General features: G+C 35.9%; 86 protein-coding genes and 1 pseudogene (1 of these 87 running past the window's edge). 43 read left to right on the plus strand and 44 right to left on the minus strand.

What is annotated here, in order from left to right:
- Positions 1-8,904 (minus strand): annotated as a pseudogene (locus ACTB0X_RS06230) (hypothetical protein); the annotation flags it as partial.
- Between the two features lie 528 nt (positions 8,905-9,432).
- On the opposite strand from ACTB0X_RS06230, the gene ACTB0X_RS06235 reads away from it, so the two are divergent.
- The 18 genes from ACTB0X_RS06235 to mce all read left to right on the plus strand — a co-directional run bounded on the left by ACTB0X_RS06235 (position 9,433) and on the right by mce (position 46,432).
- Positions 9,433-13,023 carry a sensor histidine kinase gene (locus ACTB0X_RS06235; protein ID WP_463024132.1) on the plus strand — a complete coding sequence of 1,197 codons (3,591 nt, stop codon included), beginning with the start codon at positions 9,433-9,435 and terminating at the stop codon, positions 13,021-13,023.
- 30 nt (positions 13,024-13,053) lie between these two features.
- Complete coding sequence (locus tag ACTB0X_RS06240) at positions 13,054-13,833, plus strand: enoyl-CoA hydratase/isomerase family protein (protein WP_463024133.1); 780 nt, start codon at positions 13,054-13,056, stop codon at positions 13,831-13,833.
- A gap of 35 nt (positions 13,834-13,868) precedes the next feature.
- Positions 13,869-15,353 carry a lipopolysaccharide biosynthesis protein gene (locus ACTB0X_RS06245; protein ID WP_463024134.1) on the plus strand — a complete coding sequence of 495 codons (1,485 nt, stop codon included), beginning with the start codon at positions 13,869-13,871 and terminating at the stop codon, positions 15,351-15,353.
- 54 nt (positions 15,354-15,407) lie between these two features.
- Positions 15,408-15,842, plus strand: coding sequence for a dUTP diphosphatase (gene dut, locus ACTB0X_RS06250; RefSeq protein WP_463024135.1), 435 nt, complete (start codon positions 15,408-15,410; stop codon positions 15,840-15,842).
- Positions 15,843-15,871: 29 nt separating this feature from the next.
- The gene (locus tag ACTB0X_RS06255) at positions 15,872-16,870 is read left to right on the plus strand and encodes a sugar nucleotidyltransferase (protein ID WP_463024136.1); all 999 of its coding nucleotides are present in this window, start codon (positions 15,872-15,874) and stop codon (positions 16,868-16,870) included.
- Positions 16,860-18,608, plus strand: coding sequence for a tetratricopeptide repeat protein (locus ACTB0X_RS06260; protein WP_463024137.1), 1,749 nt, complete (start codon positions 16,860-16,862; stop codon positions 18,606-18,608). The genes ACTB0X_RS06255 and ACTB0X_RS06260 overlap by 11 nt, the downstream gene beginning before the upstream one ends.
- Positions 18,601-19,410, plus strand: a complete 810-nt coding sequence (gene lolB1, locus ACTB0X_RS06265; protein WP_463024138.1) for a lipoprotein insertase outer membrane protein LolB1 — start codon at positions 18,601-18,603, stop codon at positions 19,408-19,410. The genes ACTB0X_RS06260 and lolB1 overlap by 8 nt, the downstream gene beginning before the upstream one ends.
- The gene (locus tag ACTB0X_RS06270; protein ID WP_463024139.1) at positions 19,391-20,608 is read left to right on the plus strand and encodes a murein hydrolase activator EnvC family protein; all 1,218 of its coding nucleotides are present in this window, start codon (positions 19,391-19,393) and stop codon (positions 20,606-20,608) included. The genes lolB1 and ACTB0X_RS06270 overlap by 20 nt, the downstream gene beginning before the upstream one ends.
- Before the next feature lie 135 nt (positions 20,609-20,743).
- Complete coding sequence (locus tag ACTB0X_RS06275) at positions 20,744-29,164, plus strand: hypothetical protein (protein ID WP_463024140.1); 8,421 nt, start codon at positions 20,744-20,746, stop codon at positions 29,162-29,164.
- Between the two features lie 60 nt (positions 29,165-29,224).
- Positions 29,225-31,306 (plus strand): tail fiber domain-containing protein, encoded by a 2,082-nt coding sequence (locus ACTB0X_RS06280; RefSeq protein WP_463024141.1) that lies wholly within the window; start codon positions 29,225-29,227, stop codon positions 31,304-31,306.
- Positions 31,303-35,682, plus strand: coding sequence for a beta strand repeat-containing protein (locus tag ACTB0X_RS06285; protein ID WP_463024142.1), 4,380 nt, complete (start codon positions 31,303-31,305; stop codon positions 35,680-35,682). Before ACTB0X_RS06280 ends, ACTB0X_RS06285 begins: the two co-directional genes overlap by 4 nt.
- 2 nt (positions 35,683-35,684) lie before the next feature.
- On the plus strand, positions 35,685-36,095 hold the full coding sequence (locus tag ACTB0X_RS06290) for a hypothetical protein (protein ID WP_463024143.1): 411 nt from the start codon (positions 35,685-35,687) through the stop codon (positions 36,093-36,095).
- 66 nt (positions 36,096-36,161) lie between these two features.
- Positions 36,162-36,860, plus strand: a complete 699-nt coding sequence (locus ACTB0X_RS06295; protein WP_463024144.1) for a gliding motility-associated C-terminal domain-containing protein — start codon at positions 36,162-36,164, stop codon at positions 36,858-36,860.
- Between the two features lie 2 nt (positions 36,861-36,862).
- Complete coding sequence (locus tag ACTB0X_RS06300; protein WP_463024145.1) at positions 36,863-37,795, plus strand: PorP/SprF family type IX secretion system membrane protein; 933 nt, start codon at positions 36,863-36,865, stop codon at positions 37,793-37,795.
- Between the two features lie 19 nt (positions 37,796-37,814).
- On the plus strand, positions 37,815-41,216 hold the full coding sequence (locus ACTB0X_RS06305) for an OmpA family protein (protein WP_463024146.1): 3,402 nt from the start codon (positions 37,815-37,817) through the stop codon (positions 41,214-41,216).
- A 53-nt stretch (positions 41,217-41,269) separates the two neighbouring features.
- On the plus strand, positions 41,270-45,022 hold the full coding sequence (locus ACTB0X_RS06310; protein WP_463024147.1) for an adenylate/guanylate cyclase domain-containing protein: 3,753 nt from the start codon (positions 41,270-41,272) through the stop codon (positions 45,020-45,022).
- Between the two features lie 147 nt (positions 45,023-45,169).
- Positions 45,170-45,964, plus strand: a complete 795-nt coding sequence (locus ACTB0X_RS06315; RefSeq protein ID WP_463024148.1) for a hypothetical protein — start codon at positions 45,170-45,172, stop codon at positions 45,962-45,964.
- Between the two features lie 66 nt (positions 45,965-46,030).
- Positions 46,031-46,432: a methylmalonyl-CoA epimerase gene (mce, locus tag ACTB0X_RS06320; RefSeq protein ID WP_463024149.1), complete on the plus strand. Its 402-nt coding sequence runs from the start codon at positions 46,031-46,033 to the stop codon at positions 46,430-46,432.
- Here mce and ACTB0X_RS06325 read toward each other — a convergent pair.
- The 3 genes from ACTB0X_RS06325 to ACTB0X_RS06335 are packed head-to-tail and all read right to left on the minus strand — an operon-like array spanning position 46,429 to position 48,773.
- On the minus strand, positions 46,429-47,037 hold the full coding sequence (locus tag ACTB0X_RS06325) for a class II aldolase/adducin family protein (protein WP_463024150.1): 609 nt from the start codon (positions 47,035-47,037) through the stop codon (positions 46,429-46,431). The two genes, mce and ACTB0X_RS06325, sit on opposite strands and share 4 nt — an antisense overlap.
- A gap of 3 nt (positions 47,038-47,040) precedes the next feature.
- Positions 47,041-48,147, minus strand: coding sequence for an S-methyl-5-thioribose-1-phosphate isomerase (gene mtnA, locus ACTB0X_RS06330; RefSeq protein ID WP_463024151.1), 1,107 nt, complete (start codon positions 48,145-48,147; stop codon positions 47,041-47,043).
- Positions 48,144-48,773, minus strand: a complete 630-nt coding sequence (locus ACTB0X_RS06335) for an HAD family hydrolase (protein WP_463024152.1) — start codon at positions 48,771-48,773, stop codon at positions 48,144-48,146. The genes mtnA and ACTB0X_RS06335 overlap by 4 nt, the downstream gene beginning before the upstream one ends.
- 415 nt (positions 48,774-49,188) lie before the next feature.
- Between ACTB0X_RS06335 and ACTB0X_RS06340 the strand changes: the two genes are divergently transcribed.
- The 3 genes from ACTB0X_RS06340 to ACTB0X_RS06350 are packed head-to-tail and all read left to right on the plus strand — an operon-like array spanning position 49,189 to position 50,998.
- Positions 49,189-50,379, plus strand: coding sequence for an ATP-binding protein (locus ACTB0X_RS06340; RefSeq protein WP_463024153.1), 1,191 nt, complete (start codon positions 49,189-49,191; stop codon positions 50,377-50,379).
- Between the two features lie 17 nt (positions 50,380-50,396).
- Entirely contained in the window at positions 50,397-50,624 is a 228-nt protein-coding gene (locus ACTB0X_RS06345) for a hypothetical protein (protein ID WP_463024154.1), read from the plus strand.
- Positions 50,621-50,998, plus strand: coding sequence for a hypothetical protein (locus ACTB0X_RS06350; protein ID WP_463024155.1), 378 nt, complete (start codon positions 50,621-50,623; stop codon positions 50,996-50,998). The genes ACTB0X_RS06345 and ACTB0X_RS06350 overlap by 4 nt, the downstream gene beginning before the upstream one ends.
- Positions 50,999-51,694: 696 nt before the next feature.
- Here ACTB0X_RS06350 and ACTB0X_RS06355 read toward each other — a convergent pair.
- The 9 genes from ACTB0X_RS06355 to ACTB0X_RS06395 all read right to left on the minus strand — a co-directional run bounded on the left by ACTB0X_RS06355 (position 51,695) and on the right by ACTB0X_RS06395 (position 60,584).
- Positions 51,695-52,195 carry a hypothetical protein gene (locus ACTB0X_RS06355; RefSeq protein ID WP_463024156.1) on the minus strand — a complete coding sequence of 167 codons (501 nt, stop codon included), beginning with the start codon at positions 52,193-52,195 and terminating at the stop codon, positions 51,695-51,697.
- A gap of 345 nt (positions 52,196-52,540) precedes the next feature.
- Complete coding sequence (locus tag ACTB0X_RS06360; protein ID WP_463024157.1) at positions 52,541-52,855, minus strand: type II toxin-antitoxin system RelE/ParE family toxin; 315 nt, start codon at positions 52,853-52,855, stop codon at positions 52,541-52,543.
- Complete coding sequence (locus ACTB0X_RS06365) at positions 52,837-53,076, minus strand: hypothetical protein (protein WP_463024158.1); 240 nt, start codon at positions 53,074-53,076, stop codon at positions 52,837-52,839. Before ACTB0X_RS06365 ends, ACTB0X_RS06360 begins: the two co-directional genes overlap by 19 nt.
- A gap of 886 nt (positions 53,077-53,962) precedes the next feature.
- On the minus strand, positions 53,963-54,520 hold the full coding sequence (locus ACTB0X_RS06370; protein WP_463024159.1) for a DUF2971 domain-containing protein: 558 nt from the start codon (positions 54,518-54,520) through the stop codon (positions 53,963-53,965).
- Positions 54,521-54,731: 211 nt separating this feature from the next.
- A complete protein-coding gene (locus ACTB0X_RS06375) occupies positions 54,732-56,555 on the minus strand; it encodes a M2 family metallopeptidase (protein WP_463024160.1) in 1,824 nt (607 codons plus the stop codon).
- 64 nt (positions 56,556-56,619) lie between these two features.
- Positions 56,620-58,227, minus strand: coding sequence for an Ig-like domain-containing protein (locus ACTB0X_RS06380; protein ID WP_463024161.1), 1,608 nt, complete (start codon positions 58,225-58,227; stop codon positions 56,620-56,622).
- Positions 58,228-58,710 carry a GAF domain-containing protein gene (locus ACTB0X_RS06385; protein ID WP_463024162.1) on the minus strand — a complete coding sequence of 161 codons (483 nt, stop codon included), beginning with the start codon at positions 58,708-58,710 and terminating at the stop codon, positions 58,228-58,230.
- 87 nt (positions 58,711-58,797) lie between these two features.
- Positions 58,798-59,862: an endonuclease/exonuclease/phosphatase family protein gene (locus ACTB0X_RS06390; RefSeq protein ID WP_463024163.1), complete on the minus strand. Its 1,065-nt coding sequence runs from the start codon at positions 59,860-59,862 to the stop codon at positions 58,798-58,800.
- Between the two features lie 32 nt (positions 59,863-59,894).
- Positions 59,895-60,584 carry a ComF family protein gene (locus ACTB0X_RS06395; RefSeq protein WP_463024164.1) on the minus strand — a complete coding sequence of 230 codons (690 nt, stop codon included), beginning with the start codon at positions 60,582-60,584 and terminating at the stop codon, positions 59,895-59,897.
- A gap of 68 nt (positions 60,585-60,652) precedes the next feature.
- Between ACTB0X_RS06395 and ACTB0X_RS06400 the strand changes: the two genes are divergently transcribed.
- Positions 60,653-61,579 carry a hypothetical protein gene (locus ACTB0X_RS06400; protein ID WP_463024165.1) on the plus strand — a complete coding sequence of 309 codons (927 nt, stop codon included), beginning with the start codon at positions 60,653-60,655 and terminating at the stop codon, positions 61,577-61,579.
- A gap of 1 nt (position 61,580) precedes the next feature.
- Here the strand turns inward: ACTB0X_RS06400 and ACTB0X_RS06405 are convergent, their stop codons facing one another.
- Complete coding sequence (locus tag ACTB0X_RS06405; protein WP_463024166.1) at positions 61,581-65,084, minus strand: hypothetical protein; 3,504 nt, start codon at positions 65,082-65,084, stop codon at positions 61,581-61,583.
- 132 nt (positions 65,085-65,216) lie between these two features.
- Between ACTB0X_RS06405 and ACTB0X_RS06410 the strand changes: the two genes are divergently transcribed.
- The 9 genes from ACTB0X_RS06410 to ACTB0X_RS06450 all read left to right on the plus strand — a co-directional run bounded on the left by ACTB0X_RS06410 (position 65,217) and on the right by ACTB0X_RS06450 (position 73,194).
- On the plus strand, positions 65,217-65,984 hold the full coding sequence (locus tag ACTB0X_RS06410) for an exodeoxyribonuclease III (RefSeq protein ID WP_463024167.1): 768 nt from the start codon (positions 65,217-65,219) through the stop codon (positions 65,982-65,984).
- Between the two features lie 97 nt (positions 65,985-66,081).
- A complete protein-coding gene (locus tag ACTB0X_RS06415) occupies positions 66,082-67,083 on the plus strand; it encodes an OmpA family protein (RefSeq protein WP_463024168.1) in 1,002 nt (333 codons plus the stop codon).
- Between the two features lie 117 nt (positions 67,084-67,200).
- The gene (locus ACTB0X_RS06420) at positions 67,201-67,938 is read left to right on the plus strand and encodes a hypothetical protein (protein ID WP_463024169.1); all 738 of its coding nucleotides are present in this window, start codon (positions 67,201-67,203) and stop codon (positions 67,936-67,938) included.
- A gap of 4 nt (positions 67,939-67,942) precedes the next feature.
- Positions 67,943-68,335: a hypothetical protein gene (locus ACTB0X_RS06425; RefSeq protein WP_463024170.1), complete on the plus strand. Its 393-nt coding sequence runs from the start codon at positions 67,943-67,945 to the stop codon at positions 68,333-68,335.
- Positions 68,336-68,375: 40 nt separating this feature from the next.
- On the plus strand, positions 68,376-68,780 hold the full coding sequence (locus tag ACTB0X_RS06430) for a hypothetical protein (protein WP_463024171.1): 405 nt from the start codon (positions 68,376-68,378) through the stop codon (positions 68,778-68,780).
- Between the two features lie 25 nt (positions 68,781-68,805).
- Positions 68,806-69,231, plus strand: a complete 426-nt coding sequence (locus ACTB0X_RS06435; protein ID WP_463024172.1) for a hypothetical protein — start codon at positions 68,806-68,808, stop codon at positions 69,229-69,231.
- A 113-nt stretch (positions 69,232-69,344) separates the two neighbouring features.
- Positions 69,345-70,067, plus strand: a complete 723-nt coding sequence (locus ACTB0X_RS06440; RefSeq protein ID WP_463024173.1) for a transthyretin-like family protein — start codon at positions 69,345-69,347, stop codon at positions 70,065-70,067.
- On the plus strand, positions 70,067-70,822 hold the full coding sequence (locus ACTB0X_RS06445; RefSeq protein ID WP_463024174.1) for a hypothetical protein: 756 nt from the start codon (positions 70,067-70,069) through the stop codon (positions 70,820-70,822). The genes ACTB0X_RS06440 and ACTB0X_RS06445 overlap by 1 nt, the downstream gene beginning before the upstream one ends.
- Positions 70,823-70,902: 80 nt before the next feature.
- Positions 70,903-73,194: a hypothetical protein gene (locus tag ACTB0X_RS06450; protein ID WP_463024175.1), complete on the plus strand. Its 2,292-nt coding sequence runs from the start codon at positions 70,903-70,905 to the stop codon at positions 73,192-73,194.
- Here the strand turns inward: ACTB0X_RS06450 and ACTB0X_RS06455 are convergent.
- A complete protein-coding gene (locus tag ACTB0X_RS06455; protein WP_463024176.1) occupies positions 73,191-73,805 on the minus strand; it encodes a sulfotransferase family 2 domain-containing protein in 615 nt (204 codons plus the stop codon). The two genes, ACTB0X_RS06450 and ACTB0X_RS06455, sit on opposite strands and share 4 nt — an antisense overlap.
- A gap of 180 nt (positions 73,806-73,985) precedes the next feature.
- Between ACTB0X_RS06455 and ACTB0X_RS06460 the strand changes: the two genes are divergently transcribed.
- From ACTB0X_RS06460 to ACTB0X_RS06475, 4 genes are read left to right on the plus strand one after another with little or no spacing between them, the layout of a single operon-like run.
- The gene (locus ACTB0X_RS06460) at positions 73,986-75,470 is read left to right on the plus strand and encodes an MBOAT family O-acyltransferase (RefSeq protein WP_463024177.1); all 1,485 of its coding nucleotides are present in this window, start codon (positions 73,986-73,988) and stop codon (positions 75,468-75,470) included.
- Complete coding sequence (locus ACTB0X_RS06465) at positions 75,470-76,387, plus strand: hypothetical protein (protein ID WP_463024178.1); 918 nt, start codon at positions 75,470-75,472, stop codon at positions 76,385-76,387. The genes ACTB0X_RS06460 and ACTB0X_RS06465 overlap by 1 nt, the downstream gene beginning before the upstream one ends.
- Positions 76,384-77,793, plus strand: a complete 1,410-nt coding sequence (locus ACTB0X_RS06470) for an MBOAT family O-acyltransferase (RefSeq protein ID WP_463024179.1) — start codon at positions 76,384-76,386, stop codon at positions 77,791-77,793. The genes ACTB0X_RS06465 and ACTB0X_RS06470 overlap by 4 nt, the downstream gene beginning before the upstream one ends.
- Positions 77,794-77,795: 2 nt before the next feature.
- Positions 77,796-79,469, plus strand: a complete 1,674-nt coding sequence (locus ACTB0X_RS06475; protein ID WP_463024180.1) for an alginate O-acetyltransferase AlgX-related protein — start codon at positions 77,796-77,798, stop codon at positions 79,467-79,469.
- A gap of 5 nt (positions 79,470-79,474) precedes the next feature.
- Here the strand turns inward: ACTB0X_RS06475 and ACTB0X_RS06480 are convergent, their stop codons facing one another.
- The 7 genes from ACTB0X_RS06480 to ACTB0X_RS06510 form a co-directional block, all read right to left on the minus strand.
- On the minus strand, positions 79,475-81,361 hold the full coding sequence (locus ACTB0X_RS06480; protein WP_463024181.1) for a glycosyltransferase family 2 protein: 1,887 nt from the start codon (positions 81,359-81,361) through the stop codon (positions 79,475-79,477).
- A gap of 21 nt (positions 81,362-81,382) precedes the next feature.
- Positions 81,383-82,150 (minus strand): ABC transporter ATP-binding protein, encoded by a 768-nt coding sequence (locus ACTB0X_RS06485; RefSeq protein WP_463024182.1) that lies wholly within the window; start codon positions 82,148-82,150, stop codon positions 81,383-81,385.
- A gap of 3 nt (positions 82,151-82,153) precedes the next feature.
- The gene (locus ACTB0X_RS06490; protein ID WP_463024183.1) at positions 82,154-82,939 is read right to left on the minus strand and encodes an ABC transporter permease; all 786 of its coding nucleotides are present in this window, start codon (positions 82,937-82,939) and stop codon (positions 82,154-82,156) included.
- A gap of 83 nt (positions 82,940-83,022) precedes the next feature.
- A complete protein-coding gene (locus ACTB0X_RS06495; protein ID WP_463024184.1) occupies positions 83,023-84,219 on the minus strand; it encodes an O-antigen ligase family protein in 1,197 nt (398 codons plus the stop codon).
- 35 nt (positions 84,220-84,254) lie between these two features.
- The gene (locus ACTB0X_RS06500) at positions 84,255-85,382 is read right to left on the minus strand and encodes a glycosyltransferase (protein ID WP_463024185.1); all 1,128 of its coding nucleotides are present in this window, start codon (positions 85,380-85,382) and stop codon (positions 84,255-84,257) included.
- Between the two features lie 103 nt (positions 85,383-85,485).
- Positions 85,486-86,553: a glycosyltransferase family 4 protein gene (locus ACTB0X_RS06505; RefSeq protein WP_463024186.1), complete on the minus strand. Its 1,068-nt coding sequence runs from the start codon at positions 86,551-86,553 to the stop codon at positions 85,486-85,488.
- Positions 86,554-86,677: 124 nt separating this feature from the next.
- Entirely contained in the window at positions 86,678-87,466 is a 789-nt protein-coding gene (locus ACTB0X_RS06510) for an SDR family oxidoreductase (RefSeq protein ID WP_463024187.1), read from the minus strand.
- A 121-nt stretch (positions 87,467-87,587) separates the two neighbouring features.
- Between ACTB0X_RS06510 and ACTB0X_RS06515 the strand changes: the two genes are divergently transcribed.
- From ACTB0X_RS06515 to ACTB0X_RS06525, 3 genes are all read left to right on the plus strand, one after another.
- A complete protein-coding gene (locus tag ACTB0X_RS06515) occupies positions 87,588-88,112 on the plus strand; it encodes a 3-hydroxyanthranilate 3,4-dioxygenase (protein WP_463024188.1) in 525 nt (174 codons plus the stop codon).
- Positions 88,113-88,115: 3 nt separating this feature from the next.
- The gene (locus tag ACTB0X_RS06520; protein ID WP_463024189.1) at positions 88,116-89,132 is read left to right on the plus strand and encodes an amidohydrolase family protein; all 1,017 of its coding nucleotides are present in this window, start codon (positions 88,116-88,118) and stop codon (positions 89,130-89,132) included.
- Between the two features lie 121 nt (positions 89,133-89,253).
- Positions 89,254-91,158 (plus strand): amidophosphoribosyltransferase, encoded by a 1,905-nt coding sequence (locus ACTB0X_RS06525; protein WP_463024190.1) that lies wholly within the window; start codon positions 89,254-89,256, stop codon positions 91,156-91,158.
- Positions 91,159-91,321: 163 nt separating this feature from the next.
- Here ACTB0X_RS06525 and ACTB0X_RS06530 read toward each other — a convergent pair whose 3' ends face one another.
- The 3 genes from ACTB0X_RS06530 to ctlX form a co-directional block, all read right to left on the minus strand.
- Positions 91,322-92,845, minus strand: a complete 1,524-nt coding sequence (locus ACTB0X_RS06530) for a T9SS type A sorting domain-containing protein (RefSeq protein WP_463024191.1) — start codon at positions 92,843-92,845, stop codon at positions 91,322-91,324.
- On the minus strand, positions 92,845-93,018 hold the full coding sequence (locus ACTB0X_RS06535) for a T9SS type A sorting domain-containing protein (RefSeq protein WP_463024192.1): 174 nt from the start codon (positions 93,016-93,018) through the stop codon (positions 92,845-92,847). The genes ACTB0X_RS06530 and ACTB0X_RS06535 overlap by 1 nt, the downstream gene beginning before the upstream one ends.
- A gap of 132 nt (positions 93,019-93,150) precedes the next feature.
- Complete coding sequence (gene ctlX, locus ACTB0X_RS06540; protein WP_463024193.1) at positions 93,151-94,065, minus strand: citrulline utilization hydrolase CtlX; 915 nt, start codon at positions 94,063-94,065, stop codon at positions 93,151-93,153.
- A 132-nt stretch (positions 94,066-94,197) separates the two neighbouring features.
- Between ctlX and ACTB0X_RS06545 the strand changes: the two genes are divergently transcribed.
- From ACTB0X_RS06545 to ACTB0X_RS06560, 4 genes are all read left to right on the plus strand, one after another.
- Complete coding sequence (locus ACTB0X_RS06545) at positions 94,198-94,620, plus strand: DUF7793 family protein (protein ID WP_463024194.1); 423 nt, start codon at positions 94,198-94,200, stop codon at positions 94,618-94,620.
- A 100-nt stretch (positions 94,621-94,720) separates the two neighbouring features.
- Positions 94,721-95,122 (plus strand): DUF7793 family protein, encoded by a 402-nt coding sequence (locus ACTB0X_RS06550; RefSeq protein WP_463024195.1) that lies wholly within the window; start codon positions 94,721-94,723, stop codon positions 95,120-95,122.
- A 72-nt stretch (positions 95,123-95,194) separates the two neighbouring features.
- Positions 95,195-95,626 carry a DUF7793 family protein gene (locus tag ACTB0X_RS06555; protein WP_463024196.1) on the plus strand — a complete coding sequence of 144 codons (432 nt, stop codon included), beginning with the start codon at positions 95,195-95,197 and terminating at the stop codon, positions 95,624-95,626.
- Between the two features lie 67 nt (positions 95,627-95,693).
- The gene (locus tag ACTB0X_RS06560) at positions 95,694-96,119 is read left to right on the plus strand and encodes a DUF7793 family protein (protein ID WP_463024197.1); all 426 of its coding nucleotides are present in this window, start codon (positions 95,694-95,696) and stop codon (positions 96,117-96,119) included.
- Here ACTB0X_RS06560 and ACTB0X_RS06565 read toward each other — a convergent pair.
- The 9 genes from ACTB0X_RS06565 to ACTB0X_RS06605 form a co-directional block, all read right to left on the minus strand.
- Complete coding sequence (locus ACTB0X_RS06565) at positions 96,116-97,459, minus strand: PrsW family intramembrane metalloprotease (protein WP_463024198.1); 1,344 nt, start codon at positions 97,457-97,459, stop codon at positions 96,116-96,118. The two genes, ACTB0X_RS06560 and ACTB0X_RS06565, sit on opposite strands and share 4 nt — an antisense overlap.
- Positions 97,460-97,916: 457 nt before the next feature.
- On the minus strand, positions 97,917-98,429 hold the full coding sequence (locus ACTB0X_RS06570; RefSeq protein WP_463024199.1) for a DUF2480 family protein: 513 nt from the start codon (positions 98,427-98,429) through the stop codon (positions 97,917-97,919).
- A gap of 4 nt (positions 98,430-98,433) precedes the next feature.
- The gene (locus tag ACTB0X_RS06575; RefSeq protein WP_463024200.1) at positions 98,434-98,766 is read right to left on the minus strand and encodes an iron-sulfur cluster assembly protein; all 333 of its coding nucleotides are present in this window, start codon (positions 98,764-98,766) and stop codon (positions 98,434-98,436) included.
- Between the two features lies 1 nt (position 98,767).
- The gene (locus ACTB0X_RS06580) at positions 98,768-99,193 is read right to left on the minus strand and encodes a SufE family protein (RefSeq protein WP_463024201.1); all 426 of its coding nucleotides are present in this window, start codon (positions 99,191-99,193) and stop codon (positions 98,768-98,770) included.
- Entirely contained in the window at positions 99,193-100,413 is a 1,221-nt protein-coding gene (locus tag ACTB0X_RS06585; protein WP_463024202.1) for an aminotransferase class V-fold PLP-dependent enzyme, read from the minus strand. Before ACTB0X_RS06585 ends, ACTB0X_RS06580 begins: the two co-directional genes overlap by 1 nt.
- 2 nt (positions 100,414-100,415) lie before the next feature.
- On the minus strand, positions 100,416-101,708 hold the full coding sequence (gene sufD / locus ACTB0X_RS06590) for a Fe-S cluster assembly protein SufD (RefSeq protein WP_463024203.1): 1,293 nt from the start codon (positions 101,706-101,708) through the stop codon (positions 100,416-100,418).
- A 24-nt stretch (positions 101,709-101,732) separates the two neighbouring features.
- A complete protein-coding gene (gene sufC / locus ACTB0X_RS06595; protein WP_463024204.1) occupies positions 101,733-102,491 on the minus strand; it encodes a Fe-S cluster assembly ATPase SufC in 759 nt (252 codons plus the stop codon).
- Between the two features lie 58 nt (positions 102,492-102,549).
- Positions 102,550-103,992, minus strand: coding sequence for a Fe-S cluster assembly protein SufB (gene sufB, locus ACTB0X_RS06600; protein WP_463024205.1), 1,443 nt, complete (start codon positions 103,990-103,992; stop codon positions 102,550-102,552).
- Positions 103,993-104,013: 21 nt separating this feature from the next.
- Positions 104,014-104,340, minus strand: a complete 327-nt coding sequence (locus ACTB0X_RS06605; RefSeq protein ID WP_463024206.1) for a HesB/IscA family protein — start codon at positions 104,338-104,340, stop codon at positions 104,014-104,016.
- A 745-nt stretch (positions 104,341-105,085) separates the two neighbouring features.
- On the opposite strand from ACTB0X_RS06605, the gene thiL reads away from it, so the two are divergent.
- Positions 105,086-106,153, plus strand: coding sequence for a thiamine-phosphate kinase (gene thiL / locus ACTB0X_RS06610; protein ID WP_463024207.1), 1,068 nt, complete (start codon positions 105,086-105,088; stop codon positions 106,151-106,153).
- A 124-nt stretch (positions 106,154-106,277) separates the two neighbouring features.
- On the opposite strand, the gene ACTB0X_RS06615 is transcribed toward thiL, so the two are convergent.
- From ACTB0X_RS06615 to ACTB0X_RS06660, 10 genes are all read right to left on the minus strand, one after another.
- Positions 106,278-106,784, minus strand: coding sequence for a hypothetical protein (locus ACTB0X_RS06615; RefSeq protein WP_463024208.1), 507 nt, complete (start codon positions 106,782-106,784; stop codon positions 106,278-106,280).
- Positions 106,785-106,830: 46 nt separating this feature from the next.
- The gene (locus ACTB0X_RS06620; RefSeq protein ID WP_463024209.1) at positions 106,831-107,334 is read right to left on the minus strand and encodes a hypothetical protein; all 504 of its coding nucleotides are present in this window, start codon (positions 107,332-107,334) and stop codon (positions 106,831-106,833) included.
- A 135-nt stretch (positions 107,335-107,469) separates the two neighbouring features.
- Complete coding sequence (locus ACTB0X_RS06625) at positions 107,470-108,414, minus strand: DUF4476 domain-containing protein (protein ID WP_463024210.1); 945 nt, start codon at positions 108,412-108,414, stop codon at positions 107,470-107,472.
- Between the two features lie 92 nt (positions 108,415-108,506).
- Positions 108,507-109,424 carry a DMT family transporter gene (locus ACTB0X_RS06630; RefSeq protein ID WP_463024211.1) on the minus strand — a complete coding sequence of 306 codons (918 nt, stop codon included), beginning with the start codon at positions 109,422-109,424 and terminating at the stop codon, positions 108,507-108,509.
- 351 nt (positions 109,425-109,775) lie between these two features.
- On the minus strand, positions 109,776-110,825 hold the full coding sequence (locus ACTB0X_RS06635) for an agmatinase family protein (protein WP_463024212.1): 1,050 nt from the start codon (positions 110,823-110,825) through the stop codon (positions 109,776-109,778).
- 4 nt (positions 110,826-110,829) lie between these two features.
- Complete coding sequence (speE, locus tag ACTB0X_RS06640; RefSeq protein WP_463024213.1) at positions 110,830-112,113, minus strand: polyamine aminopropyltransferase; 1,284 nt, start codon at positions 112,111-112,113, stop codon at positions 110,830-110,832.
- Between the two features lie 74 nt (positions 112,114-112,187).
- Entirely contained in the window at positions 112,188-112,937 is a 750-nt protein-coding gene (locus ACTB0X_RS06645) for a cyclase family protein (protein ID WP_463024214.1), read from the minus strand.
- Positions 112,938-113,112: 175 nt separating this feature from the next.
- Complete coding sequence (locus tag ACTB0X_RS06650; RefSeq protein WP_463024215.1) at positions 113,113-113,949, minus strand: leucine-rich repeat domain-containing protein; 837 nt, start codon at positions 113,947-113,949, stop codon at positions 113,113-113,115.
- A 147-nt stretch (positions 113,950-114,096) separates the two neighbouring features.
- On the minus strand, positions 114,097-115,227 hold the full coding sequence (gene hemW, locus ACTB0X_RS06655; RefSeq protein ID WP_463024216.1) for a radical SAM family heme chaperone HemW: 1,131 nt from the start codon (positions 115,225-115,227) through the stop codon (positions 114,097-114,099).
- On the minus strand, positions 115,193-115,343 hold the final stretch of the coding sequence (locus tag ACTB0X_RS06660; RefSeq protein WP_463024217.1) for a sensor histidine kinase. Its footprint extends 1,403 nt past the window's final position; the window shows 151 of its 1,554 coding nt (coding positions 1,404-1,554); the start codon falls outside the window, past its right edge — the gene reads right to left on this strand; it ends in the stop codon at positions 115,193-115,195. Before ACTB0X_RS06660 ends, hemW begins: the two co-directional genes overlap by 35 nt.

A 115,343-nucleotide genomic window follows, 5' to 3' on the forward strand; every position in this document is an offset into this window, starting at 1 on the left:
TTGAGCAACAACAGCAGGGTTGACGGTATCTAATACTGTTACAATAGCAGTTGCAGAATCAATATTAGAGTTAGCATCAATTGCGTATAGTTTCACAGTATTCGCACCCACTTCTGAGCAATCGAAACTAGTAGAGTCTAATGACAGTGTTATTGCAGAGCAGTTGTCTGCACTTCCGTTGTCAATATCAGCAGTAGTAATGGAAGCAGATCCTGTAGCATCCAAGTAAACTGTAATGTTTTGAGCGATTACTGTTGGATTCAAAGTATCTAGAACAGTAACTGTTGCACTAGTAAAAGATGAATTAGTGCTTACATCTATAACTGTTAACTTCACTGCATTTGGTCCAACATCAGTACAATCGAAGCTCGAAGAGTCGATGGCTAACGTAAATCCTGAGCAATTGTCATTACTACCATTATCAATATCAGCAGCAGTAATGGTTGCATTACCAGTTGCATCTAAATACACTGTCAAGTTTTGAGCAACCACAGTCGGAGTGATGGTATCAAGAACCGTTACCACCACAGAAGCAGAATCAATGTTAGTATTTGCATCCGTTACATAAAGCTTCACTGGATTAGCACCAACTTCAGCACAATCGAAGTTAGCCGAATCAATCGCCAAGGTAATCGAAGAACAGTTATCAGCACTTCCATTGTCGATGTCCGCCGCAGTGATGATTGCATTACCAGAAGCATCTAAATACACTGTCAAGTTTTGAGCAATCACAGTAGGGTTGGTGGTATCTAACACTGTCACTATTGCAGCAGCAGAATCAATATTAGCGTTCGCATCAATTGCATAAAGTTTCACAGTATTCGCACCCACTTCGGAGCAATCAAAATTAGTAGAATCCAATGACAGTGTGATTGCAGAGCAGTTGTCAGCACTTCCGTTGTCAATATCAATAGTAGCAATAGTTGCATTACCAGTTGCATCCAAGTAAACTGTAATGTTTTGAGCGATTACTGTTGGATTCAAAGTATCTAAAACAGTAACTACAACCGAAGCCGAATCAATGTTTGAATTGGCATCTGTCACCGTTAACTTCACTGTATTTGGTCCAATATCAGAACAATCGAAGTTAGAAGAATCGATGGCTAACGTAAATCCTGAGCAATTGTCATTACTTCCATTATCAATATCAGCAGCAGTAATAGTAGCATTACCAGTTGCATCTAAATACACTGTCAGGTTTTGAGCACTAGCCACAGGGCTTATTGTATCGAGCACAGTTACTATTGCGTATGCAGAGTCCATATTGGAACTGGCATCGGTTGCATACAATTTTACAGTATTTGATCCAGTTTTAGAACAATCGAAGTTAGCAGAATCGATGGCCAATGAAATAGCAGAACAGTTATCAGCACTTCCGCCATCAATGTCAGCGGCAGTAATGGTTGCATTGCCAGTTGCATCCAAATAAACGGTGATATTTTGCGCAACCACCACAGGTTTTGTAGTGTCTAATACTGTTACAATTGCAGTAGCAGAATCCACAATTGAATTGAGGTTTGATGCGTATAATTTAACTGTATTCGCACCCACTTCCGAGCAATCAAAACTAGTAGAATCTAAAGACAATGTGATTGCAGAACAATTGCTTGTACTTCCATTGTCGATATCAGCAGCAGTAATAGTAGCATTGCCAGTTGCATCTAAGTACACAGTTATGTTTTGAGCAATTATCACTGGTTTTATTGTGTCTAACACTGTTACGGTTGCCGATGCAGAAGAAACATTCGAGCTAGCATCTGTCAACGTTAACTTCACTGTATTTGGTCCAACCTCAGAACAATCGAAGTTAGTAGAGTCGATGGCCAACGTAAATCCTGAGCAATTGTCATTACTTCCATTATCAATATCGGCAGCAGTAATTGTGGCGCTACCAGTTGCATCTAAATACACTGTCAGGTTTTGAGCACTAGCCACAGGGCTTATTGTATCGAGCACAGTTACTATTGCGTATGCAGAGTCCACATTGGAGCTGGCATCGGTTGCATACAATTTTACAGTATTTGGTCCGGTTCTAGAACAATCGAAGTTAGCAGAATCAATGGCTAAATTGATTGAGGAACAGTTATCAGCACTTCCGCCATCAATGTCAGCGGCAGTAATGGTTGCATTACCTGTTGCATCCAAATAAATTGCAATGTTTTGAGCGATTACTGTTGGTTTCAAAGTATCCAAAACAGTAACTAATGCCGAAGCCGAATCAATGTTTGAATTGGCATCAGTCACAGTTAACTTCACAGTATTTATGCCCACATCAGAACAATCAAAGTTAGAAGAGTCGATGGCTAAGGTTAACCCTGAGCAATTGTCATTACTTCCATTGTCAATATCAGCAGCAGTAATAGTAGCATTACCAGTTGCATCTAAGTATACAGTTATGTTTTGAGCGATTACTGTTGGTTTTAAAGTATCTAACACTGTTACTATTGCTGTAGTAGAATCTACGTTTGCATTCCCATCTGTTACATACAACTTCACAGTATTTGCACCTACTTCAGAACAATCGAAGTTAGCAGAGTCGATGGCTAAAGTAATCGAAGAGCAATTATCAGTACTTCCATTGTCTATGTCAGCAGCAGTGATGCTAGCCATACCAGAGGCCCCTAAGTATAGAGAAATATTTTGACTAACCACATTAGGTTTAATAGAATCTAATGTCGTTATCGTTGCATTAGAGCTTAATGAACATCCGTTGTTATCAGTTATCGTAATGGTATATGTGCCAGCCATAACTCCTGATATAGATACTGTTATAGCAGCATTGCTCCATAAATAAGTATACGGAGAAGTTCCTCCTGATGGAGATGCTGTAGCTGCTCCATCAGTGTATCCGTTGCAGGAAACACCTGCGTCGATTGTGATGCTAGCAGATAATGCTGTAGGTTCTTGAATGGTAATAGAACTGGTATCCGAACAGCCGTTTGTATCTGTGACGGTTACAATGTAGTTTCCTGCTATAATCCCTGTAATAGTTGCAGTGGTGGCAATGGTCGTTGAGTCTGTTGAAGTCGACCACGCATAATTGTAAGGAGAAGCTCCTCCTGTTGCAGATACAGTAGCTCCTCCATTGGAGAAACCATTGCAAGTTACATTTGAGTCAATAACAATTGAAGAGATTAACTGAGTTGGTTGACTAATAGTGGATGTTGATGTTGCAGAACAGCCATTAATATCAGTCACAGTAACTGTATAAGTTCCAGAAGCTAGTCCTGAAATAGAATCTGTTGTCTCCCCATTTGACCACGCTAAATCATATGAGCCTGATGGGCAAAATGCGATAAAGTCGTTTGTTGCTGTCCAAGCAGACGCATTTCTTCCTGGGTAAGTATAAGCAATGGTGCCATCTTGATTTTCTATTCCAAGTGTTGCATCTGTCAATCCGTTGGAGCTGGTAGAATGTACTTCAATGCAATTTGTACCTTCATAAAGAATAACTTGGGCAGTTATTCGAGGAGAAGTCGAGCCGCAACATAACGGCACAGTATCAAAAGACATGATCCATTTTCTAGATGGGGCAGTCCCCACCATTTGATATTCTATCTTACCACCTGATGATGGATCCAAATCTTCCCACGCAAAGGCAATTAAATTATTGACTTCATCAACATCAGGTAACGATTGACCTTGACAACACCCATCATTTGGGGCGAAAAGTGGTAAATCGAATTCAGGTAAAGGACCTTGACCTCCGCCTTCACCACCTTGACCTGATTCAAAACTTTGTTCAAAGGTGATAAACCCATTTGAACTAATGTAAGCTTCTGTATAGGTTATTCCAAAATAGTCAAAATCGAAGCCTAAGGGAATGGCGCTTGATAGTTCATCATCTTCTAAGTTAATAGAAGTTCCTGAGATAGAAACCGGATTATAATTTGAAGCAGAGGCATCTATAGAGTATGTATACCCAGCTGTTCCACCACTGATATCCAACGAGATTGATCCAGTAGAATCATTAAAACAACTCACATCCTTTTGGGAGACACTGATTATTAAAGAGTCAGGTTGAGAAATAGTTACACTATCAGTATACGCACAACCATTGGCGTCTATAATAATGATTTGATGTTTTCTTGCGGATAAAGTTGAATCAATCTTGGCGATGCTTCCTGTACTCCAAAAGTAAGTAAATGGTTCTGCTCCAAAGGCATTTACAGTTGCTCTTCCATCAGTTTCATTGTAGCAGCTAACATTATTTACTACTGTAGTTGATATAGAGGCACTTTCATTTTCAGTAACTGTTACCGTATCATAAGCGATGCAACCACCGGATTCAGTAGATTTTAGAATATAAGTATCACTAAAAGATACAAAGATGGAAGGTCCTGAGCCAATAATTTCAGTCTCCGCTTCAAAACGCATAACAGAAGCCTTGGAAGAACTAGTAAAGTCCTTAAACGCTATGTAAGGAACCTCATTTACTATTGCCATTGAGGGAAATGTAGCTGCTCCTGGTGTCAATCCTTCTGCTCCAATAATATTCCAGTCTGATCCATCATACTTTGTTACTACAGCTTTTTGATTTAATGAAAAGTCAGTGAAACTGGCATAAGGTGTTCCATCTTTAACTTCAAAATCCAATGAGCTGCCATTGGGTGCTGGTATATCCGATAATCCACTAGACCAATATAAACCGTTGAACTCATTAATAAAAAACCGATTGCTGCCTCCATTGTAACATACAATTGGGTTGCCATTGTAGAAATCAATATATATTTGATAGACTTGATTAGATGTAAACCCTTCATTTCCGATTGTATTCCAACTCGAACCATTCAGCATCTTTACAACCCCTTTTGATGAATAGGCGTTGTCAGCATAGGCTAAATACAAATTATTTCCATCATATCCGAAATCAAAACTATTCGCAGTTTGATCCGATATACCCGCACCACCGGCATAAACCCATGAAGTCCCACTGTATTTTTTAACAGAAACTCGACCACCGAGTGATGACGCATAGTCTTGATAGGCAACATAGGCGGTATCATCAATTAAAATGAATTCAGTTCTTGAACCGGAGAAGCCTGAACCACCTATAAATTGCCAATTGGTGCCGTCAAATTTCATGACAGTACTATTAGGACCATCTTGAAAACCTACATATGGATTTTGATTGCTGTCAAATTGTAATTTAATATAGATAGCAGAATTGTTCGAGAATCCTGGAGGACCTAAATATTCCCAAGAAACGCCATTGTATCTCATTACTGACAATTTATTGCCATTTGCTAAATCTCTAAAGGCCATATAAAGCACACCATTGTTTTCTTCCAGGACAATTTCTTCAGCAGTGCCTGATGTAAAGCCATAAGAACCAACAGGAAGCCAAGCTCCTGTATCTTTTTTCAATTGCCATTCATATGTTGTGCCTGTAACTGCAGTGGTGGTCAATTCAACCGAGTCATTTAGGCAATAGCCAGCATTGGATCCTTGATTAATGGAAACCGAAGCAGAGTTGATATTTGTGATGGTATTACTTGAGGTTACTGAGCAACCTGAATTGTCAGAAATGGTTACTTCATAGGTTCCGGATGGTAAACCAGTAATAGAAGCTGTTGTTGCTGAGTTCGACCAATTATAGGTATATGGAGTTACACCACCAATAGCTGAAGCGATAATTGATCCATCAGCAACTCCTTCGCAAGATGCATTTAAGTAGATTGTTGTGGTGGGAATTATTGGAGAAGGAGAAGTGATTGAACTGCTGTTAGTAGTTGAACAGCCATTAAGGTCGTTAACCGTAACAGAATAATTTCCTGCAGCAACTCCTGTGATAGAGGCTGTTGTTGATCCATTTGACCATACATAGCTGTATGGATTTGTGCCGCCAGATGGTGTCACAGTTAAACCTCCATTTGAAGCTGAACCACAAGTGACGTTAGAGTCAACAACTATTGATGAAATGAATGCGCTTGGTTGGGTGATCGTTGTTGTGGCAATAGCTGTACAATTTTTAAAGTCTGTAATTGTTGTTGTATAAGCTCCGACACCAAGCCCACTTATTGAAGCAGTAGTTGATCCATTAGACCATAGATAGATATAAGGTGAAGTTCCTCCAGTGGCAGATGCTGTAACAGCACCATCAGAATTTCCATTACAAGAAACATTAGTTTTTGAAGCGATACTAGCAGTTAAAGCTGTTGGTTGTGTGATTGTCGCTGTTGTTGTAGTGGCACAGTTGTTATTATCTGTTACCGTTACTGTTAGATTTCCTGCAGCAACTCCTGTTACAGCAGCAGTAGTTGTGCCATTGGACCAAATGTAAGAATAAGGCGAAGTTCCACCTGAAGCAGCAACTGTAGCCGAACCATCATTATTTCCATTACAAGAAACATTGGTTTGCGACGCTATACTTGCATTGACTGCAGAAGGTTGAGTAATATTGGCAGAAGTAGTATCAGAGCAGCTATTATTGTCTGATATAGTTACTGTTAAATTTCCTGCAGTAACTCCTGTTACAGCAGCAGTAGTTGTCCCATTGGACCATATGTATGTGTAAGGAGAGGTTCCACCAGAAGCAGTAACAGTAGCTGATCCATCATTATTTCCATTACAAGAAACATTGGTTTGAGAGGCGATACTAGCATTAACGGCTGTTGGTTGAGTAATGGTTGTAGCTTGAATATCTATACATCCATTGATATCAGTTATTGTGGTAAAGTAAGTTCCTGCAGCAACTCCTGTTACAGCAGCAGAAGTAGTTCCATTTGACCATATGTAAGTGTAAGGTGAGGTTCCACCAGTTGGAGCAGCAGTTGCTGAGCCGTCTGAACCTCCATTACAAGAAACGTTAGTTTGAGAAATGGATCCATTAATCGCTGCTGGTTCTGTAATCGTAGTAGTTGTGGTAGCCATACAACTATTATTGTCCGTTATGGTTACTGTTAAATTTCCTGCAGCAACCCCTGTCACAGCAGCAGTAGTTGTGCCATTGGACCAAATGTATGTGTAAGGAGAGGTTCCACCAGAAGCAGTAACTGTAGCTGAACCATCATTATTTCCGTTACAAGTAGAACTAGTTTGAGAGGCGATACTGGCATTTAATATAGGGGGCTGAGTAATATTAGCAGAAGAACTATCAGAACACCCATTGTTGTCAGTAACTGTTACCATTAAATTACCTGCTGCAACCCCTGTCACAAAAGAAGTAGTTGTGCCATTGGACCATATGTAAGTGTAAGGAGAGGTTCCACCAGAAGCAGCAACAGTAGCTGACCCATCATTATTTCCGTTACAAGAAACATTGGTTTGAGAAGAAATACTTGCGTCTACAGCTGGCAGTTGAGTGATAGTTGCAGAGGCAACAGACGTAGAAGAGTTTCCATCAGTTAATGTAACCGTATATGTTCCCGCTGCTAAACCGGAAACTGTGTTTGAAGTTGATGAAGTATTGTTTGTAGAAGAGCCATTAGACCAAACAAAGCTATAATTAGCTGTTCCATTAGATGCAGATACAGTTAGACTTCCTGTAGAGCTACCATTGCAAAGGATATTCGTCTGAGCAGTTATTGTGGCTAACACATTTACTGGGCAATAATTTACATTAAATGTATCAATTGCAAAAGGTGTTGTAGCAAAAGGTAAAAAATCAAAATCATTACCAGATTTGGTGGCGTCTTTTTGAAGTGCTTCACCAGAACCACCTGGGTTTGTAGAGTAGGTAGGCCCAGATGTGGCTCCCCAATAGTTATTCTCTATATCATACTTCAATAGATCGTCAGCTGTGCTGCAGCAAGTATTAGCCCATCTTGTATGATGGATTGCAAATCCACCTGATAACGAACAAAAGTTATTATAGTTAATATAGGTAGTATCAGGAGAGTCTTGCCAACCGGCGATGTCTATCGCGATTCCATTGTGTGAAGATGTTATGTGATTGCTATCAATGATGACTCCTCTAACATTACTGTGTAAAATAGTAACAGCACCAACGGTAGTATCAGCACTTGTATTCGCATTCTCAATTTTATTCTTTTTAATTATCGCATTGTAAGGGTAGTAAAAGTTAGCGGAAGATATTCCAACTTGTATGCCTGAGTTCACTGTTGTATTTATTTGATTCTCCCGAATGATAACACTACCATTTGTTGATCCAAAACCACCGTAACCATCACAAAGGATTCCTGCCCACTTTGTGTTTTTTATGACATTTCCTTTTATAGTAAAATATTGACCTGCCTCTGCTAACCATATTGCCGAAACACCTGCAGGGGTTAAGCAGTTACCATTTCCATTGTAGAAACCTATATTCTCAAAGTAATTTCCTTCAATCACCCAAGTGCCTCTATTAACTGTTGTTGATCCATCAGAGTCGGTTTTGATACCATGGCCTCTTGTATTGGTAACCTTATTGTTTTTTATTGTAGAATTGGTTGCAGGTCCATATCCATAGCCACTTGCAGCCCAAAATGCATTCACACGAATACTATCCATATGAAGACCTTGAATATTTAATTTGTTGTTATTTCTAGAACTAAATCCATATCCGACTAATCGGGCAGAAGATGTTCTATAATCTCCAGTTTCAGAAATGATGAGTAAGTTGGATTTGAAAACTTCAAGATACAAAAGAGAGTCCTGAGAAGTACCAAATAAACTGCATGCAGTTGAGATCGATTCTCTGGGATTTCTGTAGGTCCCATCTGTGATGAGAATGATGTCCCCTGAGTTCGAACCATTTATTGCAACTTGAATGTCGGTATAAGTGGTTGCTGCAGTAGAATAGGAATTGCCTTGTACTGTTACTGTAGCTGGTCTTGACTCTCCTTGATTATTAACCCACCTAACCGTTTGTGCGTTAAGACTTGTTTGTGATGAGTAAAATGTAAGAAGCAGTACAAATAACAAATTATATTGTACAAATTTCTGTGGTACAGAATTTTTCATGTGGCTTAAAATTATAGTAGAGAGTAATCTCCTATAGTGGTAGAAATTTGTGGTAAAGAAATTTGGAAAATGAAGTAAAGAAAGTAGAATAATTCGTCTCATAATTTTTGTTGTCTTTGTATAATTACTCACTTTAAATTCCAATCAATCAGATGTTAAAACAAGTGTTTGTCTTTTTTTTGAAATTTTTATTTTTTTGTAGGACTCCTAAGATTCAAATTAACTATTATTAACAATCCGCAAATCTATAACATTTTCTGATAAATAGCACTAAATCTACTGTGAAGAGTCTTATTTAGTAGACGAATTGTAGGCATATTTTTAGTTTGGCAAGGCTTAATTAATAGAATTTCTTTTTACTAAATTATATATCCAAAGTAAAAACTAGAGGTAGTGCATCCCAAAAAGGATTATAGTATTTTTAGTTGGGAGAAGGGATACGAGTAAAATGACTCGTCTTTAAATATTAAAACAAGACACTTATTAAGTAAATTAACTTTACTCCCATAAAATCATAAATTTGAGGCGATGAGAAATAAATTTATTTTTTTGAGATGGGCCATTTTATTAGAATTTATTCTAGTTATTTCGCTTTTTATTCCTTCCGATTGGCTCAATGATCAATATGCCACTTATCAAATCGAAAAAGCACAAGATAGATTCCTTGATTTAGAACAAGAAGCCAACTTAGGGTTAAATAAAGTCATACATGGAGAGTCAACCGAGAGTAATACGGAATGCATCAGTTACTATTTATTAGAGCACGATTCCCTTATCTTTTGGTCGGACAACAACGCGAATATTGGCGTTTATGTCAATAAATCGTCAACCTCTCAAAGGGTTTTATTATTAGGCGAAGGGTATTATTACCTCAAAGAATTGCAAAATGAAAATAGACGTGCAATCGCTGCTATTTTGGTTCAGCAGAAATATTATCACACCAATTCTTATCTTCAGAATAGCTTTGTTTTAAATAAAAAACTAACAACAACTTACTATTTCAAAGCGGATGAATCTGGTGATGTTGGATTTAAAAATTCAGAAGGCAATGTGGTGTTTTCAATTACCCCAGCATCCAATAATTTCATCTTTGAATCCATCTTAATTGTAAAAACCACCGCTTTTTTTATTGCTATTCTTTTACTGTTATCAATAGTAATTCAATGGACAAACCAAGGCCGATTTAGCGCAGCATTGCTAGTTAGTGTTGTTTTATTCTCACTTCGCTGGGTTTGTTATTACTTTCACTTTCCTGATTTTTTATACCAAACCGAACTATTCAACCCCAAAATATTTGCATTGAATGAATGGTTGCCCAATTTGGGCGATACCATACTGCACCTCCTTTTTGTTTTTACAATACTTTGGATTCTTGTTTCTAACCAATTAAAAAAGCAGTTGACCTCATTCCGATTGGTCTTGTTTATTGGAGCAACCTATTTATTGGGCTATTGCATTACGCATGTTTTTAGAGGATTGGTGATAAGCTCTACCATAAGTTTTGACTTGAGTAATCTGTTTTCTCTTAATTTTTATAGCTACCTAGGTTTAATCATCATGTGCTTTATGCTTTGTGCTTTATTCCTTTTAGTGTCCAATTCTATCCGTCAAAATTCAGTGGAGTATTCTCGAACGGTATTGTTTATCTTCCTTCTGGGGATTGCCAATTATTTGGCTCAATATTTTTTCGGCGAACGAAACATTGCCTTTATCAATTGGCCGATGGTCATATTGTTTTTCTCTGCCACTGTTCACCGTTATTATTCTGGAAAATATAATCTTACCCGATCTCTTTTCTTGATTCTATTGCTGAGTTTAATTTCATCTTACATAATACTCCACCAAACGGCATTAAAAGAGCGGAGGAACATGAGTGTGATGGCTCAAAAATTATCAGAAGAAAAGGATCCTATTGCAGAATACTTATTTGCAAAGAGTGTAGAAAAAATGCAGAATGATTCTGCTCTATTGCATTTAATTCAAGATTATTGGAGCTATCCCGATTCTGTAAATTCATACATTACTCAAACTTATTTCAAAGGCTTTTGGCAAGGTTATCAGTTGCAATTTACTTTCTGTTCACCTGCAGATCGCTTGCTTGTTCAACCTGATAATTTGGAAGTGAATTGCCAGCAATTCTTCAACGATCGAATTGAAAAAGAAGGAACTCCAACAGGCAGTTATCCGCTTTTTTTGATGCAGTCAGAAACTGGTCGAATCTCTTATTTAAGTCGAGTTGAATTCGAAATTGATTCTATCGATATTATATTATTTGCAGAATTCAATAATAAAAGACTGAATGAAAATGAAGGATATCCTGAACTGCTGTTGGATCAAAAAGAAATTAGCAGATCCATCAGTTTGGGTGCTTTATCCTTTGCCAAATATGAGAATAATGAATTAACTGCCAGTGTTGGCGATTATTCGTTTTCGGCTTTTTTAGATTCAATTCACATAAAAGCTGGCAGTATCTTAAAGGTGGAAGATGGATTGCACAATCATTTATATTATCAGTTAAACGCCTCTACTTTAATAGAATTAGTGGGTCAGCGAAACGATTGGCTGAATGCATTTACCACGTTTTCTTATGTCTTCACAATGTTGGCGTTGTTGATTGTGTTGATTGCACTAGTACTTCCAGAATTCCCAATTCAAGTAGAATGGAGAATCAGAGATTTTACAACTAAAATACAAGTCTTCATAATTGGAATCTTGCTGCTTTCTATTGGGATGTTTAGTATCGCATCTACCTATTATATCAAAAAACAATACCGGGTTAAAAACGATAAAAATATCTCAGAAAAGTTGCGTTCTGTATTGATTGAAATTGATCAAAAATTGGGCGATGAAGATGAGTTGAATCAATCGATGAACGAATACATGACTGCAGCATTGATTAAATTTTCGAATGTGTTTTACACAGACATTAATTTATTTGGAGCAGATGGTGCACTGATTGCCACATCTCGCCCCGAAATTTTTGACATAGGATTAAAAGCGCAGTTAATGGATGCTGAGGCTTATCAAGTAATGGCAAAAGAGAAGAAGCGTATTTTTATAAATAGTGAGAACATTGGTGCACTAAATTACCTTTCAGCTTATGTGCCATTTTTTAATTCTGATGGACAATTTTTGGCCTATTTAAATTTACCGTATTTCGCGAAGCAAGACGAATTGGAAGAAGAGATTTCAAGCTTCTTGGTGAGTAGCATCAATATATATGTCGTTATATTTTGCTTTTCCATCATCCTTTCAGTGATTTTCGCCAATTACATTTCCAAACCATTACAGTTGTTACGAGAGAATATTTCTAAAGTAAACATTGGGTCTTCGAATGAAATAATAGAATGGGAAGGAAGTGATGAAATTAGCAGCTTAGTAAAGGAATACAACCGAATGGTGGTGAAATTGGCCGACAGTGCCGATTTATTAGCACGGACAGAACGAGCAGGAGCTTGGAAAGAAATGGCGAAACAGGTGGCTCATGAAATTAAGAATCCATTAACCCCAATGAAGTTAAGCATTCAGCACTTAAAGCGAGCGGCTGATGATCAGGCTGATGATTTGGAACAAAGAATCGACCGAACTGCTCAAGTTTTGATTCAACAAATTGATGCTTTGGCACAAATAGCTGATGAGTTTTCCAATTTTGCAAAAATGCCTGACCCGCAAAAAGTGGTGATGGATTTTATTCCAGTGCTAAAGAATGCAGTGAACTTATTTGACGAAAGTGAGAAGGGCAATATCAAGTTGCGACTTAATTGCGATGTGGCAAACGTAAAAGCAGACAAAGATCAACTGATTAGAGTGTTTAATAACATCATTAAAAATGCATTACAATCGATTCCAGATGGTAAAGAAGCGGAGATTAAAATTGATGTTAGTCAAAATGAATCAGATTATGTTATATCCTTTGAAGACAATGGGACTGGGATAGCGAAAGAAGATTACGAGCGAATTTTTGTACCCAATTTCACCAGTAAATCAAGTGGAATGGGATTGGGATTGGCCATTGTAAAAAACAGCATTGAAAACTCTGGAGGAACCGTTCATTTTGAAAGTGTCATTCATCAGGGAACTACTTTTATCCTTACGTTGCCCCGAATAGGTCAAGAATAAATAATACTTTTGAAGTAAAATTGAATGTCTATGCCTGAAAATATTTTGATAGAAAAAGATGGTACCGTTGAGATCATTACCATCAATCGACCAGATAAATTAAATGCCTTAAACAAACAAACCATCCAAGAAATTGGAGATGCTATACGTGAAGCAGATGCGAGCCAAGAAGTAACTGCTATTATTATCACAGGGTCTGGTTCGAAGGCATTTGTAGCTGGAGCAGATATTTCAGAGTTTGCCAATTTTAATAGTAAAGAAGCACACGCTTTAAGTCAACAAGGTCAATCTTCTATGTTTGATGTCATTGAAAACTCTAGCAAACCAGTGATTGCAGCAGTAAACGGATTTGCTTTAGGTGGCGGATTAGAGTTGGCGATGAGTTGCCATATTCGTATAGCATCAGACAATGCAAAGATGGGATTGCCTGAAGTAACGTTAGGAGTAATTCCTGGTTATGGAGGAACACAACGTTTGGCGCAATTGGCAGGCAAAGGGAAAGCCATGGAGCTAATCACCACTGCCGAAATGATTGACGCCCATGAAGCGCATCGGATCGGTTTGGTAAATCAAGTAACCACTCAAGAAGAATTGATGGATAGAGCGAAGAAAATGGCTCATAAAATTTCTAGAAATTCAACTGTTGCAATTGGCAAAGCAATAAAAGCAATCAATGATGGTTTTAAGGATGGAGTGAATGGGTTTGAAACTGAAATGACACAGTTTGGTGCTTGTTTTGAAACAGCAGATTTTAAAGAAGGAACCACGGCATTTTTAGAAAAAAGAAAACCAAATTTTCCTGGTAAATAATTGAGAATACTAAACTTTCCTAGTGCTGTTTTAGAATGAATCCGTTAAAAAAATTAGTCGGTCAAACAGCCATTTATGGACTTCCGAGCATCGTAGGACGATTGCTCAATTACCTTCTTGTGCCTATACATACTGCGATTTTCCTACCAGAGCAATTTGGGGTGATTACAGAAATGTATGCTTACGTATCTTTTTTAGTGGTTTTATTGACTTACGGAATGGAAACTGCATTTTTTAGGTTCAATTCCAAAGAAGAAAATAACAAAGATGAAGTGTTCAGCACTACCATCATATCCCTGTTAGCAACTACTTCTATTTTTATTTTGTTGGCATCGGTTTTTGCTCAACCCATTGCGAATTTTATTAGCTATCCAGACAACCAAGAATATGTGGTTTGGTTCGCCTTTATTGTAGGATTAGATGCCATTTCATCCATCCCATTAGCCAAGCTAAGAGTCGAGAATAAAGCCAAAACGTTTGCAGCAGTCAATTTGGGATCTATTCTTATCAATATAGGACTCAACTTATTTTGGATTGGATACTGTATACCAGCTTATCAAGAAGGAGTTTCTAATATTTTCACTGAATATTTATTTACACCTACCATCGGTGTAGGGTATGTGTTTATCGCCAATTTATTCGCTACCGCATTTAAATTCGTGCTATTATCCCCCTACTTATATAAAATCAAATACTCGATAAGTCTTCCAATGCTCAAAAAAATGTTGAGCTATGGTTGGCCTTTATTGGTGGCTAGCTTGGCCATTATAGTCAATGAGAATGCAGATAAAATCATGCTAAAGTGGATGCTTAAAGATTCCTTGGGGGTGGATGGCGCTACTAGTGTGGTTGGTATTTATGGTGCCTGTTATAAAATCTCTATCATCATAAGTATATTCATTCAAGCATTTCGATATGCTGCTGAACCCTTCTTTTTTAATCAAGCAAAAGAACAAGATGCGACCAAAACTTATGCAGTGGTAATGAAGTATTTTGTGATTGTTTGTTCTTTTATTTTCTTGGGAGTGCTGCTTTACATGGACATCATCAAGTATTTTGTAAGAAAGGAAGAATATTGGGTTGGGTTAAATGTGGTTCCTTATTTATTATTGGCCAATATATTTTTAGGCATATTTTATAACCTGTCTATATGGTATAAACTGAGTGGAAAAACGCGATATGGAGCGGCCATTGCAATTGTGGGAGCAGTTATCACAATCGTTATGAACTATATTTTAATTCCATATATGGGATATTTAGGTTCAGCCATTACCACTTTAGTTTGCTATTTTTCTATGGTGCTGATATCTTATTGGTTGGGGCAGAAATATTTTCCAGTAGATTATCCGCTGAAGCGAATTTTCTCGTATCTGGTTTTAGCCATTGGACTTTATGGAATTACAACGGTATTAAATTTAGAAACATCTGTTTTAAAATATGCAATACATTCACTTTTAATGGTGGCATATTTGGTGACGGTGTTCATTTTAGAAAAACCTAAAAAAGTTCTAATTTCGTAGACAAATCTTTCGATTTGAATTCGAATAAATCAATCATTTAATTCCCCCTAGTGGATGAAGATAAAAATTGTAAATCAGTCCAAACACCCACTTCCTGAATATGGGACTGCTGCTGCAGCAGGAGTAGACTTAAGAGCAAACATAGATTCCCCAATTACATTAAATCCTTTGGAGAGAACATTGGTTCCTACCGGATTATTTATGGAAATTCCTGTTGGTTTTGAAGCACAAGTTCGCCCAAGAAGCGGATTGGCATTGAAAAAAGGAATTACTGTATTGAACTCTCCAGGCACAATTGATGCCGATTACAGAGGTCAGTTGCAAGTAATCTTAATCAATTTGTCCAATGAAGCTTTTGTAATTGAAGACGGAGAGCGAATCGCGCAAATGGTAATCGCTGCGCATGAACAAGCAGAATGGATTGAAGTAGAATCGTTGGAAGAAACTGCAAGAGGAACCGGAGGGTTTGGAAGCACCGGAGTAAAATAGACAACAAGAAATTAAAAATATAGATTGATATGAAGATTATAGTTCCTATGGCGGGCATTGGAAAAAGAATGCGTCCGCACACACTAACCATTCCTAAACCATTATTGCCAATTGCTGGAAAACCTATTGTACAGCGATTAGTAGAAGACATTGCAAAAGTTTGTGCTGAGCCAATTGACGAAATTGGATTCATCATTGGTGATTTTGGGTCAGCTGTAGAGAAGCACTTGATCAGTGTAGCTGAGAGTTTAGGAGCAAAAGGTCGAATTTTTCATCAAGAAGAAGCATTGGGTACTGCGCATGCTATTCTTTGTGCACAAGATTTATTGGAAGGTAAAGTAGTTGTTGCATTTGCTGATACATTATTTAGAGCAGATTTTACATTAGACGATTCCAAAGACGGCATCATTTGGGTTCAAAGTGTAGAGGATCCAAAAGCTTTTGGAGTGATTAAAGTGGATCAAAATAATGTGATTACTGATTTCGTTGAGAAACCACAAGAGTTTGTATCTGATATGGCCATTATTGGAATTTACTATTTTAAAGATGGTGGCAATTTGAAGAATGAATTGCAATACCTTATTGATAATAATATCAAGGATAAAGGCGAATATCAATTGACGAATGCGTTGGAGAATATGAAGCAAAAAGGCGTCAAATTTTCTCCTGGGAAAGTAGACGAATGGTTGGATTGTGGGAATAAAAATGCAACTGTTTATACCAACCAGAGAGTTTTAGAGTTCTTAAAAGGACAAAAAATTGTTGCTGACTCAGCTAAACTGACCAACTCAATAATTATTGAGCCATGTTACATTGGTGAGAATGTGATCATAAACAATTCAGTTGTTGGGCCACACGTTTCCATCGGAGACAATACAAGTGTTGAGAATTCAATACTTAAGAACACGATTATTCAAACCAATACCAAATTGAAAGGTGTCAGTTATACCAATTCAATGATTGGGAATCACGTTTCGATTTCAAAAGAATTAACCGATTGTAGCATAGGTGACTATAATGAATTATAAAACCAGAATTCCTTCCATTTTTTTAGCTCTTTTATTGAGTATATTCTTATTTGGTTGTAAAGCCAGTCAAGATACTGTTGGCAAACCATCAAAGGGAAGCAAAACTCTTTCTGAGAAAGAGCGAATCCAATTTGAGCAGACTTTTGTAGATGCCAATAAAGAGAAGATTATTGGAAACTTCAGTTTGGCGTTAGAATTATTTGAAAAAACCATTGTGATGGATCCTTCGCAACCGGCACCTTATTTTGAGAAGGCTCAAATCTTAGTGGAAGCGGGGCAAAACCAAAAAGCGTATGATGCCGTTAGTAAAGCTGTAGAGTTAGACAAGGACAATTACTGGTATTCTTTTTTGAAAGCCAAGATTGCCATTGAATTGCAAGAGATTGAAACGGCTCAAAAAATATATCAACGATTGGCGAAGCAAAAACCGAATGATGTAGAGTTGAGGTATGAATTGGCGGGTTTGTATTTGTTCAATGGAAAGTTGAAGGAAGGAATAGCTGAACTGAACAGTATAGAAGAAGAGATGGGAATTACAGAAGAAATCTCTTTGCAAAAGCAACGTGCTTATCTAAAAATGGGCGATGTTACCAAGGCTGCCGAAGAGATTCGAAAGCTAATTAAAGAGAACCCAGGAAACATGTCATATTACAGTACTTTGGCTGACACTTATATGGTGAATGGGATGGAAAAAGAAGCCATGGAAGTTTACCAAGAAATGGAAGTTTTGAATCCAGATGATCCAAAGTTGAGTTTCGCTATGGCCAATTTTTACCGTCAAAAAGGAGAAGAGGATAAAGCGAAAGTATACATTACTAAGGCTTTTGAAAGTGATAAAATGGATATCGATAGCAAAGTAAAAGTGTTGTTGGATTATTTTGTCGCAGCTGAAACGAATAAAAAAACCAAAGAAGAAGGGTTAGAGTTGTGTCAGATTTTGGTCAGAGTTCATCCGAATGAAGCCAAAGCTCATGCCATGTACGCTGATTATTTATACCGAGATAAGCAATTAGATGCAGCCTCTGAACAATATAAAAGAACGTTGGAATTAGACAGTAGTCGTTACGCCATTTGGAATCAATTGATTATCGTAGAATCAGAAAGAGGGGACAATAATTCGTTGCAAAATGTGAGCGAACGTGCATTAAATCTTTTTCCAAATCAGGCAGTAGCCTACTTTTTTGCTGGCATATCATCTTCGCAACTGAAAGAGTATGACAAGGCCATTAATTACTTATCCACAGGTAAAGATTACGCTGTAGATAACAAAGCATTGAAAGCACAGATATACGCAAGCCTAGGCGATGTTTACTTTGAGAATAAAGATAAAACAAAGGCTTACGAAAGTTACGATAAGTCTTTAAAGATTGAACCCTCTAATGTTTATGTTTTAAATAACTACAGCTATTACTTGTCTTTGGACAAAAAGCAATTGGAAAAGGCTGCTGAAATGGCTTCACTAGCAAATAAAATTTCACCGAATCAATCTTCATTTGAAGATACATATGGATGGGTGTTGTTTCAGCAAGGAAAATATGAAGAGGCCAAAATTTGGATTGAAAAGGCGCATTCAAATGGTGGAGCCTCAAGTGGAGTAATTGTTGAGCATTTAGGTGATGTAGCAGCCAAATTAGGAAACAAGGCACAAGCTATAGATTATTGGAAAAAGGCGAAAGAGTTGGGTGATACTTCCGATCAGTTAGATCGTAAAATTAAGGAAGGGGATTATTATGAGTAAAAGATTAGGGTTTTTATTGTTCTCACTTGTTATTTTGATGGCTGCATGTAAAACCGAAAAAGTTTCACGCAAACCATTGGAAGGGAAGAATAAGGACTTTCTATTGGAGAAATTGGAGGCGAATGAAGTGGATTTTATGACTTTTTCAGCCAAATCTTCGATTTCAGTTCAGAATGATGGCGGTACTAATTCGTTTAAAAGTACCATTCGTATTCAGAAAGACAGTGCAATTTGGGTTTCAGTAACTCCATTATTTGGGATTGAGTTAGCTCGAATCTTGTTGACTAAAGATTCACTGAAAGTGATCAATCGAATCAATGCAGAGTATTTTATCGGCGACTATGAGTATTTCTATAAAAAATATGACATTGCTTTAGAATTTGAAACCATTCAAGCTCTCTTAATAGGCAACAAAGTGGATTTTGAGCGTGATGAAAAATTGAAATTCAGTATAGACAAAGAGAAGTATTATTTAGGAAACATTAAAAGAAGAAAAGTAGAGCGAGTAGAGAAAAAGCCAAAAAAAATTGACAATAATGAGTTGGTTAGTTTATGGTTAAATCCTACTTCATTTAAAATTGAGGAGATGTTGATCAGTGATTTAACAGCTTCCCGTTTTGTGCGTGCATTGTTTTCTCAACATCAAGAAATAGAAGGGAAGTTATTTCCAACTCAGTTGACTTATTATCTAAATGAATCTGAAAATGATAAGGTGGATATTGAGTACACAAAAATTACATTAGACCAACCAATTTCTTTTTCATTTAATATCCCATCGAAGTATGAACAGGTTTTTTATTAATACTTGTTTTTTTATTTGTGTTTTGATTCTGCCGGCTAATCTGCTGGCACAGGGGAAATCTGAGCTACAGAAAAAGAAAAAGGAACTTCAAAAAGAAATAATTTATACCAATAAATTACTGGATGAGACTGCGGAAAATAAAAAGGCTTCAATAAGTCAATTGTTGCAATTAAGCAAAAAGATTAGTGTGAGAGAGGAGTTGATTCAAACAATGAATCAAGAGATTGTGCTCATTGATAAAACAATCGATAGCAATCAAGTTGTTCTAGATTCATTAACGAATACCATGAAATTGCTGAAGGATGAATATGCTAAAATTCTTCAAAGTGCTTATAAGAACAGGAGTGCATACGATCAATTAATGTTTGTTTTTTCCTCTGAAGATTTTAATCAAGCATTTAAGCGATTAAAATATCTACAGCAGTTCACCAGATATCGAAAAAATCAGGTTCTTAAAATTGAATTTACTCAAGGAGAAATCAATACCAAGATTACTCAACTAGAAGCAATAAGATTAAGTAAGAAGAACTTATTGAATTCGATACAGAATGAATACCAGAAGTTGGGGAGTGAGAAAAACCAGAAACAGGATGTAGTGAATCAGCTTCAAGGGAAAGAAAAAGAATTGAAGAATCAGTTGTCTGAAAAGAAGAAGGCAAGTCAAAAATTAGATAAGGCGATTGAACGAATCATAGAGGAAGAGATTCGAAAGGCAAAAGAAGCAGCCAAAAAAGCTGGAAAAGATTCAAAAGGTTATCCACTAACGCCCGAGGCAAAGGAGTTATCTAATTCATTTACAGCAAATCAAGGCAAGCTTCCATGGCCAGTATTGGAAGGATTAATCACAGAGAAATTCGGTGAGCATCCACATCCTGCATTGCCTGGGGTAAAGGTTCAAAACAATGGAATTGATATTTCAACCACAAAAGGGTCTGTTATTCGAAGTATATTTGAAGGAGAAGTAACAGCTGTAATTATCATTCCTGGAGGTGGTAAGGGGCTAATGATTCGTCATGGAGAGTATTTATCAGTCTACACATATTTTCAAGAATTATATGTCAAGAAAGGGGATAAAGTGAGCACAAAACAAGACCTTGGAATTGTCGTAACAGACGATGATAATAAGACCAATCTTCACCTTGAAATCTGGAAAAACACCACAAAATTGAATCCTGAATTGTGGATTTTTAGGAAGTAAAATCTTCTTTAAACCTTTATTTTTTATCGACGTAGAAGACTTTAGTTTCTATTAATGTTAATATTTACTAAATTCGTTAAATTATTCTAACGTAGTATAAAGGTTTACTCCAAAACACTAATCAAATATAATCCCATGATATTTGCAAAAAGAATCACTTTCTGCTATGCACTTTTTGTGTGCATACTTTTCGCTTTCTTACCTTCAAGCTTGAAGGCTCAATCACCAGAAAATATAAATTATCAAGCAGTTGCAAGAGATGCAACCGGTCAATTAATCGCAAATCAAACGGTAGATATCCGTGTTGGTTTACTCTCTTCAAGCGCTTCTGGTGTAGTTCAATACGAAGAAGAATTTAGTGTTTTGACTACACCTTTTGGTGGGTTTAATATTCAAATTGGTAGCGGAGCACAGACAGGAAATGGAGCATTAATTTCTTTTTCAGATATAAAATGGGGTGAAAGTGCTTATTTTCTCAAAATTGAGTTGAGGTCTTCAGGTGGAATATATGAAGACATGGGAACCACTCAAATGTTGTCTGTTCCTTATGCGTTGTATGCGAAATCTTCTGGGAGTGGAGATTTGGATAGTTTAAATGAGCGTATTACTTCAACCGGGATTGTTGGAGATAGCATCATTATCGTTGAAAGAGATTCAACCTTTTACATTGACTTGTCGGCATATAAAAGTAATGCTAGCTTAGACAATGATTCTACCAATGAATTAGTGGATAGTTTGACATTAGTGAATGGAATTTTGTCTGTATATCAACAAGGAGCTGTTCGTGCAAATATTGGTTTGGATACGTTGGGCGATTACAAGCGAAGTTTGTTGCAGGATCAGATTTCATTAAATACTGACTCGATAAATATATTGCAAGATTCTTTGGTAAGTTTTAATACACGGATTAGACTCAATGAAACTTCAATAGGAAATGAGTCTACTTTACGACAAACTTCAGATGCTAATTTATCAACTAGGATAGTCGCTGATTCTGCAAGATTGCAGAATCATTTATTAGCCGACTTAGATACAGATACGTTAAATGAGCGAATTACATCTGCTAAATTAATTGGAGACAGTATTATAATTGTAGAAAATGATTCTACTTTTTATATTGATTTGACTAGATACAGTGGTTTAATCGACAACGACAACGACTCTACCAATGAATTGGTAGACAGCTTAAGGCTGACCAATGGCGTGTTGGAGTTGTATCAACAAGGCCTAATAGCAAGTTCAATTTCATTAGATACGTTGGGGGATTATAAACGTTCTATTTTACAATCTCAGATTACAACCAACACGAATTTAAGTGCTCAAAACCGAGATAGTCTAAGGATTGCATTAGATAGTATCGGTGGTCATTATTTGTCTGATCTAGATTTAGATTCATTGAATGAGCGAATTACATCTGCTAAATTAGTTGGAGACAGTATTATTATTGTAGAAAACGACTCTACTTTTTATATTGACTTGACTAGATATAGCGGTTTAATCAACAACGACAACGACTCTACTAATGAATTGGTTGATAGTTTAAAGCTGACCAATGGCGTATTGGAATTGTACCAACAAGGACTAATTACCGGTTCGATCGCACTAGATACATTAGGTGATTACAACCGTTTTATCTTACAGAATCAGATTTCATTAAACACAGACTCAATCGATATTTTGCAAGATTCGGTGATCAATTACAACACACGAATCGGCATTAATCAAACAGCTATTACAAATCATCTTGCAGCCGACTTCGATACAGACACACTGAACGAACGCATCACAAGTGCGCGACTAATTGGCGATAGTATCGTGATCATTGAAAATGATTCAACCTTCTATGTCGACTTAAGTAGGTACCAAGTTTTGATCAACAACGACAACGACTCTACTAATGAATTGGTTGATAGTTTAAAGTTGACCAACGGCGTATTGGAATTGTACCAACAAGGACTAATGGCCGGTTCAATCTCATTAGATACATTAGGTGATTACCAAAGAAGTTTATTGCAGAATTATATTGCATTGAACAACGACACGATCAATTTGGTGCAAGATTCACTAGACAGAACCAACGTTCGACTACTAGCAAGAATCAATGCCGACAGTTTATTGCGTTATGTAAACGACACCACCATTGACGGACATTTAAGAGACACCAGTGCAGTACTTCGTGCCTTGATATCAACTTCCGGCAGCGATGATCAAGTATTGAGTTTTAATGCTGCCCAAGACAGTATTTTATTAGAGAATGGTTCAGGAATTAGCATCAAAGACATCCGTGACACCATCACCAACTTTGAAGGAAGAATAGTAGGTAACACCACCAACATTGGTAATTTATCAACACGCATATCTAACGATTCGACTAGTTTAAGGATACACATTACCAATGATGACGATTTGAATTCAACGAACGAGCTTCAGAACCTAAGCATTAATGGAGCAAATGACTCCTTGCTTTTAAGCGATGGGAATGGAGTTCGATTAAGTGATATAACATCAGGAATATTGGATAATCAACAACTAAAAATAAGTGCTGATGGAGATACATTATACCTTGATAACAGTACCGCTGTATATATACCGGATTCCTCAAATACGAATGAGCTTCAAACATTAAGTTTAATGAGCGGAAATGTTGAGTTAATTAACGCTGATGGAACTGTTGCTAGTTCTGTTTCTTTGAATGACAATGATGCTGACCCGGGAAATGAACTCCAGACGATTTCCAAGTCTGGTTCAATAGTTACTTTATCTAATTTCGGAGGAAGCTTTACTGACTCTGCCTTGACCGAAACACAAGTAGATGCATATGTAGCAAACAATGGATATTTAACAAGTGCGGACTCGTTAGTATTAGTGAATAAGATGAAAGCTGATTCATTGGTACAAGCAGGTCGAATTAACACCAACATAACAGACATTAGTAATAACTTGGATTCAATAACAGCAGTGCATGGAAACATAGCGGATACCGCTGCCGTATTGAGAGGATTAATTCCTGCATCGAGCACAGATGATCAAACATTGAGTATCTCATCTGGTAAAGGAAAAATCACCTTAGAAGATGGTGGAACAATCGTCTTGAATGATTCAAGTGCTACTAACGAATTACAAACCATTAGCAAATCATTAGGAACAGTAACATTAAGTAACGGTGGCGGAACATTTATCGACTCTGCCTTGACCGAAACACAAGTAGATGTATATGTAGCAAACAATGGATACTTAACAGGAGCGGATTCGTTAGTATTAGTGAATAAGATGAAAGCTGATTCCTTGGTACAAGCAGGTCGAATCAATACTAATGTAACAGACATTAGTAATAATTTAGATTCAATAACAGCCGTGCATGGAAACATAGCTGATACTGCTGCTGTATTGAGAGGATTAATTCCAGCGTCTAGTACAGATGATCAAACATTGAGTATCTCAGCTGGCAAAGGAAAAATTACTTTGGAAGATGGTGGTATAATTGTCTTGAATGACTCAAGTGCGACTAACGAATTACAAACAATTAGTAAATCATTAGGAACAGTAAAATTAAGTAACGGTGGCGGAACATTCGTCGACTCTGCCTTGACCGAAACGCAAGTAGATGCTTATGTAGCAAACAATGGATATTTAACAGGGGCGGACTCATTAGTAATAGTGAATAAGATGAAAGCTGATTCCTTGGTACAAGCAGGTCGAATCAATACCAACATAACAGACATTAGTAATAATTTAGATTCAATCACAGCAGTGCAAGGAAACATAGCTGATACTTCAGCTGTATTGAGAGGTTTGATTGGTTCAGCAGGTGATAACTTAGGAAATCATACTGCAACGCAAAATATCAATTTAGGGACAAATAAATTAGTTGGTAATGGGGGTTCCCAAGGAGTAGAAATTAATAATACAGGTAATGTAGGAATAGGTGTATCGCCAAATTCTAATGCAACACTATATGTAGAGTCAACAGAGGATAAAGCCGCCTATTTTGAACAAAACGGAACAGACCCAGTTAAAGTGGCGGTTTTCGGAGAGGTTTCAGGACCGGGAACTTCTGCTTTTGCCTTAGAAGGTGATGCAAATTCAACAGCTACTTCTAACTATGGTTTGCATGCAATATCAAGAGGTGCTGGATCTGGAACTAATTATGGAGTATATGGTAAAGCAATAGGAGGAAGTATTAATTGGGCAGGTTACTTTGATGAAGGTAACGTATACATTAAGAATAAAGTTGGTATAGGAACATTTACTTTAGATTCTACTTTGACAGTTAATGGTGGAATTATGGCCAACTCTATTCGTTTAAGTAATGGTGCTGGAAACAATAAGGTATTGACTTCAGACATGAATGGAAATGCACGTTGGGAAAATATTACAAGTTTAATTACGGATTCTGATAATCAAACTTTAAGTATTTTAGGTTCAGGAGGAACAATCTCAATTTTAGGTGGAAATTCTATAACCTTGAATGATTCAAGTGCTACTAACGAATTACAAACCATCAGCAAATCATTAGGAACGGTAACATTAAGCAACGGTGGTGGAACATTTGTCGATTCTGCATTGACCGAAACGCAAGTAGATGCATTTGTAGCAAACAATGGATATTTAACAGGCTCGGACTCGTTAGTATTAGCGAACAAGATGAAAGCTGATTCCTTGGTACAAGCAGGTCGAATCAACATTAATGTAACAGACATTAACAATAACTTGGATTCAATAACAGCAGTTCAAGGAAACCTATCCGATACAGCTGCGGTATTGAGAGGATTGATTCCTGCATCGAGCACAGATGATCAAGCATTGAGTATTTCAACTGGCAAAGGAAAAATTACTTTAGAAGATGGTGGGTCAATCGTCTTGAATGATTCAAGTGCGACTAACGAATTACAAACCATCAGCAAATCATTAGGCACAGTAACATTAAGCAACGGTGGCGGAACATTTGTCGATTCTGCTTTGACAAACACACAAGTTTTAGGATTTGTTGCAGCGGATGGATACTTGAAAACAGAAGTAGATGGAAGCGTAACGAACGAGCTTCAAAACTTAAGCATCAATGGAGCAAACGACTCCTTATTGTTAAGTAATGGAAATGGAGTTCGATTGAGTGATATCCAATCTGGAGATAGTTTATGGAATCACAGAGCCACTGAAAATATTAAACTCTTTGGAAACTATCTATCAAACGATGGGGATAACGAAGGAATTCTTATCAATAATACAGGTCAAGTTGGTATTGGAACAAACGCAAACTCTTCCTATGCATTAAATGTAGAAGGTGAAACTAGATTTCATTTACCAGGTGATGGAGATAGAATATTAATTGATGCAATTGACAATGGTGGGATTACCATTAAAAAAGGAGCTCAAAATTGGTCTGCAGAATTATTTTTATTGGGAGCCTCTTATCAATCAGCACTTGAATTAAAGACAGTAGGTGGAGAATTAAAATTTTATAGCCCAGGTTTAACTGGACCTGACACATCGTTTATCCAAACATCTGGGGCTTTATTATTTAAAAATAATGGAATTCAATCATTAATAGCTACTAAAGACGGTAAAATAGGAATTGGAAATAGCCTAACTCCTGACTCTTTACTAACCGTTGATGGTGGAATTATGGCCAATTCTATACGATTAACGGAAGGTGCAGGAACTAATAAAGTGTTAACTTCTATTGATGCAACAGGTGCAGCTAAGTGGGAAGATATAAGTAATCTCTTTACTTCTGATACTTCAAACATTATTTCTGATAACGATGGTGATACCAAAATAATGGTTGAAGCGACTACAGATGATGATGTAATACGCTTTTACCAAGAAGGAACAGAGTTTATTAGAATGGATAGTGGTAGAATCGAACTATTAAACAGAAATAACCTAGTTGCCATAGGAGAAAATGCTGGTAAAAATTATACTGGTTCAGGTGATGGAAGTACGTTTATTGGAGCATTCTCAGGTGAATCTAATATTAATGGGGAATCCAATACTGGTGTAGGAGCCAATACCTTAAAATTGACAACTTCTAGTTACAATACAGCAGTAGGGTTTAATGTATTATCCAGAAATACAACAGGGGTAGACAATGTTGGTATGGGTGACTATTCACTAGAATATGCTACTACGGCAGATGGTAACAGTGCTTTTGGTAGTGCAGCTTTAGAAAATACAACTACTGGAAATAATAACACTGCTATGGGTAGATATGCCTTGAGAGATAATACTACAGGGGCTAGAAATGTTGGACTTGGTGCTTATGCTTTAGTCACAAATAAAACCGGTAGCGATAATGTTGCTATTGGTGAACAAGCTATGCAAAACCATGAATCTGGTGACGCAAACACTGCAATTGGTGGGCAAAGTTTATATCAAAACAATGGGGGTAATAACAACATCGCAATAGGTTGGGGAGCAGGATACATTAACTCGACAGGTAATAATAATACAATTATCGGATATGAAGGTTTGTACCTTAATTCGACAGGTTCTGCAAATACGGCTATTGGTTATCAAGCAGGTTACAACAATACTACCGATACCGGCAATGTATTTATAGGATATAAAGCAGGTTGGAATGCGACAAGTTCAAATAAATTATATATTGAAAATACAGCGTCTTCTGCTCCATTGATTTATGGAGACTTTGAAAGAGATTCAGTAGTAATCAACTCAAAATTAAATGTGGGTGGAAAATATACCTTCCCTACAAGTTCTGGTTCAGCAAACCAAATTTTAAAATACAATGCTGCTGGAAATGGCTTAGAATGGGGTACTATTTCAGGAGCTGATAATTTAGGAAACCATACAGCAACTCAAAATATACAATTGCAAGGAAAATACCTATCAAACGATGGAGACAATGAAGGAATCCATATTGCTGCAAATGGGAATGTAACTATAGGTAGCAATAAAGGCTTTAACCAATTTGGTATATGGCAAGAAACTGATGAGGCTGAGTTGAGCATTTTCTCAGAAAATAAATCTTCGATTCTGAGAATGGGTGCATCAGGAGCGGGAGAGTCAAATGTGATAAAGGCGTTTAAATTTAGAGGTGATTGGCCTTCATTTTCGAGTGTTTTGGCTGGTGATGATATCCTTAGAATAGAAATTGCTGCACATAATGGGGGTGGGTCGTCTCCATCGGATGCAATGAATATTTCTGTAGATGGAGTGAATAGTGGAAATATTGCCACTCGAATTGATTTTTCTACTGTAAATCTTAACGGGGCAAATAATAAAAGGTTGTCTATTACAAATACTGGAAATGTAGGAATCGGAACTACCAACCCAGATTCATTGTTAACGGTTATTGGTGGGATTAAAGCAAATTCTTTTAGACTTATCAATGGTGCTGGTATTGGAAGAGTATTAACGTCAAGTTCAAATGGAAGTGCGAGTTGGAGTGATGTATCAAGCTTATTTTCTCAAGACACTTTATCATTAATTAGAAGTTCAGATTCTAGTACCTATGTCAGTGCAACGATACCTGGTGAAGTAAACATAGCAGTGGACGATACCGTATTTTTTGAATTTGATAAAAGAAGATTAGAGTTCCTAAATACATTTAGTATAATTATCGGAAATGATGCTGCCATCAATGCTAATAAAAATACAGAAGTAACAGCAATTGGTCTAGGAGCATTAAGAAACAATACTACTGGGGGTGGAAATTTAGCAATAGGAACAGGTGGAATTTTGGGGAACAACACAACAGGAGCGGAGAATACAGCTGTCGGTCATATCACCATGCGTCAAAATACATCAGGGAATAGAAACTCTGCATTCGGAACGGGTGCAATGGATTTTTATTTTAATGGGGATGAAAATACGGCTATTGGTCAAAGAGCAATGGAATATGGCAATGATGGTGATTTTAATACAGCAATTGGAGGAAGAGCATTAAATCTTAATGCAGGTGGAGACAATAATGTTGCAATAGGTTATGCGGCAGGAGCAGGTTCGAATGGGGGCTCAAACAATGTTTTTATTGGTTTTCAATCAGGTTACAACGAAACAGGAAGCAACAAACTCTATATAGCAAATGACAGTACCGATACTCCTTTAATTTTCGGAGATTTTGCAGCAGACTCTTTAGCAATAAATGGGCTACTGACTTTAGATAGTGCTAAAAATGGAAATGGTTATACTTTCCCGGGCACACAAGGTTCTAATGGACAAGTGTTGACTTCAGATGGCAGTGGTGGAGTGACATGGAAGGCGCCTACAGTTGTGGCAGAAACTTGCCCTACTGGAACGGTAGCAGCTGGTCCGAAAATGTGTATTGAAACGGCAGAACGTGGTGCAACCACTTGGTTTACTGCTGCACTTACTTGTACAGGTGTGGGTCGCAAGCTTCCAACATGGGCAGAATGGTACTCAGGAGTTTCTTTAGGTGGCGCATCTGTGCTTGATAAAACAGATGATTGGGAGTGGGTAGATGGAGGAACATCAAACACTGTTCGGAAAGTAGGTAATGGAGGAATTCAGAATACCGCCAACGATACACCAACAAATAGTGTAGATGTCACCTTTAGATGTGTTTATTACAGGTAATTTAATCTCAAAACATCGGAAATCGAATGGATTTAATGCAGTAATCTAATTCAAATAGAAATGAAAAAGTTTAAAATGTATAGTGGAATTTCAGGATGTAAGGCAATTCTTATTGCCCTTATGCTACTTGCTATAAACACTTTTTCTTTTGGTCAGAATGTTTCAATTAATAAAGATGGAGAAACACCTGATCCTTCCGCCATGCTAGATGTTTCTGATACGGCTAAAGGAGTTTTGATACCAAGGATGACCGAGACTCAGAGATTAGCAATTGCTAATCCTGCAACAGGCTTATTGGTGTTTCAAATCAATCTAGATTCTGGCTTTTATTTTAATCAAGGAAGTGCTATAGCACCATCCTGGCTAAGAATTCAAACCGAATTGGATAGTTCAAAATGGGAATATGCTAGCGATACCAGTATTTATTACAACAATAAATATGTCGGAATAGGAATAAACAACCCCAGTGCACCCTTAGAAATAGACAACAGTATTTTTAATAAAAAAATATCCTTGTATACAAACTCTCCAAACCAGCATCAATTTTTAGGTTTTGGAACTGGCTTCGGAGAATTAAGGTATCAAGTGGATAAAAATACGACAGATCACGTTTTCTATTCAGCTATTGATGCCGACTCTAGTGGCGAATTAATGAGAATTACAGGAGATTCTTTAGTAGGCATTGGAACTAATTCACCTGAAGGTTTATTGCATTTATATGGCAAAGGCTTATTTGGTGGTGGAGCTAGATTGGTTTTTGGCGATGATTATCATTCTTCAACCCAACAATGGAATGCATTTATTGGAGAAGCAGGTTGGGATTCGAATACTGATACAGATATTATGCAATATCATGCAAGAGCAGGACATTATTTTACCACAGGCACATTAAATGGAACAACCCCCGATACTATTCTTAATATATCGCCATTGGGGAGAGTATATGTTGGCAACGAAGACTTAGGGCAACGTTTTAGTATTCGTACTGAAGGGGCGATGCATAATTTACTCAGAATGCGAGCTGATTCAGGTCAAACGGGTTTATGGTTTACTAATGATAGTGCTAATTGGGCATTATTTTCTGATCAAGCGGTTGGAACTGCTCTTCCACAAGGAAGTTTTGGGATTTATGGAGGAAAAGTGGGCGGAACGAATGCAGTACGTCTAATAATTGATAAAGATGGAAAAGTAGGAATAGGTACCACCAACCCTAGAAAGGAGTTCCATGTTCAAGGCTCAATTATTGCCGGGAGCACTATTCTTGCTTCCTTACCAATTGGAATTACATATGCGTTGCTAATGAACAACAATGGAGAAAGTTTACTTTCCTCTTCCAGTGGATCTAAGTCAGAATTATTAAAGATCAATGGTAGTGCTATCCGTTTTACTTCAGGAGTAAGCAACTTCGGAAACCCGACTGTAATGTATATTGATACAACAGGAAGTGTTGGAATTGGAACAGAAACTCCATCTCAAAAACTAGATGTTAATGGCGGAGGGGAAATCAATTATTTAGGAATTAATGGTTCGGCATTATCCAATGTACCATTAAGAATTATAGCGGGATCAAATGATTTAGCATTACGATTTGACCAAAATGATGGCACTGCAAAATGGGACATATTTGCTGATGCAAACAGCCTCAACTTTTGCGAAAGTAATGTGGCTTGTAATCGTTTGGTATTGGAATCGGGAGGTGATGTTGGCATTGGAAGATTTCCATCTTTTAAGTTAGATGTGAATGGTAGTATTCGCGCAAACGCCACAGTTTATGCTTCTGACCGAAGACTAAAGACTGATATTGAAGAGATCAAAAATGTACTTTCTTCCTTAGATGAAATTACAGGAGTATATCACTATTGGGATACTATTAGTTTTCCCGAAAGAAATTACACTGATCAAAAGACTATTGGAGTGATCGCTCAAGATATTCAATCGGTATATCCAGAGTTGGTTCAAGAAGACGAAGATGGATTTCTATCAGTTGATTACCCAAAATTTACAGCTGTATTGTTACAGGCTGTTAAAGAGCAGCAAGTTATAATAGAAGCTGAGATTCTCAAAAATAAGAAACAACAAGATCAAATAAATTATTTATTTAAGGAATTTGAGGCGCTTAAATTAAATACTGAGTCAAAATGAGAATTCTAAAAATCATATTGATCTTTACTTTTTTGCTTGGAATAATTAATTCCAATGCTCAGAATGTATCTATTAATGCAAATGGTGCTGCTCCAGACAGCTCTGCGATGTTGGATGTAGTGTCCACTCAAAAAGGAATGTTAATTCCTAGATTGACAGCAACACAGAAGAATGCAATATCAGGTCCGGCTACAGGACTAATGATCTTTCAAACAGACAATACTCCTGGTTTTTATTTTAATGCAGGAACTCCGGCAGCTCCTTCTTGGATTAAAATTCAGTCAGCTGTTGATGGTAGTAGTCTTATTTCTGATACAGATAACGACACCAAAATTCAAGTAGAAGAAAGTGCTGATGAAGATATTATACGGTTTGATCAAGCAGGCACGGAGTTTTTTAGAATGGATAGCGGAAGAATTGACATCATCAACATAAATAACTCGGTTGCAATTGGTAACAATTCTGGTTCTAACTTAATTTCAAATGCTAGTGCTTATCAGAATGTAGTTTTGGGGAACAATAGTATGCAAGGAACTCTAGGTAGAGATAATGTGGGAATAGGCTTTAATGTTATGAATGCTCCGACCTCAGTTTCAGTAAGAGAGAATACTGCTATTGGGCAACAATCTATGCAAGCTTTGACCTCAGGATATCACAATACAGCGCTTGGCCGCGCTTCATTAACCAATATGGAAACTGGTTATAACAATACCGCAATTGGCAGAAATGCTTTGTCGGGCAACACTGGAGGCTTTCAAAATGTGGCACTTGGTAATGCAGCAGGTTCTGGAGCAAGCGGAAATTCTAATGTATTTCTAGGAAACGAAGCAGGTACTGGCTATTTAGGAGATAATGCATTATTTATTGATAACTCAAATACAACAGCACCCTTAATCTATGGAGATTTTGCAAATGATTCAGTTAAAATATTTGGAACGTTAAGTGTTGGTAATGCATTCAGTTTTCCAACAGCAGATGGCACAAACGGGCAAGTATTGCAAACGAATGGTGGAGGAACAATAGGCTGGACGTCAGTTCCAGTTCCTGCACTTCTTCAAGATACAGATGGCGATACCAAAATTCAAGTAGAAGAAAGTGCTGACGAGGATATTATTAGATTTGACATAGGTGGAACTGAAAGATGGGTAATGCAATCTACAAGAATTGAACCATCTAATTCAGGTCAAAGCACTTATATCGGCGAGAATGCTGGCTCAAATGATAATTTAACATTAAATAGAAATGTTGCGATTGGTCATAACGCAGGTGTAAATTTGACAGATGCAGATTACACTGTGGCGATTGGTTATAATGCTGGTTCTAGTTTAACCATATCTAGAGAGAATACCTTTGTTGGTGCTGAAGCTGGCCAAGCGGTTACATCCAACAGAAACGTTATGGTTGGGAGGTCTTCTGGACAGTTAAACACTGGAAATAAAAATGTATTTATTGGCCACGCCACAGGAAAAAATAGTGGAGCTGCGTCAAGCAGTGTTTTTATTGGAGATAACGCCGGAATTGTAGAAACAGGCTCCAACAAACTCTACATTGAAAATTCCAGCTCTTCAACTCCATTAATTTATGGAGATTTTGCAAATGACTCTGTTAAGATATACGGAACATTAAGTATCGGTGATTCGATTACATTTCCTACTAACAGAGGTACTAATGGACAAATATTAAAAACCGATGGTACTGGAACTATTTCTTGGTCAACTGGCGATACCAATAACTTAATAGCAACTTCTGCATCGAATTACTCAAAAATGCTAACTACAGGCCTTGAAGTAAAAATTAATAACAGTTTAAAGTACGAATTATTAGAATCTAGGTTAGCGATGTATGGTGGAAGAAATGTTTCGGTAGGTGAAAGAACTAGAAGTATGACTAATGGTGTAGATAATGTTGCGATTGGTTATGCTGCCCTTGAAAGTGGAAGTGGGAATGGAAACACTGCTGTGGGTATAGATGCATTGGCTTCAGGGTCTGGTAATTCTGTAGCACTAGGTGCAGGTGCTGGCACTTTCAATAACGGCAATTCTAATGTGTTTGTTGGCTACCAAGCAGGAAGAAACTCAAGCGGATCTAATATATTATACATCGAAAACTCAAACTCAACAACCCCTTTAATCTATGGGGATTTTGCAAATGATAAGTTAACTTTTAATGGCCTTGTAACTTTAGATTCTGCCAAAGATGGTTCTGGTTATACGTTACCAGGGTTAAAAGGAACTGATGGTCAAGTGTTAACTTCTGATGGCGCTGGAAAAGCTGTTTGGGAGGATGCAGGATCAAGCCCATGGAATACATCTGGCTCTACTATTAATTATACAATTGGTAAAGTTGGAATAGGAACTTCAGCACCACAAACAACATTACATGTGGCCGGGGGTAAACTTTCTCTTGAGGGAGTAAGCAGGTCAGTAATTTATAACTCAGCTTTAGCAACTAGAAATATTTTAGTAATTAGAGCAGATACAGCTTTAAATAATGGTGCTGGTATAAACTTATATGGCACCAATGATATTAATTACTCTGATCAAATACGATTTTTCACACAGAATGACTTCAACAATCCAAATATGGTGATAGATTCTTCTGGTAGGGTAGCAATTGGTACAGAAAGCTCATCAGCCAAATTAACAATTGCAGGAACAGGAGAAGTTGCTACAAGAATCAACAGTTATGCAAGTGCTTTGTCGGAAAATGCAAGCCTAGCTTTTTCCAAAGCAAGAGGCTCAGAAGGTTCAGAGACTGCAGTTGTTCAAAATGATATTGTTGGTCAAGTTACCGTTTTTGCTCATGATGGTTCTGCTTATGGTGCACTAGCTAAAATTTCATTTGAAATGGATGCAGCTACTGGATCTGGAGATCTACCTGGGAGAATTCAGTTTCACACTACTGCAGATGGAGCAAGTACAACCACAGAAAGAATGAGAATAGATTCTGATGGCAATGTAGGAATTGGAACTGATAATCCTGGATCTAAACTAACTGTAAGTGGTAATTTAGAAGTTATTGGAGCAGATGCAACTATAAACGGAGTAACCGTAGGAAGGGGCGGAGGTAGTATTTCTAGCAATGTAGCAGTTGGAGCAGGAGCGCTAGCAAACGGAAATGCTTCTAATAAAGAAAACGTTGCCGTAGGAGCTAGTGCAATGGGACAAAATACAAGTGGAACTAGAAATACGGCACTCGGACAAAATGCTTTAAATGCTAATTTAACCGGCGACAATAATATTGCTATAGGTTATTTTTCTCTGAGAGAAATAAATAGTAGCGATAATGTAGGGATAGGATTTGCTGCTGGAGGTAGAATATCCGGTGGGAGTGGGAATGTATTTATCGGTCATGATGCAGGAAACTATTTTAATTCATCTTTTACCCAAAACAAAGTTATTAAAATTGGATATCAAGCCGGTTGGTCAGATACCACAGATAACAAATTGTATATTGAAAACTCAAACTCTGCAACTCCTTTAATTTATGGAGATTTTGCAAATGATTCCATTAAAATATTTGGGAGTTTAAGTGTTGGGAATGAATTTACCCTACCAACTTCAGACGGTGCATTTAATTCAGTATTAAGAACAGATGGTGCAGGAAATGTATCTTGGGTTTCTTTTGCAGCAGCCTCTTCACTTTGGAATCAATCAGGAACGGATATTAATTATACGGCAGGTAATGTTGGAATTGGAATCGCAACACCCCAAACTAACTTACATATAAATGACAATAATCCAGGTATTCGTCTTTCAGATTCTGATGCATCTAGAGATGCTACTATTTTTGGATTTAGTGGAAATGTTTTTTTTACTAGTGACGATACCGATAGAGACCATGTTTTCCAGAGTGGAGCTGGTACAAGTGTTTTTGAAGAAATAATGCGAATTACAGGTGATGGAAATGTAGGAATTGGAACAAGTAGTCCAAATAATTTATTAACTGTATCTAGTGCTGTCGAAGGAGCATATTTTGATTTGAAAGGTGTAGGTGATGCATTTAATTTTTCTGGATTTAAGTTGGATTCTGATGAGGGTACAGATAAGAGTTGGGCATTTAATCATAGAAAAGTAAGTGGGGAATTGAATAATTTTTCTTTAGAATATTTTGATGGATCAACATATTTAAAACCGCTAAGTATTAAGCCTGATGGAAAAATTGGTCTTGGAAGTAATAATGTTTCTCCAACTTCTACACTTGATGTGATAGGTAATATTGAAATAGATGGTAATGGTGGAACAGGGAATGATGCCTTCTATTTTGGAGACCCAACAACAAATGGCTCATGGAGAATTAAAAGAGATGGTAACGACCTTTCATTTGAAAGAAGAGAAGGTGGAATTTGGATATTTAAAATGAAAATAAATCCTTAATAATGAATAAGATATTTATATTTTTTATGTTTAGCGTGTTGTGCTTTGCTGCCAATGCACAAACATCCAATTATACGGGTTCAGGAAATTGGACTAATACTGGAAATTGGAGTAATGGGATCCCTACATCTAATGCAAATGTTACAACCTCAATTGGTGCAAGTATATTTGTAAATGCAACAGGGGTTTGCAAAGATCTTACTCTTTTTTTAAGCTCATTAACTATTAATGCAGGCAGTCAACTTACAATAAATGGAGTTTATACCGCCACCACAACTGGCACTAACACCAATAATGGAACGCTAATATTGAGAGGGGATTTAAAACCAGCGATTGGAACAAAAGTGTTGACAGTTAATGGGGGAGTAACAACCGTCAGTGGTTTAACTTTTTCAACATTTAGCATTGATTAATTATAATTCAAAAGAAATAAAGTGAATAATAACCTTAGCATAATAATATACTTTCTAACTTTAATTTTGAGTGCAAATTTGAATGCTCAAAGCACTATCGAGCGTGCCGTAATCGGAACTACTGGTAATCATTCGTTGAGTTCGAGTTATTATTTAGAATCTACTGTTGGAGAAGCTGCTGTTAATTTTGCCGATTCATCTATTTATGTCCTGCAAGCAGGGTACCAGCAGGGGAATTCATTGTTAATTTTTGATACGTTAAGTTTCACGGTAAGTGTTTTCAATACAAGTTGTGAGGGATATTCAGATGGGTCGGCCATTGTATCAAATATTAACGGATGTATCGCACCCTATCAAATCAGTTTTGCAGGCGGATCAACAGATTCTACTCAAACTGGCCTATTAGCAGGAGTTCATCAAGTCACGGTTACTGGTTTTAATGGATGTAGTTATACCAAGTCATTTACTGTTGAAACTGAACCGTTGGGCTTCTGTGATTTAGAATTTTATTCGGGGTTTACACCGAATGGTGACAATGTAAATGATCTTTGGCTCATTGATAACATCACAAACTATCCAAATAATACGGTTACGATTTACAATAGATATGGCGATAAAGTAAAACAATTTAAAAATTACAATAACTCTTCAGTTGTCTGGGATGGTAGTAATTTAAATGATAAATTGCTGCCTGGAGCCACCTACTTTTATGTGTTAGAATCAGGAAGTAAAATCAAGAAAGGTTGGGTAGAATTAACAAAATAGAGATGAACAAATATTTAAAGATTCTCGGTATATTTTTAATGATAATGTGGGTCGCTCCAGCAATGGCTCAGCAAGATCCACAATACAATATGTATATGTTTAATCCATTGTCTGTAAATCCGGCTTATGCTGGAAGTAGAGATGCATTAAGTGTTGCCCTCATCCATCGGTCACAATGGGTTGGTTTTAGTGGAGCTCCAACAACTCAAAATTTGGCCATCCACACACCATTTAGTGGAAAAAATATGGGTGCAGGTTTCCAAATACTGAATGATAATATTGGACCTAAAAATACTTTAGCCATTTCTGGTATTTATGCCTACAAAATTCGATTGTTTAAAGGAAAATTAGGATTTGGATTAAGAGCGAGTTTATACAATTATAAATTCGATTGGAGTAAAATTAACTACAAAGACACAAGAGAAGCCACATATAATTTGGGACGTGAAAGTTACTTAATGCCATCATTCGATTTTGGGATGTATTATAGTGATAATAAAAATTATATTGGGATTGAAGCTGCTCATCTATCTGAAAACAAATTGGGAATTTCTGATGAAAATGTTAATCAAACCAACACAATAGAACAAAATGCACATTTAACATTAACTGCAGGTAGAGCATTTGTTATAAATAAAGACTTTATTTTCAAACCCTCTATTTTAGCACGAGGCATGGCAAATTCTCCTGTTTTGTTAGATATAAATGCCAGCGTTTTTCTTAAACAAACCTTGTGGTTAGGGCTATCTTATAGAAAACGCTATGGAATGGCTGCGCTGGTTGAATATTATGTTACAAAAGAATTTAGAGTCGGGTATTCATATGATTATCCATTTAATACCTTGAATACCGGAAATGGAGGATCTCATGAAATTTTTGTGGGATTTGATTTTGATATTTTTAAATCAAAATTGATTTCTCCTCGTTACTTTTAATGTTTTTGATAATTATTGAATGACCAATATATTTCGAATAACCATTCTCAATCAGTTTTTTAACCCGTTCAAGGGGATTAAAACGATTGCATTTGTGCTATTTTTTGTCAGTGTATCCGCAGTATTTGCTCAAAAGGACAAAGGAGATCGATTGTTTGAAAAATTTCAATTTACCAAAGCAATACCGGCATACGAAAAAGCATTAGAAAAGGACAGTACAAACAATCAATTGTTGTATAAGCTTGCCGAGAGTTATCGAAAAGTGGACGACTATAATAAGTCTGTAAAGACTTACAGTAGAATTGCTTCATTTAATAACCTTCCTAGCCAAGCCCATTTGTCATATGGTCAAGTGTTACTAGCAACTCGAGATTTATTAAAAGCTCAAAGTCAATTTAAAGAATTCGCTAGTAAGAATCCGGAAAGTTTTATTGCGAAATTGGCAGTGCAGTCTATTGAAGATGTAGAAGTTTGGAGGCAAAACTTTCAAGCATTTAGAATTGATACAGTATCAGGATTAAATACTCCTTTTGCTGAATTTTCTCCAATTTTACATAACAATTCGCTTTTGTTTGTTACCGATAGAGGAGTCGATCACCAAAACGACCTCACTTTTGATTGGACAGAAAAACCGTTTTTGTCCATTTATCAAGCAGATATGTCAGCTGATAAAAAGAGCTTTTCGCAGGTAAAAGAGTTTTCATCAGCTATTAATACAATCTATCACGACGGCCCTATTTCATTTGATTCAGCGCAGACCACGGCATTTTATACTCGTGTAGACAATAAAGAGAAAGGGAAAAAATTTACCAACCGAATGAAAGTATATTACTCCACTTGGGATGGTAAAAAATGGGGAAATGAGAAAGAATTCCCATTAAATTCAGACGACTTTTCTATTGGCCATGCTTATTTTTCACATGAAAGAAGTCGATTGTATTTTAGCTCGGACATGCCTGGTGGCTTTGGCGGAATGGATTTGTATTATGTCAACAAGGCCGGTGAAGAATGGAGTAAACCAATAAATTTAGGCCGGTTTGTAAATACTGCTGCGAATGAGTTGTTTCCATACTGCAAAGGAGATAAGCTATATTTTTCATCCAATGGGTTAAGTGGTTATGGGGGATTGGATTTGTTTGAATCTACGATTACTACTTTAGATCACACCCAACCAAACAACTTAAAAGCTCCTATTAACTCTGTAATTGACGATTTCGGAATTAGTTTCATTTCTGATAATGAAGGATTTTTCTCATCTAACCGTGAAGGTGGAAAGGGAAGTGATGATGTATATTATTTTCAATTAAAAGATTCTACTTCATCTGACTCTATCGCTATAGCAGGAATTTTTGAATACAATGGTTTGCCGCTTGAAGGGATTAAGTTGAATTTGCTAGATGAGGATGGTAATATCCAAGAAATAGTTTACACTGACAAAGAAGGTCGATTTAAGTTTAGTCCACTGCCAATTGAAAAAAATTACATTGTGAAAATGGATGCAAAGGATGAAGATAGTTATCCTGATGCAAAGATTTATATGACGAATGCTGCAGGCAAAAAGGTGTTGCTAGTTGATCGGTTAGCCGACGGATCTTTTAAATTCAACTCCTTAAGACTGGACGAAATATATCAGATGGATTTACTAAAGGCTGAAGATGTTGCGCTAAATGAATTCATGATTTTTGGACAATTGTTCGACAAATTACCTGGAGATTATGCTTCTAGTATGTTGGTTTATCTATATGATGATGTGGGTAATATCATTGATTCTACTTTCGCAGATAAAAATGGGAGAGTTTCATTTAAGAACTTACCGTTGGATAAGGAGTATTTGATAATGTTGCAAGAATCAAATCCATCTATTGATTTTGCTTTGGTTAATAGTTATGAAAGAATTGTGGATATTCCCGCTAAGGGCATAGATGAAAAGTTTGCAGTGAATAAATCACGAATAGTTAATTATAGCTATTTGAAGAATCATAAATCTGACCACACTGCAATTATAGGTGTGGCCGAATACAATGGCGAACCGATAAATAATTTGAAGATTTATCTTCTTAAAGTTTCTGGTGATACTATACGAACTACTTATTCTAATTACAAAGGAGAGTTTGAATTCAACCAATTGGAAATTAATCAGAACTACCTTGTTCGAATGCAGTCAAATGACTCTATTGATGAATCTAAAGTGAAGCTTTATGCCATTAATACTTTCAGTAAAAAATTGTATTTATTAAACCGTTTAAAAAATGGAGATTATACATTTAATGCGCTGCCATTTGATCAATATAATATGCAACCGGAATTGTTAGAAGACAATGCAGTTAGTTTTTATGGTAAGGTGTATAAGAAGCTTCCCGGAGATTTTACCAAGGGCATTGAAGTCTTGATAATGGATGATCAAGGGAATATAGTTGGTCGAACATATGCCGACTCTACTGGCCTATTTAAATTTTCAAAGCTGGATCCTGATAAACGATACACCTTTTTAATACCTGATGCAAATGACGACGATTTATCCATCACTCTTCAAAATGAATCTGATGAATTCTTAAGCAATACTATCAAAACTGGATCAGGTAAATTTGAATACACTAAATTGACCTCTGAAGTGGCAGTATTAAAAATGATTGATGCCAATGATAATAGCGATTTATTACTGATCGATAAGTATGCGCTATTTGGCCAAGTCTATAAAAAGTTGCCAAATGATTACAATAACATCGTAAAGGTTTATCTATTAGACGAAAATGGAAACATTGTAGATGTCGTGTTTTCAGATAAATTTGGACGATTTAAATTTGAATCGTTAAATCCTGATGTAAACTATACTTTTAAAATTGGAGATGAGGCCATCGACTTGAATATGGTTTTATTTGACTTTAATGATGAGGTAATAGCTAGTGCCGCTAAGCTGGGTAAAGGGAGTTTTAAGTATACCAAATTAGATATCGACAAAGCGAGAATTCCAATAGAAAAAGTAGAGGATAGCGAAATTTTTATGGCATTTTCAAAATTTTCAGACACTTTAAGAGCTTTGCCAATTGATACTAGTTATTTTGACTTCTTAAATCAATATGTTGTATATTACGATTTTGATAGCTTTAGTATTGACTCATCTGAAGTTCAAAAATTAAATGATTTAATTGCGAAGTTACTGGTTCAAGAGAATATTAATTTGGAAGTCATTTCCTATGCTGACCCAATGGGTCCAAAACGATATAATGATAAATTATCGAGAAAAAGAACCAATGCCGTCATGGATTATTTGAATGATGCAGGAATTCGTAAAAATCGATTAAAAGGAGTAGCAAAAGGAGAAGTGAATTTATTATTGATCCAAGACATTTTGAACGTGCCTTTGACCAAGGAAGAAAATCGAATCAATAGAAGAACAGAGTTTAAAATCTATATTAAATAGGATGCAATTTGAAAAACTTAACTAGAAGACTTAAAATTTTAGCTTTCCTGTTTATGACTTTCGCCAGTCATATTGGCCAAGCAACTACTATTAAATTTCAGAGCATAACCACGTCTGACGGTTTGTCTCAAAGTAGTGTGAAAACAATTCTTCAAGACCAAAACGGATTTATGTGGTTTGGAACGCAAAATGGTCTCAATAAATACGATGGGTATCAATTCACTAACTATATTAATAACTTAAATGATTCTAGTTCTATAGGGGGCAACAACATTAATCAGATTGTTCAATTCAACAGAAGTTTAATTTGGATCGCAACTGATAATGGAATTTCTTCATACTCTCCACATACTTTAAAGTTTAAGAATTACACATTAGAAGTTGAAAAACAAATAAATGTGTTGAGTATTATGGAAATTGATTCCACACATTTATTGATCATATCCGCAAATCAAATCTACACCCTTGACCTTTCAACTTCTATTTTTTCTTCCTTTTGGAAAACAGAATCACATCAAATTAATGGAGCAGAAATATTTAATTCAACTATTTATATTGCTACCAATAAAGGGGTTTTACAGTCTAAACTATCCGGTGAAGCTAATTTTAGTAATGTATTAGGGATTTCAGATCAAGAAAACGCTGTTGGGTTTAAACAGTACAAGCAAGTGCTTTATGTTTATACTTCTACAGGTGTTTACAACCTGAATGAGAAGTTTTTCTTCTCGCTTTACAAAGACTTTAGTAAGGAATTTCAAGAGTCGAATGCTGAGATATCAGTCGTACATATAGATCATAAAGCATCCATGTGGATCGGTACTAAAAACTCTGGCCTGTTTAGATATAACTTGAAGACTTCTAAGCTTGAAAGATCAACACATTCTTCAAATATGTCTACCTCAGTGAGTTCAAACACAATTTTGAGTTTAACAACTGATAAAACGGGCATTTTATGGGTTGGAACCCGTTTTGGGATTAATAAGTTTGACAATGAACGACAGAATTTTAATCATTATCAAATTATCGCAGGAAACGAGAAAATCGACAACAGTAAGGTTTGGACCATATATTCCAAAGAATTACCTATTGTTTGGATTGGTGGCGATAATGGTTTGTCCAAGTATAATCTTTTGACCAATGAAATTAATACCTATCAACCCAAATTAAATCGGTCTATTCAAGGATATGGAATTTTTGCAATTGCACCTGCAATTGATGGATTTTGGGTCGGAACAGAGGATGGGTTTAAAAAGTTTGATACCGTAAATAAAGTATTTATAGACTATCCTCATCCCAAAAATACAAGTAGAACCTATTCCATTAAAGTATTGGATAATGGGGAGGTGTATATTGGAAGTAGACAAGGGTTACTCCGACTAAATACATTTGGAACGCTGGATCATTTTCTCGATAAATCTGAAGGAATAAAAGACCCTGTGAAAGCCAATATTGTGCGAACCATATCCACTATTAAAGGAGATACTCTTTGGTTAGGAACGGAAGAAGGAGTGGTTAGTTTTCATACATTAAGAATTAATCCTTACCGCTATCGAATTTCAAAACCTCAAATAAAAGATGACTTCATTACCACTTTATGGGTGGAGAAAGATGAGCTTTGGATTGGAAATACCTCAGCGGGATTGTACAGCTATAATTTAAAAACTAGGTTGATAACCAATATTTCGGAGAATGAAGGTTTGTCCAATAACGCCATAAACTCCATTATTGGGGATGATAATAACAACCTTTGGATCAGTACAAATAAGGGATTAAGTCGGTATAATCTAAAGTCTGGGCTAATTACCAATTTTAGCGAAACGGACGGTCTTCAGAACAATGAATTTAACTCTGGCGCAGGGTTTAAATCAGCAAACTCAGAATTATTTTTTGGAGGAATTGATGGGTTTAACGTATTCACGCCGAATCAGATTGCTATCAACAGAAATCCACCAGAGATTGTCATTACAGGATTTAATTTATTCAACAAGAAGGTTCCCATTACGACCGATGGAATTCTAAAGCAAAGTATTTCTCAAACGAAACACATCGATTTAGACTATGATCAAAAAGTAATTGCTTTTGAGTTTGCCTCCTTACACTATTCAAACCCAAAGAAGAATAAGCATGCCTATATGCTAGAAGGTTTTGATGACGATTGGGTATACATCGATAATTCTCGAGTAGCCACTTATACCAACTTAAATGCTAAAACCTACACCTTCAAAGTAAAGGGCAGCAATAGCGATAATATTTGGAGTGAACCGGTTAAAATCACACTGACAATCCATCCTCCAATTTGGGAAACATGGTGGTTTAGGTCGCTAGTTATTCTTACAGTATTGGGTTTGATATTCTTCTATTACAGAAGTCGATTAAAGCGAGTGAAACAACAGAAAAAACTGTTAGAATCTCAAGTGAAACATCGAACCATTGAGATAATAAAACAAAAAGAGGAAGTTGAATTTCAGAAAAAGTTAGTCGAAGAAGAGAAAGAAAAAACAGAGAAATTGCTGTTAAATGTATTGCCTAAAGAAACGGCAGAAGAATTGAAAAATAGAGGTCGATCAAAGGCAAGAAATTATAAGCGCGCTACTGTTATGTTTACTGATTTTGCTGGGTTTACACAGATTGCTGAGAATTATAAGCCGCAAGATTTGGTCGCAAAATTAGATAGCTTTTTTATCAAGTTTGATGAGATTACGGCTCAATTTGATGTAGAAAAAATAAAGACAGTTGGTGACGCATACCTCTGTGCAGGAGGTGTTCCAATTAGAAACAAGAGTAATCCAATAGATACCGTTTTGGCTGCCTTGAATATTAAAAAGTGCATGCAAGAAGAGGCCGTGAAAATGGAGGCAAAAGGAGAAGAACCTTGGGCGTTGAGAATCGGAATTCATACCGGTGATATTATTGCAGGTGTAGTTGGAATTAAACGTTTTGCTTACGATATCTGGGGAGATACAGTAAATATAGCTAGCCGATTAGAAACCGCTTGCGAAGTGGGAATGATTAATATTTCTGGGACAACTTACGAAGCTGTTGCTGAGTTTTTTGTATGTGAATATCGTGGAAAAATTCCCGCTAAAAATAAAGGCGAAATTGACATGTACTATGTGCATGGGGTAAAACCTGAGCTTTCCGAAAATGAAGATGGGATTACACCCAATGAAGCATTTGAGCATTATGTGAACTTAAAGCTTTATAGTAATATTAACTATAGAAATGCTGAGAAGTACATTATTAAACGACTAGGTGATGAGTTGCCTGAAGGATTGTATTACCATGGAATTCATCATACAAAAGATGTTTGTGAGAGTGTAGAACGATTAGCAATATGGGAAGGTGTAAGGGGAGAAGAACTATACCTACTCAAAACTGCAGCCCTGTTTCATGATGCTGGATTTATCGAATCTTATGAAAGTAATGAGCCAATTGGAGGTCAAATGGCAAAAGAGATGTTGCCTAGTTTTGGATATACCGAAGAGCAAATTGATTTGGTGATTACGCTAATTGAAGCAACGAAAGTGCCTCATAATCCAAAATCTCATTTGGAAGAAATGATGTGTGATGCAGATTTGGATTATCTAGGAAGAAATGATTTTTACCCAAAGGCAGAAACTTTAAAGCAAGAATTAATGAAATTTGGCAAGCTCAAATCTCCCGAGGATTGGGACCATTTGCAAGTTAAGTTCCTGACTATGCATAAATATTTTACTGAATCGTCTATGAAAAGAAGAGATCCAGAGAAACAAAAAAGAATTATTGAACTGAAGGAAGTATTGAAGAAATACGAGAATAATGATTGATTCGTCGAGGATTAATATTTAGTTAGCGAAATGTTGAATTTTTACTAAATTAGTAGTCCGATATTTATATTGATTTAATTTTGATATTGGACGGAAACACTTTATTATTGTAGTTGAGAATACCATCCTCATTAGAAACGGTTAATTATGAAGAAAAGTCTTGTTATTAGTGTCTTATGCTTGTTGTTTGCGGTAACTGCTAACGCAGGAATTCTTGTTTTAGAAGGCCACTACCAAGGAAAAAATTTATTTGTCAAAAACTCTTTTGGAGGTTCTGGAGTTGGTTTCTGCGTTTTTGAGGTGACTGTTAATGGACAATTATCTACTGATGAAATAAATTCAAGTGCATTTGAAATCGATTTTAACAATTTTAAATTGAAATTAGGTGACCCAGTAATTGTCAACATTAAACACAAAGACGATTGTGATGTCCAAGTTTTGAATCCTGATGTGTTGAAGCCAAAATCTACTTTTAATACAAGCCAAATTTCATTTGATAAAGATGGAGTATTGAATTGGACAACCAACAATGAAACTGGAGAAATGGATTACATTGTTGAGCAATTCAGATGGAACAAATGGGTGAAAGTTGGTGAAGTGAAAGGTAATGGAGTACCTGGAGCTCATAAATATGCATTCAAAGTAACTCCTCACTCGGGAGCTAACAAAGCAAGAGTAAAACAAGTGGATTATACTGGAAAGCCTCGTTATTCTCCAGCCGCAGACTTTACTTCTTCTGTTCCTGAAATTTCTTTGGATGGAAAAACCAAGTTTAAAGGTGAAATTGCATTTTCAAACGGAGAAACGCTTTATGAAATCTACGATAAGTACGGTAACATTGTAAAGCGTGGATATGGATCGAACGCCAATATTTCTACTTTGGAAAAAGGACTATACTACTTGAGTTACGACAATAAAACAGAAACAATTACAATCAAATAATTGGTTGATAGAATATAAACTAAAGCCTTCTTCATTATTATGAAGAGGGCTTTTTTATGAACTACTATGAGAAAGATTGAACACATTGGGATAGCTGTAAAAAGCATTGAGGCATCAGCAAAGGTTTATGAAGCATTGTTGAATACAGAGATTTATAAAACCGAAGCTGTGGAGAGCGAAGGAGTGAAAACTGCTTTCATGCGTATTGGACAAAGTAAAATTGAGTTATTGGAAGCGACCTCTCCTGATAGCCCAATTGCAAAGTTTATTGAGAAAAGAGGCGAAGGAACGCACCACATCGCTTTTGATGTAGATGATATTGAGGCTGAAATCGAGCGATTGACCAATGAAGGTTTTCAGTTGATTCATCAAACCCCTAAAGCTGGTGCAGACAATAAGTTGATTGCTTTCTTGCACCCTAAATCAACTGGTGGATTACTGGTTGAATTGTGCCAAGAGAAACCTTAAGCCATTCGGTTGTAATACTCCATTAAAACGGATTCAGCTTCTTCTAGAGTGGCTCCAAAAGTAATGATGCCCTCATCATGACCAGCCATTGCCATGATGCGCTCAGTGGCTAAATTTTCTTCGTCAAAGAGGCGTTTGATCTCCATGCCCATCTCTGGTGTGCCATAAGGAACCTCCACTTTTGAAGTCGGAACTTTATTTAATAACTGTTTCCACAATTCTAGGTGATGCACATGAATTACGGCTTTAATGGATTCGTCAAACTCATAAATGGCAGCATGCGTCATTGATTCTGAGGAGGCCTTTAGTGGCCCTCTACACCAAACTGAATTAGCAGCTAAGTCATAATGGGTAACCGTGGTAAAATGTTTTTCTGAAATGGGATAAATGTCTCCTGTTTGAGTGCCTGAAATCACAAATTCATTGCCTTCCTCAAACTTTTGACTGATGTTTCCAAACCCGATTCCTAAATCTGGATAATTTCCAATCAAATTCAACTCATGCATTTTGTCTCTCCAATGCATTAAGTTGCTGATGTCGAATTTAAAATCATTCGCTTGTTGCTCCCAAAAGAGCTCAAATTTTATATAACCTTCGTCAATCATAGCTTATCTTTTTTGCTCAGGAAACTGATTGGTTAATCCTTCTTCGCTTGCTTCACAAATTCCTCTTTCAGTAATTAATCCGGTGACCAAACGGGCAGGTGTAACATCAAAACCGTAGTTGGCTGCTGGTGTTGTCTCTGGGCAAATTAATACCGATTCCATTCCGTTTTTTCCTTTTCCAAATACATACTTCACTTCGTCTTCCGAACGCATTTCAATAGGAATTTCCTTTACGCCGTCGCTAATTTCCCAATCAATTGTAGAGGACGGCAAGGCCACATAAAACGGAACATGATTGTCATTTGCTGCTAATGCTTTCAGATAGGTTCCAATCTTGTTCGCAACATCACCACTTCTTGTAGTTCTGTCGGTTCCCACAATCACCATGTCCACCATATGGTGTTGCATCAAATGTCCACCAGTATTGTCTGTAATTAATGTATGCGGAACACCTTGCTCGTTCAGTTCAAAAGAGGTCAAGTTCGCACCTTGGCTTCGTGGTCGAGTTTCGTCCACCCAAACATGTACTTTTATTCCTTTTTGGTGCGCCTGATAAATCGGTGAAGTAGCTGTTCCCCAATCAATACACGCTAACCAACCAGCATTGCAATGCGTCAAAATATTGATCGTTTCTCCAGGTTTACTTGCTGCAATTTCTTCGATAATTAGTAAACCATGCTGACCAATCATTCGACAAGTTTCTACATCATCTTCAACTATTTTATTGGCACCTTTCAACAATGCCGCTATAATCTCTGATTGATGGGCTAATCCTTTGATGTTATTGAATTGCTCATTCAGTGCCCAAGCTAAGTTGATCGCTGTTGGTCGAGTTTCGTTGAGGTAACCCTTACGTTCGTTTAAGTAGGTGATAATGTCTTCGCCTTTATACTCCACCGCAGCCAAATAAATACCATAAGCTGCCATTGCTCCAATCAGTGGCGCTCCTCTAACAATCATGTCTTTAATGGCAACTCCTGCTTCTGCTGAGGTAGTGACATCCACGATTTTTACTTTATGTGGAAACAATCGTTGATCAAAAGTTTGGATCAATTGACTGTTGTTTTTATCTACCCAAATTGTTCGTTTATGTTCGCCTTTAATTATCATGCGTTGAAGATTTTTTCTAATGTTAAATCACCCGTCAGGTGGATCGTTTGAATTCCTAATTTATTCGCTGTAGCGATGTGCTCTGCACTATCATCTATAAATAACGTCTCGGAAGGAACCAATTGATGTTCGTTCAAAATTAATTCAAAAATTGCTGGGTTTGGTTTACGAATCCCTAATTTATAGGATAAGTAGACCTTGTGAAATAATGGGTCTAATCCATTCACATTGAATTCGTCTTTTAGGTATTGATTGATCACATCAATATGAATCTCATTGGTATTGCTGCACAAGTAGGTGTTCTTAAGCTGCTTTTGTTCTTGAAGTATCTTGATTCGCTTTGGTGGAATATCCAACAGCATCTTGTTCCAAATGACTTCAATTTCTTGAAGACTGATTTGTCCATCCAATGCATCGTAAATCGTTGCTAAAAACAGTGTAGAATTGACTTTCTCGATTTCATAGTCCTCAAAAATTCCTGTGGCGACTAATTGCTTGTACGTTTTATCAAAATTGCCGCTGTAAGCCGATTTAAAAGCGTTGACAACCGTTTCGGGAGTAATGTTGATAATGACAGCACCGAGGTCAAAAATGATGTTTTTTGCGTTTTGTATTAACTGATTCATTCGCTTTTTTTCAATGCGCTAAATTAGGAAATGATACCGATAGTTAAAAAATGGCTGCTAACTGTAATTGTACAATTTTGTAAACTGAGATTTACACTTTTAGATAATAATGCAATATTGATATGACATAATTTGTATTTTTTACAATATATACTTAACAAGAACTTGAAATTATTCCCTTTTGGGGGATGTTGGATAGCTAATATTGAATGGAGGTGGGCCAAAATTTATTTTGATTTAATGTTTCAATCTACTTTATATCAACACTTTGAAATGGTTAAAAGACTTAAAATACCAAAAGTGTAATCTTGACATTGCAAAATATGGCAATTTTGCAATATGAACATGACAAAAAGAGGTATATTTGCTACATTGAAATGGCACAATTGCTTGTTTCTCCTAAATTCACTCAAATATGGAAACTGTCTTAAATTGGTCGGTGCGGAAATTAAGTCGGTTAGACATTGATTTTGGCCGTTATCTATTTGATCGAATCAATTGGGATGCGCAGTTGTTGGTATTGACTGGAGCAAGAGGTGTGGGAAAAACAACATTGTTTGTTCAGCACCTTAAAAGCTTGAACTTGCCGGCTACAGAAGCGGCTTATGTCAGTTTGGATAGTTTGTATTTTAGCACCCATAGTTTAGTCGATTTTGCAGAAGAGTATGTGCAGCAAGGTGGGCGAATTTTGTATTTGGACGAAGTACAGAAATACCCAAATTGGTCAATAGAGATCAAAAATATATACGACAATTTGCCTGAATTGAAATTGAGGATATCAGGCTCATCGACCACTGAAATACTGAATTCACAAGGAGATTTAAGTCGACGAGCTTTGTTCTATAACTTAAATGGGTTGTCGTTTAGAGAGTACCTTCAATTGAAAACCAAGTTAGAATTGCCAGTTTTAAAATTAGAGGAGATCTTAAACAATCACGAAAAAATAGCGAGTGAATTGAATTTAAAATTCAAGCCATTACAGCATTTTCAAAACTATTTAAGTAGCGGCTATTATCCGTTTTTTGTGGAGGATGAAGACAATTACCATCAAAAAATTCGGCAGATCATCAATACCATCATCGAAGTGGATATTCCTGTGGTGCATGCCATAGATTATGCGGCAGTGCATAATATCAAAAAAATGTTGGCCATTATCTCTCAATTGGTTCCTTTTAAACCAAATGTGAAGCAACTCAGTGAAAAAATTGGAATCTCTCGTGAGTCATTTATGCGCTACTTGCGACTACTAGAAAAAGCAGATTTAATTCAATTGCTCTACAGTAGCACGAAAGGAATGAGCCAATTGAATAAACCAGAAAAGATCTATCTGAATAATAGCAATCAGGCATTTGCTTTGTCTGATACCTTAGCCATTGGCAATGCTCGAGAAACTTTCTTCTTTAATCAATTGAAAGCTGCACATGAATTGTCTTGTCCTCCTCAAGGTGATTTTTTTGTAGATGAGAAGTATACGTTTGAAATAGGTGGAAAGGATAAAAAGTTTAAGCAGTTAGAAGGTGTTCAAAATGCATTTATAGCAGCCGATAATTTGGAGTTATCCACTGGTAAGAAAGTGCCGTTGTGGTTGTTTGGAATGATGTATTAGTAGTTGAGTAGATAAAAATGGAGGAAAAAGGAAAAGACATCGAAGAGCAGGAAGTTAAATCCACCAATACTGGTCCCTCAGAATGGTTTGATCAATGGAGAACGCGTTCTAGAATAAAGAAGGGAGATTCTCTCAAAACGATTCTAGGGAAATTGACCATCCGAATATTGGGAATAATTCTCCTGATAATTTTAAGTCCTGCGTTATTGATCATCTTCCTGTTTGCAATGGCTTTTACACTATGATAAAGCGATTGTTGCATTTTAGTTTTTGGATTCCTGCTGCTTTATTTATTGTGCACCAGATCTTGCAAAAAGGATTGGCGATCAATCTCTCTTTCATCGATGCTTATTTGGATCCCTTTTGTTTGGGTGCTTTAGTTCCACCACTGTTATTAATAGAACGAGAATGGCTGTTTAAACAAACCCATTTTTCCAAAATAGAATTTGCCATTCTGCTCCTTATTTTGATGCTTGCTTCAGAGTGGGTGTTGCCATTTTTCTCCACCGAATTTGTTGCTGATCCTTTTGATACTTTAGCAATATTTATTGGTGGTATGTGGTTTTGGTGGTTTCGGGGGAGAGTTGGGGAAGAGTTGGTTGAACTTGACTGCCGCTAAGAGGAACTTTAAGGATTAGTGAATGGGTGAAAAACTACTAATATAAAAGCAACTAACGAAAACAAAACATAAAGTGTCGTAAGAGTACCTCTAAAGTCTCCTTGTTTTATGGTTTCATTTTCGAATTTTTTAATGACCATGTCGTGTTTTTTGCTCCCAAACTTATACATACAAATAAATAAGATTATTATAAATTGTCCCCCTAAAAAACAATTAAACAATGTATATTCACCCAATTCAGAAAACTTTTCCTTCAGTAATATTGGCATAATTATGAAGAATAAAGTCATAAAATTCAAGCTAATACATAATGCAAGTAAAAAAGTGCCTCTACTTCTGTGATGAACATCTGATTTTCTGCTCTCTACTTTCCTGTAAAAAAGCATTGTTCTGTAATACAGATATTCCCATACATTAAACTTTAAATTACTCCACATTTTATAAAGTACTGATTTCGTTAGAACGGACTTGAAACACTTCTGTTAGCGCGGACTTTCAGTCCGTGATGTAACTTAACTTACAACACACAAATTACAAAAGCTATTTGTACTTCGTTGACATTAAGCTAAAAAAACGATTTTTTCTATAGTTATTCTCTAGTCGGACTAAAAGGCCTCTCTTCCTTCACGCTTATTTTCACGGACTGCAAGTCCGCGCGAACGGAGTGTTTTCCTAGCCATTGTTTTGCTACGTTTTTTATTTCTTTTTCTTAAATGTTCTTTGTCGACCTTCACGTTCAAGAATTGCTAGCTTGTCGTCTGTGAGTTCTACAACTTCGTAATTAATCACTTCGTAGAAGTCGCCATTTTCATCCTTTTTTGCGTGTCCTTTGTCAATTAAATACTGAGCTGCCATCTTATATGGCTTTTCGTAATAAAGCATTTGAATAATTGCTTTTTTCTTCTTGTCATAGTACCATTTTCCTGTGTCAGTGTTCTGAGGAGTGAATTGTTTAGAATAAGTCCCGTCAGCGTTGTAGGTCAATAAAGGACCTTTTGGAATTTCCCAACCTGGTTTGTCGAGTCCTGGAACAGTATGAAAAATCGTGTCCATTTTATTGCCTTGCGCGTCCCTTAGCTCCACAAATTCCCAAGTTCCGATAAGTTCAGTTTTTAATTCCTTTTTCTTGTCCGACTGTCCGAACGCAAAATTTGAAATGAAAATGGTCAACAAGAAGAGTAGTCTAATTTTTGTCATATGGTTTTTTTTAATGTTCGTTAAGGTACATTACCTGTTCGCGCGGACTTGCAGTCAGTGATGTAACTTACAACACAAATTACAAAAGCTATTTGTACTTCGTTGACATCAAACCAAAAAAAATATTTTTTCTATAGTATATTCGCTAATCGGACTAAAACTCCTCTCTTCTTTCACGCTTATTTTCACGGACTACAAGTCCGCGCGAACTGATTGTGAAGTGGAGTAGAAGCAATTTTGTAGAGAAAAGTGTCAGTTTAGTAGTCAAAGCGAATAGGCAAGTATGACTTTTGAATGTTGCTATATTATATTGCTACAACTAATAGTTTTTGCATGAATTTACAATCACAATTTTTCCTGTAGAATTTTAAGAAGTTTATCAGGGTCTTGTCTGTTATCCCAAAATGCAACAACTATTATTTCAGAGTCAGATACCTTGTAATAAATACTAAACTTACCCAAAATAGAAACTCTAAAATCTTTATTTTCTGAGACTTGAAATAGTTCAGGGTTGTCTGCTATCTGATTCGTTCTTTCCTCAGTTAATTTAATTAGTTTTTTAGGATAACTATTAGATTTATTTCGAATTAACCAATATTCAAGAATTCCTACAAATTGAATATCTGCAGTTTTGGTCCAAATTATTGTCCGTTTAGCCACTCGAGATTTCTTTTATTCATTGCCTCTTGAGAAATTGTTCTTCCATGAATAATATCATCATTACTCATTTCAAGCATCGCTTTTTGTGAGTCAGATAGTTCAGTTTTATTAACTGAAAAAGAGGCAGAAATTATTTTATCAAGTGCATTTAAAAATTCCTTGTTCTGAATATTTAGAATCTTATCGATTAAACCATTTTTTATTTGGTCAACAGTTGCCATATTTTCGTTTTAAGTAAAGTTAATTATTTCGAAACAAATTTAGTTATCATATAGGAAGTTCTTTATTCTGTTCGCACGGACTTGCAGTCCATGACGTAACTTACAATACAAGACACAAATTACAAAAGCAATTTGCCTTAGGGTTGAACCTATCCGTCGCTAGGAGGAAACCACTGCGGAACATATACTGCTATTTAGGACATCTTGGGGGAGCTAGTTTTTAATTGATCTTCTTATAGAGTCTCTTGATTCTGCAACATTTTTAAAATCCAACCCAAATTAAATAATACAAAGGCTATTAATGGAAATAAAACTGCCGGAAAGTTTCGATTAGTATATTTTTCTTGTTCTTTTAGTATTCTTTTATAATTACCATTGTATAAAAAAATAAAGTAAAATAAAATTATAAGTCCGAAGAACAGTCCAATTGAAACATATTTAAAAACATCCATGTTAAGATTCAATTCTTCTTTAGGAAAGATCATGATTGTTAGAAAGAAAAAACTAAAGTAGTATAGCATAATCGTAAATGAAATTATTAACATACTACTAAAAGGGGCTACAACTGCATTTCCAACTTTCATTTGAAAGCTGTAATATTTACAATATAAATATTCAAAAAATTTCACTTTAAGTCTTTATTATTAATTACCTACAACAAGTGGATAAGACGCAGAGCCTGACTCGCCTTTGGCGGATGCGTCATATCCATATTTTAAATTTAGCCTAAATTAATTAAATCTATCGGATTTTTAATTTTATAAATATGATTTACAGTAACATGGATGTAAATCCTATTCCAGCGGATTGACATCAATCTAAAGTAAAAATTCTATCTATAGTTTATTCTCTATACGGACTACAAGTACTCGCCAACGGATTTTGTTTAGTAAATTTCCTCTTGATCTGACATTTTTCCTGAATCCAACCCTAACTTGACTTTAAAGTATTTAAGTTCTTTATAATCCTTTGTTATCTTTTTTACTAAATCGATATCAAATTGACTTGTGTTAACACCAAAATAAATTGCAGTTAATTTACCTGGAAAATCTTTAGGAATACCTTTCAATTTTGGATTCTCCTCAATCACTATTTTTCTTGCTTCATCTTCATATTTCCACGTTTCTAGTTTTTGAGTCAACCACTTTCCGTTTGATGTCACATTTAAAGATAAATGCCCCGTTTTTGTAACTTCAATTTCTTTTATTGACGATATTTTGTTGTCATAATCAATGTGAAAAGTCGAACTTCTAAACTCTTCATTTTCATCACAGTCAAACTCCAAGCAAATACCTTTATGTTCATCAGCATAGTGAGACCACATTAAGATTTCCTCTCTATTTTTTGAAAAGCTACAAATACAAAGCTTTTCCTTTAATCTTTTATAAACATCTGTTTCAGTTTTGTCTTCAAAAAAAGCTTCATATGGGTCATTTAAGTACAACAACTTGCTATACCAATTCTTGGAATTTGACAAACTCCAAAGAAGGTTCTTATTAATAGTATGGAATTTATACAGTTTCATTTAATTAAACACAACAACTGCATATGACGCAGAGTCTGTCTCGCCTTTGGCGGATGCATCAAATTCATACTTTTTAACTAAATGCTTCAATTCGCTTATTTTGTTATTGTTGTAACCTCCATTCCCCCAATCAAATACTCTCTGGCAACGTATGCGTTCTGCCTTCGTTTACTTTTTTCAAATGATCCATCAAAGGAGCAAAGTAGTTCAACATCGCTTTAGCCGACATGTCTTCTCCTAAATTGTCTTTTAGGTGCGTTCTCCAATCAACTGTAGCTCCAGGATGCATCAACTTTTTCAAGAAAGCGCCCACTTCTTTGTTTCCATAATAGTTGGTCGCATGTGGGTCTTGCTTTAAGATTTTAGTGGCGATGTGCTCATGAAATTGGAACAACAAAATATTGCTCATGGAGTAATCGTAGTATTGAGCCGCATCGTTATTGATGTGTGTTTTAGAAGCGGCATCGCAGTATTCTTCACCTCTATCAGTTGGAGGCACAATTCCTTGATACTTCTTTTTCAGTTCCCACCACTTTTGATTGTACTGATCTTTCGGTAAATTCTTCGCATATAAGTCGTGCTCAAATTCGGTCATTACACCGGCACCCCAAGGAATCAAAACCACAAAATCTAAGGCTTCAGCCATCAACGCTTGCGTGGCATCCGTTTCTACATCGGCACTCATTAATCCTCTGTCCACTAAAAATGGTTTTTGCATCGCTGCCAAGCCAATCAAACTTCCCATTGCTTCATGGTAGGCTCTATTGGCGCCTTCTCTCAACACCATCGGTACTTCAGGGTTCGAATATTCCATGTAGTAGTAAATGTGACCTAATTCATGTAAAACAGTTCCCCACCATCTGGTATTTGGCTCCACACTCATCAACGAACGTACATCTTTATCCAAGTCTAAATGCCAAGCTGAAGCATGTGAATTCTTTTTGTAGTCGGCATCTTTAGGCGCAGGATACAAACTCGATTTTTCATAAAAACTAGCTGGTAATGCATCAAAACCAATGCTTTTGTAGAAATCTTCTCCTTGCTGCATAATCCATTCAGCACCTTTAGGTTCTAGCGTTTTGTCTAAATCTGCCCCTTCTATTTCTATCAAACCACTCCATTCTTGCCCCCATTTGTTTGGCAGCCAATGTGCAGGAAGCATTTCAGGAACTTCTTGCTTGTATTTTTTGGCCAACGTATATCGAGCCCAAGTGTGTAATTCACGGTAAAGTGGCCACATTTCAGCCACCATGTCTTTACACACATCCATCAACTCTTTCTTGGTCATTCCATAAGCAGAAACCTGATAATCGAAGTAATCTTCATATCCCAATGCCTGCACGGTTTGGTTTCTCAACTGCTGCAGGGTATTCAAGCCATCTTTCAGGTTTTTGCCCACTTCTTTACTGGCTTCCCAAGCTTGTTGTCTATCTTTTAGGTTGTTTGAATTAGCTAGAATGCCGTCTATTTCATTTCCACTAACTGGTTTACCATTCAATAACGTTTCAAAACCAAATAACAATTCTGTTTGCTTTGTTTCTGCCTTAATTCGTTGCTGAACTAAATCTCCAGCGATCGCAGGATTACTACCTGCGTTATAAAGAATGGTTTCCAGTTGTTTCACTTGAAGTGGAGAAAGAAATTCTTTTTCTGCCAAGAAATGCTTGCAAGCTTTTATGTTGGCCTCAGAACCAGTAAAGGCCGCGTATATGCTATCTGCTTGCTCTGCTAATTGCCCAGTAATGGTATCACCTTCTACGATGTGAGTGTTCAGCGTCCACGCCGCTTCTGCTGATTTATAGTAAAGTTCTTGGTATTTTTGATTGTATTCCGTCAGGAAAGAGTCGGCTTGCGCAACGATTTTATCTCCAGGATTCGTTTCTTCTTGTTTTGGAGCGTTACAACCAAAAAGAGCTGCAACAATTGCAGTTGTTAAAATGACTTTGATTTGCATGGTTATACAGTTGGTTTATGTCTACCAAATATACAGTATTACAACTCAAAATTAAAACTGTTAACTATCGCTTGATTTTCCAGATTATTTTCTTGTCCCAATTCGATCGGATGACGATTTCGCCTTCGTAAAGTGCTGTCTTTTCAGGCAATTGTCTGACAATATAATCACCTGTATCCCATTTCCCATTTCTATTCGAATCGAAGATCACTTTTAGCGCGTAATTGCCGGCATCCAAGTATTTAAACTGAACTGTCGACCCGTTTGTAATTCGATTTTCATCTACGATTTTCTTTTGAGAATTGATCAATTGCAAAATCATTGGGACATCGAGATTGGCGCTATCTAGGGAATTGATGGTCACCGATAGATTCCCATAATCTTTTAATTCAGTGGTCGTAAATTTGGATGTTAAGGTATCGGTAGTTCTAGCAAATACATCGACAAACGCTTTAGGTAAAACTTGAATCTGGTAAGTGGTTGCTTCTTTCAATTGAGTTGTAATCTCTACTATTTTAGCCGATGAATCAACTACTTTCAGCTCAAAAGGAACAGGAATGGAATCCTTTGTCAAAGTAATTAATAAGGGATCCCAAACTTTTAAGGGAGTAGGAAACTTTAAACGCAACGGTTTGCTAATATTAAAGCTACTGGATGGAACAGAAGTGGTTGGTTTTAATAAAGAATCCAATTCCTTTTTGGTATTGACTTTTAGTTCTAGTGTGTCAGGTGCTGAAGTGTCTGCTTTAATCTTAGCTTTAAATGAAGTGCTATCTGGAATCAAAAACAAATAGGAAATGGTATCGCCTTCTTTCGATTGTTCCTTTATATACCATTGATTCTTAAAAGAAGCATCCAAAGGAATCAGTTCTGTTTTCTTCGTTGGTCGATTAAAAATCAACGTCAATTTTCCTTTATCGTAGGTGTTTTTAACTAAATATTGTTTGGTTTTATCTTCTAAAAAGCTATACAGTTTCAAGCCCGAAGCATCTCCTTTGAGCACCAACAATTCTTTTCTGAATGCAATGGTTTCATTGGCCTGATCAAATTTGTTGTTTCGGTTTTTGTCTTCGAGTGCGAACAATGAATAACTGCCTGCTTTCAAGTTCTGAAATTGAAAATCACCACTTTTGTTTGTTCTTGTGATGTATCTAGGAAGCTCTTTGTAAGGGATTGAATCGCCTACTTTGTCGTAAAGCATCACTAGAAATTTCTCCTTCGGTTCGATGGAGAAAGCATCCAAAACAATTCCACTTGCTGATAAAGAATCAATCACATTTCCAGTAGAAAAAGCATAAGTGAAGTTTTCCAAGATGTTCCCTTCATTGTTGTCTTTAATGGCATTGCCAAAGCTAAAAGTGTAGGTAGTATTTTCTGCTAACGTATCCTTCAGTTTTATAGAAATTCCTTTTCCTTTAATGGTAATGTCAGGTTTGTATTTCAATGGTGGAGATACATTTAGCTCTTCACTGATTGTTCCCAATTGAATGTATTCATCGAAGGTGATGACAATTTCTTTAGCATCGAAATTGGTGCTTCCATTTTCAGGTTTGGCATTGGTAACCTTTGGTGGCAGAATGTCTTTTTCGCCACCTGTTGGTGATACCACTTGAGCACATGCCGTTAAAATTAGCGCTATAAAAAAAGCGTATAAAATTGATTGATTTTTCAATTAAATGACCTCCTCGATTAGTTTGATAATTTCTTCCAAGTAATGTTTATCGATGTGATCAAAGTCGGCTAATTTATTGCTGTCGATGTCTAAAATTAGTGCGACCTCTTTGTTCTTGAAAGCTGGCACTACAATTTCAGATTTAGAAAGAGAACTACATGCAATGTGACCTGGAAATTCGTCTACATTTTCAACAACTATGGTTTGCCCTTTTTCCCAAGTAGCACCGCAAACCCCCTGACCTTTTTTGATCCGAGTACAAGCCACAGGTCCTTGAAATGGGCCCAAAACAAGTGTATCGCCTTTTACAAAATAAACACCTACCCAAAAGAATCCAAAAGCTTCTTTTAATACCGCTATGATATTTGAAATGTTCGCTATTTGATCGCTTTCACCAGAAATTAAACCCTTTATTTGAGGAATAATTGCTTGGTACATTTCTGCTCTACTTAAATTGTAATCGATGTTTAAATCTTCGCTCATTATGCGTTTTTAAATCAGAAGGACAAAAGTAAACATTATGCATTGTAAATGGATTGTTAGGAACTAGAAGTCGTTCATCGATTTTAATCAATGGTTGTTTTTTCCATTTTCAATCTTTTCAGAAGCATCTCTTTTTTCTTCTTCGGTTGCATTTAACTGATCTGTGTTGTCTTCGGTTGGTGCTAAGTGCAATTGCACTAAAATTGGAAAGTGATCGGAACCAATGTCTTTCAAACGTTTCATTGATTGAAGCCTAAATTGAGTGGAGCAGAAAATATGATCCAAAGGCCACCGAAACAATGGCTTTTGCGCATGAAAAGTGCTGTAAAAACCACGTCCTCTTCTTGGATCTAGCAATCCACTTATTTTTTGAAATAGATTGGTGGTGTAGCTCCAAGCCACATCGTTCAAATCTCCTGCAACAATGACTGGTAATTTTTCTTTTTTGGCCTCTTTTCCAATTAATAAAATTTCTGCGTCTCGATCGGTAGAATACAAATTCTGTGTCGGAACAGGTGGTACTGGATGCAAGGCGAACAGCTTGATCAACTCTCCGTTTTTAAGTTCCACTTTCGTAGTAATAGAAGGAATTTCTTCGTCGATTAAATAACGTACTTGTGTGTCGGATAAGGTCAATTTTGAAAAAAGCAACATTCCATAGGTGTTCTCTTTTTCTTTCAAAATCTGCTCAGGGAAATTTTTTCCAAAACTGGAAATACATTGGTCCTTCCACCATTTATCGGTTTCAACCAATAAGACCAAATCAGGGTTTTCTGCAAGTATTTGGTCATTCAGTTTTTTGAATTCTCTGTTGTATTGATAAACGTTTCCTACCAAAAGCTTGATGGATGGAGTTTCTGATTTATCTGCAGATTTTATTTGCTTTTTAGAAATCGGGAGATAAGGAAATACTTGATAAATTAAGTAGACTAAATTCAAAATCAAAAGGCTCCAAACGATGGTGTCCACCAGTTCGAAAAATGAAAAGAAACAACTGTAGAGACCAAGAAAAAACAGATTGAGAATTAATTTTTGAGCTCTGGCAAATTCAAAGATTCGAAACGTCCAAAAGTCATGACGAATCAGCGGGAAGGCAGTAATTACGATTAGTATAATAGCACATATTCTTAAGGCTATTGTAAATTGTTCCATTATAGTAGGTTGTTTTGTACAAACAAATATAATTATAATCCTACGGCAATGGTGGCAACTGAAAGTTTGGTTTTAGATAATTTTAAGATTTCATTTCCACATGATTCAATCGTTGAGCCGGTTGTTAAAACATCATCAATTAAAAGGACGTGTTTATTAATCAAATTTTCATCATTCAAAATGGTGAAAGTATTATCTACATTCTCCCATCGTTCCTGTCTGTTTTTATTGGTTTGACTAGAAGTATGTACATTTTTTTCTACAGAATTATCAGACATGGGGATATTTAGCCGCTCACCCATCCCTTTTGCAATAAAATCGCTTTGATTGTATCCTCGAATTTGCTTTTTCTTTGGATGAATTGGAACAGGAACAATAATGTCAATGTGATTAAGATCAATGTTTTTTAATAAGTGCTCGGCATATAGATTTCCTAGCACCTCTCCCAATTCTTTTTTCCCGTTGTATTTTAATTCGTGCATTAAATTCTGCACCTTTCCTTTTTTGTTAAAGTACAGCATAGAGAAAGCTTGCTCTAATTTTAAACGTCCCCAAAAGATTCTTTCAATGGCGTTATCTTTCTCTAAATGAGCATTGGTGTAGGGTAGGGTTGTGATGCAAGGGGCACAAATATGGTTTTCTTTTTTAAGTAAAGCACGTTTACATGCACAACAGTGTCGTGGAAAAAACAATAGATTTAATCCTCTTTTTAAGATATCCAAATTGGTTAAGTTTTTGTAGGTTTCAAAATAAAATTACATTTGAGTTCTCAATTCAATAAATAGTTCCAATGGCTGAAGAAATTACACCTAAGAGTAATAATAACAACAAGATAAATAATTTTCTAATAGTATTGGTCGTTTTACTGGCAGTATTTTGCGGGGTTTTGTTGTGGCAATATTTTGATTTAAGGAGTCAAAACTCTAATAAAGGGTCAGAAATTGAGGTATTGAATGATGAGCGAACTGAGTTGCAATCAGAGTTAGAAGAAATGTTGGAAGACTTCGATGATATGGAAACGGACAACGATTCCATGCGCGCAGAGTTGACCAATAGAAAAAGCGAAATAGAAGATTTATTGGCTAAAGTGAAGGATAAAGATTTCGCAATTTATAAATTGAGAAAAGAAACCAAGACTTTAAGAACCATTATGAAAGGTTATGTAGTCACTATCGATTCGTTGAATACAATGAATGTTGGGTTGCGTAGAGAAAATTCGGATGTAAGAGAACGATTAACATCTGAGAAAAGAACGAATCAATCATTGCAAGAAAAGAATGAAGGCTTGAGTAGTAAAGTAGCGTTAGCTTCTCGATTACAAGCAAGAAATATTAATGCATACGGAGTGCGTGTAAAACGCGACATGACAGGTAAAGACACAGATCGTGCAAGCAGAACTGATAAAATTAGAGTTTGTTTTGACATTGACGAGAATAAGATTACGCCAGCCGGTAAAAAGTCATTGTACATTCGAATCATAGCGCCTGATGGTCAGATTCTATCTGAAGGATTAGGTGATGACTACCGATTTGAATTTGAAGGTCAAAAAGGTGTTTTCTCGGACAAGCAGACGATAGATTATGATAATTCTGCAAAAAATGCATGCTTAGATTTTTCTAAAGCAGATGAGGAAGTGGAGTTCTTGTCAGGAGAATATTTCATTACTATTTATGCGGAGGACTACGAAATTGGAACAGCCAAATTAGACTTGAAATAAGTTAGAAGAAAGCGCGCAATTGCATCCCACCAGAATGAATAGTGTCTAAATCTTTTGATTTTCTGCCATTGTAGTTGATGCTCAATTGTAAGGATTTTGAAAGGTTTTTCTGGAGATTTACGGTCCATGTACTATTGCCGCCAGCTTGCAAGCCATCTAGCATTTCAAAAGCCAAAGCGCTATTTGATGCACTGTTAAAGCTGATATCTATGTAGCGCACTTCAACGGTTAAATTACCTTTCCCCGCTTTGCTATATTGCACTTCGGTTCCAAGGGTTCGGTTGAATGCACGCTCAGTTCCAAGTTTATTTTCTTTGTCTGCATATTCTCCAAATACGCTTATTCTAAACTGCACTCCAGGCTGATAACTGATTTTAGGCTGAGCCACATAACTCACAATTTCAAAATTTCTGTTTGTGAAAAAATCTGAAATATTTGACTTATCATTCAATGAAAAAGTCGTGTTTACAGTAATGGTGTTGGTCGCATTAAATCTACTTCTCACTTCCCGAGAAGTAGAAGTTCTACTTTCAAAACCATTGGTTAGCAAACTTTTACTTTTGGTATTTTGATAGAATAAGTCTGTTCCGAATTTAGTCCCCAATCTATTGATGTAAAATGTGTTGGAAATAGTAGAGCTCACAGAAATTAAGGTGGAATCTTCTATTGGCGAGCTGAATGGGTTGTAAATATCATCACTTCTGGATGTTTTTCGTTCTGCTCGATACGCCGTTTTGTTCGACAGTTTGGAAAGCAAATTTAAGACGCCTTTTTTATTCACCAACAGAACCTCTGGTCGGATAAACAGCACTTCATTAAACTGATTGCTGTATACTTTAACCGTTTCGGTGGTGGGAGTAAAAATTCGAATATAATTGGCCTGAAAAGCATTGTTTGGTCCGGCTACTTCAAATTCATTTAATTCTTTTATTTTATTGGAATTGTAATCATTCCATAAATAAATACCTTGTCCATCTGTTACTTTTATGTAAGAAAATTCTCTTTTATACTCTAGTCCTGAGCTAATTTCATAGAATGTGTTCGTGCTGATAAAACCCTTCAATATTTTTAGATCATGTTCCAAACGTCCGAGTAGGGTGTTTTCTTGGTCTAAATTACTCAACTCACTGTCTACTGTTTTTAATCGACGATAAGTGGCTTGTCCTTTTAGTCGATTACTCGGATTCTTAGCCAATAAAAAGGACGCATTAAAATCTTCTGCTTTGTTGGCCAATCCTAAGTCTGTTGCTTTTGGCAGATAATCGAATCGCTGCCCATAGCTCAATTCATATTTGTTGGAGTTCGCTGTAGTATCTCGTGTTTTTACAAATACTTTCCACTCCAACTTATTGTTGCTATTTAGACTAATTTTATTGCTATCCAATTTGAAAATTGCTTTTTCCTGATCGCCATAAACTCCTACGGTAAAAGATTTCACGTCTTTGCTCAGTGTTGTGTAATGCCGCAAAAATGTAGAGTTGACTAATCCAGAAGTTGTTAAAAAGCTACCATTTGATTTTAAATGATATCCATTCTGTTGGAAGTTTCCTTGATAACTGTGTTTGATCCCATCGTAATTGGTACCATTGGCAAATAGTCCAAGGTTGTATAAAACCTTTCCTTTTTGTCCAAAATCTAGCCCTGTATAAGCGTTTCCTAAATATTGATTATCGGATAAATTGAGTGCATTGATGTTCCAATCTCGCTCAAATTCTATGTCTCTATATCGTTCAATCGGATTAAAATTTGCTCCCCGTTGTTCGTAATGAAATCCACCTAATACTTGCACAGTCGTTTTTTCTTCCTTCTTTATTAAAGGTGATTTATGGTCTAATTCTACTTCAAAACCGTACCCTTCATCATCACCACTATCTAGTGTTGAAAAAGTATTGAGATCACGTTTAGTTACAGCTCCTTCGAAATTGATAGTGGTGGTTTCCCTTATTTTATAGGTTCCTCCAAAAGTGGCCATTTGGGTTTTCTTTGGCGTAATCAATTGAACAAATGGAATGTAATTCCCTTGCGGTATTCCATTTACAGGTTCTATCCACTTATACACTTTCCCATTTCCAGCACTTTGTATGCGGATATAGTCTCCCTGTCCAAGTGGCACTTGAGAAAACTGAACTCGATATTTTGCACTGTCCGGATCGATGGAATAAACATAGACATCTGCATATCCTAAAGAATCAATTTTTTTGTACAACACCTGATCGTTAATGAATTCCTCAATGGTATCTGCTCCTGAAACCAATGCATTATTTAGACTATCTCCAATTTGTGACAACAGCAATTTGTCAGAATCGCTCAACTCTTGAAGTAACGGTTGTTTTTTGTTGTCTTGTTCGGAATAGATGTTTAATCGTAATTCTAAGTTCTTTTTTTGAAAAGTTTGATTGGTGTAAATGAGTGATCTGGAGTAATTTCTTTCAGAGTATTGAAATTCAACAATAATTCGTGAATCTTTTGTAATCAATTGGTTTGGCGTGAAGGTTACCTCTCCTGAATTGTAATCAATCACATAGTCAAATTCTTGCCCTCTTTTTAGGAGTTTTCCATTTACAAATACCTTCTCCGTTCCTGATAGAATGATGATAAAAGTTTCATTCTCTGCACCTGTTAAACGATAAGGCCCCTGATTTCCTTCTACTCCAATTCCACCATTTGGCGCTCCGCTGCTCAATACATTTCGTGCAAATTTACCACGAGAAACAGCGATACTTAATTGCGAATGCAACACAGCTCGGTTCTTTTTGTCTTCTTCTTTATTTTTATCTAAAAAGAGGTGAGTTTTGATGCTTCCTCCTTGCACTTTTTTATCAAAATTCATGAAGTAACTTTTCGGACGATTCATTCTAAAATCACCGGCTGTTAGTTCAAAATCATCGTTGTACAATTGAATGAAGACTTGATCAAACTCTCTTAATTGTTGGGTATTTCCTTCTGCCTGGATAGGAATGTTGTCATCAGAAATGGCTGCTCGGATATTGATGTTGTCCGATAATTTTCCAGAAAGTTGTAAGTCTAAGTTCGAGTTGACTGACAAGTCCTGGTTGTTTCCAAATGAGACACCTCGAGATATGCTACCACTTTTATTCAGTCCGCCGAGGTCGAAAACATTTTCCTTGTTTTCATCAGGTCGTATGGAGTAGAAATTTGGAAGACCTGGGTCAGCAGTTTGAATGTTATTGATGTCTTTGTGGAAATATTCTTTATTAAAATCGAAACTAATTATGCGATATGAAATCGAAATTTCGGATCCTATTAATGATGGATCATGGAGAATAAATAATGATTTCGCGTAATTGATGGAATACTGATTACTGTCCAAAACAGTTTCATTTAACAATAATAATTCAGAGCCAACCGCAATGGCTAAGGTGTCTAACAATAGGGTGTCCGAATCTATTTGAATCGTTTTTTCTCGATAGGTAGAACCTTCCTGAGCCTGAACGCTCAAAAACGAGAAAGTGAGTAAAAAGAATAGGATTCGGAAAGTATTCAATAATGACTGCCTTTGATGACCGTAAATTAACGGAAAATTAAGCTTTTTAGTGAGTAGAGTATATTGAGAAAGTTTTAACTCCGGAATTTATTTCAGAATTTCACACTTTAGAAATTACAAGCGATCGAAATCATGAAAAGAATTATATCATACAACGTAAATGGAGTAAGAGCAGCCATGAAAAAAGGCTTAACGGATTGGATGAAAGCTGCACAGCCAGATATACTGTGTTTACAAGAAACCAAAGCCAACAAAGACCAAGTGGAAATAGATCAAATCGAAGAAATGGGCTATGAAACCTATTGGTATTCTGCTCAGAAAAAAGGGTATAGTGGTGTTGCTATTTTCACAAAAGAAACTCCTGTTCATGTGGAATATGGAATGGGTATCGAAAAATATGATTTCGAAGGTCGAGTGATTCGAGCGGACTACAATGGATACTCTGTTTTGTGTGTTTATATGCCATCCGGCAGTTCTGGCGATGATCGGCAGGCATTCAAGATGGAATGGTTGGCTGATTTTCAGCAATACGTCAATGAATTGAAGAAGTCAGTGCCAAACTTGATTATCTGTGGAGATTATAACATTTGTCATACTGCAATCGACATCCACAACCCGACGAGAAATGCCAACACTTCTGGATTCTTACCAGAAGAAAGAGAGTGGGTGACTCAGTTTATAGATAGTGGTTTTATAGATTCCTTTAGAGTATTTAATAAAGAGCCACACAATTATTCATGGTGGACATATAGAGCTGGTGCAAGAGGTAAGAACTTGGGCTGGCGCATTGATTATCATATGGTAAGTGATTCGTTGAGCGACAAACTCACAAGAGCCGCTATATTGCCAGAAGCCAAGCATTCTGACCATTGCCCAGTGTTGGTAGAAGTTGATTTTTAAAGTCAATTAAAAGTTGGGTGTTTAAAACTATTTTACGGCATCATTCATGCTCAGTGGAAAAGAACAATATTTGTATCAGTTTAAAATTGAATCCAAGATGAATTTAAAGAAAATTACATTCTCACTTCTTTTAAGTAGCCTTTTGTTTGCATGTGTTCCTGCAAGAAAATACGAAGAAATGAAAGATCGCCGCATGGCATGCGAAGAACAAAATACTGCACTAAAAGAAAAAACGCGTGAATTAGATGAGCAGTTGACAGAAGTACAGTCTAAATTTGAAGATTTTCAGCGACGATTGAAAGGGCTACAGGCGGATACTACCGTACAAGGAAAGTCATTGAGAACATTGACTAAGAATTACGATAAGCTAAATGAAACCTACGATCTATTATTAGAGAAGAATAGAGATTTATTAGCTGGGAATGCTGCTGATAACAAGCGTTTATTCGGAAGTCTGCAAGAAGCAGAATCGGAATTGCAGAAGCAAAGAGATGCTTTACAGAAACTTGAAGCAGATTTGAATGCGAAGGAAGAACGGTTATCTGTTTTAAATGGTGACTTAGAAGAAAGAGAAGCTAAAGTAAAAGAGCTTCAATCTATCTTGAATGAAAAGGATTCTGTAGTGAATGCATTGAAAATGAAAGTTCAGGATGCATTGTTAGGGTTTGAAAATGATGGATTAAAGATTGAAACGAAGAATGGTAAAGTATATGTTTCGTTAGATGAAAGCTTACTTTATAAATCTGGTAGTTTTAACATAGACCCGAAAGGAGTAGATGTGTTGAAAAAATTAGCAAAAGTGTTGGAGCAAAACCAAGACATTAATGTGCTAGTAGAAGGACACACTGATAATGTTCCATTGAAAGGAAGTGGGCCAATTGCAGACAACTGGGATTTGAGTGTGAAGAGAGCAACTTCTGTAGTGAAGATTATTGTAGACAATAGTAAAGTAAATCCTGCTCGATTAACAGCTGCTGGACGAGGAGAGTTTGTGCCTGTAGCACCAAATACAACTAAAGAAGGCAGAACTGAGAACAGAAGAACAGAAATAATTCTAACTCCAAAATTGGACGAGTTATTAGAAATTTTAGGAAACTAAAAATACCACACCGAAAAAAAGGGGAAGTTTAAAAAACTTCCCCTTTTTTTGTGCCAAAAATTTATATATTGCTGGTAGTTAAAAGTTTAAAATCTACGTATTCATAATAATTTAAAAATGAATCTATTAAAACAAAAATCTCTCTTTTTTTCATTAGGATTTCTCTTTATCAGTACTTTAGTTAATGCTCAAAAAGGAGGAGTTTTAAAAGTTTATACCATTCCTCAAGAGGCAATAATCAAAATAGACTCTTCGAAGTACATTTCTGGAAATCCGATAGAATTAGAAACTGGCACTCATGAAGTTAAAATATGGGCCCCAACGCGAAAATTAGTAACCAGGACAGTAGTAATTGGAGATGGGTTTTACAAAACACTTTCTGTAAAATTACCCGCATCAAAAGAATTTAAAGTCTATAGAAGAAAGTTGCAATACTATAATGCTTCCCGATTTGGCTTGCGTTTCGGGCCAATGTTGGTTTATGGAATTATTGGTGGAAGTAAACTCATTCAGAACTCAAACTATAATAAGGACGCAGATCGTTATGAAAAAGAGGTTTATTCTAGTATGAAACTTTATGAAACCTCCTTTTGGACTGTGGATATAGCAGAAAATAAAGCAAAATTTTATTCAAATAAGGAAAAGTATACTGACACCGTTGATAAAATAAATAGAAACAATAAGTTCATTTTGTATGGTGCAGGTGCTACAGTGGTCGTAAATTTTATTACTTGGAAATTAAGTAATAAGCTGAAGCGGCCAGAGTTTAAGGAAGATGCTAAATTGGCTCGATTGGATATTATTCCTACTTTTTCTGCCAATACTACAGGGATTTATTTTAAATATCTATTTTAGGAAGATGACACGTTTGATTTTGCTTTTTGTATTGGCACTTTTATTGTTTTCTTGTGACAAGGAAGATATGTTAGAAGGAACAGACTTACCTTATAATAATTATGACGATCCCGATAAAAGTTATGTAACGGTCACTGATGTTAGAGAAATTAATTGTACTACTGTTGGATTTATCGTGAATGTTAATACCGATTTAATACCTAAAGATGTTCAAAAGAGAGGCTACAAGATTGAAGTTGAGGATCCATTTGGAGTCATATTTTATGCAGGAACTGTCAGGGAGCAAACGGTTAAAGCGAAATGCGGTGCAAACAATATTTACAAGATTGTGATCACTCAATTAACGACATTTTATGAATCCAAACCTTATTTTTTTTCCATTGAAACAACGGATTAATCTTGAAAATTAACATCACATAAAGTTTTAATTAAGCCCTATGAGATTAACGAATAGCGCTATAATCGCAGTTGTAATGCTGATGTTTGTTTCTTGCGAGAAAGAAGATGTATTTAAAGGAGTGACTTTGGCTCCAAATAAGTATGAGATTAGCGAGGATAGTTATGTAACTGTAACAAATGTAGGGCAAATTAATTGCACTACTATTGGTTTCGATATAATAATACATACAGAATTGCTTCCAAAAGAAGTAAAGGACAACCTGGATGATTACGAGGTAAGAATTGAAGATTCTTCTGGAAAAAAACTAAAAGCGACAAGACTCACCGATCAATGGGTAGCGGCTAAATGCGATACAGTAAATGAGTATAAAGTGACCCTTTACCGAAAATCACCTGAGTCTGAAACGAAACCTTTTGAGTTCCAGTTTAGAACTATTAAGTAACTCAATTAAAATAAATATTTGCGATATGGATTTATCAAGTTTAACTATTTCAAAATATATCTCTTTCTTTGTTGGAGCCTTATTGTTCGTATTCTTAGTGTCTTGTGAAAAGGAAGATGCTTTAAAAGAAGTAGAATTAGCACCAAATGAGTTCGAGAACTCTACCTTAGAATTTATTACAGTAGAGAATGTGCGTCAGCAAGACTGTAATAACATTCGAATTGATATTGTTGTCCATAAGGAGTTATTTCCTGATTCTATAAAAAACAATTTAACAGAATATCGAGCAAAAATTATTGATCCTTACGGGAAAGAATTTCTTGCTGAACGCGAAAAGGGTCAATTAATTAATGCAATTTGTAAGAAAGAATGTACGTATCAAGTTTCATATTATCATTATAAAACAGAAAAAGAGACTAAGCCATTTACGTTTACTTATACTACAAAGTAATGGTGGAATTCTAACTTTACTTAACGATTTTAGGCAAACAGGTTAAAAATTATTTGAGGAACTAATTGTAGTAAACTGTATTTCCATAATTTAGATTAAAATATAAAAGTAGAATGAGTAAAAGTTTTATTCTGTATGTGTTTGTTTTTATGTCGTTTACATCTTGTTTAGATCAGGAAAAGTCCAACTACAATCTGAATTACGAAAGCTATAAAGTAGAAGGAGTTTTTATAAAGGATTGCGCAGGTGAGCCTCTTTCAGGAGTCACTTTGCGACTTTATACAAGCGTAGAAAGAGATTTATCTTTAAAAATATTAGCACAATCTACTACCGACTCCGAGGGTTTGTTTTCAATGAGCTACCTATTGGAAACCACTACTTATCGCTATAACTATAACGACTTATTAATATACAGTTATGATGCATATACTAACGAAGAGCAGCTCGTTTCTAATAGCTTACCATGGCAGCAAGATTTATTTGTTGATTTAATTCAAAACATTGAAGACACTATTTATTTTTACACTTCTGGGTTAAACCAACTGTCAATTAACGATACACTTTTTATAAAAGAGAGGGAGTATTCTAGAAATCAATATTCGGCGTATTTTATTGGACCATTTCCTGATGGTAGATTGTTAGATTCAATTCGACAACCGTTTACGAATTATAAAACAAGGTATTATGATTGGAACATATCAGACACTTGTAAATATTACCGAAGTAATTCCAATCAGTTTCGCTGTAAGACAGGTAACTTCGGGTTGGTGGAAGAAGTAGTTCCTTATTGTGAACGGTTGAATGTAAAAATTGACTTAAGTAATGCTTTAAACTAATGAAGAGAATTACGGTCCTTTTAATAATTGTCTCTTTGTTTTCTAGCTGCAAGCTTTATAAACCTGGTCGGGTAAATATACCTATCCTAGAAGGAAAAAATGATGGGAATCTAACAGGTAGCTTCGGCCGCAATATCGGGATTGAGGCTTCCTACAGTCCAATTAATCATATTGGAATTATTGCAAATTATACCAACGGATATAAGAATATAGAATATCAGAATGATGAGAATAATGACCGTAGGGTTGTAAATGAATACAACAATCAGCAATATGAATTTGGTTTTGGGTATTATGTAAGGCTTGACACCATGAATTATTTTGAGGTTTATGCTGGCTATGGAATTGGTGAATCAGGGTCAGTGAGTAATGGCGATGGATTCTTTTATAGACAAAATATAGCTTTAGAAGCGATGCATGAGCATGTGTTTATTCAACCCACTTTTGCGTTAGATATTAATCCGAATCATTCATTCCGATTTTCTGCAAAATTAGCGTTGATGAATTTTTACGACATTCACAGTTCCCCATACTATCCGTTGACTAAGGATGAGCTATTTGATCGCACTTTTACTTCTTTCCAGCCCTCCTTTACGTATCTGTTTAAAATGAATTTTATTGATATCTCTTGGCAGACTGCTTTATTTATTTCGCCTGAAAATGGGTTTTACACCCACAGGTGGATAAACTCTTCGTTGGGGATTGGTATTAATCTTTCTAGATTGAGAAAGACTATCAAAGGCGCAGAATATTAGAGACTCTATTTTTAGTTAGGAATTCTTTGTCTTCCATTTATTCTTCTAAATTTGAAGGAAACTAAATTAAACACAGATAAATGGTGACTCTTAAGGTTAAATCTATTTTATCAGTATTGATTTTATCAATAGGGCTACTTTTTGCACTTTATTCGGATGTCCTATTACATCTTAATGAGGTATTGTTTTGCAATAGTGGCGATGGGTTTAAAAATTATTACAATTTCTTGTATCACATCAAAAACGATCCAAATTATCTAACGTTCGATGGCATGAACTATCCGTATGGTGAATTGATTTTTTTGGTAGACATTCATCCATTATTAGCCAACTTGTTGAAGTTCTTTAGTGCGCATATTTATGATGTTAGCTATTACGGTGTAGGTATTCTAAATTTTTGCATGTTGTTTTCATTGCCTGTAGCTGCGGTATTTCTATTTCTTATTTTTCACCATTATAGATGTGCCTCCATTCCTTCAGTCATTGCTGCACTGGGAGTTACTTTTTTATGCTCCAATGCAGTACTATGGCAGCATGGACATTACGCTTTGTCTTATGTGTGTGTTTTTCCAATTGGTTGGTATTTGATTATCAAGTTTCTAAATAGTACTCAAAAAAAGATTTACACTGTTCTCATTTTTCTGAACACATTGTTTTGGTTTTACACGCACAACTACCTTGGGCTTATTTTGTTGGCATTTAATGCATGTGTTTTTGGATTTTACTGGATTTTTTATTCGGACAGTAGAAACTGGATGAATTTATTGCATTTTCTTATTCAAATTGTATTGCCAGCAATCATTGTAGTTTCATTTATAAAATTGTTGGATCATCATGATGGAAGAATAGAAATGCCTTATTTATATCATTATCGCGCTTCCTTATCTTCTGTTTTTCTGCCAAATATTTCCCCTTTCAAACCGATTTTTGAGGGTTTGTTCGATTATTCTCATTTGAAAACAGAGTTATGGAGTAGGGTTGGAAATTATGTTGGTCTTTCCACGAGTTTAGTTTTTATTGGATTTGTTTTTTACACCATTTATGTATTCCTAAAAGGGAAAATTGTAAAAACGGATTTTTCAAGAGAATGGTTGGTGTTTTTGTTGTCAGCTATTTTATTACTTATGTACTCATTTGCCTTTCCTTTTCGCTTTGATCTAGAGTTTCTGTTGCCATCTATTTTGAAACAGTTTGTAAATTTGGGACGATTTGCTTGGGTCTTTTATTTTGTAATTACTGTTTTTTCAATCATCCTATTAAATACCATCATTTCAGCCAAATGGAGAAACGTATTGCTCACACTTGTCGGAGTGTTGTTGTTAATAGAAGGGGTGGCCGTTCATCAAGATATTCACAATAAAATAAGTGTGTATACATCACCATTCAACGATTCTACTTTTGATGAAGTTATGGAATCGAAGGAAAAAGTAATTGACTTTTCATCTTTCCAAGCCATTCTGCCCATTCCTTTTTATCATGAGTATACTAGTTTGGGCGAAATGTTAGACGATGAAAAAGTGAAACGATTGTCCATGCAATTGTCATTAAGAACGGGCATGCCATTAATGAGTGCTATGTTATCTCGTAACTCTGTGAAAGAAGCCAAGTATATTGGGCAACTATTTACACCTTCCTTTATAGAAAAGCCACTGCAGAAATCACTCAATGATAAACCATTGTTGATTATTTATTCAAAAAATGAGCCGATTCCTTTAGAAAAAGAATTATTAGATAAGGCCACCTTAATTTATTTCAATTCAGAATTTGAGTTGTATAAATTGGAATTGTCTTCGATTTTCACGAATAATTCAGCTGATTTAATCCAAGCGCTAAAATTCAAAATTGATCAATATCAATTGGACACATTGACCCAATTCTATCAATCAGATAGCACTATGATGGTTTACAATTCATTTGATTCTTCTCCAACCGATTTTCAGTATAGAGGAAATGGGTCATTCAAAAAACGAAAAACTGAGTTTGGGTTGGTCTTCGATGGACAAACCACCAAATTTACTCCTCATACACCTTATTCATTGAGTTTTTGGTACTACAATTATGTTTACGATCAGTACTTTAATACTGTCTGGTTAGAGGTTAAGAATGAAGAAGGTGAAATTCTAAGAACAGAATTCATTAATCCTTGCTCAAGTAGAATAGTAGATGGAAATTGGTCATTAACTGAAATGACCTTTCAGTTAGATTCAGCAACTGAATACATCATGTTATGCTCACAAGGAAGTAAAGAATATGCAGACTCAGTCTATTTTGATGAGTTATTAATCCGTCCGGCTAATATGGAAGTTTTTAAAAGCGGTGGAAATAACAAGCAGTTTATTTGGAATAACTATACGCTTAGTAAAAACAATTAAAGTGAATAATTAAAAAGTCTAAAATCTGATGCATAGGCTCGCTGAACAAGTTTTTTCATAGTTTCAGAATAGTAATCTTTATAGTCATTGTGTTTGCTCGCATGTACATGTCTGATCATGTCCAGTTCGATTTCACTATTATCCACAACAAATTCAAATAAATTATCCAACTCTTCAAATTTAAAAAGTCGATCGATTAGTAATGTGTTTGATTTAGTTATCCAGAATGATTGTGGTCTTAAGTGGATTTGTTTGAAGGTATTTCTAGTTTTTAGCCATGAAAACTGTTTCAGCACAAATTCTTCGAACGAAGAGAACTGATTGACATATTTTTCAGCGTCCACTTTGTCCTTATCATTATCTCCACCGGCTTTTAAAAAATGAAAAGAACTGACTAATCGATCATAAGGATTCCTTACTGCGCCGACAATATATGCCTCTTTTTGTGGGTGAATTTTTCTAAACTTTGATAGGTGCATATAATGGGGAGAAGTAACATCATGTCCTAATATGATCCAATCGGTTTTCATTAGTTCGTTCACTATTGATCCTCCTGCTGTTCTCGGAACATGCATAAAACCCATTTGAGTATTTGATTCTATTCTTTTCATATTTTAATTATTCCAGAAATAAAACAAAAAGTTTAACTGACAACAAAATTGCTATTGGCATTAATCTTAAAATCTGTTAAAGTCAATTCAATATGTCTGCAAATATATACTTAGTTTTGCTTCGCTTTTTCCCCAAAAAGAAGTAGTTAATTATTGCTGTTATTTTTTTAAAAGAGTTCAATGCTTTTTAATTCTATTGAATTTTTATACTTCTTTCCTTTAGTTGTAGGATTCTATTTTGTCCTGCCATTTCGCTACCGATGGTTCTTTTTGTTGCTGGCGAGTTATTTCTTTTATGGTTTAGCAAACGGTATATTTTTGTTGCTGATTCTTGTTTCAACTTTGATCGATTATATCGCAGGAATTAAAATGGATGAAAAAGCTACTAAAAAGGAACGAAAACCATTTTTGATTATTAGCTTAATAAGTAATCTAGGAATACTTTGTTTATTCAAGTATTACAATTTTTTCAATGACTCTTTTGCTAGTTTATTTGAGCTATTGAACATTCCCTATCTAATTCCTTCATTGAGTATTATTCTGCCTGTTGGAATTTCCTTTTACACCTTTCAAACAATGGGTTATTCTATAGATGTCTATAAAGGAAAAATGAAGGCAGAACATCACATTGGTTACTTTGCACTTTACGTCACCTATTTCCCCCAACTGGTAGCTGGTCCAATTGAGAAATCGTCAAATCTTCTGCCACAATTTAAGGTAAAACACTCCGTCGATTATAAGCGAATAACGGATGGTCTTAAGTTAATGACATGGGGTTTTTTTAAAAAGGTAGTGATAGCCGATCAAATTTCTCCTATGATAAAGTATGTAACTGACAATCCTGAGCAATTCAATGGTTTTTCAGTGCTGCTCTGTTCTTGCCTGTTTGTTTATCAGATTTACTGTGATTTTTCAGCATACTCTGATATAGCGATAGGTGGGGCACAAGTAATGGGAGTAAAGTTGATGGAAAACTTCAGACGCCCATTCTTTGCAAAAAGCTTGTCTGAGTTATGGAATAGATGGCATATTTCTTTAATTAATTGGTTTCAAGAGTATATTTTTTATCCCCTGGGAGGCAGTAGGAAGGGACGCCAAAGGACCTACCGGAATGTAATGATTGTATTTCTAGTCTCTGGGTTATGGCACGGAGCTAGTTATAACTTTTTGATTTGGGGTGTTTTAAATGGATTGGTGGTTGTATTGACATTGCGTTTAACCAAATTAAAGTCAGCAGCTAATAAAAGGTTAGGAAGTTTTCGAAAATCTGCTTGGTATAGGCGGTTTTTAAGAATTAAAACCTTTTTAATTTTCGCAACATTAGGAATTCTATTCTATACTTCTGATCTATATTCTGCGCAAGTTTTAGGTAAAGCTTTATTTACTGGTTGGTCAGATGATTTACTCGGAATTATAAATAATTCGGCAAATAGTAGAGCCCATATTTTGTATTTAGGACAAGATTCTAATCAGTTTATAGCTCTCTTAATTGCTATATTAATCCTAGAATACATTCATTATCTTCAAGAATATAAAGGCCATGTAAGAGAAATTTTAGCGAGTAAACCTGCATTGTTAAGATGGTCTTTGTATATTGGAATAACTCTTATTATAATGGCGTTTTCTTTTGATCAAGACATTCCATTCATATATTTTCAGTTTTAATGAAACAGTTAATAGTTAAAATAGTGCTATTTTTTGTAGTTATCTTTTTGGTGGAAAAGCCGATAGGTTATTTTATTTCAAAAAGTATTGTGAAACGGCAATATGATCAACGATTGGAGCGACTTTTTCAAGGAGATGTAAAAAGCGATATAGTAATCATCGGTTCTTCTAGGTCATTAAATGGAATTGATGCAGGAGAGTTAGAGAGAAATATGGGAAATCAAACAGCGTATAATTTTGGGTATTCAGGGTCAAACCTTAATTTTCATGAAAGTATTTTTAATATTATTACTCAAGTATATATGCCTAAAAAAATACTTTTAGTCATTGATGATGAGGATGCATTTAAAGTGAATGAAAAGGCCATCTATCGAAAAGATAAACTTTTTCCATTTATTCAATACGAACCTGTATTAGCTGAAATTGTAAAAAACTCTTCAAAGGGCTACATCCCATCTAAAGTGAGTTGGTTGTATCGAGAGAATCAAAATATTTTTGAGTCGATCAATTACCTTCTTAGAGGGAAATTAGATCCAGATGAAACTACAAATGTTAACGAATTTGGCTTTATACCGCTTTCTAATGAAGAAAATCATTTGAATAAATTAGTTGATCGATCGTTAAGTATAGAATATATTGATAAGGATGAGCAAAGCACATTTATAGAATCATTGAAGTCCATTGTCAATAAAAGCCAAAGTATGCACATAGATTTATACCTCGTTCGATTACCTTCCTATAAATCTAAATTAGTAGGATTTAATGAACGCTTAATCAATATAGTAGGAGATAACACCCCAATATTTGACTTTTCTAATGAGCTACAAGATGAAAAGTTTCATTTTGATAATGGACATTTGAATGCTAATGGTGCTAAACATGTAGCAAATTTAATTTCTAAAAAACTGAAACAATGATTTTTAGTTCACTACTCTTTTTGTTTTCTTTTTTGCCTTTTGTATTGATAGGTAACTTTATATGGAAAAATATAAAGTGGCAAAACACCTTATTATTTGTAGCTTCTTTGTATTTCTATGCTTGGGGAGAAAGAGAAAAGGTTTTTGTGATGCTTGCTTCCATTTTATTAAACTTTTTTATTGGGAAATGGATAGAGAAAAAAGAAGATCGAGGCAGAATCATGGCCCTAACTATAGGTGTCATTGTCAACCTTGGAGTATTGGTCTATTTTAAGTATTCTCAATTTATTGTCGAGAATATCAATCAATTACTTAGTATCTTAAATGTTCCGATTATTGAAGGTTTAAAATATGAAAGGTTGCCACTTGGTATTTCTTTCTACACATTCCAGAGTATGTCTTACTTAGTAGATGTGTATCGAAAAGAAGTCAAGGCACAACGGAACTTTTTAAACTTGGGTTTATATGTTGCTTTATTCCCACAACTGGTTGCAGGGCCAATTGTTAGGTATAATGAAATTGCTGAGCAGTTAGTTAAGCGAACTCAAAGCTTAGCTAAATTTAATGAAGGAATTCGACGCTTTGTAATCGGATTGGGGAAGAAAATGTTGCTCGCCAATCCAATGGCATTTATAGCCGATGAAATTTATATGCTGCCTGTAGACGATATCACTACTCCAATGGCCTGGATGGCAGCTATAGCCTATTCTTTGCAAATATATTTTGACTTTTCAGGGTACTCAGACATGGCCATCGGATTGGGTAAAATGTTTGGGTTTGACATTGCTGAGAACTTTAACTTTCCATACATTGCCAAATCGATTCGGGAGTTTTGGACACGTTGGCATATTTCCTTATCCATATGGTTTAGAGATTATTTGTATATTCCTTTAGGTGGAAGTCGAGGCTCTACCTTATTCACCATGCGGAATTTAATTATTGTGTTTTTTATCACAGGTTTGTGGCATGGAGCTAGTTGGAGTTTTGTTATATGGGGTCTTTTTCATGGATTTTTTATGTTAATAGAGCGCGCTGGATTCGATAAAATATTGAAACGGATTCCTGCTATCTTCCAGCATTTGTATATGTTTTTAATTGTTGTCTTCGGATGGGTTTTATTTCGAATAGAAAGTTGGAGTGATGCGGTATTTATACAAAAAACGATGCTGGGGTTCAATGAATCCGTAAGTTTATTCACAATATATAGTGTCATGAATCCTTATTATTGGACACTCGTTTGTATTGCAATAGTATGTTCTTTGCCTGTTTTTTCTTTTATTAAAGTGAGAAAATCGGGAGCTATCTTTAAGTCAATAGAACGAGTTTCTATCTTAATAATCTTTATACTATCAATAATAGAAATGGCAAATAATACCTATAATCCATTCATATATTTTAGATTTTAAATATGAAAAACTGGATCAATAAATTAATATCATCAACGATACTTGCATGGCTAAGTTATTTATTACTTAGTTTTATCTTAATAGAGGTTCTTGTCAATAGTCGTCCCATTGAAATCAACCTAGAAATTATTAGTGAAAGTGATCAAGAGGTAACAATTAGTTATAATGTAATGCCATCTCAAGCTGGAGCTGTTTTATATAAACGAAAATTAAAAACAGGAAAGAATTTAATAAATACCCCACTTCTAAATGATTTGGAAATAAGAAGAATCTACTTATTATCTAATGCTCCAATAAAGTTTTCAATACACTCATTGAGAGTGAATAAGACAATTAACCGGATTGATATTAAGCTTAGCGATGTTGCCGAGAATTGTAAAATTTTATCAAATAGTGGGCAAGAGTCTTCTAGGCTGTTAGTGGCTGATAGCAAGCTTAAAATAGAATTAACTGAGTCGTCTTCTATATTATTGATTGACAATAAGATAATGGATATGATCTATTCTAAGCTTACTATCAGTTACCATATAATTGCTTTCGCAGTGGCTTTGGCTTGTTTTTTTATCGTTTTAATTTTTCTGTTTAGACGTAAAGAGGTTTCTAATTCTATGATTTATACTTTGAGTTTTATAGCGATCATTTTAACTCCTTTTTTAAGTCAAAAAGATAATCATACAACAGAAAATAGAGTACTAGAGCCTTTTCCTGATTTGAACGTGAATATTTGGAGAATTCCAAATGCTTATAATAAATACTATAATGATCATTTCCCTTTTAGGAATGAATTGAGAAACATTGGGAATTATATTAAATATAATATTTTTAATACATCTCCAAAACCTGAATTGGTCCAGATTGGAAAAGACGGGTGGTTATTTTTTTCATCAAAACAAATTAGAAGTGTCTATCAAGGAACAAACATTTACACTGAAGAACAACTCGAAAAGATTAGAATAGGTCTTGAAAATAAAGCTACACTATTAGAAAAACATGGTATTTCTTATTATTTTACTATGCCTCCTTTAAAACACCAAGTGTATCCTGAATATCTACCAGATGGTTTTAAAATAGTAGGTTCAGTGACAAAAAGATCACAATTGATGGCTTATCTAAAGGCCAATTCATCCATTAAGTTGATTGATCCATATGATAAACTAATGGAATTAAAAGGTGAAACGGAGGTCTACTATAAAACAGACACCCATTGGAATCGAAGAGGCGCCTTTGCTGTTTATCAATTAATAATAAATAGAATTAGAGAGGATTATCCTAATCTGCCAGCTGCTCTAACTCTTGATGATTTTGAGATTGAAAGAAGAATTGACTATGAGGGTGATTTAGTGAGCTTACTAAACATGAAAAATACCTTTTCTAGAGAACCATTTTTTCTGATTCCGAAATTTAAGAGTAACTACAGTGGTCAGATGATAGGAGATAAAATGGAGGGAGAAACAAGCTTTCTCTTTTATGAGACTGAATTAAAGGATCAACCTAGTATGTTACTTTATAGAGACTCTTTTGCAGAGTATTTGCATCCTTATTTATCAGAACATTTCAGTCGAACTGGAGTGTCATGGAGCCGTCAACTAAACGACAAAAGAATTCTTCAAGAAAAACCCGATATCATAATTCAGGAAATGATGGAACGTTTTATTGATGATTTATTAATTGAATGATTCAATTATAGGATGACGTCTGGCTCAAAATGAGTCGTAACCAATGATAAGTTAGGATTGTAAAATGGGTCATTGTCAATATAACTTTGCCACTTTGATTTAAAGTATTTTACTTCACTTAAATGGCGCTTGTATGACGCTTTTGTTGCATAAGGATGACCTCTAGTTAATGACTCATAGTGGTACAATACTACGTCAGGATTAAAGAGGTTATAATATCCTTTATCGATTAATTTTAAGCAAAAGTCTACATCGTTGTATTCTACTGCTAGTTTTTCATCAAACCCCCCTACTTCTTTATATTTAGAAGTTTCAACGAGCAAGCAGGCAGCAGTTACAGCGCTATAATTAGTTACGGAAGTTAAATAATAAAAATATCCCGGATCCTCTTTACCTGCACCAATAAAAGTATGACCCGCAACCCCTCCAATACCCATTACTACTCCTCCATGCTGCACCGTATTATTGGGATAAAGTAGTTTTACACCCACAGCTCCTATTGTTTCCCGTTGAGCATGATGAAGCATTTGCTCAATCCAATCATCTTGGAGTACTTCTGTGTCATTATTGAGTAAGAGTATAAATTCACCTGATGACCGAGCGACTCCATCGTTCATTAGTTTGGCATAATTGAAAGGATAAGGGCAGTCTAGTAATTGAAATTGATCTCCAAATTGAGACTTCCATTTCTTAAAGCATTCAAACAATGCCTCTTCAGTACTATTATTATTTATTAAAATAATCTCAAAATTCTGATATGACGTTCTTTCAAAAATAGAGTTGATACAAGTAGTCAATACTTCAGCATTGTTATAAGTAGGAATGATGATACTTACTTTAGGTGTTCCTTTCAATGCATATTGAATTCGATAAAATCCTGGTTTTCCGCTTTGAAGCTCGGCTTTACCATCTATTTCCCTTCTCTTTAGTGCCTCATTCAAAGCTTTTACTCCACTTGAAAATGCATAATCTTTTGCCTCTTCATTCATGGAGGTAGACTGTTTATGCATTCTCCAGTGATAGAGTATTTTTGGAATTCTATGAATTTTTTGGCTAATTTCAGTTGCTCTGAGCAGTAAGTCATAATCTTGGCTACCCTCAAAACCAACCCGAAACCCACTCAACTGTTCCATTAATGTTTTTCTAACTCCCACAAAGTGGCCCAAGTAGTTTCTCGATAAAAATGTGTCAGGACTCCAGTTGGGTTTAAAGTTTGGTTGTGTAAATCTTCCCTTTTCAGTTATTTTATCTTCATCAGAATAAAGAATGTCAATGGTTTTATCTTCATTTAAGGCCATAGCGAATTGAAATAAAGCATCTTTAGTGAGTAAATCGTCATGATCCATAAAGCAGATAAAATCTCCAGAAGCTAATTCCAATGCTGAGTTACTTGAGGCAGAGATATGCCCATTTTCCTTTCTAAAACTTATTTTAATTTGTGGGTGTTTCTCAAGCTCTTTTAAGTAATTGATTAAATCCTCATCCATAGAATAATCGTCTGCAATACAAAGCTCCCAGTTGCAATAGATTTGATTTGTAACAGAATGGATAGCCTGTTTAAAATAATTTAGATTTGGACGATACACTGGAATCACAATGGAGAACTTTGGCTGATATTCAAGAAGCATAGTCTTCTTTTGAAAGGCTTCGAAGTCTCCTTTCTTGGGCATGTTTCTTTTTCTCCATTTCGCATATACTAAATCTTCAGTTTGTGGGCCACCAAAGTATTTTCTCCAGATATAACGAAAAACTTTTCCTGCAAATCGAATCATTTTTTTTAGTCCATCCACAGAGAAGAAAAATACTATAAAACGATGAAAACTCCAGCTTTCCTGACTTTGCATAAAGGTTTGTCTTCCGACTACTTCTCGAATTTTGCTAAATACTCCCAATTTATTCTGATTTTGGATAGATTACTTCTTCTTTTTAACCATTTCTAATTCATACAAATCAGAAATTTCTTCTATTGGGCCTACCTTTAAAACTTTACCATCCTTAATAAAGCAAGCTCGTTTACAAATACTTCGAATATCTTCCAAATGGTGTGAAACATAAATAATAGTGCTTCCATTTTTGCGAATTTCTTCAATTCTTTCAGCACACTTTTGTTTGAATCCTAAATCTCCCACGGTAAGAGCCTCATCAACAATTAAGATCTCAGGATCTTTGGCTACTGTAATTGAAAATGCCAATCGAGCAAGCATTCCTTGCGAATACCGCTTTACCTGAGAATTAATATCATAATCGCTTAACTCTGAAAATTCTATAATAGTGGATAAAGAAGCTTTAATTTCTTTTTGAGTTAAACCCATCAAAGTACCTAAAAGCTTGATGTTTTCTAATCCGGTTAACTCAGGCTCTAGACCAACGCCCAGGGCCATCATGGGGGCTACTTTACCATTAACTATTAGTGTTCCTTTATTGGGTTTCATAATCCCAGAAATAGCTCGCAAAAAGGTGCTTTTCCCTGATCCATTTCTTCCCATAACTCCGAAACATTCACCTTTATAGATCTTAAGGTTGAAATTATTTAAAACCTCTTTATTTTCAAATAATTTTCGAATTCCCATTGTTAAAAGGAAGTCTTTGAAGTTATTGATTCCATGCTTTGTCACCAAAAAACCAACGGATAAATCTTTTGCTTCAATAATGACTTCTCTATTTTGAATAGCTGCTTCCATCGGTTAGTAGTTAGAAATGAATCCTTTTTCAAGTTTCTTAAAGACAAGTAAACCTATACTAAATGAAATTACGGTTAGCCCGATTACTATTCCCCATTCTTTTAGAGAAGGGATTTGATTGTAATACAGAATTGTTCTAAACATTTCCATGAAATGATATAGGGGATTCAATTTAATCAAAGTTTGAAATTGATCAGGGACCAATTTGGTAGAATAGGCAATTGGAGTAAAGTAAAACAAAGCTGGTGTTAATGAGGTGTATAGTAAGCCTACATCTCTAAAATAAACGTTAAATGCACAAACAAATAGACCAATGCCTAGAGTAAAAAGAGCAAATAAAAGCAAGGCGAATAGTATGAATAGCGTTTCAAATCCAATTGAGGCATCAAAAACTACCATTAATATACCAAATGGAATCAACGAAAATAATAAGTTAATGATAGAAGTGACAACTTCTGATATGGGTAATGCAGCCGTTTCTACGTTAATAGATTTCAATAATCCCCTACTATTTATAACTGAATTTATAGCTGTAGTCGTGGCATTACTGTAGAAATTCCAAAAGATTAATCCTGTTAAAGCATACAATGGATAATTCTCTAGGTCAGGAAAAGCTTTACTAAAGATAAATGTAAAAATTGCGAGGTAGAGCAGCGGTGTTAGCAAACTCCACATAAACCCTAATATTGAATTTTTATACCGAAGTTTTAAATTCTTCAATGACAATATCCAAACTAAATTTACAAAATGTGAAATGCCGGTTGTACTTGCTCTGTTTATCGTTTTCAATTTTTTATCTATCTCTTTTGCAAAGTTATTGATTATATAATGAAGGGGAAAGGGAATGTTTCTCTTTGGTTATATGAGATTTTCTATAGTTTGGGTTTGTTTTTTTGCCACAAATAGTTGGAGATTAGTATACAGTTTAAAAATACAAAGAAAACCACACCATGTTGACGATTCAGAATGTTTTCAGTTAAAAAACAAATAGCCATAAAAATTTTAAAAAAGAGCAATACCGAGAAAGAAAACGCTTCTAAGTTATTAAAAGGGAAAATTAGAATCACAATAAAAATAAATAATCCCACAACTCCAAGTCCTAGTATTAAATCAAAATATTGGTTGTGTGTATTATAATAAGCGGTAGAAAGCTCTGTATTGTTATATGAATCGTAACATTCGTTTAGCTTATCTTGTATGTTGTCCAGCCCTGCACCCATCATCCAATTATCAGCAACCACTATTTGAGAACAATTGAATATGCTTTTTCTTAGACTAGATGAATTGACTGATTGAGCATTTTTTGTTACTTCTCCCGAATTGATTGCTTCTTTGAATCTGTTTCCAATGCTTGGAACAAATATAACTGCTGCTGTAAGTATCACTATTCCTGCAATTAGAATGGATAAACCTCTTTTCCAATTTTGAATCGTTTCTATTATAGTAAACCCGACAAGGAATGCTATAATCGGGGATCGAGCTACCAGCAAAAGACAAATTATAGACAGTAGGAGAACGTGCAACAAAGTAAAGCTATTTTCTATTTTCTTATTTTTAATTAGATTGCGTACTTTTTTGATTTTTAGTTGTATAAAAATTGAAAATAAATAAAATATACTTAAATAGGTAGCATGAACACCCAATGTATTTTCGCTAAACGTCCTGAAAGCATAAGCAAAACTATCTTCAGTAATAGGTGCAGAGTAAGAAAGGTATGCGGGTAAAAATCGACTTAATAAGTATACTGCCGAGAGAAAGCATCCAACTTGAAAAGCAAAAAGAATAGAATAAAGCTCCTTAGAGGTAATTAATTTTCTTCGTAAAAAGAATCCAAGTGGGAAAATTAGGAAAGAAGCTTTAATTTCTAGGGCTTTAGATGCATCTCTTGTAAAGTCTGAGAATAAGAACCCTATCAAATACAGAAAAAAGAGTGATGCGACTAAAAGACACCACTTAAGGTTTGATTGAAAAGAAAATGCCTTGTTTTGAAATGATTCGTAAATGGCACTTATAAACCAAAATCCTATAAAGTAGGGTGTTGCTTTTCTAAAAAGGACCAATGCCATCATTAAAGCACAGCTGAAAATAAGGAAGAGATTATTCTTTATGAATGTTCTAATAAGCACTGGTCAACAACTTTAGTAAATTCTCTTGCAAATCTCTCATTATTAAATGAGTTGGCATATTTATGTATTTCCTCAGCAGTCCAGAGGGTAGATTTCTCGAATTGTTCTATTGCCTCAATTATTGCCTCAGGTGTTTGTTCATAAAAATAAATGGCAGTTTTGTCTTTTACCGTAGTCTCTAAAACCCCACCTTTTGCGTACGCAATTACGGGAGTTCCACAAGCTTGAGCTTCTACTGGAGCGATTCCAAAATCTTCAAATGACGAATTAATAAATGCTTTCGCATTTCCCATAACTGAAGCAAATTCAGTTTGTTCTAAAAAGCCCAATATTTCTATATTTCCTGACCCTTTAGCTAATTGGGTTAATTTTGCCAATTCTGGGCCATCTCCAATGACTTTTAATTGTTTGTGCGGCAATTTTTTAAAAGCCAATATAGCCAATTCTACTTTTTTGTAGGGAACCAACCGAGATGCAGAAACGTAGTAATCTTGTTTTTTAGTGATTAATGGAAATTTATTTGTGAACAGTGGTGGATAAACCACTATCGAATCTCTTCGGTATACCTTTTTGATTCTGCGAGCAATGTTTTCAGAATTTGCAACAAATACGTCTACTCGATTACTTGAAATAACATCCCATTGTCGCAACTTTGAAATGTAATGACGCATAAAATAAGCCAATGGAAAATTAGTCCAATTTGTTTTTGGAATGTAACTAAAGTACAAATCCCATAAATATCGCATCGGACTGTGGCAGTAGCATACATGCACTTGATTGGAGTGTGTTAAAACTCCTTTTGCAACAGCGTATGAAGATGAAATAATTAAATCGTAATCCGTTAAATTGATCTGCTCAATGGCGTATGGAAACCAAGGCAAATAATACCGGTAATACTTCTTAGCAAATGGGAATTTTTGAATGATAGAAGTGTTGCTTTTTTTTCCTTTTAGAATAGTTTGTCTGTCATTATCAGATAAATAATCTATTAGACTGTAGATGTCTGCTTGTGGATACAAGTTGATGATTTCACGACATACTTTCTCAGCTCCACCGTCAACGGTAAACCAATCATGTACAATAGCAACTCTCAATCTTTTATCCATTTAGCCCTCTCTAGATATAGCAGCCCTCCAAATTAATGTTTTTGACTTAGAATCAATAGCTATTTTATATTTAGTAATATTTAATCTCATTTTTAGAATCAGTTTAAATAAACTCTTCGACTCGTGTAGAGACTATTTTTGCCGCATTCCAATAAGAATACTTATCGTTCAATTCAGTCATTTTCTCTATTGTCAATGTTTTGTATTCATTGTTGATAATCTTCTCAATACCAATTTTTATGTCTTCAACATTGTTTGGATCTGTAAAAGTAGCAACATCTTCATAGAGTTCTCTAAATACTTCAATGTCTGATAATATAATGGGGCAATTTGCATTTAACGCTTCTAAAGGAGGAATTCCAAAACCTTCATAGAATGAGGGATAAATCAGTGCTTTTGCTCCTTCATATAGTGATTGTAGTTGATTGTCATCTATGTCTGTATGATAAATGAGATTAAAATTATACTGATTCTCATCGACCTTTATGTTATTGAAATTTCCTTCTGATCGGCCAATTACTCTTAAATCGAAATCAGAATTATCTAATAATTGCATGGCAGCTAATACATTTTTTAGATTTTTTCTAGGATTCTTTCCACCCATTGCTAAAAAGTATGGACGAGTATTTTCGGTTTTACTTGATTTTTTAGCATTTTGAAAAATCAAAGGCAATCCATTGTATACAACATGAATATTATTGCCAGCTTGGTTAAAATAATTTTTGATGTCTGTTTTTACAGAATTGCTAACCGTTAAAATCATCTTTGCTTTTTTGATCGTTTTTGGGATCAAAAAATTGTAAAACGTTTTAAAGGCAAACGAAAACCACTCAGGATGTTTTAAAAAAGCTAAATCATGCAGTGTAACTACAGAATTGGAATAGAATAATGGGGAGGTGTTACAAAGGTTTAATAAAATTGGATTTCCCTTTTTCTTTAAGAAACGTGGCAATTCTATTTGTTCCCATAAATGACCTTCAAGGGTACCAAATGACTCATTGTTAAACTTCTGTGACAATTCAGAATGAAGCACATTTCTTGGGGAGACTAATTTTATCTCTAGATCAAGTTTAATTAATTCTTCGCATAGCTCAATAGCAAACCGCTGAACACCTGTGATCGGTTGTGTCAAAAAACGTGCATTAACATATACTGTTCTGTTTTTTTTCATCTTAGCTACTCAATCCCTAGGCAAATATAAACTTAGAAAAGTTATTAATTCCTAGGGTAATTTACGGATATGTTTAATGCTTTAAAAACCAAATAACACCTCTAAGGCTGTTCTGTTTTGAAAGTTACAAGCTCCCTGTTCTTCCTCCGTCCACTGGAATATTGATCCCATTTATATAACTAGCAGCTGGAGAAGCTAAAAAAGCTGCAGCATTGGCCACTTCTTCTGGTTGGGCCACTCTATTCATTGGCACTTGAGCTTCCATTCCTTTCATTACATCAGCTTCTGCTTTTCCAGTTTTTGACGCTTTGTTGCTTACTATTTGGCTCAAACGCTCAGTAGCGGTGGCTCCTGGCAATACATTGTTTACCGTAATGCCGTATTTACCCAATTCATTGGCTAAGGTTTTCGCCCAGTTACCAACTGCTCCACGAACGGTGTTAGAAACACCTAAACCTGTCAATGGAATTTTTACAGAAGTAGATATGATGTTGATTATTCGTCCGTATCCGGAATCTATCATTCCTTGTTTTACCGCCGTTGCTAAAATATGATTGTTGATGAGATGCATTGAAAATGCAGCTTCAAACTCATCTGTTGTCGCATTTTCAATTGGTCCTGCAGGAGGTCCACCTGTATTGTTGATTAGAATATTTATCGTTTTTCCACCTGCCAAGTAGTTTTCAATCGCTTGTTTTACTTGAGCCGTTTGGCTAAAGTCGGCCACAATGTATTCGTGCGTTTGACTGGGGCTTGACGGCAATTCAGAAAGTACTGTTTTTAGTTTTTCTTCATTTCGAGCAAGCAAGGTCACACTAGCACCCATATTTGCCAATTCCATGGCAATTGCTTTTCCGATTCCTGCGGTGCTTCCGCTTACTAATGCTCTTCTGTTGGTTAAGTCTAAATTCATCTGCTTTCTTTTTTGGTGCTGCTAAATTAGCTATTCCAAATAGCAATCTCAAAAGTTGTGGCTAGCTTTGTAAAACTTCAAAAACTTATTACCTTAGAAGACCATTTAAAATAGAACAATCATGGCAATCAGACGACCTTTTAATTTTCAAAAATGGATAGACGAACACCGTCATTTATTAAAGCCACCAGTGGGCAATAAATTGGTGTATGAGGATGCCGAATTTATCGTAATGGTCGTTGGTGGGCCAAATGCTCGTAAAGATTATCACTGGGAAGAAGGAGAAGAGTTCTTCTATCAGTTGGAAGGCGATATAATTGTAAAAATTCAAGAAGATGGGAAAGCGGTAGAAGTGCCAATTAAGGAAGGTGAAATTTTCTTATTGCCAGCACGAGTTCCTCATTCACCAATTCGATCAGAAGGTTCTATTGGATTAGTAATCGAGCGAAAGCGAATTAACGGAGAGAAAGATGGGTTGCTTTGGTTCTGCGACAACTGCAATACAAAGCTGTTTGATGATTACTTCGTTTTGAAGAGCATAGAAAAAGATTTTATTCCGGTATTCCGAAAATTTTACGGATCGGAAGAGTTAAGAACCTGCAAAGAATGTGGGACAGTTATGGAAGTAGATGAAAGGTTCGTATAAGTTATGGCAGAATTGCTCACAATAGATATTCACACACACATTTTACCTGAAAATATTCCCAACTTTCGTGAGAAATTTGGATATGGAGGGTTCATTCATTTAGATCATCACAAGCCATGTTGCGCTCGTATGATGATGGACAATAAATTTTTTAGAGAGATTGAAGACAATTGTTGGTCGGCAGAAGCACGTATTAAAGAATGTGGACACCAACATGTAGATGTTCAGGTATTGTCTACGGTTCCGGTTATGTTCAGTTATTGGGCCAAACCTTATGATTGTTTGGAAGTTTCTAAGTTTTTGAATGATCACATTGCAGACATCGTGGTTCGCTATCCAAAACGATTTATTGGATTAGGAACCATTCCCATGCAAGATGCAGAATTGGCTATTGCAGAGCTGAAACGTTGCAAAGAAATTGGCTTAAAAGGAATTCAAATCGGGAGTCATGTGAATGACTGGAATTTAAGTTCACCTAAACTCTTTCCCATTTTTGAGGCCGCTCAAGATTTAGAGATGGCTGTTTTTGTTCATCCTTGGGACATGATGGGAAAAGAGAAAATGGAGCGCTATTGGCTGCCATGGTTAGTTGGAATGCCAGCAGAAACTTCGTTGGCGATTTGTTCCATGATCTTTGGAGGTGTTTTTGAACGATTGCCCAAATTAAAAGTGGCTTTTGCGCATGGCGGAGGATCTTTTCCATCTACAATTGGAAGAGTAGAGCATGGATTTAACGTACGTCCTGATTTATGTGCCATTGATAACAACGTGAATCCGCGTGATTACATCGGTAAATTTTACATCGATTCTTTGGTTCACGATCCCAATGCATTGGATTTTGTAATCAAAACAATGGGAGAAGACTTCGTTGCTTTGGGAACAGATTACCCTTTTCCTTTGGGGGAATTAGAACCGGGAAAATTGATAAAGAGCATGCCTTATTCCGATGAATTGAAATCGAAGTTATTGTCAGATAACGCCCTTAATTGGCTAGGATTAAATAAAGCACAGTTTTTATAAAACAATTGGCGCTCGTGAGATTTCACGAGCGTTTTTATTTTTGGGTGGTAGGTTTCCCTAACATTGGATTTAATCGTAAATTTGCACCTCATATTTTTTAGGGTGCTTAAAAGCAATTTTAATGAGTGATTCAATCAAACACGAGTGCGGAATTGCCCTCGTTCGACTACTAAAACCTCTTGATTATTATCTAGAGAAATACGGCACTGCGACCTACGGAATCAACAAACTATATCTTTTAATGGAGAAACAGCACAACCGCGGCCAAGATGGCGCCGGTGTTGCCAACATTAAATTCGATATGCAGCCAGGTGAGCGTTACATTAGTCGACACCGATCAAACAGTAGCAAACCGATCCAAGATGTGTTTGATAAAATCAACGGGGCCATTCAAGAGGTGTATGATAAGGATCCTGAATTATTGAAGGATACGGAGTGGTTGAAAAAGAATGTAGGTTTTACTGGAGAGTTGTTCTTAGGTCATTTAAGATATGGGACTTTTGGAAGAAACAGCATCGAAAATTGCCACCCATTTTTACGTCAGAACAACTGGATGACGAGAAATTTGGTAGTCGCAGGAAACTTCAACTTGACCAATGTAGATGAACTTTTTAACCTATTGGTAGATATCGGTCAGCATCCAAAAGAAATGTCAGACACAGTGACTGTTTTAGAAAAAATCGGCCATTTCTTAGACGAAGAAAACAACAAATTATTTAAAGAATATAAAACACTTGGCTATTCCAACGAAGAAATTTCGGCAATGATAGCGAAGAAGATGGATGTACAATCCATCTTAAAAAATGCGGCATTGGATTGGGATGGCGGTTATGCCATGGCCGGATTAATGGGGCATGGGGATTCATTTGTATTGAGAGATCCTTCTGGAATTCGTCCAGCGCATTACTACCAAGATGATGAGGTAGTCGTAGTAACTTCAGAGCGACCAGCAATTCAAACGGCTTTCAATGTGCCATTGGAATCCATAAAGGAAATCAAACCTGGTCATGCGTTGATCATCAAAAGAGACGGTACAGTTTCTGAGCAATTGGTGCGAGAACCGTTGGAAGAAAAGCAATGTTCATTTGAGCGGATCTATTTCTCTAGAGGAAGTGATGCGGATATCTATAAAGAAAGAAAAGAATTAGGAAGATCGATCACTCCAGAAGTATTGAAAAGCATTGATTACGATGTGGACAATACGGTATTTTCATTTATCCCGAATACGGCAGAAACTGCTTTTTACGGAATGGTGAAAGGGATGGAAGATTACATCAACCAAAACAAGCTGAAAGAAATTAGAGCGCTAGGTCCTGATGCTACAGATGAGCAATTGACAGAAGTGTTATCTAAACGAGCTAGGGCCGAAAAAATAGCCATTAAGGATGCCAAACTGCGAACGTTTATTACGCAAGATAGTGGACGAGACGATTTAGTGGCTCACGTATATGATGTAACGTATGGCGCGATTGCTATCGGTAAAGATAACTTGGTGGTGATTGATGATTCCATTGTAAGAGGAACCACCTTAAAGCAAAGTATTTTTAGAATCTTAGATCGATTGGGTCCAAAGAAGATAGTGATTGTTTCTTCTGCCCCTCAGATTCGTTACCCGGATTGTTATGGAATTGACATGGCTAAATTGGGTGATTTTATCGCCTTTGTGGCAGCCATTACTTTATTGAAAGAACAAGGGAAAGATGCAATTATAGCAGACGTTTACAAACGTTGTAAAGCACAAGTGAACTTACCGAAAGAAGAAATTCGCAACTATGTAAAAGAGATTTATGCTCCATTTACAGCGGAAGAAATATCGGCTAAAATCAGTCAATTGTTGCGCCCAGAAGAAGTGAAAGCAGAAGTTCAAGTGATTTACCAAACCATAGAAGGGTTGCATAAAGCCATTCCGAACCACAAAGGAGATTGGTATTTTACAGGAGATTACCCAACACCTGGTGGAAATAAAGTAGTGAACAAAAGTTTTATCAATTACATAGAAGGAAATAACGAACGAGCCTATTCATAATGGGTTAAATTATAAAAATATAAAAGGCTTCACGATTCGTGAGGCCTTTTTTTTAGTGCATTAAACAACTCCTCTCGACTCGCGTATTCCTCAGATTCTTCATTAAGCATCATTTTGCCAAACAAAACATCCTATTGTTCTTCAATTGAGAGTTTTATTTTTTTCATCGCTTTACAATTTTCTTCACATCCATGCCGTCCTCTCCAACTGCCTTTAAAAAGTAGATGCCGCTTTCCAATTGCTCTAAGTTAATCTGATTGACTTTTTGATTAAAATTTTGGACAATTCTACCTTGAAAATCCAATACCTGAATTTGATTGATTACCTGATTGGGCAACCACTCCAAATGAACCATGGAATGGGTAGGATTGGGATAAATGGTTTGGATCAGTTGGGTTTTTGCTACTTGTTTTTTTTCTTCTAAGCCAACATTATTTGTTAATCCATGAAGTTTAATAATTGGCTGTGAATGTTTACCATCCCAACTTTTCCAATTTCCGTATACATAATAACCTCCATTTACCGACTTTTTCATGTTTCTAATCCCTGCACTTCCAAATCTTGTAATAGAACTATCAGGTCCTATAAAATTATTGAAATATTGGGGTTCTATTTTACCTGTGGAATCTAATTTAACGAATCCATTTTTTACAAATCCTTGGTATTTATTAAAGTAGCCAGCTACTAAATAGCCATTGTCTTCTGTTTTTACTAGCGCATTTATTCCTGTTATAACATTTGAGGTGGTGTCTTCTGAACCATAAAAGTTCATAAAAGTGGTGTCTAAAGAACCATCGGAATTAAATCGAGCCAAAGTAGAAGTTTTTCCGGGATGATCTTTTAAACTGAAATTACCTCCATACAGAAAGAACTTTCCATCTTTTTCCACCGGACCAATACCATAATTAGTATTCCCAGGTACAATTGGGTTGTCAAAAGTAGTATCCAAATCGCCATTTAAAAATACACGACAAAGCCCATTTACTGTATGCCCATCATATTGTGTAAAGTAGGTATTGTAACCATAGATAAAAAAACGGCTACTGTCATAAGGAATAAAACTGGTAGGCTTATTATTCATAGTATGCTGAAAGGTGCTGTCATACAACCCTTGAGGGTTGACTTTTACAATGTAAGAATGAGGGAAAGTATCTGTGCCGTTGATAGGCCTACAGCTAGTGGCGGTATTACCATAGCTATTTGGCATTATAAATGATCCATCAGAATAGAAATAAGGATCAATCCCATCTCTACAAGGAATGCTTTTAAATAGATTCCAAATTATAGTTAAATTTATAGGAGTGCCATTTAAGTCTACTTGTCTAACAAAACCTGATTTTGTTACCACTAAAACAGAATCATTGATCGAAAAAATTTTTGCCAAATCGGTTCCAAATTCTCCTCTGTAATTGGGACACATTGATCCATTTACAGTGTAACAGACATTTCCACGAAAGCCAACTCCATTGTATGTCTGATTAAATCCACCTACTATATAAATGTTTCCATTTTTTGTATTCTCCCAAATATCATTCACAACTCCACCACCGGAAACTGTATTCATCGTAAAGTCTAATAATGGAGTAAACGAAGAGTCAACAGAAAATGAAGGTTGAGCATATAGCTCAACCTTCATTACACTATTGAAGATTAGAAAAAGAATAATATAATTGGTGATTTTTTTCATTAATGTTGGATGATTATTTTTCCTTTGTCCAAGCTTTCATTGTTGGTCAATACCTCATATAAATACACTCCATTTTCTATAGATGAAAGAGTAAATTGTTGGATATTTCCATTAAACGTTTGCTCAAATACCAATTGTCCTTGGAGGTTAGTGATGCGTATAAATTTAGTCATTTCCAATTGACTATTTATAAACCATACAGGTTCAAGGATTAGGAATGTCAATTTTAAAAGCAGTATAAATACTCAAACCAGTAATAGTCTAATCTCTAACCTCTAGCAGCGCAGCGTTCTAAATTCTTCTCCCTACCTTTTCTCCAAAAAATTCTCAGCAATCATGCACCTTACACTGCCACCGCCTACTTTTTCAATGGTTGGAATGTTGCCAATAATCAAATCGGAGTCAGCTGTTAGTTTTTCAGTTTGCTCAGCATTTAAGCTCGCATAGGCAGTTGAAGATAGCACAATAAACTTTTGGTCATCTTTATTCTTCAATTGAATGCAATTTCCCGCAAAGGAATTCATTTGCTGAAAGGAAATGTCAATCACTATTTTTTTAGATTTCTTGAGATAGGCAGTCATTGCTTTTTTCTCCAATGGGTTCAATATGGAATCCATGCAAATTAAGGCATAATCTTCACCCATACTCATCATTACATTGGTATGATAAATGGCCTTTCCTTGTTCGTCAAAGGCATGAAAACAGGTGCAATTGTATTGCCTATTTTTCGCCCAAGTTTCTGCTAATTCTTGATCTGTTCGGCTAGATATGGCTGCAAATACATGTCGGTTGACGTGATCCAGTACCATGCTGCCAGTACCTTCTAAGAACCTACTTTCCTTTTCTGTGGCGCTAAGGTCGTTGAAGCTGCTAAAAATGTAAGAACTGTATAATTGCTCGATGAGTTCTGCGCGTCGCTCTATGCGTCGGTTAACGGCCTCCATGGGGTAAATAAACACACTTCCGTCTTCGTGTGTGCTGATCCAATTGTTTAAAAAAACAGCATCGGGTTTAAGTGGGTCAATGCTGTCTTCTAGCACCAATACTTCTATCCCTGCTGCTCTTATTTTTTTGACTAATTGATCAAATTCTGATTCAATGAGGGAGTAATCCACTTTAGAGTTTTGCTGAAAGGCGTTAGAATCAGCTGTCAAAGCATTAAAGCCAAAGCTTTTTGGACGTAACATTAAAATGGCGGAAGCGGGATATAGTTCTGACACAATGGAAATTTTTGATTTGTTTCAAAGTTAGTTCTTGTAAAATAACCATTTAGCATTACAGACAATTTATTGTCTAATTATTAAAAAATGCTCAGCATATTTAGTAAACTTTTTTTACATTAGTAGTAACCTATGACTACACACCTACCCCAAGAAAATCAGTTGATTACTAAGCAAGAGTTTGTCAATTTAACTTTTGCTCGACTGTATTTTATCGAAGAATACAATATTGTTGAAGTAGAATATCAAGCCAACTCTACTATTGATGCTGAAGAAGCATTGGCCATTGTAGCTGCGATTCATCAATTTAATAAGGGCGAAAAGAGGTTTTTCTTGATAAATGCAACGAAAGAGTTTATTAATTTAACTGCGGATGCCAGATCAACTTATGCTCGTGAACAAACGAAACAGCAATATGCCATTAAGATGGCCATTTTTGTAAATAGTTTGGCTTACCGCATTATTGGTAATTTCTTTATCCGATATGACCGTCCTCCTGCGCCTGCTCGAATTTTCAATAATAGAAAGAAAGCCATTGAGTGGTTAACAGAATGATTAAAGTCACTTTCATAATTGTAGGGAATTATTTAAATCGATAATACTATTCTATTTTTTCTGTATTTTGTGGTAGTTAATTTGTAATGAAATAGTTAAAATGAATTCTTCTAGTTTTAGAATTTTCTTAAAAGATCTAGGGTTTGCAAAGTTCTATCTTAACAAAGAGCATAACATCCTTGAGATAGAATATCAAGCCAACTCAATAATTCGAAAAGAAGAAGTATTTAAAGTTCTTTCAGCTAGATCTGAACTTGTTCAAGGTAAGCAAGTGTTAGTTCTTATTGAGGTAACAAAAGAGTTTATCAATTTCACTGAAGAGGCTAGATCGACCTTTGTGAGTGAGCAAAAAAAAGATTCAACAGCGATTAAGATGGCTTTTCTAATTAATGGTTTAGCAGATAGGATAGTAGCAAATTTCTATATTCGTTTTGACCATCCGATAGTACCAACTCGCATTTTCAATAATAGAAAGAAAGCCATAGAGTGGTTAACAGAGTAGTCGATTTTAATGACTGCCTCACCCTTACTGTGAATACATTAGTGCTATTTTTTTGTATCTTTATTCTGACTTATGATTAAAGAAATATCTAATATATACTCACTCGAAGCCAGAAAATTGGTTCAAGATTTAGGTTTCGTGAAGCTCTATTACAATGGGGAGTTGGATATTTTAGAATCTGTTTATCAAGAAAATTGCGTAATTAATAGAGAGGAAGCTATTTTAATCATTCAGACTTCTCGGGATTTTAATAATGTATCTAATAAATATATTTTAGCGACAGGCCTGAGCGATTTTATTAACATTACCCCAGAAGCACGCATTGTTTTTGCAGAAGAAATGAAAAATGATAAGCAATTAAAAAAGATGGCGATCCATATCAATAGTCTGGCTTATCGGATACTTTCCAACTTTTTTATTCGGTTTAATAAACCACCCATTCCAACGAAAGTGTTCAATAATCGCAAAGCGGCGATTGATTGGTTGTTAGAAACTCAGGTTTAGTTTTTTTCAAATCATTTCGTTTAACAGAGGTCTTTTTTAGAAGTTTCTGTACTTTAGATACCGAGACATGACAAAAGAAACCCTCAATATATACGAAATCGAATGCAGATCGCTAGTTCAAGATTTAGGATATGCAATAATCTATTATCTTTCAGAAATAGACGTATTAGAGGTTGAATACCAGGCTGGATGTGTAGTGGATCGAAAAGAAGCATTGCAAGTTATGGAAGCTTCTCGCAAATATAATAATGGCAAAAATCGGTACACCCTAATTTCGGTCACAAAAGATTTCTTTAATATGACTCCGGAAGCCAGAGCAACTTTTGCTGATGAAATGAAGAGAGGTTTCGATGTGCAAAAAATGGCACTTTTGGTCAATAGTTTAGCATATCGAATTGTGGCCAATTTTTTTATTCGCTTCGATAAACCACCAGTGCCTACTAAAATGTTCAATTCTAGAAAAGAAGCGATCGATTGGTTAATTAAAGATTAGCTCCTTTCTGTGAGGTAGGCCCAACTTTTAAATCTAAAGTTTCGAATAGTCAATTTCGGATCATCTAGCTTTTTAATGTCTACAATATCCAAAATAGCCGCAATGGGGAAAGTTTTGTTGATGGCTTTTACACCACTTCTTTTGGGTTTAATTGCAATTAATTGCGATGGTCCAAACTCATTACCCTCAAATAAACTGACAATATAGACGGTCTCCTTATTTCTAAGGAATACCTTTTTTTGAATGTAAGCCAAGTGGCGTTTTGTTGATTCTGGTTTAGCACGATTCAATTCATTCAAAAGAAAGTACTCTTGAAAGTAGGCACTCACTTTTGTTTCATTAAAAGAATCCCCATTGAAACGGATGGCCCATCGGTTGTATCGTCCACTAATGGATTCTCTGTAAACTACTCTGAAAGGCAGTTCTATACTTAAATCCTCCCATTTGTGTTGAATCAATTGAATACGACTCATCCGAATGGAAGTCACCAAGACAATAAAACCGATCACTATTAATGGAGCGCCAATGCTGCTCAAAGCAGTTTCAAAATTATTCAGATAGGCTAAAATGGAAAACTGAAGGATAAAAACAATGACGTAATAGCCAATTAATCGACTGGCTATTTTGTTGGGATTGATGACTAATTTATGATCAAAAAAGTGAGAGTTGTTGAGTGCATTGTTGATAATAATGGCAAAAGTAGAAAGACCAAACAAAAAGAACAAGATAGTAATGATGATCCCAATTCCTGTGCTGATACCAGTATACATCAGCCAAAAATCATAGAAACCATGCGCCAATGATGCGTAGATAAAGAATAACAAGAGTTCTTTTATCTTTCGCTTCCCTTTTTGGTACTTGTATCGAATGATTCCATAAGCGATTAAAGCGGTGAAAAACATATGTCCTACACTTGAAAGTATTGCCCGTCCTCCAATTATTTGTGGCCCATGACGGTAGAAATACATCACGTTTTCAAATGCAGAAAACCCTAAGGCTGCCACACAGATATAGGCGATAAAGTCAATGGGCTCGTTAACTTCTTTTCGAAAAAGTTTATAAAAAATAAGAAATGGAATTAGCTTGGCGAACTCTTCCACCATTCCAATTTGTATGGTGCAGTAGAGAAAGTCGTTAATGAAATTGCCGTTTAAACTCCAATTGAGGGAATCTATAAAAAGGTAATGCAATCCAAAAACAATAGAAACTGAGGCTCCTCCTAATATGAAAATCAAGATAAAATACTTGAGGTCTTCCTTTTCGTAAATGTCAATTAATCGGTAATAATCCACCCAAATCCAAGCAATAAAGAGGGCAACCATTGAATAGATAAGAATCATAGTCAGTCCAATTGTTTTGTTGGATGAAGATAAATATATTCTTCTAATTGAAGTTGTAGGAAAGGAAAATTAGTGATTAACACAAAGGCACAGAGGGCACAGAGAAGTATTAAAACTAAACTCCGTAGGAGTGATATGATTCTAGTCAATACAAAATTGGAAACATTGAACTTCTTGCTTCTAATATCTAACAGCGAAGCGGTTTCCTATCATTTTTTACCACAAAGGCACAGAGTTCACAAAGGTTTCACAAAGTATTATAGAAAAAACTCTGAATCTTAAAGCTATAGTATCTAACTTCTTGCTTCTAACATCTAACAGCGAAGCGGTCTAATTTTATTTTTTATCACAAAGCCATGCCTGCGGCAGGCAGGAGCACTAAGATTTTCGCAAAGAGCACAAAGCCAAATTAACTGAATTTTAAATTGACTTATTATTACATTGATCAATTGGTATATTATATCCTAGGTTTCTTATACAGCGGCACAGTGCTACAAGGCTCACCGTACATAATGGTCTTAGCGTAAGGCAATAGTTTGTTTGTTAATGTTACATAAGCAGATTCAGGAACTGCTTTATCGCCACAACCTTTAATCACTATTCGAACATCTTCATACTGAGAAAAATCAATTTTATTGAGCTGCTCTTCGTACAAAACTTGATTCATCGTTTCAAGTGAGCCAAAAAATACGCGTTTGGCATAAGGCTGTATTGCTATCGATAAAAGCATATACGCCCAAGTTGGGATAATGGCGTCTACCGAGCAGTGAATCGCCACTAGTTGATCGTTGTAAACCGACCAATCATTGGTTTTAATAAATTCTCGAAAGTCTTTTTCTTTTAGTGCAATTTCTTGCCACAGGTTTTGTTTGATATCATAGGCCACACGCTCACCTTCCACATAGTATTCTTCTAGGTCGAGGGTGATAATTCCGCTTTTCGCGACTCTATTGATAATCTCTTCTGCCATAATTTTATAAGAATCCCAATTCTAATTTTGCTTCTTCGCTCATCATTTCTTTGCCCCAAGTTGGCTCCCAAACGATGGTTACTTTTGAACTCTTCACTGACCATAAATCGCCAGTTTTTTGTTCTACTTCATTTGGCATTGATTCCGCAACAGGACAGTTAGGAGAAGTCAACGTCATGTCAATATTTACATTGAATTCTGCATCTACTTTCACTTCGTAGATCAAACCTAACTCATAAATATTTACAGGAATTTCAGGGTCATAGATGGTGCTTAACACTTCTATAACTTGATCTTCCACTTGTTTTGGAGTAATGTCCGTTTTATTCTTTTCCATCTTAGTTGGTCGTTTTTGCTTTATATGCTAGGGCAAATAATTTCATTTTCTTCACCATACTTACCAATCCGTTGGATCGAGTGGGTGATAAGTGTTCTTTTAATCCGATTTGATCGATAAAAAACAATTCGTTATCCAAGATTTCATCGGGCGTTTGATCAGAAACTACTCGAATCAACAAGGCAATGATTCCTTTTGTAATAATGGCATCGCTGTCTGCGGTAAACACTATTTTACCATCTACCAATTGCCCATCTAACCATACTTGGCTCTGACATCCTTTGATGATGTTATCTTCCGTTTTTTTGGTTTGATCAATTATTGGTAATTCCTTACCTAAGCTGATGATATACTCGTATTTATCCATCCAATCCGAAAAGATAGAGAATTCATCAATTATTTCGTCTTGTCGTTCTTTAATCGTCATTATCGTAACATTTTGATGGCTCTATTCAGCGCCACTATCATTTTGTCTACTTCTTCTTTGGTATTGTAAATCGCAAAAGATGCGCGTATCGTTCCCGGAATTTTAAACCAATCCATCAATGGCTGAGTACAATGGTGTCCTGTTCTTACCGCAATTCCCATTTGATCCAAGATTACACCAACATCAAATGGATGTGTTCCGTCTACTAAAAAGGAAATCACACTTGCTTTGTTTGCTGCTTCTCCAATAATTCGAAGCCCTTCGATTTTCTTTAATTCTGCAGTTGCGTAGGTTAATAACTCCGTTTCATGCTGGTGAATGGCTTCCCAATCCAACTCATTTAGAAAGTCAAACGTAGCGCTTAATGCAACTCCTGCAGCTATGTTTGGGGTACCTGCTTCAAATTTGTGTGGCAACTCATTGTAGGTTGTTTTTTCAAACGTCACCGTTTTAATCATATCGCCACCACCTTGGTAAGGAGGCATTTTATTCAATAAATGTTCTTTTCCGTAAAGCATTCCAATTCCGGTAGGACCAAACATTTTATGCGCTGAAAACACAAAAAAGTCACAGTCCCAAGCTTGCACATCTATTTTCATATGCGGCACGGATTGCGCGCCGTCAACCATCACTAGCACATCATTGGCATGTGCAAAATCAATAATTTCTTTTACTGGATTGATGGTTCCTAAGGCGTTAGAAATATGAACGATTGCTATCAATTTGGTTTTTTCATTCACCATTGATTTCAATTCATCCACCAACAATTCGCCTTTTTCGTTAATCGGAGCGATGCGCAATTTTGCTTTCCGCTCATCGCAAATCATCTGCCACGGCACAATGTTCGAGTGGTGTTCCATGGTGGAGATAATCACTTCATCGCCTTCATTTAAAAAGGTTCTTCCAAAAGATCCTGCCAATAAATTGATGCTGTCAGTCGTTCCTTTGGTGAAAATGATTTCCTCGCTTTTAGCGGCATTGAAATAAGCTTGTGCTTTCGTTCTTGCTGCTTCAAATGCAGTCGTTGCTTCTTGACTTAACGAATGCACTCCACGATGGATATTCGCGTTCTGGAAGCTATAATAGTTGTTTAACGCATCAATCATTACTTGCGGTTTCTGCGCAGTAGCTCCATTGTCAAAATAAACCAATGGCTGCCCATTTACCTTTCTTTCAAGGATAGGAAACTGACTTCGTAATGCTTCGATGTTAAAACTCATCTTTATTTTTTTAAACCGTTCTCGATTTTTTCTTCCAATATCTGGCGGAATGATTCGATTCCTACATGTTGTAACACATCAGCGGCAAAAGCGTTCAATAATAATCGAATGGCGCTGTCTTCTGATAAGCCTCTAGCTCTTAAATAAAATATTGCCTCTTCGTCCAATTGCCCAACAGTAGAACCGTGACTACATTTTACATCATCAGCGTAGATCTCCAACTCAGGCTTAGAGTTAATCGTTGCATCATCAGAAAGTAAAACGTTGTTGTTCGCTTGGAAAGCATTGGTTTTCTGCGCATCTCTGTGCACCATCACTTTGCCGTTAAACACTGCAGTGGCTTTATCCTCAATAACTCCTCTGTATAATTCATGCGATTCACAATGAGGAACCAAATGATCCACTCTTGTGTGATTGTCTACCAATTGCTTTTCTTTAGGAAGGTAAAATCCATTTAAAGAAGTATATCCATTCTCTCCCGCTACAGCGATATTTAAGTTATTTCTAACAATATCACCGTTGAATGTAAAAGTATTGATGGTAAAGTTTCCGCTTTTCTCTTGTTGCACTTGATCAGTCGCAATATGAAAAGAAGAACCGTTTTCTTCTTGTAATTTATTAAACTCTAAGTAAGAATTCTCAGCAGCAAAACATTCGTTTACTGCATTCGTAAATGACTTTCCACTATTCAAGTTGTGGTAGCTTGTCACTACTTTCCCCTCGCTAAAAGCTTCTCCGATAATTAAGTTTCTTGGGTTGGTGATGATTTGATCACCTTCCACTAAATTCAAAATGTGAATCGGGTGATCAGCTTTTTGTTTTTTCGCAAAATGAACAAATGCGCCATCTTGATGAAAAGCCGTGTTGATATTGGCAAAAATTTCATCTGCAACGATGTGCTTTGAAAAGTGAGCATCAAAAATGGCTGCATGCTTTTCTTTAGCTTCCGACAATGCACAAGCGATAACGCCTTCTTGAGCAGTGATCGTTGATAGATCAGCGCGGTAAAATCCATTGACAAATACCAATACATTTTTCTCCAACCCTTCTATTAGAAAAGGAGTGATATCGATGCTTGCAGTGCTTTCTGTTATTCTATATTCCGCTTTTACGATGCGGTTGATTCTCGTATATTTCCAATATTCACTTTTCGACGTAGGAAATTCCAATCCTTCGATTCTTTTAGTCGCTTCATCTCTGGCTGCTTTTGAAGCCTCCGTGTCAAAATGAAAATCCTGTACACCAAAAGTCGATAGAAATTGATCCTTTACGTTCATAGTTGCTATTTCGCTCATTGTTTACTATTTGAGTGGTGTAGATTAGGCTTCTATTGCTTGGTCTTTTTTCAACCAATCGTATCCTTTTTCTTCTAGCTCTAATGCTAATTCTTTTGGTCCAGATTTGATGATTTTTCCGTTGTACAATACATGCACAAAATCAGGAACGATATGGTCCAACAAACGCTGGTAGTGAGTAATTACAATACTCGCATTGTTTGCAGTTTTTAATTTGTTTACGCCATTTGCAACGATACGCAATGCATCGATATCCAAACCAGAATCTGTTTCATCTAGGATAGACAATTTCGGATCCAACATGGCCATTTGAAAAATCTCATTTCGCTTTTTCTCACCGCCAGAAAAACCTTCGTTTACCGAACGAGAAGCCAAAGAGCCATCCAATTCAACTAAAGCAGATTTTTCTTTTACACGAGTCAAGAATTCTTTCGCTGGCATTGGGTCTTGACCTCTGTATTTTCTGACTTCGTTAATCGCTGTTTTCAAGAAATTGATATTGCTTACACCAGGAATCTCTACAGGATACTGAAATGCTAAGAAAATACCTTCTCTAGCTCTATCTTCTGCGCCCAATTCCAATAAATCCTTCCCTTCAAAAGTGACTGAACCTTCAGTAATCTCGTATTCTTCTCTTCCTGCCAATACAGAAGCCAACGTACTTTTTCCGGATCCATTGGGACCCATAATTGCGTGAACTTCACCTGGCTTAACTTCTAAGTTAATCCCTTTTAAAATTGGCTGACCATCAATCGATGCGTGTAAGTTTTCTATCTTAATCATTGTGTTTCTTTTTCTATAATATACCTCCTCTTTCGAGGAAAAATAAAGTCTTTTAAATTTATCCTACTGATCCTTCTAAGCTGATTTCTAGCAATTTTTGCGCTTCTACTGCAAATTCCATTGGCAATTGATTCAAGATTTCTTTGCAGTATCCATTTACAATTAATCCGATTGCGGTTTGCTCGTCCATTCCTCTTTGCAAGCAATAGAAAATTTGGTCTTCACCAATTTTAGAAGTTGTGGCTTCATGCTCCACTTTTGCCGTTTTATTCCCCACTTCGATATAAGGGAACGTATGCGCGCCACATTTATCACCCATCAATAAAGAATCGCATTGCGTAAAGTTTCTAGCATTGGTAGCTTTCTTGCCAATACTTACTAACCCACGGTAAGAGTTGTTACTCACACCTGCTGAAATTCCTTTTGAGATAATCGTGCTCTTGGTGTTTTTGCCCAAGTGAATCATTTTAGACCCAGTATCTGCTTGTTGGTGATTAGCGGTAACTGCAACTGAATAAAATTCTCCAATGGAGTTATCTCCTTTCAATATACAACCAGGATATTTCCAAGTTACTGCAGAACCAGTTTCAACTTGTGTCCAAGAAATTTTAGCGTTGGTTTCGCACAATCCACGTTTCGTAACGAAGTTGTAAATTCCACCTTTTCCTTCTTTGCTTCCTGGGTACCAGTTTTGAATGGTAGAATATTTAATCTCAGCGTTGTCTAATGCAACTAATTCCACTACAGCGGCATGCAATTGATTTTCATCACGCATAGGAGCCGTACAACCCTCAAGGTAACTTACATAACTCCCTTCATCTGCCACGACTAATGTTCGCTCAAACTGACCAGTATTGGCTTCGTTGATTCGGAAGTAAGTCGATAATTCCATTGGGCATCTTACGCCTTTTGGAATGTAGCAAAATGAGCCATCAGTAAATACTGCTGCGTTTAATGCAGCATAGAAATTATCCGACTTTGGAACTACGGTTCCTAAATATTTGCGCACTAAATCAGGATGCTTTTGCACCGCTTCACTAAACGAACAAAAGATGATACCTAATTCGTATAATTTGTCTTGAAACGTTGTTTTGACAGAAACAGAATCCATCACAATATCAACTGCAACACCCGCTAGCTTTTTCTGCTCATCGATAGAGATTCCTAGCTTTTTGTACATCTCCAATAATTCAGGATCTGCATCATCAAGGCTGTCTAAAACTTTTTTTGGTTTGGGAGCAGAATAATAGTGTAAATCTTGAAAATCAGGTTTTGGATAACTGATGTGTGCCCATTCCGGCTCAGTCATTTCTTGCCATGCTTTCAATGCACTCAATCGATACTCCAATAACCACTCTGGTTCGTTCTTCTTGGTCGAAATCAATCGAATAATATCTTCGTTCAGGCCTTTTGGAGCCTTGTCTGATTCAATATTGGTATAGAATCCGTACTTATACTCGCTGGAGGTAACCTCCGCTAATAATTCATCTTCTGATGCCATAGTTCTTTGTTTATTGTTGAATTAAATAGAAAAGCTTTCGCCACAACCACAAGTACGTGAGGCGTTTGGATTGCTAAAGCTGAACCCTTTACCGTTTAGGCCACCTGAATATTCCAATTCAGTTCCCAATAGGTAAAGCATGCTTTTTTTATCCACAACTACTTTTACTCCATTGTCTTCAAATACTTTATCGTTGTCTGTTAATTCAGAGTCAAAATCTAGATTGTACATTAGGCCTGAGCACCCTCCGCCCTTAACTCCTACGCGTACAAAACTGCCTTCTGGCTTGCCACTTTCGGCGAGCAAAGAAGCTATTCTCTCTCTTGCGTTATCGTTTACTTTTATCATTGCCTTAATATTTGCTGCAAAGTTAGCTATCTTTATTTAGATTTAATCTAAATAGCCCCTTAAATATACCACGAAGAGGGTATATTGAAATTAAGAGTTTTCTATATTGAACACTGGTCTTTTCTTTTGGTTTTGGAACGTTTTGTTTGAAGGTGGAACTTTTATTTGCTAAAAGAAATCCTTTGTTCCCTTCGACACTTTTTTGTGACGAGTACTTCACAAAAGCTCTGGATGCCAAAGGCTTCAGTTGAGCTTGGGTAAAATTGGTGTATTAAAAACCTCCAAGGTTTACTAATCAGCATCTTACTCAACCTTGGTGGTTTGAGCGTGGCCGAGATTGTTCAATTGAATCTTAGATGAGTATCTGATTTTGTTGTCGTTATTTCTTTTTCATCCTGAGCTTTTTGAGTTTACATTGAGTTATGTCGAAATGAAGGGCAGATAAAGAATAACGCTGTAATTAATCTTTCATGGACTAATCACTACGTAAGTCTCTTTGTTGTTTTTGCTAAAAGAAATCCTTTGTTTCCTTCGACACTTTTTTGTGAAGAGTACTTCACAAAAGCTCTGGATGCCAAAGGCTTTAGTAGTTTTAGATAGAATTATTGAATGGAAAACCTCCAAGGTTTACTAATCAGCATCCTACTCAACCATGGAGGTTTGAGCATGGCCGAGATGATAGTTTCCAAAAGCAATAATTTTTCTAAATAGGACATAGTAATTTCGGTATTACTAACTTTGCCCCATGGAATTTGAAGACAATAATAATGAACCAACCCAATTGGGAGAATTGGGAGAGTTTGGTTTAATCAAGCATTTAACACAAAATATAAAATTGCAGCAGCCATCTACGGTATATGGAGTGGGTGATGATGCAGCGATTATACAACCAACCGCAGACCATCAGACTTTAGTAAGTACAGATATGTTGGTGGAAGGTGTGCACTTTGATTTGTTGTACACTCCTTTGAAGCATTTGGGCTATAAAGCTGTGGTGGTCAACCTATCTGATATCTATGCCATGAATGGATTTCCAAAGCAGATCACAGTTTCTTTGGCCGTTTCTAATCGCATGAGTGTAGAAGCATTGGAAGAGTTTTACGAAGGAGTTTTGTTGGCTTGTGATTTCTATGCAGTCGATTTAGTAGGTGGAGATACCACTTCTTCTAATGCCGGTCTGGTGATTAGTATTACCGCAATTGGTGAAGTAGCCAATGGAAAAGCAGTGAAGAGAAACGGTGCTAAAGAGAATGATTTGATTTGTGTTTCTGGTGATTTAGGTGGAGCCTATATGGGCTTGCAATTATTAGAGCGTGAGAAAAGAATTTTTAAAGACAATTCTGAGATTCAGCCTGACTTAGGTGGAAAGGATTACATATTAGAGCGTCAACTTAAACCTGAAGCTCGCCACGATATTATTACGAAATTAAGTGAGTTGGGAATTCATCCTACAGCCATGATGGACATTTCAGATGGCTTGTCTTCAGAAATTTTACACATATGTGAAAGCTCAGAAGTGGGTTGTGCATTGTATGAAGAGAAATTACCAATTGACCCAATGACAGTAACAACTGCGGAGGACTTCAATTTGGACCCAACGGTTTGTGCAATGAATGGTGGAGAAGATTATGAGTTAATCTTCACCGTTCCTATCGAAGATCACGAAAAGATCAGAGGAATGGAAGGGATCTCTGTAATCGGACACATCACAGAAACGAACACCGGAAGGATGTTAATTACAAAAGGTGGAACAGCTCAACCGATTTTGGCTCAAGGTTGGAATCCGATTTTGAATAAGAAAGACGAAGAGTAATTGCAAGATTTTAATAAATAAAAAAGCAGCTTCCGTGAGGGAGCTGCTTTTTTTGGTTTAATTTATTTGAACCTTAATGGTTTGATTTTTTTAGATAAACTGAAGTTTACAGTTAACATTCTTATCAAAACTCTTGTCGAATATAATTATGAATAAAATTGTGGTCTGACTTTATTTTGATTGTATCTCCAACTATTTCGCCTTTGCGAATTATTCTTATCCAACCATCTGTAAACATAGCAGGCTCACCAGGAGTATAATATTCTAATTTTATTCTTGTTTCGTCAAATATCTCAAATTTCCCTTTGTACGCAGAATTTTTAGGATTTTCAAAATCTTCTTTAGCAAGAAGTAGTTTATGAAATATTGTTGTTCGAGTAAAATTTCCAAATGCATCAAACTTTAAACAACGAAATGTTAAACCATAAGAACTTTCTGTTTCTGTATAAACATATACTGCAGAAGTATCTATCAGTTGCATTCCCATTTTATCCAGTTGATAATCTAGTTTAAATTTGGGATTTTCCAAAATCACTTCACCATCAACTCTTTTTATAGGATGTCTTCCGAAACACGAAGTAAAAAAAGTAACTATTAAAAGGGCAAAGGATAGTTGATACTTTGTTGCCATAATGTAAAAGGGTTTTTAGCTTAAGTGAATGAAGTTAAAATTTTTACTAAAACTCTTGTCGAATGTAATTATGAATAAAGTTGTTATCGTTTTTTATTTTGATTGTATCACCAACTATTTCGCCTTTGCGAATTATCCTTACCCATCCACGTATAAATGGATGGGGTATAGGGGAATAATACTCTAACTTTATCCTTGTTTTGTCAAAAATCTCAAACTTTCCTTTATATCCAGAGTTTGGGTTAACTTGAAAGTCTTCTTTGGTAAGGATTAACTTGTGGAATTTTATTTTACGAATAAAATTTCCCAATGCATCAAATTTCAAGCAAGTAAAGGTTAAAGCATAAGAGTTATCAGTATCCGTATATACATAAACCGCTGAAGTATCTATAAGTTGCATTCCTATTTTATCGAGCTGATAATCTAGTTTAAATTTGGGTTTTTCTAAAATCACTTCATCATCCACTCTTTTTACTGGAGATTTTATCAAACAGGAAGTATAAAAAGCAACTAATAAAAGAGCAATAATTAATGGATGTTTTGTTACCATAATGTAAAAGATCAGAAGCTTGTAAGTTTCACAATTTCAAATTAATATTCTGTAAAAACTTTTTGCGGAATTCTAAATTTAACTCAATAAAAAAAGGAGCAAATCTTACTCCTTAAATATTATATACTTTTATTCCTATTCCCCTTCCAAAAATTCATTCAATTCATCGATGGAACTAGAATAGGTAAAAGCATCGTTTACTTTATAGTAATTTCCCTTGTCTGTGGTCTTATCATAAGCAGCTTTAGCAAATTCTACTTTATTGTCTTCAAAACTAAAAAGGCTCATGATTCCGATTACCTGATCAGTAGAGACACAATTGGCACGTAATACTTGTTTCGCTAAAGTCATTTTGTCTTCTGCAAATGATTTACTTCCAATCGACTTCTTCGCACTTGCAAAATCGTTCGTCGACATTGGAGCACAAACTACTTCAAATTCTTCTTCCATTTCTTCAGTTGCAGTGTAAGTGGGATTTATAGCATTTGTAGTTGTTGTGGTCGTTGTAGTAGAAGTAGTGGTAATGCCGGAGACATTCTGCGTAACTCCCACACCTATATTATTCAAGTTGATATTTACATTCATATTTAGGCTCTCACCACTGTTTGTTGTGCCTGTTTGTGAACTGATGGTTTGTGATTCAGTGGTTGTGGTGGTTGAATTAATGGTTCCACTATTTAATGCGGCCTCTTGCTTTTTTGGAGCTGGCATCTCTCCGACAACTGGTGGAGGAAGATATGCTCTTTTTGGAGCATTGGCAATTGTAACGCTGCTAACAGGTCTGATGACGTATGCTCCTTTTTTATTCTTTTTCAATATGGCTGTCATTTCCATATTGGGCTCAATCATCAATCCTTTTTTTATTTCTCCAAGAGCTGCTTCCTTGAAAGTAATTTTGACTTGAACAAAATCGCCTTTAATTCCATCAAATGCTACTTTTGATTCATTGATATTTTGAGCCAGAGAGCCATCTACTGTCATGTTAAAGGCTTCACCATTTTCGGCGAATACGATTAAGTTAGATTGTGCGTAACTGCTTAAATAAAAGAGGGCTGACAAAATGAATAGTGTATTCTTCATAATATAATTTTTGTGGTTTTAATCGATTTTACAAGAGTCATACCAAAGTGAAAGCTAAGATACTCTTTTCTAAAAATAGAAAAGTGGTTCTCCTAATCAATCAAAGTAGGTGCAACAGCATTTTTCTTTTTCAACCTTTTTTTGATGAGCACATTGGCAAACAAGGTAGAAAGAATGATGAGCGCTCCTGCATAAAATCCAGGTGACATTTTTTCATCGGCTCCAAAGATGAAAAAAGCCAATATTATGCCGTAAACAGGCTCCAAATTAATGGTTAAACTAACCGTAAATGGAGTGAGTTCTTTCATCACTTCTACGCTCACTACAAATGCAAATGCGGTGCAGACTACCGCTAGAATTAAAATGTAAAGCCAATCAGAAGAGCTTAATGCCAATTCGCTCATTGGAGGAAACCCTTTGAAGAAAATAAGGTAAGCGGTCACGGCTAAAAAACCTCCACCCAGTTCATACAACGATATTTTTTGAGAATCGTATTGTTTGATTAAAGTGCCATTGATCACAGTAAATGTGGCGGCTAAAGCGGCAGAAATTAATCCTAAAATCAACCCTAATTTATTGTCTAATTCAAATTTGAAAATGAAATACAATCCAACGATGGCTGCCCCACCTAGGATAACTTCATAAAGAAGTAGTTTTCGTTTAAAAATGATTGGTTCTAACAGCGATGTAAACAAAGAGGCAGAAGAAATAGCTGCCAATGTTATCGATACATTCGATTGATTTATGGCTTCAAAAAAGAAAATCCAGTGGGCAGCAATTACGAATCCCGTCAATACTGTTTTCCAAATTCCGCCTTTTTTCATGCGGAGAGTACTTTTATTAAAAGCAATATATCCTGCCAAAATAATGGTTGCAATGCCCATTCTAAACCAAACTAAAAGGTCAGATTCAATAGTGATCAGCTTTCCTAAAATTGCAGTAAAACCAAAGATGAGCACGATTAAGTGCAGCAATAGTATGTTTTTGTATTGAGCTAGTTTGGCTTTCATGGTATTAATAAAACAATGTGTAAATGTAGCAATGGATCAATTTTGAAATTAACCAATTTGGCAATAAATAAATGTAAATTCTTAACAGCTGCTTACTAAAAAACTCTTCTTTGTGACCTTAGTGAAGACCTTTGTGTTCTTAGTGGTTAAACAGTCAGTCAATAATTAATAAGCCAAAATTCAATAAAAAATCTGGTATATTACTTCGAGTGGTACTTTGTGATTCTGCCTGCCTCAGGCATGGCTCTGTGCCTTTGTGGTTAAATTGTCAATAAATGAATCAAATAGGCATTTAAAATTCCTTTTTGCAATCTGTGCCTTTGTGGTTAACTGTTAGACTGTGAGTGGAAATTAACAATTAGACTTGTACGTCAAATTACACAGTTTAAACAACACTCTTGCACCCACATTTTCATTCCAATCGTGATCTTTTGCAGGACTTACCTCACAAAGGTCAAAACCAATAATTTGCTTCTTAGATTCAGCTAATAGGTGAATCAAATGAAACACTTCTTGAAATTGGAAACCACCCGCTACTGGAGTTCCTGTATTTGGGCAAAGAGTAGGATCTAATCCATCGATATCAAAACTGATATATACTTTATCAGGGAGGTTCATGATGATTTCTCTGCATTCATCTTCCCAAGTTTTACCAGAATAGTGTGCCGCTTTTAAGTCCCAATCAAAGAAAGTTTTAATGCGGTTTGGATTGGCTTCGATTAGCTCAATCTCTTCAGGACATATGTCTCGAATTCCAACCTGAACCAATTTCTTTACATTGTCAATCTTTAGTGCATTGTAGAAAATGGAGGCATGAGAAAATTCAAATCCTTCGTACGCTTTTCTTAGGTCAGCATGCGCATCTACTTGCAGAATACCGAACTCGTGCTTTTCTGCTAAAGCTTGTAAATAACCAAAAGGCGTACTGTGATCTCCACCCAATAAACCAACTAATTTTCCTTGGTTCATCCAATGAGTTGTGCGTTCTTTTACCCACGCATTTAGTACTGTGGAAGCTGCATTAATTTTGGCCAAAACGGCCTGCATTTCTTCCGAATCAGAAAGCTGATTTCCTTCTTCTAAGAAAGTAATGTAGCGCTCAGCATCTTTACGCAATAAGGTGCTTTTTTGAGCAATATCATCCGAAATGGATTCCATTGCGATACCATATTTCCATGCATCTTTCAAGTAGGGATCATAAAAATCCAATTGCAAAGAAGCATCTAAAATGGCTTTTGGGCCTTTGGCAGTGCCAGGGCTATAAGAAGTGGTGACATCCCAAGGTATTGGAATAATCACCACTTTAGCATCCTCTAATGAATAGGGAAATCCGAATAGTTTACCATTTTCAACCGCAACACTGTTAGGATTAAAGTCGGCGTATTTTTCTTCCCAATTCATGGTTTTATGAATTTAATTTTCTCTTAATAAATGTCGGTAATGCAAATGCACCAATGTGAATTCCTTCATTGTAGTAATTCAAATTGTGCGTTTCTGAAAATGCTTCAGATTTTGCTGCATCAAAGTTTTTAGTTGGATGTCCGCCACCTTTTATCGCCATTTGGAAACTCCAGATACCAGTAGGGTAAGTAGGAATACTAAATGTAAAACAGTGAACAGTTTCTTTTCCAAAAACATCCTTCAAAGCATGGTTCAATTCAACAAATACTTGCTCGTTGAACATTGGAGATTCTCCTTGCGCAACTAAAATACCTTTGTCGTTCAATGCTTTGTTACAGTCTTGGTAGAATTTGTTAGTAAACAAACCTTCTGCAGGACCAACTGGATCAGAACCGTCAACGATAATTATATCATAAGAACCTGCTTTTGCATCTTCTACGAATTTGATACCATCACCGATGATTAGATCTAATTTTTCATGACCGAAAGCAGAAGATAAATGTGGTAAATGCAATTTAGAAGCTTCAACTACAGCTTCGTCAATTTCTACCATTGTTACTTTTTCTACTGAGCTGTGCTTTAATAATTCACGAACAGTACCACCGTCACCACCACCAATAACTAAAATGTTTTTCGCATTTCCATGCGTCAACATAGCTGGGTGAGCAATCATTTCATGGTAGTGAGCTTCGTCCTTTTCAGTACACATAATCATGTTGTCGATCGTCAACATTTTTCCATAAGCATACGTCTCTAAAACCTTCACTTTTTGGAATTCTGATTCCTTATTGTACAATACTTCTCCTGTGTATCGGATAGACAATGCTTGGTTTTCATCCTTGTCGGTGAACCATACATTTCTAGTATATTTTCCTGGGTTTGGACGATCTTTTGCTTCGCTTCTCATGGTAGACAAGTCGAACTCGATACGCTCTAACTGATCTACAGAACCTCTTCGCATTTCTAATGCTGAATATGAAGTAGCTTCGAAAGCTTTCTTCAAGTAATCAAACGATTTCCATGGGTTTACGTCGTCACCGCAAGTAAATAAATCTACTGCAGCATACTGGTACTCAGGCCATGTATGTATCGCCAAGTGACTTTCTTGGATTACTACTACACCGCTCACACCGTAAGGCGAAAAGTGGTGAAAAGTTGAATTAATTACTGTAGCACCAGCTGTTTCAGCAGCGGTAACCATACCATTTTCAATAGTAGAAACCTGGTTCATTATTTCTGGATTACAACCAAAAAATTCAACCAAGATGTGTCTTCCTAATGCGCTCATTTTAATTTAATTTCTAATGTATATTTAATTGTAAAAAGTCAGCAAAATTAGATTTTTAATCCAATTTGCTTATATTATTTTATTTCGTATAAAATTGGTTTGCTTGGGCTCGCATCATTTTCAAATGGAGCTATTTGCAAGTTTAATAAATAATATCCGTCAGCAACTTCATCTGGTACATAGATGAATTCGGTAATTGTTTTCTGCGTATTTGGTGCTGCTGGGTAGTTCCAAAATAAATGATGAGAAGCCAAAACTCCTTCATCCATTTCTCGGTCTACGGATGGCAAATCTATTAACAAATGTTCAAAACCTTTATTAACGAGAAATTCCATTGCTTCTGCAGCCAAATAAGGTGGATTGGTTGCACTGTAATTTCTATGTCTTTTTTCTAATGAGTTGGGAAAGGTTCGGATGACAATCGATTCTGCAGATTTTCCTTCCAATGCTTTTTCAACAACACTCAACGTAATCACTTCATCTCCATTCGGCCATTTTTCGGGAGTTACACTAATCAATTCGGCTGTAAAAAAGAAAGTTTTTAAAGCATCGTTAACACTGTAAAATTCTTTACTAATGTGGCCAACACATTCGGTGTGGGTGCCGTGTCCATGTGGGTTAAAAAAGATGTTGTTAAAATTCACAGAGCCACCCAAAGCTATACTTCCTGTAAATTGTTCTGTTTGTACTGGTTTAATCACTAATGGGTCTACATACCAGGCAGATGCAGCGTCTTTAGATGCCTTTAGTGGCATAGAGATGTCAATCGGTTTTCCAAGATTGACAGAAAAGGTTTTCCCTTTGTGCGTGATTTCTGCTAACATCCTCTAAAGTTATAAATTTGATTTTAGATGGTGGGGAAAAGGGGTAGAAAAATGCAGTTTGTTTAATTGGGTCTTTATAATAAAAGCTTTTGTGGCATTTTTTAGTAGTAACTAATCACGCGATACAATCGCGCGGGAACGGCGGGATAATCTGGTACATTACCTATTACACTGTTTAGTACCATTTATATCTAGCTCTAACTAACTGATCAACCTTTATCTTCTCCGAAATAGAGAGCTTGTTATTTGTAAGGTTAAATATATGAAACTTCATATATTTAATTGTATCAGGAACGTTTTTTATTTGATTGTTAGACGCATAAAAATTAATTCTAGTTTTGATTTTAAATAGCGAGTTAGGTATCTCAGTAAATTTATTATTACTAATATCCAAAGAATTAAATTTTTCAAGCTTACTAAAGTCTGGCAGTTTTTTGAGACTATTATGCCTTACACTTATAAATTTAAGCTGCTTAATATTCGTTATTTCAACTGGTAATTCTATTATATTGCAACTATCTAAATATATTGATTTAAGTGACTTTAATTTAGATAATCTTTCTATAGCAATAGGAAGTTCAATATTATTTCGACTTAAGGAAATAGTTTCTAAAGAAGAAATCATTTTAATTTCTGAAGGTAAATTTGATATGTTATTCCCGGATAAATAAAGATGTTTAAGGTTTTTTATTTCAGCAAGACCAACAAATAGTTGCTTTAAATTAATTTGGGGGTTATTGTTTAAAATTATAGTTTTTAGACTCCTAATTTGTATTAATGTTTCAATTGTGGACTCTAACTCTAAATCCGGATTATTAGATAAATTAATACTTTCTAGATTAGGGAAGTTTAAAATTTCAGTAGGTAGGACTTTAAAATTTGAAGAACTTAAATCTAATGATTTGACTTTAATATTTGTATCATTTAGCTTGTAAGTATAATAAGGGTTACAAGACATCAATGTCATTAAAGTAAAAAAGCTGCTAAAAATCTTTAGTGATGAGTAATGCATTATAATTAAAGTTTTATTTCTACCTCCCCCCCGTTCCCGCGCGATTGTATCGCGTGCATATCAAATGTAACCAATTAATAGACATTCAATTCTGTAAGAATGATGTTGTCAATTAGCCCCTTTTAACCTATTAATTCATTGACTGATTCAATTTTCAATAAAAAAGCACTCTGAAATAATTGTATCCGCCACATTCATCCCTGCTGCAGAAAGCTTAAAGCCAATAGCTGTTTCTTCGATTAGATTAGAAGAAATCTGTTGAATCTGTTCTTCGAGGTAGGACAATAATTCAGCTCCAAATCGTTCTTGAATTCGATTAAAATCAACCCCCCAATTGGTGCGAAGAGCAGTCATGATGTATTCGTTGTACTGGTCAGAAGGAGAAAGTTGTTCTTGCTCAAAGTAGTCACCATTCTCGCTTACTAGTTTTATGTATTGGCTGTTATTTCGAACATTCCATTGTCGGCTATTGCCATTAAAAGAATGTGCAGAAGGGCCAATGCCTAAATACGGTTCTCCTTTCCAATAGTTGGTATTGTGTGTCGAATAATGGCCCGGTTTTGCCAGGTTGGAAATTTCATAATGCTCAAAACCGTGTTCTTTTGCCATGGACTTCAAGTGCTCAAAATGGCGAATCGATTTCTCATCTTCCAATGGTGGTTTTTTTCCCTTTGCGATAAAACTACTCAAAGCTGTTTTTGGTTCTACCGTTAGTGAATATGCCGATAAGTGATTAATACCTGAAGTAAATGCAGTTCTTAAATTCTGCATCCAATGCTCGTCTGATAGGGTAGTGCCACCATAAATCAAATCGATGCTGAGGTGCTCGAATCCTTGATCAATGCAATTCTGCACGACCACTTTTGCCTCTCTAGCATTGTGAGCCCGATTCATATCGCTGAGATCTTCATCATAAAAAGATTGAATACCAATGCTTAGCCGATTGATTCCTGCTGCCTTGTGGCTCTTTATTTTAGAAATGGTTAAGTCGTCTGGATTGGCTTCTAATGTAATTTCAGCGTCGTGAACAATATCGAAGAGATAGTCAATTTTGGCTAAAACCTGCTGAATTTCTTCCGTATCCAATAAGGATGGAGTTCCTCCTCCAAAGTAAATGGTCTGAATTTCCTTTGTAGCCAAATAGTCGCTTCGTTGCTCCAATTCCAGCAACAGCGCTTCAATTAATGCTGCTTTGTTTTTTAAAGAAGTAGAGAAGTGAAAGTCGCAATAATGACAAGCTTGTTTACAAAAAGGAACGTGAATGTAAATTCCTGCCATTTTGGTCGGTTATTTTATTGAGTACAATTCTAAAAGTTGTTCCTTTATCTATTTCAGTTGATTTTACAAAAATCTTCCCTGCATGATAGTTTTCTACGATTCTTTTGGTCAAAGAA

Source organism: Acidiluteibacter sp., assembly GCF_055129545.1.

Bases quoted from the DNA above. Each gene is read 5' to 3' on its own strand.
- ACTB0X_RS06635 (WP_463024212.1), bottom strand. From the start codon at position 110,825: ATGAATTGGGAAGAAAAATACGCCGACTTTAATCCTAACAGTGTTGCG.
- ACTB0X_RS06415 (WP_463024168.1), top strand. From the start codon at position 66,082: ATGAATTTAAAGAAAATTACATTCTCACTTCTTTTAAGTAGCCTTTTG.
- dut (WP_463024135.1), top strand. From the start codon at position 15,408: ATGAAGATAAAAATTGTAAATCAGTCCAAACACCCACTTCCTGAATAT.
- ACTB0X_RS06470 (WP_463024179.1), top strand. From the start codon at position 76,384: ATGATTTTTAGTTCACTACTCTTTTTGTTTTCTTTTTTGCCTTTTGTA.
- lolB1 (WP_463024138.1), top strand. From the start codon at position 18,601: ATGAGTAAAAGATTAGGGTTTTTATTGTTCTCACTTGTTATTTTGATG.
- ACTB0X_RS06440 (WP_463024173.1), top strand. From the start codon at position 69,345: ATGAGTAAAAGTTTTATTCTGTATGTGTTTGTTTTTATGTCGTTTACA.
- ACTB0X_RS06585 (WP_463024202.1), bottom strand. From the start codon at position 100,413: ATGAGTTTTAACATCGAAGCATTACGAAGTCAGTTTCCTATCCTTGAA.
- ACTB0X_RS06390 (WP_463024163.1), bottom strand. From the start codon at position 59,862: ATGGAACAATTTACAATAGCCTTAAGAATATGTGCTATTATACTAATC.
- ACTB0X_RS06650 (WP_463024215.1), bottom strand. From the start codon at position 113,949: ATGCATTACTCATCACTAAAGATTTTTAGCAGCTTTTTTACTTTAATG.
- ACTB0X_RS06430 (WP_463024171.1), top strand. From the start codon at position 68,376: ATGAGATTAACGAATAGCGCTATAATCGCAGTTGTAATGCTGATGTTT.
- ACTB0X_RS06350 (WP_463024155.1), top strand. From the start codon at position 50,621: ATGATAAAGCGATTGTTGCATTTTAGTTTTTGGATTCCTGCTGCTTTA.
- sufB (WP_463024205.1), bottom strand. From the start codon at position 103,992: ATGGCATCAGAAGATGAATTATTAGCGGAGGTTACCTCCAGCGAGTAT.
- ACTB0X_RS06500 (WP_463024185.1), bottom strand. From the start codon at position 85,382: ATGGATAAAAGATTGAGAGTTGCTATTGTACATGATTGGTTTACCGTT.
- ACTB0X_RS06305 (WP_463024146.1), top strand. From the start codon at position 37,815: ATGACCAATATATTTCGAATAACCATTCTCAATCAGTTTTTTAACCCG.
- sufC (WP_463024204.1), bottom strand. From the start codon at position 102,491: ATGATTAAGATAGAAAACTTACACGCATCGATTGATGGTCAGCCAATT.
- ACTB0X_RS06630 (WP_463024211.1), bottom strand. From the start codon at position 109,424: ATGAAAGCCAAACTAGCTCAATACAAAAACATACTATTGCTGCACTTA.
- ACTB0X_RS06235 (WP_463024132.1), top strand. From the start codon at position 9,433: ATGAGAAATAAATTTATTTTTTTGAGATGGGCCATTTTATTAGAATTT.
- ACTB0X_RS06485 (WP_463024182.1), bottom strand. From the start codon at position 82,150: ATGGAAGCAGCTATTCAAAATAGAGAAGTCATTATTGAAGCAAAAGAT.
- ACTB0X_RS06275 (WP_463024140.1), top strand. From the start codon at position 20,744: ATGATATTTGCAAAAAGAATCACTTTCTGCTATGCACTTTTTGTGTGC.
- ACTB0X_RS06605 (WP_463024206.1), bottom strand. From the start codon at position 104,340: ATGATAAAAGTAAACGATAACGCAAGAGAGAGAATAGCTTCTTTGCTC.
- ACTB0X_RS06525 (WP_463024190.1), top strand. From the start codon at position 89,254: ATGAGTGATTCAATCAAACACGAGTGCGGAATTGCCCTCGTTCGACTA.
- ACTB0X_RS06385 (WP_463024162.1), bottom strand. From the start codon at position 58,710: ATGAGCGAAGATTTAAACATCGATTACAATTTAAGTAGAGCAGAAATG.
- ACTB0X_RS06410 (WP_463024167.1), top strand. From the start codon at position 65,217: ATGAAAAGAATTATATCATACAACGTAAATGGAGTAAGAGCAGCCATG.
- mce (WP_463024149.1), top strand. From the start codon at position 46,031: ATGAGAAAGATTGAACACATTGGGATAGCTGTAAAAAGCATTGAGGCA.
- ACTB0X_RS06245 (WP_463024134.1), top strand. From the start codon at position 13,869: ATGAATCCGTTAAAAAAATTAGTCGGTCAAACAGCCATTTATGGACTT.
- ACTB0X_RS06475 (WP_463024180.1), top strand. From the start codon at position 77,796: ATGAAAAACTGGATCAATAAATTAATATCATCAACGATACTTGCATGG.
- ACTB0X_RS06420 (WP_463024169.1), top strand. From the start codon at position 67,201: ATGAATCTATTAAAACAAAAATCTCTCTTTTTTTCATTAGGATTTCTC.
- ACTB0X_RS06315 (WP_463024148.1), top strand. From the start codon at position 45,170: ATGAAGAAAAGTCTTGTTATTAGTGTCTTATGCTTGTTGTTTGCGGTA.
- ACTB0X_RS06240 (WP_463024133.1), top strand. From the start codon at position 13,054: ATGCCTGAAAATATTTTGATAGAAAAAGATGGTACCGTTGAGATCATT.
- ACTB0X_RS06465 (WP_463024178.1), top strand. From the start codon at position 75,470: ATGAAACAGTTAATAGTTAAAATAGTGCTATTTTTTGTAGTTATCTTT.
- ACTB0X_RS06435 (WP_463024172.1), top strand. From the start codon at position 68,806: ATGGATTTATCAAGTTTAACTATTTCAAAATATATCTCTTTCTTTGTT.
- ACTB0X_RS06445 (WP_463024174.1), top strand. From the start codon at position 70,067: ATGAAGAGAATTACGGTCCTTTTAATAATTGTCTCTTTGTTTTCTAGC.
- sufD (WP_463024203.1), bottom strand. From the start codon at position 101,708: ATGAGCGAAATAGCAACTATGAACGTAAAGGATCAATTTCTATCGACT.
- ACTB0X_RS06255 (WP_463024136.1), top strand. From the start codon at position 15,872: ATGAAGATTATAGTTCCTATGGCGGGCATTGGAAAAAGAATGCGTCCG.
- ACTB0X_RS06545 (WP_463024194.1), top strand. From the start codon at position 94,198: ATGACTACACACCTACCCCAAGAAAATCAGTTGATTACTAAGCAAGAG.
- ACTB0X_RS06495 (WP_463024184.1), bottom strand. From the start codon at position 84,219: ATGATGGCATTGGTCCTTTTTAGAAAAGCAACACCCTACTTTATAGGA.
- ACTB0X_RS06425 (WP_463024170.1), top strand. From the start codon at position 67,943: ATGACACGTTTGATTTTGCTTTTTGTATTGGCACTTTTATTGTTTTCT.
- ACTB0X_RS06560 (WP_463024197.1), top strand. From the start codon at position 95,694: ATGACAAAAGAAACCCTCAATATATACGAAATCGAATGCAGATCGCTA.
- ACTB0X_RS06535 (WP_463024192.1), bottom strand. From the start codon at position 93,018: ATGACTAAATTTATACGCATCACTAACCTCCAAGGACAATTGGTATTT.
- ACTB0X_RS06300 (WP_463024145.1), top strand. From the start codon at position 36,863: ATGAACAAATATTTAAAGATTCTCGGTATATTTTTAATGATAATGTGG.
- ACTB0X_RS06280 (WP_463024141.1), top strand. From the start codon at position 29,225: ATGAAAAAGTTTAAAATGTATAGTGGAATTTCAGGATGTAAGGCAATT.
- ACTB0X_RS06615 (WP_463024208.1), bottom strand. From the start codon at position 106,784: ATGGCAACAAAGTATCAACTATCCTTTGCCCTTTTAATAGTTACTTTT.
- ACTB0X_RS06620 (WP_463024209.1), bottom strand. From the start codon at position 107,334: ATGGTAACAAAACATCCATTAATTATTGCTCTTTTATTAGTTGCTTTT.
- ACTB0X_RS06645 (WP_463024214.1), bottom strand. From the start codon at position 112,937: ATGTTAGCAGAAATCACGCACAAAGGGAAAACCTTTTCTGTCAATCTT.
- ACTB0X_RS06570 (WP_463024199.1), bottom strand. From the start codon at position 98,429: ATGGCAGAAGAGATTATCAATAGAGTCGCGAAAAGCGGAATTATCACC.
- ACTB0X_RS06580 (WP_463024201.1), bottom strand. From the start codon at position 99,193: ATGACGATTAAAGAACGACAAGACGAAATAATTGATGAATTCTCTATC.
- ACTB0X_RS06460 (WP_463024177.1), top strand. From the start codon at position 73,986: ATGCTTTTTAATTCTATTGAATTTTTATACTTCTTTCCTTTAGTTGTA.
- ACTB0X_RS06505 (WP_463024186.1), bottom strand. From the start codon at position 86,553: ATGAAAAAAAACAGAACAGTATATGTTAATGCACGTTTTTTGACACAA.
- ACTB0X_RS06530 (WP_463024191.1), bottom strand. From the start codon at position 92,845: ATGAAAAAAATCACCAATTATATTATTCTTTTTCTAATCTTCAATAGT.
- ACTB0X_RS06365 (WP_463024158.1), bottom strand. From the start codon at position 53,076: ATGGCAACTGTTGACCAAATAAAAAATGGTTTAATCGATAAGATTCTA.
- ACTB0X_RS06270 (WP_463024139.1), top strand. From the start codon at position 19,391: ATGAACAGGTTTTTTATTAATACTTGTTTTTTTATTTGTGTTTTGATT.
- thiL (WP_463024207.1), top strand. From the start codon at position 105,086: ATGGAATTTGAAGACAATAATAATGAACCAACCCAATTGGGAGAATTG.
- mtnA (WP_463024151.1), bottom strand. From the start codon at position 48,147: ATGATAATTAAAGGCGAACATAAACGAACAATTTGGGTAGATAAAAAC.
- ACTB0X_RS06290 (WP_463024143.1), top strand. From the start codon at position 35,685: ATGAATAAGATATTTATATTTTTTATGTTTAGCGTGTTGTGCTTTGCT.
- hemW (WP_463024216.1), bottom strand. From the start codon at position 115,227: ATGGCAGGAATTTACATTCACGTTCCTTTTTGTAAACAAGCTTGTCAT.
- ACTB0X_RS06355 (WP_463024156.1), bottom strand. From the start codon at position 52,195: ATGACAAAAATTAGACTACTCTTCTTGTTGACCATTTTCATTTCAAAT.
- ACTB0X_RS06345 (WP_463024154.1), top strand. From the start codon at position 50,397: ATGGAGGAAAAAGGAAAAGACATCGAAGAGCAGGAAGTTAAATCCACC.
- ACTB0X_RS06510 (WP_463024187.1), bottom strand. From the start codon at position 87,466: ATGAATTTAGACTTAACCAACAGAAGAGCATTAGTAAGCGGAAGCACC.
- ACTB0X_RS06555 (WP_463024196.1), top strand. From the start codon at position 95,195: ATGATTAAAGAAATATCTAATATATACTCACTCGAAGCCAGAAAATTG.
- ACTB0X_RS06450 (WP_463024175.1), top strand. From the start codon at position 70,903: ATGGTGACTCTTAAGGTTAAATCTATTTTATCAGTATTGATTTTATCA.
- ACTB0X_RS06455 (WP_463024176.1), bottom strand. From the start codon at position 73,805: ATGAAAAGAATAGAATCAAATACTCAAATGGGTTTTATGCATGTTCCG.
- ACTB0X_RS06325 (WP_463024150.1), bottom strand. From the start codon at position 47,037: ATGATTGACGAAGGTTATATAAAATTTGAGCTCTTTTGGGAGCAACAA.
- ACTB0X_RS06520 (WP_463024189.1), top strand. From the start codon at position 88,116: ATGGCAGAATTGCTCACAATAGATATTCACACACACATTTTACCTGAA.
- ACTB0X_RS06285 (WP_463024142.1), top strand. From the start codon at position 31,303: ATGAGAATTCTAAAAATCATATTGATCTTTACTTTTTTGCTTGGAATA.
- speE (WP_463024213.1), bottom strand. From the start codon at position 112,113: ATGAGCGCATTAGGAAGACACATCTTGGTTGAATTTTTTGGTTGTAAT.
- ACTB0X_RS06335 (WP_463024152.1), bottom strand. From the start codon at position 48,773: ATGAATCAGTTAATACAAAACGCAAAAAACATCATTTTTGACCTCGGT.
- ACTB0X_RS06400 (WP_463024165.1), top strand. From the start codon at position 60,653: ATGGCTGAAGAAATTACACCTAAGAGTAATAATAACAACAAGATAAAT.
- ACTB0X_RS06310 (WP_463024147.1), top strand. From the start codon at position 41,270: ATGACTTTCGCCAGTCATATTGGCCAAGCAACTACTATTAAATTTCAG.
- ACTB0X_RS06565 (WP_463024198.1), bottom strand. From the start codon at position 97,459: ATGATTCTTATCTATTCAATGGTTGCCCTCTTTATTGCTTGGATTTGG.
- ACTB0X_RS06375 (WP_463024160.1), bottom strand. From the start codon at position 56,555: ATGCAAATCAAAGTCATTTTAACAACTGCAATTGTTGCAGCTCTTTTT.
- ACTB0X_RS06340 (WP_463024153.1), top strand. From the start codon at position 49,189: ATGGAAACTGTCTTAAATTGGTCGGTGCGGAAATTAAGTCGGTTAGAC.
- ACTB0X_RS06550 (WP_463024195.1), top strand. From the start codon at position 94,721: ATGAATTCTTCTAGTTTTAGAATTTTCTTAAAAGATCTAGGGTTTGCA.
- ACTB0X_RS06575 (WP_463024200.1), bottom strand. From the start codon at position 98,766: ATGGAAAAGAATAAAACGGACATTACTCCAAAACAAGTGGAAGATCAA.
- ACTB0X_RS06625 (WP_463024210.1), bottom strand. From the start codon at position 108,414: ATGAAGAATACACTATTCATTTTGTCAGCCCTCTTTTATTTAAGCAGT.
- ACTB0X_RS06260 (WP_463024137.1), top strand. From the start codon at position 16,860: ATGAATTATAAAACCAGAATTCCTTCCATTTTTTTAGCTCTTTTATTG.
- ACTB0X_RS06515 (WP_463024188.1), top strand. From the start codon at position 87,588: ATGGCAATCAGACGACCTTTTAATTTTCAAAAATGGATAGACGAACAC.